We start from the raw sequence: 111,865 nt of genomic DNA on the forward strand, positions 1-111,865 counted from the left end.
AATCCTTACGAGGATTGGATAAGTTATGGCGAACTACGGCACGGTGCCAAACGAATGGCTCAGGAACGCTGCACAAATGCGAAGCACAGCGGCATGCCTAGGTGTGGTTCGTGCGGCGCGCCTTTAAAATCGGGCTACGGAGCCACCGCAAGCAGGGCTATTCCGGATTCGGATGAAAATCGGCTAGTGAGGAGGTGCTCAGGAGGTAATCTAGCGGGAAGCGCCGCTGAAACACCGTTGGCGGCTTGCTGCCTGCCGGTACCAGCATAAGCCTCGAGTTGCCGCCGAAGCGCACCGGCGCGCCGGGCAAAGGCGTCTGCCGTTGGTCGAAGGCTACTTCGTAAAAGTGAAGGTAGCGCTGCACAAAGCGCCGATAGGCGCGTTGCTGGGCGGGAGCAACTGGGCCGCAGGCCCGGATTAAGCTCACGGGCTGGCCTTGCGCCCAGGCTGCCTGCAGCTCCACGGCGTTCAGCGGTACCTGGTGCAGCGTGGGCATCAGGTCGAACTGGGCATCGAGCATGGCCCACTTGCGGTGTTCGGGCAGCCATACCTCCGTAAGCACGTGGCCCGCACCGGCGCGCCGGGTTTTGGCATCCTGGGTTTTCAGCGCCAGCACGCGGGCTTTAAAGCCCAGGCCAGCAACGCGTCGGTAGTAACTTTGGCATACTCCACGCACCGAAAGTTTTTGCTTGCCTTGGCCTCGCTGATGATGGTGAGGACATTGGGGGCGGAGGGCTCGTTGCGGCCGCTGTGCTTCCAGAGCCGGTGCACCCATTGGCCCACCAGCAGGGCTTTGTCGCGAGCCAGAGGGGCGTGGGCGGTGAGATGCTGCAAACTGTTTTCGCGGCGCAACTGCCGCAGGTACGCATCCTGCGCCGTATCAAGGTATGCAAAGCCGGTGGCGGAGTTAGCCGTTTGGCTGCTGTACACCAGCGGTTTACTTTGCGCCCATCCGACCTGGGGCGCGAGCAAGAAAGCCGCTGCCAATACGCCTGCTTCTAACGCTTTGCGCATGGGGCAAGGTGAAATGAAGAGTTCGAATCACACACGCGGTAGTGCAAGCCGCTGCTCGCCGTAATCGTGCCCCCTCAGGAATGCTGCACTATGGCAAAGTACAGCGGCATACCTAGGGTAATGTTAATAGGGAAGGTAACGCCCAGTGCCATGGGTATGTACAAGCCTGGGTCGGCCTTGGGAGCGGCCAAGCGCATGGCCGCGGGTACGGCAATGTACGAGGCGCTAGCAGCCAGAATAGCGAAGATGAAGCGGTTGCCCACGTTTTCGGTAACCAAGTGACTGGCGCTGGCTACCAGGCAGCCATTCAGCAGCGGAACAAGCACTGCGAATACCGTTACAAAGCGCCCGTAGCGCGTGAAAGCGGTAAAGCGGCGCGCCGTAACCATGCCCATCTCGAGCAGGAAAATGGCCAAAAAGCCTTTGAAGATGTCGGTGGTGAAAGGCTTGATGCCATCGGCTTGCTTGGTATCGGCAATCAGGCCGATGAGCAAGCTGCCGAGCACCATCAGCACGCTGCCGTTGGTGAAGGAGTGCTGAATAATGGAGCGCAGGTTGGATTGGGTTTCTTCCGGGGCGGTTTCGGTGCGCATCATCAGGATAACCCCCACGATGATGGCCGGCGACTCCATCAGGGCCATTACGGCTACCATGTGGCCGCTAAAATTGAGCTGCTGCGCTTCCAGGAAAGATACCGCCGACACGAACGTAACGGCGCTAACCGAGCCGTAGGCCGCTGCAATAGCGCCGGCGTCGCTGGTGCTCAGGCGTCGCTTCAGGATGAAGAACGTGTACAGCGGAATCAGTGCGGCAATCACCAAGCCGAAGAGCAGCGAGTACAGAATTTCGCTGCTGAAGGGGCTATGCGCCAGCTCTTGCCCACCTTTAAAGCCGATGGAAAACAGCAAGTACAGCGAGATGAACTTGCTGGTGGTTGGCGGAATCTCCAGGTCGCTTTTTACGGCCGTGGCTACAATGCCCAGGGCAAAAAACAGCAGGGTGGGGTTGGTGAGGTTGGAGATGAGTAGGTGTGAATCCATGCGGCGGCAAGCGGTTTTGCGGAACGGTTTATGTTTTGGAATGCAGGCTGGCGTGTAAAAGCGCTCTGCTGGTTTCGGCTGCTGTGCTGGCAGCGCAACCCGCAGCAGCTTGCTTGCAAAGCGGGCGCAAGTAAGTAATTAATAGTAAAACTATCATTTGTGATTATGTTACTTTTTAAAATACGGCAGCCTAGGTTGGTACCACTAGATGGCATACAAGCGAGCGAGCCCGCACTGTGGGTGCGGGCTCGCAAAAAGTTGAAGCAAGGGCGTTGTTACCTCCTGCAGCCGGTTAGGCAAGCGGCAGTAAGGCGTGGCTTGCGAAGCTAGCTGCAGGAGGCTAGGTAAAACGTGCACTTGGGCACAAGAGTGCCGCTTTGCTTAGGCAGTGGGCTTTTGGCCGCACACAATGCGGGCACCAAAATCAATGGCGGCTTGGTGGTCGGGGTACTTCTGATCTACCAGCTCCAGCACCTCGCTTTTGATCTTGGCCTGGGTGCTGCCATCGGCTTTGCTCATGGCGGCCACTACGGGGGCCGCTACTTCGTTCATAAACGTCCAGTAGTTGTCGCGGCTACCGGCCCGAAGCTTACCGGTAACTTCCTGCTCGCTGATATTTACCAGCCCGGCTTGCTTAAGGATATCGGCCAGCATACCTGGATTGCCGCACCTGAACATGCCCGGCGCGCCAGGCGGCGGTGCCGGCAGCTGCATGTTTTTGTTGATGGTACCCATAATCATCGTCACCCAGGGGTTTTGCTCGGGCCTGCCCCACACAGCGGCGGCAATGCGCCCGCCGGGCTTCAGCACCCGTCGCATTTCCTGCGCGGCCAGCTGCATATCGGGAAAGAACATAAAGCCCATGCGGCAGCTAACGGCATCGAATGTGTTGTCGGCAAAGGGCAGCTCGCACACGTCGCACGCCACGGTTTCGTAATTGCGAATGCCGCGTTTGGCGGCGTTGTCGCGGGCTACTTCCAACATGCCTTCGGCCAGGTCGGTAATTACCACGTGGCCATCCTTCACCATTTTGGCTATGGTAAGGCCTGGCTCCCCCGTACCGGCGGCAATATCCAGCACTACATCGGTGCTGCGGAGTTGCAAAGCGCTGATGATTTCGTCGCCCATGGGCTTAAGCCAGTTCATGGTAAAATCGTCCCACTTGCGCCAGCCTGGCGAAAACTTGTTCCAGGTTTCCTTCTGCTGTTCCCTGATTTGTTCCAGTTGAGCTTCCATGGAGTGTGGCTGTTAAAGGTTGGGGAAGTTTAGGTCCACTGATCCAGGTATAAGATCTTATCTGCCAGCACGAAGCGCAATCACATAAACATGCGAGCGGGCCGCCGTAGCCTCAGCCACTTCAGCCAAAAACAAAGCCCACGCACCTTGCAGTTATGAACTCCGAGAAGCAACGCCGCGAAAGCGACCTAGGGCAGCTTACGCCCTGATGGGCTCCGGTGCGTCCTTTAGATGCTCATACTTACCAAGCAGCTTGCCTAGGTGGTAGGTGGCCGGAATGATGGTTTTCTTCACAAACCCCGGAATCTCGGGCAGGTCGTATTCCGAGGCGTAGCGTTGCATCAGGTAAGCCCCGTCGAAACGCTCGGGCTCGGCGGTGCCGGTTTTGTTTTGGGCCGCGTAAATGGCCGACAAGAAAAACACGATGGTGTTGGCTGGCTTGATCCAACCTTCGCAGTGCAACACGTCGTCGCCGGCGTTCCAGAAGCGGTGGGGCGTGCCCCGCTCAAACAGCACCGTTTCGCCAGGGCCGGCATACTGCTTCGGCTGCCCCAGCACTTGGTAGCCAATGCGGCCTTCCAGTACCGTCAGCAATTCATCTTGCAGCCAGTGGGTGTGCATAACCGGGCCATGGCCAGGCTGCACAAAATTCTCTACCAGCACTCGGTCGCCGTCGGGTTCGGGCTGTACTCGTTGGAAGATGATTTTTTCGCCGATGCAGTTCTCGATGACGTGCGGGTACGTGATGTTCATCGGGGGTAAAAAGGTAATGGGTTGTACCATGCCAACACCGCCGAGAGCATACTGCGTATACGTTGTGCTTCAGTAGGTTAGCTTGATGCAAAGGTGCCAGGCTTTGTTGCCTGTATCAATCGCATAAGTATGTGGCTACGTGCTCGTTGAGCTGACGACAACGCTCGGCACTAACTTAACCGAGCAAACAAAAAGGCCCGCCCAACTTCGGTTGGGCGGGCCTTTGCTAGGCCTAGGTGGCGTGAGGTTAAGCTGAGGAAATAAACAGAGTTGCCTCGTTGGTTTGCTTTAATAGGTAATGCAGCAGAGCACTGGGTCTGGCTTATCGGCCGGTTGCTACCGAATCGGGGAGCAGCCGGAATGAGGTAGCCACAAAACGGCTTTTAACCACCTTTCCGCTGACCTCGGCTCGCCGGATGGCGTTGCAAAGCCCATCGTTAGCGTGGGCGTCGCCGTGCGAGTCGATAGAGGTGCCATCAACGAAATATGCTTTGTCTCCGATACGAACGGCCAAGTCGCAGCCCTTGCCGGGCAGCCCTAGGCGGCATTGCCCGCACGATGCTTCTACCACCTGCTTGGCCGGTGCCGGCGTGGTTTGGCCTAGGGCCGGAGCTGCAAGCCCAGCCAACAACGGAAGAAATGCCAACAGCTTCATGGGAGCAGGAGAAATAGGCCGAAGTACAAAGTACGTGTGAAAAGCCAAAAAGGCCCGCACAACGCAGGTGTGGGGGCCTTTGCGGTGCCCAGGTGGCGCAAGGCTTAGGGGAATTTGGGGTACTTCGAGAAGTCGGGCTTACGCTTCTCCATAAAGGCATTTTTGCCCTCTTTGGCTTCCTCCGAAAGGTAGTACAGCAGCGTGGCGTTGCCGGCCAACTCCTGAATACCAGCTTGGCCATCGAGTTCGGCGTTGAACGACGACTTGAGCATGCGCAGCGCCAGCGGGCTTTTCTCCAGCATCTTGAAGCACCACTCCAGGGTGGTGGCCTCCAACTGCTCCAGCGGCACCACTTTGTTCACGAGGCCCATGTCGAGGGCTTCCTGGGCGTTGTACTGGTCGCAGAGGTACCAGATTTCGCGGGCTTTCTTCTGGCCTACGATGCGGGCCAGGTACGAAGCGCCGAAGCCACCGTCGAACGAGCCTACTTTCGGGCCGGTTTGGCCAAAGCGGGCGTTTTCGGCGGCAATGCTTAGGTCACACACCACGTGCAGCACGTGGCCGCCGCCAATGGCCCAACCAGCCACCATAGCCACTACCGGCTTCGGAATGGAGCGGATTTGCTTTTGCAGGTCGAGCACGTTCAGGCGCGGAACGGTGTCCTCACCCACGTAGCCGCCGTGGCCGCGTACGCTCTGGTCGCCGCCCGAGCAAAAGGCTTGGCCGCCTTCGCCGGTGAGGATGATAACGCCGATGTCGGTGCGGTTGCGGCAAATGTCCATTGCCTCAATCATCTCCTGCACCGTGAGCGGGGTGAAGGCGTTGTGCACCTGCGGGCGGTTGATGGAGATTTTGGCAATGCCTTGGTAGTAGCTGAACAGGATTTCCTTGAATTCCTTGATCGGCGTCCAGGTAACTTGCTGGGACATAGAAGAAAATTAAGCAGAGAAAGCACGGCGCACGGCCGCACGGTATTGTTCGAAGAAGGCCGCGTTGGTGGCCGAATCGGTAGTGATTTCGAGCACAGCGGCGTTGCCTTTCTTAGTGGGCGCAAAGAAAACCGGCAACGCCTTATCTAGTTCGGCAAAGGTGCGGGCGGTGTAGTAACCTAGGCCAAAATCGCGGGCCGTGTTTTCGGCCGTCAGCTGCTGGCGTGTCTCGAAGAACTCCTCCAGCTCGGGCTGCTGCCGCGGCCCGTCAATCAGCCGGAAAATGCCGCCCGCATGGTTGTTGATGAGGATGATCTTGAGGTTAGGCGTGGGGTAGTTGTGCCAAAACGCGTTGCGGTCGTAGAAAAACGCCACGTCGCCGGTAAGGAGCACCACCGGGCGCTCGGGGTTGGCGAGGGCCGCGCCCACGGCCGTGGAATTGCAGCCATCGATGCCGCTGGTACCGCGGTTGGCAAATACCTCAATTGCGCGCTCGGCCGGCACACCTAGGATGTTGGCGTAGCGCACGGCCATGCTGTTGGCCAAGTGCAGCGCGGCGCGGTCGGGCAGCTGCTGCAGAGCGCGGTAAATAGCCGTAAACTCGTTGAACGGCTGCTGCGACTGCTGCATGAACTCCGCCAGAAACTGAGTAGCCCAGCCGTTGGCACGTTGCCAAGGCGTGCTGAACGCATCCTTGGGCGCCGCGGCTTCGTCGCGGGCCGAGCCGGGGCCTTGCCACGTAAGGCGGGGAGGTTTGCTGCCACCCATAGCAGTAGCCAACTCGGCTTCGGTAGTTTTGGGTTGATCAGCCAACAGCGCCTCGAAAAAGGCAGCTGGCTCCATGCGGATAATGCGCGTGAGCGAGCGGAACGTGTCGGCCACGGCGCCGGCTTGCTGCACGTGCCAGTGTTGCTGCGGAGCGTAGTCGCGCAGGTAATTTTTAAGGGCCTTCGAGATGAGCGACTGCCCAAAGGTGATGAGCAGCTCGGGGCGCAAGGCTTCCTTTAGTCCTTGCTCCGGCACAGCCATAAACACGTCCTGCCGACCTAGGGGCGCGGAGCGCACGTCGTAGTCGGAGCCCACGGGTAAGTGCACGTTGGCAATCAGGTCGCCCACCACAGGAATTTGGTAAGCCGCACCTAGGCGGCGCAGCGCCAGCAGCAAAGGCTCGTCGGCGGGGTGCTGGCCGGCTACGATAAGCACGCGCTTGGTTTGGCGCAGCTGCGTGCGCAGCACCTCCAGCTCGCCAGCGGGCAGTTGCGGCGCGCCGGCCACCTCGCGGTTGATCTTAACGGCCTCGTACTTGATTTCCTCGCCCGCGGCCGGGTAAAAAGGCTCGCGCAACGGCACGTTCACCTGCACCGGGCCCTGCGGAAACTCCTGCGCTAGGTTGATAGCTTCGTTTACCAACCGTGTGGCGTGCCACTCTGCATCGCGGTGCGCGAAATCGACGGGCAACTCAAAGGCCGCCTTGGCGTGGCGCCCGTACAAGTTGGTCTGCCGAATGGTCTGGCCGTCGAGTTGATCAATCCACTCCGGCGGGCGGTCGGCCGTGAATACCACCAAGGGCACCCGCTGAAAGTAGGCCTCGGCCACGGCCGGCGCGTAGTTCAGGCCTGCCGTGCCCGAGGTGCATACCAGCGCCACCGGCCGCCCTTGCGCCTGGGCCAGCCCTAGGCCAACAAAAGCCGCAGCGCGCTCATCGGGCACCACGCGCACGCGCAGCTCGGGGTGGCGGGCAAAGGCAATGGTAAGCGGCGCCGAGCGCGAACCGGGCGACAACACCACATCGGTGATGCCGTGCTGGGCACAGATCTCGGCGATGTTGTGGATGGGCTGGAGCGTTGACAAAGGCAGAATGCAGTTTGGCGCGGCAAAGGTAAACCGCTGACTTTACTGATTCCGCTGCTTACGCAGATTCAGCCGTTGCGGTCAGCTTACCACCTAGGGGCCAGGCGCATGAAGATGCAGCTAGGCATCCAGTACCGAGCCTACGGTGCGCAGCTTCAACTCCGTCTCCTGCCACTCGCGGCTTGGGTCCGATTCGGACGTGAGGCCCGTGCCGGCGTACAGAATGGCCTCGGTGGGCCGCAGCTGCATGCAGCGCAGGTTCACGAACAGCCGCGAAATGCCCGGCGTAGGCAGGTTTACCGGACCTAGGAAACCGCTGTAATACGTGCGGTCGTAGCCTTCGTGGCGCTGCAAAAAGCTGAGCGCCGCCTCGCGAGGCATGCCGCCTACGGCCGAGGTGGGGTGCAACAGGCGCAGCATATCGGTGCCCAGCGTCGGGAAACGGTTGCGCTTCAGATCGACGCGGAAGTCGGTGCGCAGGTGCAGCAGGTTGCCAGCGGCCACCGTGCGCGGGCCGGTTTCGTCGTAATCGCGCAGGCGCAGTTGCTTGAAGCAGCCCACAATATAGCGCGCCACTAACGCTTGCTCCTCAATGTCTTTCTGGCGCCACACAGCCGTTTGCGCGGTCATTTCTTCCGTGATGGGCTGTGTACCCGCCAAGGCCATGGTACGGAACTCCGAACCATCAATCTCCACCAGAATTTCGGGCGTGGCGCCCAACCAAGTGCCCGCCTGCGGCGCACTCACCAGCGACACAAACGCCCTAAGGTGCTGGCGGCAAAGCGCATCAAAAGCACCTAGGGCATCGAAGCCAGCGGGCAGCGGCCGGCGCGCCGCGCGGCTCGATACTACCTTCACTACCTCGCCCGCCCGAATGGCAGCCACGCCGCGTGCTACTAAGGCTTCGTAGGTTTCGCGGTCGGCAGTATTGGGCAGGGGTTGGGGGCTTACGTGCCACGGTAACTCTTCGGGCGCGGTGGTATCGTGCAATACGCGTTGCACGGCAGCGGCGGCTTCGGCCGGCAGGGCATGCGAAAGCGTTAGCTGTTGGCCGGCCGAGAGGTCGAGCACGGCATCGGCAGGCAGCAGCATGGCCTCGGCCGTGTCGCTGTCCTGAAAAGGATAAAAGGCAAAACCGGCTTGCGCCGTGGGCTCGAGCGAAGGCGGCAAACCCGATAGGTGCAGGGGACGCAGGCTGAGCAACAGCACGGGGGCCGCGGCGTTGGGCAGGCGCCACAACGCCACCGAGCCGCCGTGGCGCAAAGCCAGCGCTGCTAGCCGGCGCACGGTGGCGTGCGCAACTGTTTCGGCTACCGCGGGGCTGCTCACGATTGCGGAGCTTTAGCGGCCGGCAAGTCAATCACGGCCATAGTTATGCGGCTGATGCACACCAGGGCGTCGGTTTCTTCGTGCCGAATTTTTATTTCCCACACCTGCGTGGAGCGGCCCACGTGGATGGCTTCGGCGCGACCCACTACGTAACCCGAGCGCACCCCCTTGAGGTGATTGGCGTTGATTTCCAACCCCACACAAGCCTGCCGCGTACGGTCTACTTGCAGCACTGCGCCAATACTACCCAGCGTTTCGGCCAAGGCTACCGAGGCGCCGCCGTGGAGCAGCCCCATGGGCTGGTGCGTGCGGTGGTCAACGGGCATCCGGCCTTCAATCATTCGCTCGCCCACCGCCGTGAGCTCAATGCCAAGGGTTTCGCCCATGGTGTTGCGGCACCACGCGTTGAGTTCGACAAGGGTAGGGAAGGAAGCAGGCAGCATCGCGTATCAGCAAATAGGTGTTCATCGGCCCGCAAGCACTACTTTCGGGCCCTTATTCAGCAAAACTACGCCCCGAAACTGCGTGGTCAAGAAAATCTATCTCATTCGCCACGGCCAGACGTACTTCAACGTGCGCGGCATTGTGCAGGGCAGCGGCGTCGATGCGCCCCTCAACGAGCAGGGGTTTGCGCAGGCCGCGCAATTCCACAGCGCCTACCACGATGTACCCTTCGACCGGGTGTACATCTCCACGCTGATGCGCACGCGCCAATCGGTGCAGCCTTTCCTCGACGCTGGTTTGCCCCACGAGCAGCACCGCGCCCTCGACGAAATCAGCTGGGGCCACCGCGAGGGCACGCGCATTACGCCCGAAGAAGACATCGAGTACCACGGCATCCTGAAAGCCTGGCAACGTGGCGAAACCCACCTGGCTTTTGCCGGTGGCGAGAGCCCCGAGCAGGTAGCCGCGCGTCAGAAGCCTTTTATAGAAGAAGTGCTACGCGGCCGCCCCGACGAGGAAACCATTTTGGTGTGCATGCACGGCCGCGCCATGCGCGTGCTGCTGTGCCAACTGCTCAATTATCCGCTCAGTGCCATGGACCTTTTCGACCATCGTAACCTATGCCTGTACCGAGTGAATTATACGGGCTCCATGTTCAGCGTACGCTCGTATATGGATACGCAGCATTTGGGCTGACAACGATTGCATAAATTCTGGTTTGTGCCCGCGAGAAATACGGTCTATTTTTGGCGGCTTGAACCCAACTGACGACTTGAAATGGCCGAAATCATAAAAATGCCCAAGATGAGCGACACGATGACCGAAGGGGTCATTGCTGCGTGGCTCAAAAAGGTGGGCGACAAGGTAAAGTCTGGCGATATCCTGGCTGAGGTAGAAACCGATAAGGCTACCATGGAGCTCGAGAACTACGAAGACGGTACCTTGCTCTATATCGGTCCGAAAGAGAAAGAAGCCGTGCCGGTTGATGGCGTACTCGCCATTGTAGGCAAAGAAGGCGAAGATATTTCTGGCTTGCTAAGCCAAATTGGCGGCAACGGCGGTGCGGCTGCACAGCCTGCCCCGGCACCCGCTCCGGCCGCTGCTCCTGCGCCTGCACCCGCGCCGCAGGCAGCTGCTCCGGCCCCGGCTGCAGCCGCTACCACTACGGCTAAGCCCGCTGCCGGCAACGGCAAAAAGGCTACGGTGGTACGCATGCCCAAAATGAGCGACACCATGACGGAGGGCGTAATTGCCTCGTGGCTCAAAAAGGTAGGCGACAAAGTGAAATCGGGCGACATTCTGGCCGAAGTGGAAACCGACAAGGCTACCATGGAGCTGGAAAACTACGAAGACGGCACCCTGCTGTACATTGGCCCGAAGGATGGCGAGTCGGTGCCCGTTGACGGTGTGCTGGCCATCATCGGCGAAGAAGGTGCCGACGTTGATGCCCTCCTAGGTGGTGGCTCAGGCGGCAGTCAGCAGGGCGGGTTTACGCCTACTGCGGCTGGCGAGACCGAGCAGAACGATGCCCGCGCCAACTCGGAGCTGGAAGAAGCAAAAACCGACCGCGACATTCAGGCCCGCGCCGAGGCTACCGGCCAGTCGTCGGGTGGTGTTGCGGTGCCGGCAGGCTCGCAAGGCCAGGCTACCTCGCAGGGCACGCCGCAAGGTGGTCGCGTGTTTGTTTCGCCGCTGGCTAAGCGCATTGCGCAGGAGAAAGGCATCGACCTGAATACCGTGAAGGGCTCGGGCGAAAACGGCCGCATCGTATCGCGCGACCTGGAGAACGTACAGCCCGGCGCTCAGCCCCAGGCTGCTTCGGCTCCGCAAGCGGCTCCCGCTGCCGCTCCGGCACCTGCTGCCCAAGCTGCTCCGGCCCCGGCCGCTGCGCCTGCTCCGGCTGCCCCCGCTGCTGCCGAAGGCACCTACACCGACACGCCCGTGTCGCAGATGCGCAAGGTTATTGCCCGCCGCCTGGCCGAAAGCAAGTTCTCGGCGCCGCACTTCTACCTCACGATGGAAATTTCGATGGACAAAGCCATCGAAGCCCGTCAGCGCCTCAACGAACTGTCGCCGGTAAAGCTGTCGTTCAACGACCTCGTCATCAAAGCTTCGGCGGTGGCTCTGAAGCAGCACCCGGTAATCAACTCCTCGTGGCTGGGCGACAAGATCCGCCAGAATAAGGTGGTGAACATCGGCGTGGCCGTGGCCGTGGAAGAAGGCTTGCTGGTACCGGTAATTCGCAACGCCGATCAGAAAGGTCTGTCGCAGATTGCCAACGAGGTAAAAGACCTAGCCGGCAAAGCCAAGAACAAAAAGCTGCAGCCCTCGGAGTGGGAAGGCAACACCTTCACCATTTCGAACCTAGGCATGTTCGGCATTGAGGAGTTCACGGCCATCATTAACCCGCCCGATGCTTGCATCCTGGCAGTGGGTGGTATCAAGCAAACGCCGGTAGTGAAGGATGGTCAGATCGTGGTGGGCAACATCATGAAAGTGACCATGTCGTGCGACCACCGCGTGGTAGACGGTGCCAGCGGTGCCGCCTTCCTGCAGACGCTGAAAGGCCTGCTGGAAGACCCTATGCGCATGCTCATCTGAGGAAAATAACGCTCACTTGTCATCCTGAGCACAGCGAAGACCCTTTTCCCTAAGGGTCTTCGCTGTGCTCAGGATGACAGTTTTTAACTGGCTTATGACTCGCATTAGATCAACAACCGTCCTAGGCATTCGGCACAACGGCGAAATTGCCGTAGGAGCCGATGGCCAGGCCACCATGGATAAGCACGTAGCCAAAAACAATGTGCGCAAAATTCGGCAGCTGCACGGCGGCAAAGTCGTGACGGGTTTTGCTGGCTCCACGGCCGATGCCTTCACGCTGTTGGAGCGCTTCGAAGAGAAACTGGGCCAGTTTGGCGCCAACCTTAAGCGCGCTGCTATTGAGCTGGCCAAGGACTGGCGCAAAGACCAATACCTGCGCAAGCTGGAAGCCATGATGGTGGTAGCCGACCGCGACGAACTGCTGATTGTAGCCGGCACCGGCGACGTGCTCGAGCCCGACTCCGATGTGGCTGCCATTGGCTCGGGTGCTATGTATGCCCAAGCCGCCGCACTAGCCCTCAAAAAGCACGCGCCGCACCTCACGGCCCGCCAAATGGTAGAAGAAGCCCTGCACATTGCGGCCGATATCTGCATTTACACCAACCACAACATCATCATTGAGGAGCCAAGCCAAACGGCCTAACACTCATGACTGAGGACCTGATTTACTACAACTCTCGCTGGCGCTACGCACTGCTCACTTTTGGTGGGCTCGTGTTTGTGGCCATGGGCGTATGGTTGCTGGTGAAAACAGAAAATGGGGGCGCAGGCCTGATTACCATCCTGTTCTTCGGCACTGGTGTGGCCGTTGGCATTTGGCAACTGGCCGATACTCGTCCGAGACTGCGAATCACCGACGAAGGCATTCTGGATCGAACGCTAGGAGTGGGCCTGATACATTGGGCCGACATTGCTGACGCGTACGTGAATGCCGTAAATCACGAGTACTTCATTTGCCTGCACCTGTACAACGAAGAAGAGTACACCAGTCGGCTGTCGCCTTTGCGGCGCAAGCTGGCAAATGCCAATCAGGCGCTTGGCTTCACCACAATTTCCATCAACCTCAGCGGCGTTGACCTTAGCCCGGAGCAACTCTTAGAGTACATCCTAAAGCAAAGCGCCGCGGCGCAGCTTCAGCGCCCTACAACCTAAAGTACTGCCCCGGGCGAGTTGCTTTTGTTAGCAACCTAGGGGCAATAGCACGCAGTTCAGAATCGTCGATGTCACGTATGCTGGTTGAACGATTCCGGGCTGCATTTTGATTGTACACCGCACACTCTCTACTACCGAACTCTGACTCGATGAACGTAACCAACTTCCTCAAGCACCATTACCGCCACTTCAACGCTGCTGCCCTGATCGACGCAGCCGAAGGCTACAACAAGCACCTCGCCGAAGGTGGCAAGATGATGATTACCCTGGCTGGCGCCATGAGCACCGCCGAAATGGGCATTCAGCTGGCTGAACTCATTCGCCAGGACAAAGTGCATATCATCAGCTGCACGGGTGCCAACCTCGAGGAGGACATCTTCAACCTAGTAGCGCACGACTTTTATGAGCGCGTGCCGAACTACCGCGACCTTACGCCGGCCGACGAGCAAGCCCTGCTCGAGCGCCACATGAACCGCGTAACCGACACCTGCATTCCGGAAGAGGAAGCCATGCGCCGCCTCGAGCACTCGGTGCTGAAATTCTGGGAACAGGCCGACAAAGCCGGCGAGCGGTACTTCCCGCACGAGTTTTTCTACCAAATCCTGAAGTCGGGCGAGCTGGAGCAGTACTACCAAATCGACCCCAAGGACTCGTGGATGCTGGCTGCGGCCGAAAAGAACCTGCCGATCATCTGCCCGGGCTGGGAAGACTCAACCCTAGGTAACATCTTCGCCGGTCACGTAATCTCGGGCGACATCAAGAACGTGCACACCGTACGCACGGGCATCGAGTACATGATGTACCTGGCCGAGTGGTACACCAAAAACGCGCAGGAGGAAAGCACTGTGGGCTTCTTCCAGATCGGCGGCGGCATTGCCGGCGACTTCCCGATTTGCGTAGTGCCGATGCTGCACCAAGACTTGCAGCGCACGGGCGTGCCGCTGTGGGGCTACTTCGCTCAAATCTCCGATTCCACTACCTCGTACGGTTCGTACTCGGGTGCTGTCCCGAACGAGAAAATCACTTGGGGCAAGCTGGGCCAAGACACGCCGAAGTTCATCATCGAATCGGATGCTACCATTGTGGCGCCGCTGATCTTCGCGATGGTGCTGGGCCAGTAATTGGCTTAGCCTGCAACGCAAAGCCCGCTGCGGAAGCTTCCGCAGCGGGCTTTGCGTTTTTGAGGTTGGGCTATTTTACCAGAAAGTCAGCAACAGGAAAGTATTCGTCCGCTCTGAATTTATCTCCTTTACTTAGGAATTGATCATAGTGGTCGGGTGGTAACTGTCGGTCCTTCCGGCCGCTAATAAATGCTTGGACAAACCTGCCGTATTCTGAAGATGCACCTTGGGCACCTAACTGCCAACGTGTTGTATCAAGAGCTACTTGGCCCACCAACCGAAACTTAGCAGCATTATCGGTGAGGCAGTCGTTTCGCACCGACTCTATGTCTACGCAGGTAACGTACCCTGCCGGATCCAGAGAACTTGCCACCTTACGGCCGAACAGGCGGTGTCTTTTAACCTCTGCTATAGATGGAGCTTGTTTGGCTGCGTAGTCAGTGAATACCAACTCATACCAGATATGGGTTGAATCCTCAGTCTCTTTTACGTAACCGCTTACGATGGCTGCGCCGGTCGTAACGCTGTCTACTTCAAAAGCTAGGACATCACCTCGCCGATAAATCAGTTCGTCGGGATTGATGGGTAAGTACTGTACAGCTTTGTCTTCTTCGAAATCACAGTTTGTCAATAGAAAAGCAAGCGGTAAAAAGCAAGCCCTAACGATGCGCATTTATTAAGTTGTTAGCTGGGAATAAATGTAAGACTGATCTTTAGTTTGACCAGCGCGTTGGCCTAACGGCCTCGTTTCAACTTTGTGAACTCACCGTACCGGTGCCGCTAGCTCGGAGCGTGATTTGGGGGCTGTTTTCTGTCGGAAGTCTTCGAGCAGGCTGGGGTCTTGGCGGATGAGCGAGAACATGATGACTATTTGCACTGATATCAGGCTCACCACAAGCACCATGGTTTGCAGCACCACGGTGCCAATGCTGCGCACCCATTTGTCCTCCACAGGCATGCGGGCTGGCTCGAGCAGTTGGCGGAACACCCACGCAGAATAAGCCATGTAGGGCAACATGGTAAGCATCATCCAGGACTGCAGCGCCGGGAAGTAGCGTATCAGCAGCAGCAGCGGAACCATAAATACGGTGGAGATGATGGTGGTGGTACCGGATATGAACGCCTGGCTAAGCAGCATCTCCGCGAAGTTGAATTTTGAAGGCCGCAGCAGCCACACGGCCAGCGCCGCATTTGCGGGCAGAATGATCAAGTAAATCAGCGTAGGATACTTGGCATAGAGCTGCATGTAACGCTCCATTACGAGTTGCACCAGCCGCGGCATTTCGGCTTGCTGGGCAGCTGGTACGGGGTTTATGCCCACTGCCGAGAGCAGCAGCATGCTCACGGCGGTAATCAATAGCAAATAGGTGATGGGCCGGAAGTGCTGGGCCCGCCGGCCGGCCATGTACTCGTGCAGGGTGGCGCCGGGCCGCGTTAGCATCTGGCGTAGGGTGTAGCCAACGCCCTTATCGACGTGCCAGATGGAGTGCGGCAGATCGTGAAACAGCAGGAAGCGCAGGGTGAAGCGGTGCGTGTGGTGCGCATCTTGCCCACAGTGGGCGCAATACCGATCGGTGATGGCGGTGCCGCAGTTAAGGCAGGCGGTGGCGTGGTGCGGTGCTTCGTCGGGGCCAACGGCTGCCAGGCTTGGGGCAGGCGCTAAGTTAGCGGTGGTATTCATGGCGGTTGGTGTGGTGCTTAAGCCTGAATAATAGAAAATTACCCGACACTTGAAAGCTCGCCCGAACGCCGGCCTAGGTGGTACGTAAGCAAGGCTACGTCACCACCGTCCGGAATGAGCTATATGACAACATCTATCCGATGCTTGCGGGCCGTTGCGGCCGCCTTGCCGTTGCTGCTTAGTGCCTGCGGCGACCAAAACACCAAGTCGCCGGTGCAGGCCCCAGGCGCCGAGAAATCAGCTAAAACCAAGGTGCTCGAAGTTGGGGCCGATGTGCTCCAAGGCAAAGCCCCGCTGCGCCAGCTCGACATGTACCTCGACGGCTTTCACTTCTACAACGGCCGCATGAACGAGCAGATGGAGGCGCACCACTTCTGTCAAAAACTTAACGAAGACGTAACGCAGTGCGTGATTTACGACGGCAACGAAGCCGGTGCCAAAATCATGGGCATCGAGTACATCATTTCGCGGCGGTTGTTTGAGAAGCTGCCGGCCGAAGAAAAGAAGCTCTGGCACAGCCACAGCTACGAGGTAAAATCGGGTACGCTGGTAGCGCCGGGCATACCTGAGGTAGCCGAGCACGAGCTGATGGAGCAGATTGTGAGCACCTACGGCAAAACTCTGCACACCTGGCACACCGACAAGGACAAAGAACTGCCCTACGGCGGTCCGCAACTGATGATGGGCTTCACCAAAGATGGCCAAGCCGACACGGCCATGATAGCCCGCCGCGACCGACGCCTAGGTATATCGAGCAAGGAGAACCGCGAGCGGCGTGCCGACATCCAAGCCCCACCCGTGCTGCCCGGCGCCAATGCTTGGGAGAAAGGCGAGGTGCGGCAGTTCAGCATCAGCAACCAAGCCGGCAGCCACAACCACTAAGTGAAAGAACGAAGCTCCCCTCCTCAGCTGAGGAGGGGACGCGGCGGTTTACCGCCGCTGGGGTGGTTGACAATCGTTGCTGACGCCCGCACCATCCGCCTGCCAGGCCTGCCACCCGCTCCACCCGCAAAACCACCTAGGGGCCCAAAGCACAAGCGCCTGCCCCAGTAGCTGGAGCAGGCGCTTGGTGTTGTAGCTAACTTAAGTCAGAAACCTAGAAGCGGAACAGCGGACGAGCCGGGTTCCAGATGCCCCACGGAATCATGAGCAGCACCAGCAGCAGGGCAATGCCGAAGTAAATGGCGGCGCGGCGGTGCTTGGTTACGTCGTCGGCGGGCTTTTTGGAAAGCGAGCGGCCGATTTGGGCAAACACCACGGCCAGAACCATGGTGGTAATGTGCTCAACGCCCCAGAAACGGGCCGCGGGGTCTTTCATCACGGCACCCATGCCGCCGGCAGCCTCCATGCCTTTCACGCCGAAGGGGCTGAGGGCAAAGTACAGAATCAGGCCAAGCAGCAACTGCAGGTGCATCGAGCCGATAAAGGCAGCACCCATACCGTTGTCGGCACCGGTGTAGGGTTTGCGGCCAAGCCAGCCCGAGAGGGCGCGGAACAGCGCAATCAGGCCAAAAATCAGCACAAGCCAGCGCGACCAAGAGTGCAGCAGCAGTACGATGGAGTAGGCAGAGGTCATAAGTAGCGGGTTGGTGAGGCGGTAAAGGTCGGGGGCGCGGCCGAAAATGCCGCACGCCGCGGCAAAAATCAGCGGTGCAACTCGCCCTCGAGCGGGTACACTTCCTCCGGAATAAATTGCTCGCCCTCTTGCCGCAAAATGGCCAGGTTGCTGATGCGCAGCTTCAGGTTGTAGGTTTGCTCGTTGAGGTACTGCAGCACGGGGCCCAGCAGTTCGGGGGTGGTATCGTGCAGGGCCAGCGAAATGTGCGGCAGCCACAGCTCGGGCGTGCTAAACTTATCGGTGCGCAGGCACAGCGGGGCCGTAGCCGCCAGCAAGCGGGTGTGCAGGCGATTTAGCTCCTCGGAGCGCAGCACCGGGATGTAAATAACCGGATTGGGCCCCGGAAACAGCCCCAGCCCCGTGGTGTAGGCCTCGAAAGGCGGGGTAGTGGCGGCTACGTCTTCGAGTACTTGCTTTAAGGATTCGTGCTGGCTTACGCCGGCCAGCAGGTAAGTAATGTGCGGGTCGGGGGTGTCCTGCACATCGTCGAGCCCGAACTCATCTTCCAGGCTCTGAATGATGCCGTTGATCAGGGACGCGTTCTGCAGGTTCAGCAGGGAAGTAATAGCTAGCATATGCCGCGCTTAAACTGCCGAAGGGCTCTGAAGGTTAAGGCCGGGATTGGCTTGCTGGCGCATGGCAGCATTAAACTGCTCGCTCTGGCCGCGCGGAATGCTGAGGGTTTGCCACTCCTCGCCGCGAAGGTGCTTGGCGAGTTGAACCAGCTGGCCGGTGTGGTAGGCATAATGGGTTATTTGCCGCTGCAGCGCACCTAGGGCGGTGTAAGGCTCTTGCCTGATGTATACGGTGCGCAGCCAATCGGCGGGGTGCTGCTCGAGGTGGTCGAGCACAGCCCAGAGCACGGGCCACGCTTGCTGCCACTGCTGCTGCAACCGCGCTACGGCCGCGGGCGAGGTCGGCTCCTCAAATTCTTGGTCGCGGTGGCGGTCGGGCTTTTCGCCGTCGGTAGTCCAGAAGTCGGTAAAGCGCGAGCGAAGATTGCCCACGAGGTGCTGCACCAGCACGGCCGCGCTGTTCGACTCGGGCCCTGGGCGCCACAGCCATTGCTCGGGCGTGAGCTGGGCCAGGGCCTTATCGGCAAGTGCTTTGTATTGCTGAAAGCCATGGCGAACGGTGGCCAGCAGGCCGGCCGCCAACGCATCGGGAGCTGACATAAGCAGGGGCAATAGGGTGGGAGATGGTGCTGCTAAGGTAAACGGCCGCCCGGCATTGCGGCCCAACATCGGCCACGGCAACGGGTTTTTCGTTTACGCACTGGCCAACTAGCCCCATCAGCAATGCCTAACGTTCCGACTACCCAACCCGAAGTTGCGGCCAGCGCCCCGCCGCGCCGGCCGCGGCGTTGGCTGTGGTGGGTGGGCGGCGCGGTGCTGCTGCTGGTGGGGCTGGCAGCCCTAGGTTTGCGCCTGCTCGACCCCTGGCTGCAACGTACGCTGCAGGAGCAGGTAGCCCGCAAAACCAACGGGCAATATGAGTTGCGCATTGGGGCGCTGCGCACCAGCTTGCGGCAAGGCTCGCTCACGCTGCGCAACGTGTGGGTGCGGCCCGCTGGTTGGCCCAAGCACAAGCAGGCAGCCGGCCAGCCCGCGCTGTGGCTGCTGCTCACCGTCGACCACGTGCGCGTGGGTGGCGTAAGCTTAGGCGCGTTGCTGAAGGGCGAGCTGGTAGCCGTGGATACCGTGCTGATTGAAACCGTGCGGGCGCAGGTACTCAGCACACCCACCAACCCCGCCGGCACCAAACCCCTGCACGAGCAATTGCCCAAACGCATACCGGGTATTCGCATCGGGCATTTTGCGCTGCGCGATGTGCGCGCAGCCTCGGGCCTGCAGGGGCAACGCTCCCAGTTGCGGCAAGGCAACCTCGTGGCGCAGGATATCCTGATAAGCCGCGGCGGTGCTTCCGACTCAACCCGCCTAGGGTATGCGTCGGCCTTCGAGATGAATGCCACCGGGCTCGAGGCGCAGGTGCCCGGCCACCACGTGCGCTTGGGGGCGGCGCGCTTCAGCAGCCGCAGCCGGCAGCTTCAGCTCGATTCGTTGCGTGTGGTGCCCGTGGCTGATAAGCAGGCCAAGCCAGGCAGTACCAAGGCCGATCTGTGGTTGCCGCAGGTGCGGCTGAGCGGCCTGCAACCCAGGTTGCTGCCGCGCCGCGTGCTGCAGGCCGATTCGCTGCGCGTTGTGGCTATGCGCCTGCAGTTGGCCGCTCCCGCAACACCGCCCCCGCCGCTGCACAAAATGCTGGCTCCTTACCTGCAGCGCGTGCAAGTAGGCCATGTGCACCTAGGGCAAGGCCAGCTGCGCGTAACGCGCGTATCCATGATGCCAGAAGTGCGCGACCTCAACATTGTGGGCACCAACATCCGCATCGACTCAATTGCTGCCAAGGATGCCCAGCGGGTGCTGTACGCCCGCGACTGGCAGGTACGCACCGGCCCCACCCAGCTTCGCATCGATGCTCCTTACTACCGCGTGCGCACCGAGCACCTAGGGCTGAGTACCCGCGGGCGGCAACTGCGCATTACGGGCTTGCTGATTCAGCCGAACATGGGTCCCGAAGCCTTGGCCCGCGGCAAAGGGCACCAGGCCTCGCACGTCACGTTCCGGCTGCCCGAGCTGCGCGTAACCGGGCTCGACTTCGGAGCTCTGGAACGACGAAAGGCCGTGCTGATGCGGGAGTTAGAGCTGCGCAACCCGCGCCTGCACATCATCAGCAACTCCAAACACCCCATCAACCCCAATCTCTCGGTGGTAACGCCCGAAAACGTGGGCAAGCTGCCGTTTCGGCTCGATGTGCGTACGCTGCGCGTGCGCAATTTCGATATGCGTTTCACCTTCACGGGCAAGCGGGCGTTGCGGCCGGGGCATTTTACCATTACGCGCCTCAACGGGGTAGGCACCAACATCAGCAACGACCCCAAGCGCATGAGTGCCGCTCGCCCCGCCGTGCTGCAAGCCACAGCCTACCTAGGAGGCAAGTGCCGCCTGCAAGCCAAGGCCTGGGTGCCGCTGCTCGATGCCAACGGAACGCACCGCGTGGAGGGCACCTTTGGCCCCACGCCTTTTGCGCTGCTCAACCCCGTTACCGAGCCTACGCGCTTTGCCCGCTTCGAGCGGGGGCAGCTGCACGGGCTGCGGGCCACGCTGCTAGTAAACCGCCGCGAGGTAACCGGCACCGTATGGGCCCGCTACTCCAACCTGAAAGTGGATTTGCTGAGCCGGCGCGGCGGTGGCCCCGACCGGCAGAAGCTGCTGACCAAAGTGGTGTCGAAGGCGAGCAACGTACTGGTAGTGCGCGACGACAACCCGCGCAGCAAAGGCAAGCCGCTGGAGCCCGGCAAAATTCGCTCCGACCGCAACCTGCACTACGGTGTGTTTTCGGTGTGGCTGCAGGGCATGAACAGTGGCCTGCTCAACAGCGTAGGCGTGCCCAGCAAAATGGCCGAAGAAATCAGCGAGCTGTAGCGCTTTGGTGCCCAGCGGTACAGGCGCTGGCAGGACCTAGGGCGCAAGCATCAGGCAGAAAAAACAACGGCCCGGAACACGCGTTCCGGGCCGTTGCAGTAGGCGAAGCAATGGTGCTTAGCGCGTCAGGATAAGGCGGCCGCTCTGGGTTTTGGCGCCCGTCGAGAGCTTGTAGAGGTACGTACCGGCAGGCAGCTTGGCGCCATCGAAGGTGTGCTGATGGAAGCCGGCGCTCTGCTGGGCATTCACTACGGTTTCAACCTTGCGGCCCATCACGTCATATACCTCCAGCCGTACGGGTGCGGCTTCGGCCAACTGGTAGGTGAATACCGTGCGCTGTGCGAAGGGGTTGGGAGCAGCGTATACCGGCGCATCAATGGGCGGAGCAGTTTCCGTTACGGTACTAGCAGCGGTGGCCGAGGCGGTGCTGGCAGCAGCATCCACGGGGGCAGAGGTCCACTGATCGTGGGTGCGCGTTACGATTACGGCAAAATCGGCCCGCTTTACTTTTTGCTGCGGCTTGAAAGTGGCGTGCAGCGTGGGCTGTAAGTCGTAGGGGCCTTGCATCACGCTGTAGTAGGCGTTGATGAGGTTCATATCCAGAGCTACTTGCACGTAGCCCTCTAGGCCGGCCGGAATCTGTGCCGCATCGTCAATGGCAATGCGCTGGCCGTTTACCTCCACCGTAACGGGGCCGGTGGCTTGCTGCGCTTTGTTTTGCAGCCCTAGGCTTTGCACCAGCGAGTACGCCAGGCTAGCCCGCGTAACGGCGGCGTTCGGAGCAAATACACCGGCCGAAACCGGCTGCATCACGCCGTTTTGCACGTGGTATCGGTCGCGCAGCGCCGCACCGCGGGCCGTTACCGATTCGGCCAACAGCGCCTGCGCCCCCGATACGTCGCCAAACGAGTTGGTGCCGCTTACGGGCAGGTACTGGCGCACGGCCTGGCCCATCAGCAGGTAATCGGCCAGCTGAATGCGGCTGAGGTCTTGGTCGGGCTTAAAGCCGTTGCTCAGGCCATCCATCAGGCGTTTGCTGATGGCCAGCTGAATGGAGGCTTCGGCCGGGTGGCCCGCAGCGTCGCCCAAGCCCGTCGAACCTAGGGCTTTGTTCAGGGCAATGGTGCCCGAAACGGTTTCGGGTAGGGCAGCGCCCTGCAGGCCATCGAGGCGCACCGTCCAGGTGCCGGCCTCGGGGCTTGCTACGGCTACTGCACGGCCGGGGCTGGTGGCAAACAGCACCGAAATGCCCGATGCGTAACGCTTACCGCTCGGCGACAGCAGCACCAGGTTTACCGGGTTGCCGGTTTCGCCCAGCAGGCCAGTTACTTTGCAGCTGACCTCCAACGACGAGGTGCCGGCCGGTACCGCAAACGTTTGGCTGTTGGTGGCCGTGGTAGCCGGGTTGAAATTAATGGTGAACGGCGCGTTCGAAACGGCCGAGTTCACACTGCTGTTGAAGGTGCGCTTGGCGTTTACCGTGGGGCCGTAACCGGCAGCTCGGAAGGCGCGGTCGACGGCGGCGTAGGCGTTGGCCATGCCGTGGCCTATTTCCCACGACTCGCGGTTGGGCAGGTTGGTAGCGGTTTGCTCCAAAATGCTCTTCACCTCGGCCGGCGTCAGGTTGGGGTTAGCGTCCAGCATCAGGGCCACAATACCAGCTACATGCGGTGCCGACATGGACGTGCCGGTCAGGTGCGTGTAGAAGGGTACGTGGGCTGGCTCCAAGTTTTCAACGTCCTGCTGGCTGCTTAGCAGCCCAATGGGCGACACCGCGCGCGTCGACACGATATCGGTGCCGGGGGCAGTTACAGTCGGCTCGTCGCGCCACGGAAAGGTTTGGCCATCGATGGTTACCGTGCCGCCCACGCCCTTACGGCCGCGCGACGACGAGGGCGCCAGCACACCCGCTTTGTCGGAGTTGGCTACCGTAATTACCCACGGGGCCTTTTTGTAGTTGCCCGTAATGGTGCCCGAGCCCGCCCCCGAGTTGCCCGCCGAAAACACCACCACAATGTTGCGGTCGACGCAGCGCTTGGTGGCAATGGTAATCGGGTCGTTCGGGTTCGGCTCGGTGGCAATGTCGGAGGTGGTGCCGAAGGAGTTGGTGATAACGCGGATGTTGTACTGGAACTGATTGACCAGCGCGTAGTCGAAGGCGCCTACCACATCCAGAATAAACAAGCCCGCGCCCGTTCCGTAGCCGATCAGGTCGGCACCGGGCGCTACGCCGGCGTGCTTGCCGTTGGAGGCCGCACCCGTGGCCCCCACAATACCGGCTACGTGCGTGCCGTGGCCACCGGTTTGGTCGGTATTGGGCACGTTTTCGAGGTAGGTAATGGGCAGCAGTGCGTTTTGGGTATTTAGGTTGGTGGTGCCCAGTACGTTCTGCTTCAGGTTTTTACCTAGGGTGTGGTCGGGGTGCGTGCCATCAATACCCGAGTCGTTCACTACCACGCCAATGCCCTTGCCCGACACCGGCAAACCGCCGTTGCGCTGCGTAAACAAAGGCTCGAGGCGGGCGCGTTGCGCACCCGTCAGGGCGGTGGCACCGTCGTTGTCGCGCACCAGCGAGCGGTTCAGGTAAATAGATGCCACGTTGGGATCCTGCGCCAAGCGGTTGATTTGCGAGCTGGTGGCCAGCACACCCGCCACCGGCAGCGCGCGCATGGTTACGCCCTGCAAAATGCCCAGCTGCTGCAACGAGAGCTTGTTGGCCAGGGTAGGGGCCGAGTTGCCCTTAAAAGTCACCACCACCTGATGCAGATCAAGCGGATTGGAGAGAAGAGGCTTCAGGTGTGTGTCGAGGTAGGCTTGTGCGGAAGCAGCCCCGGTGCTGCCCATCCAGAGCAACACACCGAGTAAAGTTTTCTTCATAGAGTACTGTGAGGTAAGGGTTGTGCCCACATGTACGAACAAGCCTGCCGTAACGGTTTTTACACCATTGAAGAATATTTATTGAAAAATGAATAATAATCGCAGGCGAATATTATGCACGCCTCATAATTGATAGTGTTTTCTTGCGAAGATTATTAATCAGTTCTATAGGACTTAAGCTCGAATTTAAATAGTATAATTCATTAAATCATGCAATTGCCCAGTGCGGCTACAGTGTTTAACCAATACCTGAAAGTTAGCTTTTCAGGCCTGTCAAGCTATCGAAACCCCGCAGCCTCAAGCTCAAAAAAGTTACCCAGGCTATAGCCTGCGTATGCATTAGCGGCAGTCTCGGCTAGCCAACGGCAAATCCTTGCACCAAAAGGATGGCTAGTTCGTTTAACAACTACCGCCAAGCCATGCCCGGCGGGGCAACGCCAAGTCCAATGTCGGGGTTGTTGCGTAAGTTTCGAAAGCAGCAACCGAACCGAAGCAAGCGGACTTCCTCCCCAGAGGTGCCCAGGTTTCTTTTAGGGCCTGCATACACGCACCTCTTACCGCTTGGGATAATGATTATTTGGGCCGCTTTTTTTGCGCACTGGTACCTGTCACTGTTTGCGCAGTCGTTCTTTCAGCACCGCTACGCCGCGCACCGCATGTTTAGCATGCACCCGCTGTGGGAGCGGTTTTTCTTTGTCTTTACATTCCTGGTACAGGGCTCAAGCTTTATGTCGCCGCGGGGGTACGCGCTGCTGCACCGCATGCACCACGCCTACTCCGATACCGACAAAGACCCGCATTCGCCGCACAACTCCACCAATGCCTTCGGGATGATGTGGAAAACGCGCACTGTTTACCAGGAGGTGCTGAAGGACGAACACCCCAACGCGCGCCGGTTTGCAAGCGGTGACTACCCCGAGTGGGTAGCCCTCGAAGAGTTTGGCAACAAGTGGTACACGCGCGTGGGTTGGGGCGCGCTGTACGTGGGGTTCTACGTGGCGTTTGCCACGGCGTGGTGGCAGTACCTGCTGCTACCCGTGCACTTTGCCATGGGGGCCGTACACGGCGCCATCGTCAACTGGGGCGGGCACAAGTACGGCTACCAGAACTTTGATAACCACGACAAGTCGCGCAACTCCTTGTTCTTCGACTTCCTCACCGGCGGCGAGCTATTCCAGAACAACCACCACAAGCTGCCCATGCGCGTCAACTTCGGCGTAAAGTGGTGGGAACTCGACCCCACTTACCCCGTCATCTGGACATTGGATAAGCTTCGGATTGTGCGCATCAAGCGCAAAGAAGGCCACAGTACTGTACCAGTAGCGGCCTAATTGCAGATGCAATTCGTAAGCAAAGCGGGCTGCCACCTCTCCCAGGTGGCAGCCCGCTTGCGTTTGCAGGGTAGCTAGTCCTAATCAGGTAAAGAAGCCAAAACTGGCAGCTCGATCCGGAAGGAGGAACCTTTGCTTTCCACGCTCTCAAAGGTGATATGACCGTTGTGCAGGCCTACAATCGTTTTAATAACCGACATACCTAGGCCGGTGGTTTTCTCGCCGCGCAGGCCTGGGCGCCGCGCTTTCGTAAACTTATCAAACAACACCGGCTGCAGCGCCTCCGGTATGCCAATGCCGTCATCTAGTACGCTGATGCCCACGCCTGCTGGTAAGGGCTCTACCTTAATGGTGATGTTGCCGCCATCGTGCGTAAACTTGATGGCATTGGAAATTAGGTTGTTGAGTACCTGCTCAAACTTGTTCTTGTCGCAGTTGACGTAAATGGGCTCGTTGGGGGCAACAAAATGGAAGTGTTTGTCCAGTTTTTGCGCCGAGCGTTGGTATTCTTCCACTAAGGTGTGCGCCCACGCTACCATATCCAATCGTTCGCGCTTCAGCACTACGTTGGCGGACTCCATAAACTCCTGATCCACAAAATCCCGAATTAGATCGACGCTATCCTTGCAGGTTTCGTGCAGTAGCCGAACCAGCTCGTTCAGGGAAGCATCTTGGTACGCCAAGGATTGCTGAGCAATGTGCTCGGCTAGCTGTTGCGCTACCACCAGCGGGCCCGCCAGGTCGTGCGACAGAATTTCGAGCGTAGCGTTCTTTTTGGCGTTGTACTTGTGGGCATTATCCATGTACTGCTTGGTGCGCGTGATGTCGTGCGCGGTGCCGCTGAGGTACGTTTCGTTGTTGGGGCCATTAACGCGCATAAGGGTGAGGCATAGCCATTGTCGGCTTCCGTCGGGGTGTTTGAGCCGTAATTCCACATCCTCAATAAGCTCGCCGCTGAGCGCGCGGGCGAGCTTATCGGCCAAGAACTCCAAGTCGTCGGGGTGCATGCAGGCTTTGAGCTGGGGTAGCTCTTCGTTCACGTACTCCACATTACCACCTAGGATACGCTCGTAGGTAGGGCTCACGTACAACACGCGTCGCGAAGCAATATCGTACAAGAAGTAAATGGCTTGGCTACTCTCAATGAGCGGCCCAAATAGTAGCTCAAAATCGACCATAGGATCGGGTACAATGAGTAGTAGTGTACCACCGTGCTGTGCATTTAGTTGTGCAAAACCGCCTGCTCTGTCGCCCACAAATCCCTAGGGCCTTGGTGTTACTACTGCTGTGCCACAGTGCGGGTACGTAGAGAAGGCAACCCAAAATCAGCAATTGCCCTATGGCTAAACCCGTATTAATCCAGGATCAATAGGCAAGGCTGCTCCGTTAAAGGGCAAATAATCGGACAATCGACCGATCGGTACACATTCCTCATCTGTCCTTTCTAGGCACCATTTGCCGTGTTACAACCAGTTACTGCCAATCACCTACACTTGCACCTAGTGCCTGCCGGGCGTCGTCTCGATTTCGATACCAGCCCCGGCAGCTACGCCTACGTTTACCGCCGCTGCCGCAACCAGCAGTGGCAGTGCGTAGCCCAAAACGCCTGCAGTCCTTACCTGGATCAGGCCGTGCTCGAGCCGAGCGCCGCACCCGAATACATGGTGTACTACCGCAACGCCGATGGCACTACCACCGCCGAAACCACCGTGGTTCGTGCCGACCCCGCCGGCATGCCAATCAGCCCAAGCTGGATTAATTTAGCCTAGGCGCAGGCAGCACGAGCTGTAATAACCCAAATGCATAGCTGGATCTTCGCTTTCGCCATTAACACAAAACGGGGCAGCATTGCCCCGTTTTGTGTTAATGATAAAACCGTTTTTCTTCCTTCGTGATGCGCCAGTAGTGAAGCATTTTGCCTTGCTCCTCGGAGTATTTCGAATCGGTGATGGTTCCCCAGTTCATAATGGAGCAATCGGATTCGAGATGCACCACCTTTTCCTTTGATTGGGCAATTGTTTGCAACGCCGCTACTTCGCAGTTATTCTCGCGTAGGTTGGAGCGGTCGGTGGCAGAATAAAACCACACCAATGCTGCTAAGGCTGCTATGTATGCGTATTTATAACCGTTTGCAAAACGGGAGAGTAGATAAATACTTGTTGTAGAGAATAAATAAATAAAGCACAGCGTGACGGGAATAATAGTATCCCGTCTCAAAATGTACGGGCGAACATCCCGGTAGCCGCCCAGCGGCAGCAGGGCTAAATACAAGGCAGCAAGTGCCAGCAGCCACAGGGCTGTTTTGCGCAGCGCTTTGGCCTTTTCATCCTTGAAGCCAAACGCTACTACAGCCACATTAAACAACGTAGCGAAAAAAAGCAGCGGAAAAGCCCAAGAGCCGCCCAGCATTATCGGAATGCCCAACCAAAGCTTCTCGTACCGTTGAGCTAAGGTGTAAGTAGTTATATTCTCCGAATTGTGCGTGCCGATGTACAGTGAATAGGCACAAACCAGAATCAAGAAACAAAATTGCGCAGTTACACCCCAGGGTAAATTTCTGATTGCGCTCCAGGCCTTGATAACAAACGTTTCGGAAGAGTTGCTGCGTTGGCTGTAGTTGCGTTGCCACAAATACAACAGCATGGCGCCACTCATCAGGCCGGCCACCGCCGGAATGAGCGGTCCGTTCAGAGCCAATACCACTGCAAATGCTGGCAGAATAATGTGCCATATAACTGACACTTGTTTCTGCGCTTGTGCAAAAAAGCGCCGGTAAAAAGGCAGAAAGTATACCAGCAACAGTGCTAACGGCAAGGCGTAGAAGATAGTGTAAGTGATAGACCGATCGATAATGCCTATTTCCTCGTGAAACCCTGCCGTTTGGAAGAAGGGCGTGGCCAACAAGGCCGCTATCAGAAATACTTTTGCCGATAACGAAACCCGCTCGCCAGCATAATAGGCGAGTAAGCTTATCAGTGCCGCCTGAATGATTGTCTTCGCAATGGCACAGGCCATGTAGGTGCTGTAAATAGGATCTACAAACGCTTGCAGCCAGAGCGGCACATTGTGCATGTACTGGTAGAGCGTTGCGAAAGCAAAGTATCGGTTGGGGCTGCTGTAATACTGATTTTGCAACAGAACCTTGAGCCCCAGCGGATCATCCAGGATTAACGTGTACCAAGGCCGCGGCAGCACGTGAGCAACCATGTCGCCATCGTGCGGTACGTTGAGATGCTGAACGTAAGAGTATCCTAGGTCGAGCAGTAACGGGAGGAGCAGCAGCCAATGCGCCGAGCGCAAGAATTGCTGCCAAAGTGAGGCAGTTTTGGCAGCGGGTGCCTCTGAAATAGAACTAGGATTAGCAGAAAGGCTTGGTTCCGACATTCCGAGCGGGAGTACTTGAGATTCTGGGAAAGCCAAACCAACCACTTGCGGCACTGGGGATATAGAAAACCGAAATGGCGCTTGGCTAATGCTGTAGGGCATTGAGTGCGTCTACAAATATCCAACAATGTTGAGGGGATATCCTTGAAGCCCATCATTATTCGTGCAGCAACCCACGCTAGCCGCCGGGGTAGCACCGCCACACGCGAAAAGGGGTGCCCACATCCGCAAGCAGACGTGGGCACCCCTTTTTGTGCAGGCAAGTACTTCTTAAAGCCTACTGCACCTGCGATACGGCTCGCAAAGCATTCAGGCGGCCGTAGCCGTAGTATGGGTCGCGGCCGGGTTTGCCTAGGTCGTCGGCGGAGGCCCGAAGAGCAGCCTCTACCTGCGCCGGAGCCAATTGCCCGCCGTGCTGACCGATGATGAGGGCCGCAACGCCTGCCGCATGCGGGGCCGCCATGCTCGTGCCAGCCGACCAGGTGTACCCGCCGGCGCGGTTGGTGCTCAGTACCATGTCAAACGCCCATACATTCGAGCGGAATCCGCGGAAGTTCACCAGCTCGTTGGTGGGGTAGGCAAAGTCGCCGCCCGGGGCCGCAAAGGAAACATCGGCCGTACCGTAGTTGGTGTAAGAGGCTACCCGGTCGAGGCTGGTGCCGGGGGTGTTGGCCCAGCCCATAGGCCCTGTGGCCGAAATGGATATAACGCCGGGCGAGGTAGCAGGTATGTTTACGAGGTTGCCGTCTTTGTTGCCGTTGTTGGCATCGTTGCCGGCAGCAGCAATTACCGTTACGCCTTGTTGGCGGGCGTAGGTAGTGGCTTTGCCAATAGCAACCAGCAGTTCCTGAATTTCGCGGGTTTCGTTCACGAGCACGTCGTCGGCGGGGTTATCGGGCGTGCCGTTGTCGTCGAGGTAGCGGTTGTTGTGCGGAATGGCCGCCCCCAGGCTCAGGTTAATTACATCGGCCTGCTGCGCCACCGCATAGTAGATGCCATTGATCATCCAGGAGAAGGAGCCTGACCCGTTGTCGTTCAGTACTTTCACCAGTATCAGCTTGGCTTCGGGGGCTACGCCCACCACCCCTAGGTTGTTATCGAGGGCGGCAACGGTGCCAGCCGTATGGGTACCGTGGCTGAAGGCCATTCCCATGAACTGCGCGGGTTCGGTAGGCACAAACGAGCGGCTAGCCACAATGTTGGCTTTCAAATCGGGGTGCTCCAGGTCGAAGCCGCCATCGAGCACGGCCACGCGCACGTTTTGGCCACGGGCTCCTTTGCTCCAGGCCTGTGGCACCTGCAGGGCCTCGAAACCCCACTGCAATGCGTAAAAGGGATTGGTGCTACCTAGGGCAGCGCCGCCAGCTGCGGCAGCGGTGGCCGCGTCGGCATCGAGCGTACGCGGTTGGGGGTTGTAGCCTTGGTAACTGAAATCGTGGATAACGGAGCGTACGCCCGCTATTTTGGAGGCTTTGCTGGCAAAATCGGGGTCGGATGAAGTAGCCGTTGCCAACCCTATTTCGTTGAGCTGCGCCGTGAGCTGGCCGTTAGCCGAAGTCGTCTTGCTTTCCAGGTCGGCGGGCAGCTTATCGGTTGCTGAGATGATGATGTATTGATGGGCCCGCCGTACAAATGCGGCCGAGCCCGAAGCTGCAGAAGCGTTATTGACTTGTTCGGCTGCAGTGGAGCTGGCGGGATTTACATCCTGCTTGTTGCAACCAACGGTAAACAGCAGACCTAGGAAGGCCGAAGAAATAGCAGTGAAGTTGAATAGGTTGTTTTTCATGCTCAGAGGCTTGGAGTTTGTATACCCCAAGTGAGGCATTTGTCTAATTATATCAAAACAGTACAATCAACTAGTTATAAAATCACAATAATGTTTTACTATATAGTAGCTCATCTCTTTTAACGATTTGAAGACCGATGTAGCCGCTGAGCATGAATCGACGGTATTGTTAAGGCTTATTCCTGTCGGGCTTATTATGGGCCTTTTGTTAAAATACAATTGCCCAATTAAGGTTATGTTGCTGATACATAAAATGAAACATCAGCAGTAAGCAGGTTGGGTAGCCAAAGCCAACGTGCAGACCAGTCGTAACAGCGCGCTTTCTACACCGCGGCAGAGCGACAATAGGGGCCAAGCTATCGACCAGCTCGTCAATTGACCGTATAAGGAACTGCCAGTAGCGTGGCCCGCCCCGCGGGCGCTCTGGAACCCTATTCATTACCAACCTCCGGCCTTATGCCTACCACACCCAACTTCCCGCACCAGCCCAACGACGAAGCTCCACGCAAGCCCGGTACTGACGCCCGCGTAAACGACGGCTCGAACGATAACCCCGATGAGTTCAGCGAATTCCGCAAGTCCGGCTCGTCGCCCACCGAAGATTACTCCCGCGAAAGCCGCCAGGCCGACCCTGCTCAGCAACCCGGCCACGCGGAGCAAAACCAAAACCCCGAAGCCGTGCGGGCTGCCCAAGACAGTTCGTACGACGAGCAGCGCGAAGCTTGGGCCGATGATGACCCGCGCTACGGCAGCGGCCCCCGGCCAGTGCCTACCGACGGGCAACCAAACGAGTAGCTAGTTGCCTAGCATACCTGGATAGTAAGTAAAAAGGCCGCGTTCCTCCGGTGAGGAACGCGGCCTTTCGTGGTTTTTACAGCAGTAGCACAATCCTGCTAATGGGCTAAACTCTTAAAGAGTAAGGCTAGGGGCTATCAATCTGGCGTCAGGTGCGGCTTGGCCTAACGCGCAGCACCCGGGCGAGCCAGGTAGTAGGGTGTGTAGCCTTGCCACGCAGTAGGGGTAAACTCATCGGCAATGGTAAGCCGCAGTAGGCTGCGGAAGGCACTTTCGGCATTGTCGCTGTTGCTCATCAGTAACACCCCAATGCCGCGCTCAGGAAACAGAATGGAGTAGTGCTGAAACCCATCGCCGTGGCCTTCCTTAAAGGCGCCAACCCCATGCGGGGAGTGCAGCAAGCCCCAACCCAACCCGTAGGCCAGCTGTAAGTGGTCGTAAGCGGTGGTATCGCGGCGAGCCAGCGGCCCCATTTGCTGCACCGAATGAATGGTAATTTGGGGGCGTAGCAGCTCGGCCCAGGATTCCGGCCGCAGCAAGCGCCGTTGCAGCACGGCTTCGAGAAACCGGGTATAGTCGGCAGGTGTGGTTTCGAGGGTGCTGGCGCTGCGGGGTTCGTTGTCCTTGTCTTTGGGTAGCACCTTGCCGGCCGCATCGTGGCCGTGGCAGTAATGCGCCTCAAAACGCGGTTGCCACTGGTAGCTGGAGGTGCTCATACCTAGGGGGCCAAATACCTTCTCTTGCATCAGCTCCTCCAATGAGCGGCCCAGCTTGTGCTCGAGCACCACTTGCAGGTACACCAGGCCCTCGCCCGAATAGCTGTAGCGGGCGCCCGGTTGCCGGTGTACCCGTAGTTGCTCGTCGGGCTCATCCCAGCGCCAGTTAGCCATGCCCGTGGTGTGGCTGAGGCACATTCGAGCCGTAATGCGTTGGTAAAGCGTATCGTGGCGTAACGCGCTGTAATCGTCGTGCCAGCGGGTGCGGGGCTTGTACTCGTATATGGGCCGGGGTAGGTACTTCTGCAGGGGTTCGTCGAGGCTAAGCTGGCCTTCTTCCACCAACTTGAGCACGAGCACCGCAAAAACGGCTTTGCTGAGCGAGGCCCCGTAAAACTCCGTGTCGAAGCGCAGCGGCTCTCCGGTTTCGGCGTTTCGTACCCCAAACGCCTGTTGGTATACCGCCCGACCATCGTTAAACACAGCTACTGCCAGCCCCGCCACCCGAGCCGAATCAACTACCTGCTGGATGCGCTGGGTTAGCTCGGTAGTGCGAATGCGCGAGCCGTTAAGCCGGGTAATGTGCCCCGAAGAGTTGCAGGCACTTAGCAGTAGAGTAATGAGCAATAGTCGGGATAACACATTCATAATACGGTTATTGAGGAGGCCAATGAATGTAGCGATTATCACAGCGTTTCCCCGAAGCTGGCGCGAGTTTAGCGCAACGTAACTCGTGACCAGTCATGACGTGAAACTCGGCCCCACTGCCGCTGTTAGCGGCGCGCGATTTGGAGACCATTCTATTCAAACGCGTTGGTCGTTTTGATGAGGAGAGGCGACAGAACTAAGTTTCAGACGATGCTTCTTTTAAATCTGTAGCTTCTACTATTTCAATATTTTCTTCTATGTCACATTCACAGGTCAAAACTTGCCAACCACACTTGGGACATTGTTCTTGGTCACATCTAAAGGTGTGATACATACCTTCCTTTACCCCACAATCTCCACATGTATCCTTAGGGATTAAAGCACCGGATATAAAAATTTCTTCTTCACCGAAAGGAATGCGATTAAATTCTTTGCTTTCTATTTTGTATCCGTTTAAGAACTGAGCTTCTATTATTGATGATGGATGCTTTCTATCCATTTCTTCACCATGATATATAACAAATTGTTAATTAAATTTACTTAAAAGCTCAGCTTCAAGATACCATAGTTCTTGATCAATTATGTTCTGTAAATCAGAATTAATGTGCTTTCTGTAGAAGAAATGAATAAATTCGAATAATTTGCAATATATAGACTCTGCTTGTTTTTCATTTAAATTGTATTCGTAGTGAACTATATTATTACGAAATTTTATTGCTCTGATTATGATTTGTTTTTCTTTAATATCAATATTGACAGAATCAAGTGCAATTAATCTATCTAATCCTTGTTGTAATGATACAGTGTTTTTGGGGTTGTCAATATTTTCATACACTAAAATTTTGTGATGAGATGCTAGTAAGTGTTTGATTAATAGTTCTAGTCCTTGTATAAGATGAAGAATTGCGAAGGGCCATTTATTAGGCTTGTCTCTAGCTCTCTCAACATCATAAATTGACTCTTCTATAAAATTGCTAGCATTTTCTAAAAGGTCAAATTTTCGTTCAAATACATCCATTTTTTGCTGAGTATTGATAGTTCGAAGTTGGCTGCTTAAGTGAGGTAAGCCTAAGGTAATAGCCAAACGCCGTACCTTTGCAGTTCCTGCGCTGCAAGGTACTTCCATGATTTCCATCTCCGACCTCGACTTTCACTTTGGTGCCCGTACGCTTTACGACGGTGCCAACCTGCACATCAAGCCCAAAGACAAAATCGGCCTTATCGGGCTGAACGGCCAGGGCAAATCAACGCTGCTGCGCCTATTGGTGGGGGAGTACCGCCCCGATGGCGGCTCCATCTCGATGAGCAAAGACGTAACGCTGGGCTTCCTGAACCAGGATTTGCTTAGCTACGACTCGCACGAGCCCATTCTGGTAGTGGCTATGCAAGCGTTCGAAGAAGCCCTAGGTCTGCAGAAGAAGATCGACGAGGTGCTGCTGGAATTTGAAAACAACTACACCGACGACCTCGTGGATAAGCTGGCTGCCTTGCAGGAGCGTTTCGAGGCCCTAGGTGGCTACACCATGCAGGCCCGCACCGAAGAGATTCTGGAAGGCCTGGGCTTTACCACCGAGGAGCTGCAGAAGCCGCTGAAGCTGTTTTCGGGTGGCTGGCGCATGCGCGTGATGTTGGCTAAGATCCTTTTGCAGGAACCCTCGCTGCTGCTGCTCGACGAACCAACCAACCACTTGGACTTGCCCTCCATTAAGTGGATTGAGAATTACCTGGCCGACTACGAAGGCGCGGTTATCATCGTGTCGCACGACCGCGAATTCCTCGACAACACCACCAACATGACGGTGGAAGTTACGGGCGGCAAGCTGGTGCCTTACGCGGGCAACTATTCTTTCTATATGGAGGAAAAAGCTCTGCGCGACGAGATTCAACAAGGGGCATTCGACAACCAGCAGGCCGCTATCCGGCAGGCCGAGCGCTTTATCGAGCGTTTTAAGGCCAAGGCGTCCAAGGCTAAGCAAGCCCAGAGCCGCCAAAAGATGCTCGACAAAATGGAGCGCATCGACTCGGTAGCGCCCGAGGCAGCCAAAGTGAACTTCTCGTTCCGCTTCTCGGTGCAGCCCGGCCGCCACATCCTGCGCATGGAGCACGTCACGAAGAAGTACGGCGAGAAGCTGATCTTCCGCGATACCAACGTGCACATCGAGCGTGGCGACAAAATTGCGCTGATTGGGGCCAACGGCAAGGGTAAATCGACGCTGATGCGCATGGTGTCGGGCTCGGAGGGGCCAACCTCGGGCACGCACCAGCTGGGTCACAACGTGATTATGGCCTTTTACGCCCAGCACCAGCTGGAAAGCCTGAACGTGGACAACGAGGTGCTGCAGGAGATGGTGCAGGCCGGTTCCAAGCGCACCGAAATGGAATTGCGCTCGGTGCTGGGCTCGTTCCTGTTCACCGGCGACTCGGTTTTCAAGAAGATCAAGGTACTTAGCGGGGGCGAAAAAAGCCGCGTGGCCCTGGCCAAAACGCTGATTTCGGAAGCTAACTTCCTGCTGCTCGACGAACCCACCAACCACCTGGATATGCAGTCGGTGGGCATCCTGATTCAGGCGTTGGAGCAGTTCGAGGGCACTTTCCTGGTCATCAGCCACGACCGTTACTTCGTGGAGAACGTGGCCACCAAAATCTGGTACATCGAGGATTACCAGCTGAAGGAATACCCCGGCACCTACCACGAATACGAGCAGTGGCAGGAGGAGCGCGCCAAGGAGGCCAAGAAGCTTGGCCTAAGTGCCCCGGCTGCCCCCAAGGCCAAGCCGGTGGAGGTGAAGAAAGAGCTTAGCCAGTCGGAGCGCGAAACTGCTCAGCGCGAGTTGAAGCAGGTAAGCAAGCAGCTACAAGAGGTGGAAGCCCGCGTAAGCAAGCTGGAGCATGAGCTGGCCGGCTACGAAAAGCAGCTCGCCGACCCCAACATCTACAACAACGCCGCGCAGCTGAAAGACGCCACGGTGAAGTTTGAGCAGGTGAAGAAGGAACTGGGCAAAGTAAACGACCAGTGGAGCGAGTTGGCCGAAAAAGTTGAAGACCTAGAAGGTAAGCTGTAAGACGGCTAAAGCTAGGAAGGAGGGAGCCAGCGCCTAGGTGCTGGCTCCTTCTTTTTTGTATCTAATCCTTTAAGCTAGGGCTAAGAAGCTAGTTCCCCTCCTCAGATGAGGAGGGGCTAGGGGTGGTTGAAAAGCTAGAGTTACAGACTAGATATAAAGGTCGTTCAAGCGTCAAGGTCAACCACCCCTAGCCCCTCCTCATCTGAGGAGGGGAACTAGCTTCTTGGCCCTAGCTTTATAAAGTGACTGTTTATTTACAGCACAAATAATTCAGCTTTTCAGCCTTTCAACAGTTGAGAAGAGAATCGAGCATTTAGCCCTAGTTTTGGCCGAATCGTACTTGCTAGTATGCTCCGTAGCTCCGCCTCTATTTTACTGTTACTTGCCGCCACTGCCTGCGTGCCCCTGGGTACGCCCATCACCGACCCCAACGCCGGCCGCCCCGGGCAGGGTAGCGCCGTGCAGGCACCTAGGGCCAATCAGCAGCTGCGCTTCGAGGATGCCATTTACGACCCCGACGTGCTGAGCGTGCAGTGCTACGCCGCCACGGGGCAGCCCACCGAAATTTTCAGCCCGCCGGTGGTGCCGCTGTCGGCCAGTGGCAGCATGGTGCTGGAGTTCGATATTTTGGGCAGCCAGAGCCGCCGCCTCACCGCGCGCCTTGTGCACTGCAATGCCGACTGGACGCCCTCCGTCCTCACGGATCTGCAGTTCCTTAACGAAATCAACGAATTCAACCTCATGCAGTACCGCACCTCGGTGGGTACGCAGGTGCCGTATTTTCACTACCGCTTGCCTGTTCCGGCGGTTAAGCTGTCGGGCAATTTCCTGCTGGTAGTGCAAGATGGCACCACCCGGCAGCCGGTGTTGTCGCGGCGTTTGTTGGTGTTCGATAACCTGGTAGAAGTGGGGGCGCAGCTGGGCTTGGCGCCCGGCGGCAACGCCCGCTACACCATGCAGCAAATTGACTTCGTTATCCGCTACGGCAACTACCCCCTCGTGAACCCGGCCGTGGAAACCAAGGTGGTGATGCGTCAGAACTTCCGCTGGGACAACGCCAAGTACAACCTGCGGCCCACGTTTGTGCGCGATGCCGAGCAACAGCTCGATTACCAGTACTTCAACTTCGAGAATGCCTTTCCGGCGTTCAACGAGTTTCGGTTTGCCGATTTGCGCTCCTTGCGCACCATGGGGGTAGGCGTAGCTCAGCTCAACATCCAATCCTCGCCGCGCGAGGTACTGCTACTGCCCGAAGAAAGCCGCGCCGAGCGGGCCTACACCCAGTACGAGGACGCCGACGGGCAGCGCGTGTTCGAGAGCCGCGAATACGGCAACGGCGCCACCAACGCCGATTACGTCTGGACGACCTTTCAGCTGCGCGCCCCCAGCGTAGCGCCTGGCCCCGTGTACGTGTTCGGCGCCCTCACCGATTGGAAGCTCAAGGAGGACTTCAAGCTAACCTACAACGCCGCCCAGCAGCTTTACACCGGCCGCGCGCTGCTCAAGCAGGGCTACTACAACTACTACTTTGTGGTGGGCCAGCCCGGCGCCGTGCCCGATGCAGGCTACTTTGAGGGCAGCTACCAACTCACCCAAAACCAGTACGATATTCTGGTGTATTACCGCCCGCCCGGCACCCGCACCGATTTGCTTGTTGGTTACCGCCCGCTGGTAGTAAACGGCGCCCAAGTGCGCACCTCGCAGCCCAGCCCTTTCCGCCGCTGATCGGCCGCGCACCCAGGCTGTGCCTGGAAAGGATGAAACGGGTCATGCTTCATCTGGCGTCCGTTTGCCGAAGCATCTCTGCCGCTTCGCTGGATAGAAGGTTACTATCAGGAGAGATGCTTTGGCTGCGCCTCTGCATGACGTTCAGTTACCACCTAGGGCACAGCAGCAGCAGGGGCAACCCTAGGATGGAGTAATTAAGCCCATTCACTCGGAGGCCTGCCCCAGGGCGCGCTGCGTGTCGCGCACTACCGTGGCCCAGGTTTGCTGCATCAGCTCGGCATCTACGCCGGTGCGCTCCACGTACTGTTGCTGGTATTGTTGCAGGCGGTTGTGCAGGGCCCGCGCCCGCGCCTGAAAGCCTGCAAAGTCGGCTACCAGCTGCCCTTTGTGCTCGGGCTGCAGCAGCCGCTGGGCATGTACCTTGAAATACGTGTCGGCCAGGTATTCGCGCAACATTAAAACTTGCTGCAGCTCGTCGCGGTCGGCATCGGCTAGCTGATAAGCCATTTGCGTTTCGATGGCCAAAATACCGGCGGGCTTCGCGGCTGCGGCGTACTCCTCAAACAAAGCTGTGTATTGCTCCGGCGTTTCGGGCTTCACCTGAAACAGCTTATCAAAGATGAGCATGTTGGCCAGCTGCTGCTCCACGGCTTGGCCGAAGTACACGGCCAGCCCGAAGTGCGCGTATACTTCCTTGGTTTGCTCTTCGGGGCTGAGCTGCTGAAAATGATCGAGGATGGGCTGAATGTTCATAACGATTGTGGAGCAGCCTGCAAGTACGGCAAAAAGCAATTGGCCCGGTATTGGCAAATGCCCGGGTACCTAGGGCCATCTTGCTGCTGGCGGAATACCCCGGCGTAGGCCAACGGTTGTACTACTCGTAACCTTAGCCTGCATCTGAACCGTTGCAGGCATAGTTGCTCTCGTAACAACTTTCCCACCCCGACACTTCTTACCATTCATATGCATACCAACTTGCTCCGCCGACTCCGGCCTTTGGCCCTGCTTGGCCTGCTGCTCCCGCTGGCTGGCTCTACCAGTCCTGCCTTTTACGCACCAGCTAACCGTGCGCCCGTGCAAGGGGCGCAGCCCGATCCGCAGGTAGTTGCCATGTTTGGCCTGCTCGACAACGCCAAGCTGCAGAGCTACATCGACGAGAAAGGCCTGCAAATGGGGCGTATTTCCGACCGCCCCGCCGATGTAAAAGGCTTCACCATCGTCGATTCGCCCATCATCAACGCCTTCGCCACCCCCGATGGCCACGTGTACTTTACGCGCGGCATTATGGCGCACTTCAACAACGAAGCGCAGTTTGCCGGTGTGCTGGGCCACGAAATTGGCCACATTACGGCGCGCCACGGCCAGAAGCAGCAAACCCGCTCCACCATTGCCAACGGGGCGCTTATCCTGGGTTCTATCTTGTCGCGGCGCGTGGCCTCGCTGGCGCAGCCCTTGTCGCAGGTGGCGGGCCTGGGGCTGCTGAAGTACGGCCGCGACGACGAAAACGAATCCGACCAGCTCGGGGTGAAGTACTCCAGCAAAATCGGCTACGACCCGGCTTCCATGGCCGATTTCTTCCTGACCTTGCAACGCACCGAGCAAAGCAGCGGCGCTGCCACGGTGCCCACGTTCTTGTCGTCGCACCCGAACTCGGCCGACCGCTACCAGAACGTGAAAAAAATGGCCGTGCAAGCCGAGCAGCAAGCCGGCCGCCAGCTGGCCGTAAACCGCGACCAGTACCTACGCATGATCGACGGCCTGGCCTACGGCGACGACCCGCGCCAGGGCTACGTAGAATCCGGCGCCTTTTACCACCCCGAGCTGAAGTTTCAATTTCCGGTGCCGCAGGGCTGGAAAACCCAAAACTCGCCGCAGCAATTTCAGATGGCTGAGCCCAATGGCCAGGCCGTGCAAGTGCTGCTGCTAGCCCCCGGCAACTCCCTCGACCAAGCCGCCCAAGCCTTAGCTGAGCAGCTAAAGCTGCAAAATGCCCAGGCTTCACGCACCACCATCAACAGCTTCCCGGCTATTGCCGTGCAAGGCGACCAAATCGGCCAGAACCAGCAGGGCCAACAGGGCATTACGGCGCGTACGCTGTCCTATCTTATTCAGGATGGCCAAACCATTTATGCCCTGGTGGGCATGAGCGCACCCAGCACCTTCAGCTCCTATGGCCCCACGTTCCAGCGCGTGGCCCAAGGTTTCCGCCGCCTCACCGATGCCAACAAAATCAACCGCCAGCCCGAGCGCGTGCGCATCAAAACCGCCAAAGCCGGCCAAACCCTAGCTTCGGCGCTGGCGGCCAACGGCGTACCTAGCAGGCGCTACGAAGAAATGGCTATTTTGAATGGCATGAAAACCACCGATAAGATGACGGCTGGGCAGCTGTTTAAGGTGGTCGGCAAGTAACTCTGACGGCCATACTTCAAAGGGCTAGGCTTCGAGTTTGTCAAGGCTTAGCCCTTTTATGTGTCTTTCAATTTCTGCTGGCTCAAACAAGATCCACACGTCGTCGCCGATCGGTAAGCGTGGCACGAAATCATCTTCAGCGTACCAGTTGGCGATGCCCACTTGGTGCTCGCCGAACGTCAGTACTACCAAATGCGGCTCGTTGAAATACGTTACCGACTTCTTGCCCTCAGTTCCTTCTTCAAACCACGTTTCTTCCTTGAGCCCGTATACGGAGAATGTGGTTAAGCACTGGCTTAGGCAACGCTGCCAGTATGCTGAACTGGGTTCGTAACGCTCGAGAGCCTGGCAAAAGGACTCGTGTGATATGCCTAGGCTGTAACTCATCCAGCCTTCTACGTTGGTCCAACTGAAATACAACCTAGGCCCCGCCTTCAAAGGAAAGCTCCAGTTGAAGGGCAATGATGTCGGTGCCATGTTGATTGTTAATAAGGTCGTGTTCCGGATAAATGTCGTGGTAGCACACGGCCTGCAGCTTACGGCCACAGGCTGAATTTAGTGGCTTGATAATATGCTGATTTAGTGATTCCTCCATCATATGTTGGTGCGAAGACCGAACAGAAAACGCCCCGGCCGAATTCCGGCCGGGGCGTTGAAGTTACTATTCAGCGAGATGCTTCGGCTTCGCCTCTGCATGACCAGCTAGAATAATCCTGATTACACGTTGAAGCGGAAGTGCATGATGTCGCCGTCCTGCACCACGTATTCCTTGCCTTCCACAGCCATTTTGCCGGCTTCTTTGATCTTGGCTTCCGAGCGGTACTGCTCGTAGTCGGCCAGCTTGATTACCTCGGCGCGGATGAAGCCTTTCTCGAAATCAGAGTGGATGACGCCGGCTGCGGCCGGGGCTTTGTCGCCGCGGTGGATGGTCCAGGCGCGTACTTCCTTCACACCGGCGGTGAAGTAGGTAATCAGGTTCAGGATGTCGTACGAAGCGCGGATGAGCTTATCCAGGCCCGACTCCGTGAGGCCGTACTCACCCAGGAACATAGCTTTTTCCTCGGGGTCGTCCATTTCGGCAATCTGCGATTCGATGGCGGCCGAAATCACCACTACCTGGGCGTTTTCGTTGGCAATATGGGCGCGCAGGGCATCTACGTACTTGTTGCCGCCGGCTGGGATGCTAGCTTCGTCAACGTTGGCAGCGTAGATAACCGGCTTGATGGTGAGCAGCTGCAGGTCTTCAACGGCCGCCAGTTCTTCTTCCGAAGCATCGAGCGAGCGGGCGTTGTTGCCAGCCTCCAGGTGCGCCTTGAAGCGTTGCAGCGCGGCAACCTCTTTCTTCGCTACGGCGTCGCCGCTCTTGGCCGAGCGCTCCGACTTCTGCAGCTTCTTGTCGATGCTTTCGAGGTCTTTCAGCTGCAGCTCTGTGTCGATTACGTCTTTGTCGAACACGGGGTCGACGCCGCCGGCTACGTGCACGATGTTGGGGTCGTCGAAGCAGCGCACTACGTGGATGATGGCATCAACCTCGCGGATGTTGGCCAAGAACTTGTTGCCGAGGCCTTCGCCCTTGGAGGCGCCTTTTACGAGGCCGGCAATGTCGACGAACTCCACGATGGTGGGCACCACGCGCTCGGGCTTCACAATCTCCTCCAGCACTTGCAGGCGCGCATCGGGCACGGTTACCACGCCCACGTTGGGCTCGATGGTGCAGAAGGGGTAGTTGGCCGACTCGGCCTTGGCGTTCGACAACGCGTTGAACAGGGTAGACTTACCTACGTTAGGCAGCCCGACAATACCGCAGCGAAGACCCATGTCTTTCTATAATTCTGAATGTTGAGTTCTGAGTGCTGAACTAGACCTAGGGCCTAATGCGGGGGCAAAGGTACGAAGCACCGACGGGGTTAGCACAGATGAAACAGAAGTGGGCCGAATGCTAGGCTCCTCTCCGTTGTGTTTAGCCGCTTAGTTGAACGCGTAGCGGTAATACGCCGGAATTTCGCGCAAGAGGCTGTACATATCCCGAAGCTCGAAATAGTCTGCGTGTGCTCCGTATACCTGATGGTTGCCTTGTTGCTTTAGGAGCATTTTGGTGCGGGTAATATGGTAGAATTGCGACACAACTAGCACCGAGCCCAATTGCTGGCGTTGCGCCACAGCAGCAAAGTTTTGGGCCGTAGCCCGCGTGGTGTTTCCTAGGTTATCCTCGATGATGGCATCGGCAGGGACGCCAGCAGCTTCGAGATAAGCAGCCATAGCCCGGCCTTCGTAATGGCCCTCTTTGCCGAGCCCACCGCTCACCATCACAACGGGAGCCAGCTTTTGCCGATACAACTCCAAGCCTTTGTCGAGCCGCGCCTGCAAGCGAGCCGACAGCGTGCCATTGGGATTAACTGTGTTGCCTAGGATCAGGATGCAATCGGCCGGTTGCGGATTGTCGTCGAGGCCATCCAAAGTGGTGAGGATAGCGTGAGATACGAACCAGAAAACCAGGAATTGAGCAAAGAGGCGTAGGGCCGGTTTCATAATCACACTGCGTATAAACTGGCTACTGCAAAAGCAACAACGCGCCACCACCTAGGCCGGAGCCGCGGCGGAAGCGCGTTGCGTAAGAAGGGGTGCCGTAAAGCTTAGTAATTGTCGGGCGTATAGGCAGGGCCGTCGTAGCGGTTAGGATCCTCGAAAGCAGGGCGGGGGCGGTCGAGCTCGGCCACTTCCTCAGGCGTGAGCAGCTCTTGGCGCACGTAGTCGATGGCATCTTGCAGCGCATCAGCAAATTTCAAGAAGTCCTCTTTGTACAGAAAAATCTTGTGTTTCTCGTAGGAGAAAGTGTCGTCGTCGCGGAGGCGGCGCTTGCTTTCGGTAATCGTCAGGTAATAGTCCTGACCGCGCGTTGCCTTCACGTCGAAGAAATACGTGCGCTTGCCGGCTTTAATGCGCTGGGAATAAATCTCGTCCTGTTCGTAGCGGTCTTCCACGGGGTCCAGCTTAAAGATGAAGAAATGGAAACTTGATTGGGTTATTCTGAGAAGATTGAAAAATCTCCGGCTAAAGCTACCGGTTAGGCGTGGTATATGAAAATTTATTGCAAAAAATAGTGTCTAGCTAAGTTTGGGTCCAATTTATTGACGTAAGCCTGGCACATTTCCGCGGTAGCTCGGCCGTCGGGGGCACTTGCCCGGCAACTTGCGCGTTACTTTCGCAGTCTGTATTGGTGCACACCTGCCTTATCCGTTGCCATGCCTCCCCAGCCACTCGACCTAGCCGCCGTCCGCTCGTTTGAAAACCTGGAGTTTTTGGCGCGTCAGCTGGTCGATGGTTTTATCACGGGCTTGCACCAGTCGCCGTACCACGGCTTTTCGGTGGAGTTTTCGGAGCACCGCCTCTACAACCCCGGCGAAAGCACCCGCCACCTCGATTGGAAAGTGCTGGCCCGCACCGATAAGCTTTTTGTGAAGCGCTACGAGGAGGAAACCAACCTGCGCTGCCACATTCTGCTCGACGTGTCGTCGTCGATGTACTACCCGCGGCCGAGCAACGACAAGCTGCACTTTTCGGTGCTGTGCGCCGCGGCGCTGGCCACGCTCCTGCAAAAGCAGCGCGACGCGGTAGGGCTCGTCACGTTTTCCGACAAAGTGGAGATACAAACGCCCGTGCGCTCTACCAGCACGCACCGCCACACCTTATTGCTGCAGCTGCAGCAGCTAATGGAGCGGCAGGCACCCACCGAGCGCGGCGGCACCGAGGTGGCCAGGGTAATTCACCAGATTGCGCAGCAAATCCCCAAACGCTCGCTTGTCATCATCTTTTCGGATATGCTCGGGCGCAGCCAGCAAAAGCAAGCCGACACGCTGGCCGCCTTGCAGCACTTGCGCCACCAGCACCACGAGGTGCTGCTGTTTCACGTGATGGACCGCGCCACCGAAGCCGATTTCGATTTTGCCGAACGCCCCTACGTGTTTGAGGACGTTGAAACCGGAGAGCGGGTAAAGCTGAGCCCGGCGCAGGTGCGCGAGCAGTACCGCGCCGCTATGCAGCAGTTTACGCAGGAGCTGGCCGAGCGCTGCGGCCAGTATCGCATCGATTTTGTACCCGTCGATATTCGCGAACCATTCGACCGGGTGCTGTACGCTTACCTGGTAAAGCGCGGCAAAGTGCGCTAGCCAGTTTCCTCTTTTGAAATGATTGACTTCCCGTTACTGATTATCTGCGTTGTTCTCACGTTTTTCAGCGCGCTCATCACCACGTACATAGCCCAGGGCAGGCCGTTTTGGCGCTGGTTTATCATTGGCATGCTGCTGCCCTACGTGAGCATTTTCATTGCCATGATCGTGGCATACCTCGATCAGAAAAAAGAAAAACAGGCGTAGAAGTAGCGTTGCTGCCTAACGCTAAGGCTTAGGCTCGTTGTCCAAAGACTGCCACAGGTACTTGCATGCTACTGAGCGGTAAGGGCGCCACGGTTCGGCCAATTCTGTCATGCGGCGCAGTAGCGCGCGGCCGGCTTCCTCGAGTTGGTAGTGGCGGCGCATGGCGTTCTGAATTCCTAGGTCACCTTCGGCGAAAACATCGGGCTGGTCGAGGGCGAACATCTGCAGCATTTGGGCCGTCCAGCGGCCTACACCTTTTATTTGGATGAGGTGCTGAGTAAAGGCGTCCTCATCAAGCTGCGAAAGGTGGGCATGGTCGAGCTGACCTTGCAGGGCAAACTCGGCAATAGCCCGCAGGTAACCGGCTTTTTGCTTCGAAATGCCCACGGCACGCAGCTCGTCGTCGGAGAGGTGTACCAGCACGTTGGGCTCGGGGTAGCCGTCGGGCTTAAACAGGCTTTCGAGCTTGCGCCAGATGGCAGCGGCGGCTTTGGTCGAGATCTGCTGGCTCACAACTGCCTTCAATAAGGCTAGGTACAGGTCTTCGTGCGCTGAGGGCTTAATAGGGCGGCCTTGTGCAATGAGGGCGGCCAAGATGGGGTCGGCTTGGCTGAGGTGCTGTAGGGCAGCGGCCATTTCGAAGGAGGTGGGAGCGGGCATTTACAGTTAATTATCAGCAGGATAGGAGCCTAGTCGATATCGTGCGCAATGGTAGGCACCGAAAAATGCTCCAGGATTTCGCCCGTAGGAGCAAGGCGCACGCCCGTAAGGCATGACCCAGTGTAAGCCCCAGTATCGATGTAGAGTGCATCGTGAGCTGTATCGTGGTAATAGCGGCCGTTGTCGGTGGGGGTGTGGCCTAGCACTTGCCGCTTGCCTAGGTGCCGCAAGGGGCCGCGGCGCCACAGGATGCCATCAGTATTATCAGGGTCGAAGGGGTCGGCGGTATCAGCAATGCCGGCGTGGCTTACTACCACGTGGGCATTCTCCCAAGCCATGGGGCGCTGGGTTATCCAAGCCAGGTGCTCGCGCAGCAAGTCGTCGCGGCCGTTGTATTGCGCCACGGTGCTTTTGCCGCCCCAACTCAGCCAGTTTTTATTGGGCCCATCGGGGCCGTAGTGAATGAGCATTTCGTACTCGTGGTTGCCGAGCAAAAAGGCCGTGCGGCCGGGGTGCTGCGCTTCCAGCTCGCGGGCCAGCTGCACGCACTCGGGGCTGTAGCGGCCCCGGTCTACCAAGTCGCCAACTTGGATGAGCAGCTCTTCGGCTGGCTTCCAATGCCGCAGCAAGGCCTCGAAGGTGTGGTAGCAGCCGTGCACATCTCCAACTACAAACAAATTCATGCGGGGCGGGTGCTTGGGGCTAATGGTTGAAGCCTGCGGAATACGGCAGCGAAGTTACTTGCCAAGGCTTTTCAGCACTCTTTGGATAAGGCCGTCCATGGCTTTGTCCTCGATCCAGCGGGCAACAATCACGAGGTCGTTTTCCTGATCCACGTACACGATGTTGGCACCGGCTCCTAGGTGAGCAAAGGCCGTAGCAGGCGCACTGGGGTACAGCTTGCGGTCGGTGTTCAGGAAGTAGTTCATGAAGCCGTAGGTGGGCTGCGCGGGTGTTGGAGTGCGGGCCAGTTTCAGCCACCCAGGGGCAATCAGCTGCTTGCCGTTCCACTGGCCACCGCGCAATGTGAGGTAACCGAAACGGGCTTGATCGAGCGCCGAGATAAACAGGCCACCGCCCCAATGCGAACCGCCACTTACGGCCTGCATGGGCACGCCGTCCATCACCACCCAGGAGTTTTCGTAGCCCGTCCAGCGCCACGAGCTGGAAGCGCCGATGGGGTCCATGATGCGCTCTTTGAGCACCTGCGGCAGCGGGCGGCGCCACACATTCATGATGGCCAAGGCCAGCACGTTCACGCGGGTGTCGTTGTACTTATATACCGAGCCCGGAGCGTTGCGCGGCCGCGTGCGCCATTCGGTGGCGGGGCCCTGCGGGCGGTCGGCCCAATCGGGTTTGCCCCACAGCGTGCCTTCCCAGTCGGAAGTTTGGCGCAGCAGGTGGTCCCAATTAATGAGGCGGTTGTGCTCGGTATCGAACAACTCAATTACATCCTGCTGGCCCAGCTCGTCGGCTTTGTTAGCCGGGGTGTTCCAGGGGTTGAAGGTAATGATGGGCGCCATGTAGGGCGCTACTTTGTCGTCGAGGCTGCGAATGAGGCCATGCTGGTGGGCTAGGCCCACCATCGTCGAAACAAAGCTTTTGGCTACGCTGAAGGTGAGGTCGACGCGCTGCGGCTCGCCCCATTGCGCCACGATGTAACCGTTTTTGATGATGAGCCCGGTGGGGGCGCCGCGCTCCTTCATGGGCCCGATGGGGTAGCCGAAAGGCTCGCGCCCGAAGGCGCTCTGGTAGTGCGCATCACGCAGGTCGCGCGGGGCTTTGCTTTCGTTGGCAATGGCGTACTGCACGGCCTCTTGCAGCGCGGCGGGGTTCATGCCCATGGCTTCGGGCCGGCGTTGCTCCCAATTGCTGGCGGGCGGAAAGTAGGCTTTGGTTTTACGCTGCGCCTGCGCTTGGCCTAGGTGCACGAGGCAAAGCAGCAGCAACAGCAACGAGCGGGCAGAGGGGGTGGAGCTAGGCATAATGACAAACCTAGTGTTTTCAGGCGCTTCGGCGGCGGTGTATGCCAAAGATTACAAACCCGCCAAAAGCCGCTCAGAACAACATTATGCAAGCTATTGCCCCACTAATAGACCCTTAAATTGCAAATCGGAAAGATACTTTTTGTAGAGTATGCTTAAAATTTGAGCCGTAATTTTGCTTTGTTTTCGTAGCAGCAATAGTGCTGGAGCCGTAAGCAATGAATAGCCAACCGGCCGACGCATAATGTGCCAATTTTGCCAGCATCCGGGCTTGTGCGCCCGGTTCGTGGCTCGAGTTTATTTGTTCTATGCCCCTCCGACGCATCATCAGCCCCATTCGCGAACTCTCGGAGAGCGGAAAACTTGCCGGCTTACTACTGTTGCTAGCCACCGTGGTATCGTTGGTGCTAAGCAACACGACGGCCGGCCCTGGCTACCTAGCATTCTGGGAAACCCACGTTGGCTACGGCCCGCTCGATAAATCCGTGTCGCACTGGATCAACGACGGGCTCATGGCCATCTTCTTTTTTTTGGTTGGCCTCGAAATCAAGCGCGAGGTGCTCTACGGCGAGCTGGCTGAACCGCGGCAGGCCTTGCTGCCAGCCCTTGCGGCCATCGGAGGTGTGTTGTTTCCGGCTATTATACACTTGGCGTTTACGCGTGGCACCCCGGCCGCATCGGGCTGGGCCATTCCTACGGCTACCGATATTGCCTTTTCCCTAGGTATTCTGTCGTTGTTGGGCGATAGGGTGCCATTTGGGCTGCGGGTTTTCCTCACGGCGCTGGCTATCATCGACGACCTGCTGGCTGTTATCATCATCGCGGCGTTTTATACCAGCGGCATACACACCGGCTTTTTGCTGGGGGCAGTCGCCATTTTCGCTGTGTTGGTAATGCTCAACCGCTTTAAGGTGAAGCCGCTTGGAGTATATATGCTGCTGGGCTTGGGGCTGTGGTTTTGCGTGCTGAAATCGGGCGTACACGCCACCATTGCAGGTGTGTTGCTGGCCCTAAGCATCCCTACCGATCGGCTCGAAGACCTGGAGCACGCCTTGCAAAAGCCCGTCAATTACCTGATTCTGCCGCTGTTTGCTTTGTGCAATACGGCCATTGTGCTTTCGGCTGATATCGTGCCTGAGCTGTTCTCGGGTTTGGCCCTAGGTGTTGGGCTGGGGCTGCTAGTTGGCAAGCCGCTGGGCATTGTGGGCGTAACGTGGCTGGTGGTGCGCATGGGGCAGGGCCAACTGCCTACCAACGTCGACTGGCGCCGGTTTATCGGGTTGGGCTTTACGGCGGGCATCGGTTTTACCATGGCCATTTTCATTGCCACGCTCTCGTACCAAAACCCAGCCGCTGTTGATTTGGCCAAGCTGGCTGTGCTTATTGGGTCGGCAGTTTCAGCCATTATCGGCATGACCATTCTGGCGCCAGGGCAGCTTGAGGAAGAACCCATCGACACAGTAGAGTTTCAGGAAAAAGCCAGTTAGGGTATTCGCCCCAACAAACAAGGCCCCGCAACACTGGTTGCGGGGCCTTGTTTGTTGGGGCGGCTCTTTGCATTTAGGCGTACTGCGGTACAGCGCGCAAAGCTTCGAGCACGCGTTCAATGCCAGCGTCGTCCACATCGAGGTGGGTTACGAAGCGCACCATCTGCGGACCAAAGGCCGAGGCTTTAACGCCGAACTCGCCTAGGTGAGCCAGGAACTGGTCTTCGGTAAGACCCTCGCGCAGTCGGAAAATGACCAGGTTGGTTTCGGCCGGCAATACATACTCGACGTACGGCGCCTGCTCCAGCGCTTCGGCCAACTGGCGGGCGCGGCGGTGGTCGTCGGCAAGGCGCTCCACGTGGTTTTCGAGGGCGTAGAGACCAGCTGCGGCTAAATACCCGGCTTGGCGCCAGCCGCCGCCCATGGCTTTCCGAATGCGCTTGCACTTACGAATAAACTCCTGCGTGCCCACCAGCACCGAGCCCACGGGCGTACCCAGGCCTTTGCTCAGGCAAATCGAAATCGAGTCGAACAGCTGGCCGTAGTCTTCGCTGCGCTGGCCAGTGGCTACCAAAGCGTTGAAGATGCGGGCCCCATCGAGATGCAGCGGAATGCTTTTGCTTTGGGCTAGCTCGGCAATTTCTTCGAGGGCCTGCCAGCTGTAGCAGCTGCCGCCGCCGCGGTTGTGGGTGTTTTCGAGGCTGATGAGGCTGGTATTGGGGTAATGCACGTTTTCCGAGCGAATGGCCGCTGCCACTTGCGCGGCCGTAAGCCGGCCCCGGTCGCCGGGCAGCAGCGCCACCGAGGCACCCGAGTGAAAGGCAATGCCGCCCACTTCCCAGAGGTAGATATGCGAGGTTTGCTCGCACACCACCTCCGACATCGGCTGCGTGTGTGCTTTGATGGCAATTTGGTTGGTCATGGTGCCGGAGGGGCAGAACAAGCCGGCCTCCATGCCGAAGCGGCTGGCACATTCGTTTTCCAGCTCCCGCACGGTGGGGTCCTCTTCGTACACGTCGTCGCCTACCTGCGCGCAGAACATGGCCTCTAGCATGGCAGGGGTAGGGCGGGTAATGGTATCGGAGCGTAAATCAATCATGGTTATTGAGGTAGAAGCACCTAGGGTGCTGTTACGGTTGCTGATGAGCTAGCCAGGCCGCTTGGCTTGGCCATTTGTGGATACCAAACTACAGCCCGGGCGCGAACTTGCTGCTATATTTGCCGCCCGAATTGGCAACAATCACTGGGCGAGGAGCAAAACGTGTCGAACTTTTGCTTACCTTTGCCCCCTCATTCTGCAGAATAGACTCAAACCGACCGCGTCATGACCGTTACTCGTCTTAAGCGTAAGCACCGCAAGAACATCGCCCGCGCCAACAACAAGGTGCAGGAAATTAAAGATCTGCTCCGCACGCCCGTTCTGAAGAACGTGGACATCGAGGAGCTGAAGGCTAGCTTCAAAAAGAACGAAGCTGCTGCCTAAGTTTTAAGCCGCGGCTTCCTCCGCGGGAAGCCGAAACGGCATCCCGGCCGGTCGGCTGGTAATAGCAAAAAGCGCCTTGCGTGGCCACGCAAGGCGCTTTTGTTTTTTGTGTAGCGCGGGCTGAAGCCCGCGTTTGCTAGAGCGATAAGTATTAAACGGAGTCTGAGGATTACGCTCACGCCAACGCGGGCTGAAGCCCGCGCTACAGCGTACTATACCCGCGGGCCGAGCTCCACTGCCTGCAACTGCTCCACTTTGCCATTCTCAACTTGGAATTTGAGCAGGGTGCGCACTTTGTGAAAGCCGTGCTTGCCGGCCGCGCCCGGGTTGAGGTGCAGTAAGCCCAACTGGCGGTCGGGCATGACGCGCAAAATGTGCGAGTGGCCGCAGATGAACAGCCCTGGCCGCTCTTGCTGCAGCAGCGGGCGGGCCGGTGGCGCGTAGCGGCCCGGGTAGCCGCCAATATGGGTGATGAGCACCTTTAGGCCATTCACCTCAAAAATCTGGTGCTCGGGGCAGCGCAGACGAATGGTACGGTCGTCGATGTTGCCGTACACGGCGCGCAGGGGCGCTACTGCCTGCAACTCGTCAAGAACTTTCTCGTGGCCTACGTCGCCGGCGTGCCATATCTCGTCGCAGCCTTGCAGGTGGTGCAAAATGCGGTCGTCGAGGTAGGTGTGGGTATCGGAGAGCAGGCCGATTTGCATGGCGGTAGCGTTGAGGTTGCAGGTGCAAAGTACGCGCGCAACAAACCTAGGGTGCCACAATGAAGTGAATATTCGGGGAGCGTGTTACCTTTCTCGCTCATAACCGTATTCCGCCTAATTGGCCGTCACACCCGGCTACTTCAGCTGGCCTTTAGCACCCACGCACCTTTCGTAATACCGAAATTAATGCTGTGTTTTGCAGCCTGCCAGACGACCATCTGCTCCCATTTTCCTTCCGACTTGCCGCGATGAACGTTTTCATCAACGACATCCCAATAATCATTAAGAAGACCTCCGAAAAGGTCTACAAGCACCGCTACGACCTCATCCTGGGGCCCGAAGACGAGTTCATCTCGAAGGACCTGGTGGGTGATGTGCTGGTGCGCGACGTTACGCCGGCTTTTATCGACCGCATGCTGCGCCTGATGGAGGTAAAAAAGCTCAAGAAGCTTACCTCGCTCACGCTCATGACGAAAAAGAAAAAAGCCCTCATCCTGCACCTCAAAGACCAGTTTAAGATTGCGAAAGCCGCTGGTGGCTTGGTGGTGAAAGAGGGATTGGTGTTGATGATCTACCGCTTGGGCAAATGGGATTTGCCCAAGGGCAAGCTCAAGAAAGACGAAGACCCCGCCGAAGGCGCACTACGCGAAGTGGAGGAGGAGTGCAACATTAAGGTTTCGTTGGGCGACAAGCTGCCCAGCACGTGGCACTCTTACGCCTACAACGGCAACAAGATTCTAAAGAAGACCAACTGGTACATAATGCAGTGCCTCGATGATACATTGATGAAGCCGCAGGCCGAAGAATACATCGAAGAAGTGCGCTGGATGCAGCCCCAGGAGGCGCTTAAAGCCCTCGATGAGTCATACGCCTCCATTTCGTTGGTGGTGCGCCACTACTTAAGTGAGGTGGCTGGTGCTGCTACCGTCAGTAACAAGTAGCGTAAGCTTGCCGGGGCGGCCGCATTGGCCCCGGATTCCTGCGTGTAGCGTATGCGTTTGAACCGATCGTGCCTGCTGTTGCTAGTACTGCTGGCTTGCGCGGGTATTGCTTGTACCCGCACTACTCCTGCCGTCGAAGTTGATGCCTTACCGCCCAACCGGGCCAAGCGTGCGGCACCTCCAGTACTTAATGTACCGGATCTGGTAGGCCGCAACATTGACGAGGTGCGCAAAGCCCTTGGCAAGCCGCGCGAAACCCAAGCGTTGCCACTGGCTGCCGAACCTACTGCCGTGCAGTTGCGCACAAGCCAAGCCGAGGAGTGGACGAATACCTTCGACTACCAAGGCGCCACCATCGTAGCCACCTTCAATGCCCACACCCGCAAAGTGCGCGATTTGGTGCTGCTTGGTACCAACGAAGACGAGCTAATGCGCCGCGGCAACCTCGATCTGGTAGGCGACACTTACTTGGTGCTGCCTGTGCCGAGCCCCGCCGAACCGTCGAAAATTATGGGAATCCGGGTGCTAGCCCGCAAGTAACTTGGTCCCGTAAACCCCGAACGCGGAACACCCTAGGGTGCTTCCGCGTTCGGGGTTTGCTAAGGGTTGCTGAGCACCTAGGGCTGTGGGGCCGGAGGCATCTGAAATGGCACGAAGTCATCGACGTTGCCGCCAAAGCGGTGAATCTCGCGGATGATGGTGCTGCTGATGGCGGCCAGAGCAGGGGAGGTAATCAGGAAAACGGTTTCTAGCTCGGGGTTTACGTGGCGGTTTGCTTGCGCAATGGTGTTTTCATACTCGAAATCGGTGGTATTGCGCAGGCCGCGCAGCAGAAACCGTGCACCCGTTTCGCGCGCAAAATCGGCCGTAAGGCCTTTGTACGCCTGCACCGAAACACGCGGCTCGTCGCGAAACACCTCGTTTATGATATCAACCGTGTGCTCAACGGACAGGTAACGCGTTTTGCTGCTGTTGTTGCCGATGGCAACGATGATGTGGTCGAATAGCTCGGTGCCGCGGCGTACCACATCGAGGTGGCCGTTGGTAAACGGGTCGAACGAGCCGGGAAATAAGGCAATGCGCATGCGCTAGGGTAGAGGTTACTCGCAGAGGTGCAGGCTGTACAACTCAAAGTAGCGGTACTCAAACACGTCGTTGAGGCGGTAGCTATAGCTGAGGTCGTAGGGGCGGTTGCCGAAACGCACGTTGCGGATGTACTTGCGCAGCACCGAAAACAGCTCCGAATCGTGCATCAGGTCGCCGTACACCGCTACGGGGTCGTCGTCGGGGTTCAGGCCAAGCTCCTGCATCACCAAGATGACGTAGTAAATAAAATCCTCGGGCGTGCTGAAGTTGAAAACGTTGCAGAACAGCGGGCGTTTTTCGCGCACCACGGCAATGGTAAGCTCGTGCGGGCCCACGCTCAGAAACAACCTAGGCGGGCCCTGCCGCTCGCTTTGGTGCACCACCCCCTCGAGCAAGGCGCTGGTTTGGTGCAGCAGCTTTTGCTGCGGATAAGTGCGCTCAAACCACTCGGCCAAGGCCTTTTCAATCGAGAAAACGCTTACTACCTCGCGGTTGGGGTGCAAAAAGCGGCGCACCACCTCGTGTTGCGGATCGAGCTGGTGGTGCAGGCGCAGGTAAGCGGCCTCGTCGCCATCGCGGAACAACGGGGCGGGCAACAGCGTGAAATTGCGGTTTTGCACGGCCAGGCGCACGCGGTTCCACCCGGGTCGGCCCACTAGATCGTGGTGGCTGGCCAAGGCTTGCAGTTGGCCGGCTAAGGAGGTAGCGGGCTCAGGAGCATAGTCTTCGAGCACCACAAACTTGTTGCGGCGCACGTCGGCTACGCCCACGCGCAAGCCGTGGGCACCCGCGGTTAGGTACAGGTTGTAGCCCGCGAGGTTGGCGGTATCAAGGGTTTCGTCGCGCAGGCGGTGCAAGGCGGTAGGCAAAGCCGCAGTGGCAACGAAATCGGCAGAATCGGCGTGAGACACAGGCAGCACAGCAGAACTAATATCCGCTAAAGGTAAGCAGGCCGCCGTTTTATGCCGCTATTAGCGCAGCCGGAGTTGCGGAATATACGCGTCGTCGGCGCTGATGAGGTCGCGCAGAATGGGGTGCACTTGCCGCGGCGGCAGCTTCACCAGCTCGCGCGGCGAAAGCCAGGCCAGCTGCGTGAGCAACTGCTTATCGGGGTGATGCTCGGGGTCGGAGCCTAGGCGCGGCAGCGCTTTGGGGTCGGTGGGCAGTACTTCAAAAAACATTTCGAGGGCTTGCAGCCGGTCGCCGTGGTACTCGTGCAGGTGCAAAAAGCGTCCAACTTGTACTAGCAGGCCAGTTTCTTCTTGAAACTCGCGCGCCACGCCCTCGCGCAGGGTTTCGCCAAACTGCCACCCGCCGCCTGGCGGCGACCAAAACGGTTCGTCGTTGGCCAACAGGCCCCGATGCGCAGTCAGAAGCAAGGAACCATCGTGCACGAGCAGGCCGCACACGCGCACGCGGGCACGTTCGGTGTAGGCTTGCAGCAACGATTCGGGTGAGGCGGAGGAAACAGGCATAGGTGTGGTAAGCGGAGCGGTAACAGGCCCCTAAACCTATTAAATGCCGCTATGGTTGGGGCTGCTGGTCGAAAAATTTGCTTGCCGGCGCTGCCGCCAACGCCGCAACCGTCTGCCGATGAATACGATAGCAGCTATTGCTACACCGGCTACCAGCAGCGGCAAAAGTAGGCCCAATACCGAGCCTACAATTGCCAAGGTGTTCTCGATGGTGGCCAGCACGGGGTTGCCCAAGCCGCCAGTAGCAGCCGTTGAGCCCGTCCGTAGCACGGCCGTGCCAGTTTGGATAAGCCCCGCCGTGCCGCCGCCTACCAACACGCCCAAGCCCCAGCGCAGCACCGGGTTTAGCTCGGGCAAAGCAGCCGTCATCAGCAACGTGCCCGCTACAAACGAAGCCGGCGTGGTAAGCGAATCGAGCAAATTATCGACCACCGGAAAGTAGTAGGCCAGCATTTCGGCCAGGGTGGCGGTGCCCAGCACACCTAAGGCGGCCCAAGTGCCCAGCCACGCAAAGCCCGGCGAAGGCGCCAAGTAGCCGGTGCGGTAAGCAATGCTGGCCGCCAACAGCGGCACAAATACCCGAAAGCCGCTGCACGCTGCCAAAGCCAAGCCCAACGCGCCCGAAATAAGATAGTCCGACAGGTTCATGATTATCAGGGATGAAGCCTGCGAAAAGATACGTGCTTTGGGTGCTGATTGGCGAAGGCCGACCTAGGGCGGTACCTTTGCGGCAATGTCTACTTCGCATACCACTGCCCCCACCGACGAACTCACGGCGCGTATTCGTCGCAAGCTGGAGCGCCAGCACTTTATGCACCTCATCGGTGCCGACCTCACCACCATCGAGCCCGGCCGCGTGCAGGCCGAACTCGACCTAGGCAAGCAGCACCAGCAGCAGCGCGGGTTTGCCCACGGCGGCCTCGTAGCCACCATGGCCGACCTCGTAGCCGGCTTTGCCGGCGTTACGCTCATCCCCGACGACCACGGCCTCGTAACCGCCGAGCTGAAAGTAAGCTACCTGCACCCCGGCCTAGGTGATAAGCTCATTGCCACGGGTTGGGTGCTGAAAGGCGGCCGCCGCTTGCAGTTCTGCGAAGCTGAAGTGCGCGCTTTCGGCGGCAACAACCCCGAAGAAGGCTTGCTGATAGCGAAGGCTACGGCCACAATGGCTATCATCGAACCTGCTGGCTAAACCATACCAACGTGGCAATTAGCGGCGCCGAATACTGGAAGTATTACATCTCCTGGATACGCTATCAGCAGCGAGATTGGTACTTTCTGTGGCGTACTGCTGAAAACGAAGATGCCGTGTGGGCCAACGAAGCAGGGCAGATTCCTGGCTTTGGCAGTCCTGCGGAGTTAATCGCGTTAGCCGGCAACCTAGGGGTAGAGGTGCAGGAGGAAGAACCGCGGTGCCAAAATTTGGATGCTGCGCGGAATTGGATAGATGCACCGCACAAAAAAGTGCCTTGTCATGACTGCATGCATGCTTGGCACTTCTTCGACGACTTAGCCAATGGTGCAGGCGCTGAGTTTAGTGGCTGGATGCGGCGCGGCCCCGTCCGAAACCGTGTTTTCGATAAGCTATACGATTGCATAGGTTCTGGCAGATTTCAGCTGAGCGCCAACGGCAAGCCCAACATTGGAAACGCGAAGAGCGAAATACCCTCCGCCGTGTGCTGCAGCAAGGTTTTCGGCTCTGGGATAAATATGTGTACCACGCGTCGAATAAGCCTGCCTAACTTGTTGTTCTAAGAGCTGAGCTCAGCCACGATGATAACTACCCGCATACCCTCCGTTCGCAACTATTTCCCCTACGAGCCCACCGAAGATCAATCGTATCTGTTTGGGCAGCTCGATGGTTTTCTGAAAGACCAACTGCCCGGCCGGAAGGTGTTTTTGCTGCGCGGCTACGCCGGTACCGGCAAAACCACGGTGGTAAGCGCCTTGGTAAAGTGGCTCGATAAAATGGGCCGGAAGTACGTGCTGATGGCGCCCACGGGACGCGCGGCCAAGGTAATGTCGCAGTACTCGGGGGTGCCGGCCAGCACCATTCACAAGCGCATTTACCGCAAATCGGGTGGTTCGGAGAGCATGGCTTTTGCGCGGCAGCCCAACCGCTCCGGCGAAACCATCTTTATCGTCGACGAAGCCTCGATGATTTCGAACGAGAAGTCGTTTGGCGAAAGTGCTTTGCTCGACGACCTGCTCGGCTACGTGTTCGAGAAAACCACTAACCGCCTGCTGCTCATTGGCGATACGGCCCAGCTGCCGCCGGTTGGCCAAAGCATTAGCCCGGCCCTCGACCCCGGCGTGCTGGCCAGCTCGTACCGCTGCCGCGTAGAGGCCGCCGAGCTGCGCCAGGTGATGCGCCAGGCCGAGTCGTCGGGTATCTTGATGAATGCCACCGTGCTGCGCGAAGAGCTGCGTGATGCGCAAGAAGCTACACCGGGCTCCGCCGAAGCCAACCCCAACATTCAATTCGTCACCAAAGGCTACCCCGACATTTACAAAATGGGCGGCGACAAGCTGGAGGACGGGTTGCGCTGGGCTTACCGGCACTACGGCCACGAGAATACCACCATTATCTGCCGCTCTAACAAAAACGCCAATCAGTATAATCAACTGATTCGGCGCACCTTGTTTGATGCTGAAGATGAGATTGAAGCCGGTGACTACCTGATGGTGGTGCGCAACAACTACACTTGGCTGCCAGCCGAATCGGAAGCGGGCTTTTTGGCCAACGGCGACTTTGTGGAGGTAACCAAAATTGTGCGCCGCATCGAAGAATTTGGTTGCCGCTTTGCCGACGCCCGCCTGCGCCTCGTCGACTACCCCGACGAGCCCGAGCTGGAGGCGCGCCTGCTGCTCGATACCCTACACACCGAAAGCCCCGCTTTCCCGGCCGACCGCTCTAAAGCGTTGTACGAAGCCGTAAGCGAGGACTACTCTCACCTAACTACCAAGAAGGAGAAAGCCGCCGCCATGCGCGCCGATCCGTACCTGAACGCCCTGCAGGTAAAGTTTGCCTACGCGCTTACCTGCCACAAGGCGCAGGGTGGCCAGTGGCCCGCTGTGTTCGTTGACCACGGTTTTCTGAAGGAAGACATGATCAACGCCGAGTTCACGCGTTGGCTCTATACGGCCGTTACACGTGCTTCCGAAAAGCTCTTCTTGCTGAATTTCAACGCCAAACTTGTTGACGGCGGCGCGGAATGAATCGGGCAGAGGCGGTGTTGCGGTAGCAACTTGAAGCTGCCGCATGAAGCTTGTCTGCGCCCTAGGTATTGGTTGTTGGTTGTGGCTGGGCAGCGCCCAGTTGGCAAAGGCGCAGGTGCTGCCCGCTAAGCCGCAGCGCCGGTCCACGCCGCCCACCGATGCCAGTAGCAACAGGCCCTCGGTGTGGCGCAACCAAACTGCCCCCGAAGCCCGACAGCAGCTGCCGCTTTCGAAGCAGGATAAGCAAGCCTACGAAAACTGCCCCGACCCCAAACGGTACTCCCGCAAACACCGTCGCCGAATGGTACGCATCTGGTAGCTTTGTTCATCGCGGCTTCACGCAATTGGTCCGATTGTTGGCAAGCGGCGCGAAAGGCATAAATTGAATTACTCTCCAACTCTAACAGTCACCCGCACCATGAAAAAGGCACTTGTACTGGCGCTGTCGCTCTCGTTGGCCGGCTTCGCCGCTCAGGCTCAAACCCCCGCGGCTCCCGCACAAGCCGCTACTGCCAAGGCCAATGGCCCCGCCATCAGCTTTACCGAGATGAAGTATGATTTCGGCAAAATCAAGCAGGGCGACGTGGTAGAGCACACGTTCAAGTTCAAGAACACGGGTACTGCTCCGCTGGTAATCTCGAACATCGGCACCAGCTGCGGCTGCACCACGCCCGACTGGACGAAGGACCCCATTATGCCGGGCAAAACCGGCAGCATTACGGCCAAGTTTAACTCGGCCGGCAAGCTGGGCATGCAAAACAAAGTCCTCACCATCGAGTCGAACGCCGCCGGTGGCAGCACCATGGTTTCGCTGGTAGGCGAGATCCTCGACCCGGCTGCCGCTCCGGCTCCAGCAGAGGCCAGCGTTGAGGCTAAAACCAAAACCAAGGAAACCGAGACCAAAACCAAGGTAAAGGCCAAGAAGTCGTAATTACGGCTTAGCTGATAAAGCAAAGGCCCGGTTGGCAGCTGCCAACCGGGCCTTTGTGTTGTTGTGCGTTGCGGCTACCTAGGCGAGGCGCATGGCTGCCACGGCCAGCATCACCCACCCGATGATAAACAGCACCCCGCCAATAGGCGTAATGGCGCCCAGCCAGCGCAGGCCCGTGAAGCACAGCAGGTACAACGAGCCGCTGAAGATGATGATGCCGGCGAGCCACAACCAGGCCACCGTGCCCAGGCTTACCGCATCGGGGCGTACCAGGCGCAGTACACCTAGGGCCATGAGGGCAAGGGTATGGTAAAACTGATAGCGCACCGCGGTTTCGAAAGTCTCGAGCCGGCCGGTAGCCTCGAGGTGAGCCTTGAAGGCGTGGGCCCCAAAAGCCCCCAGCGAAACACCTAGGGCACCCAGAATGGCAGCGGTAATAATGATGAGGCGAGCAGTCATGCAGCGGAAGTAAAAGCTGAGCAAACGGTGGGGAGCATTGCAAAGGTAAGCGGCTTTTGGTGGGCACGGCCAAAAGCCATGCCACAGCCGAGGTGCTCCTAGGCTGGGTAGGCGCGGCTGCCGAAGATGGCGCTGCCCACTCTGATGAGCGTGCTACCCTCCTCAATGGCCAAGCGAAAGTCACCGCTCATACCCATCGATATTTCGCTGAACTCCTGGTTGTTATTGAAGAACTCGGCTTTCAGCCGTTCGAAGTAGCCGCGCAGCGTACCGAACTCTTGGCGCAGCTTGCTTTCGTCGTCGGTGTTAGTGGCGATGCCCATTACGCCAGCAATGCGCACGTGCTGCAGTTGTTGCACCGCCGCATCACGCAGCATGGTTTCGGCCTCTTCCCACGACAACCCGAACTTGGTTTCTTCGTCGGCGATGTGGAACTGCAGCAGCACGCGTATTTGGCGCTGATGCTTGGCCGCTTGGCGCTCCACTTCGAGCAGCAGCTTCAGGCTATCAATGCTCTGAATGGTGTGCACAAACGGGGCGATGTACTTTACCTTGTTGGTTTGGAGGTGCCCGATGAGGTGCCACTCGATATCGGCGGGTAGCTCGGGCTGCTTGGCCGTGAGCTCCTGCACGCGGTTTTCGCCGAACAGCCGCTGCCCCGCGTCGTAGGCCTCTTGAATTAGCTCGACGGGGTGCGTTTTGGACACGGCAACCAAGCGGCACCGGGTACCGGCCAACTCCTGCTGGAAAGCACGAATGTTATCTGCTATCGACATGGCGGCAAAGGTAGCGGCTGGCAGCGTGCCGCACCTTATGCGGCACTTAGTCCTCCATGGCGCTTACCATAAAGGTATTTTTCAGCCCAAGCCACAGCAGCCACAAGCCAAGGCACCAATACAGGTAAAAGCGGTAGTAATCGTGGGTGTTGCGGTAGCGCGTCAGCTTTACCTCGGTTTTCTCGAGCTGATCAATCTGGGCAAATACGCGCTGCAAGGCCGAGTTATCGGTGGCCCGGAAGAACTGGCCCGCGCCGGCTTCGGCAATCTGGCGCATGGTGGTTTCGTCGAGGCGGGTTTCCACAAACCTAGGGCGGCCTTGTTCGTCGCGGCCGTAGGGCACGGTGCCGTCCTTGCCCAAGCCGATGGTGTAAAGCTTCAGCCCGAAGGCATGGGCGAGCTGCGCGGCCGTTAGCGGGTCGAGCGAGCCAGCGGTGTTTTCGCCATCGGAGAGGAGGATGCACACCCGCGAGCGGCCCGGCGAGTTGCGCAGGCGATTGGTGGCAACACCTAGGGCGGTGCCAATGGCCGTGCCGTCGGTAGGGATGAGCCCTAGGCGCAGGCCTTTGAGTTCTTCGGTGAGCAGCTCATAATCGGTGGTGAGAGGCAGTACCGAGTAGGCGTCGCCGGCAAATGCTACTACGCCGATACGGTCGCCGCGGCGGCCGCGCACGAACGCCTGCGCCATGCGCTTGGCCGCTCCCAAGCGGTTGGGCTGAAAGTCTTGCAGCTCCATGGAGGCCGACACGTCGACGGCCAGCACGATATCAATGCCGCGGCCCGATTGCTCCACGCGCTCGTCGGTGCGTTGGGGACGGGCCAGGGCCAGCAAGCCCATCATCAGGCTGAGCGCCAGCACAAAATCGGGCACAAAACGCAGCAACGAGCTCCAATGGCTGCGGGCCTGACCGCGCACAAAGGCTACGCCCAGCTTGCGGCGGCGGCGCTGGGCCAACGCTTCGCGCAGCAAAAACAGCAGCGGTACGGCGGCCAGCAGCAACAGCACCCGGGGGTGCGCCCAAGTGTAGCTGGTAAGGGTGGAGTAGCGGAGCCCATCGAACGCCGGTACTACTACTTGCTGCCAAAACTGCTCCATGCAGGTCGAAAGTTAAGCAGAAGCATTGGGAGGGCCGATCATGAGCCTAGGTGCAGTAGCATGCATTGGGGCGAGACAAGCTACTTGCTGGCGGCTTGGCGGCGCAGCGACGCGGTGCGTACCAACTTGTAGCGGCGGTCGGCAAAGCGGCGGAGCAGCTCCAGGGCATGGTCGGTTTGCTCGGCGGCTTCGTCGGGCAATTGGTTGCCGTAAATCATGCGGTCGGAGAGACGCAGGGCCGTGGCTACGTCGGAGTCGCCCTGGTAATGAGCTACAATCTCGCGGGTGGTTAAGGTATTCAGCGAGTTGCCCTCGAGGCGGGCCAGGTAGTTCTTCCAGAGCGTGATGGAGCGTTCCATGTTGGCGAGCGAGCGGCTCAGCTGAAAACGCTCGAAGTGGCGGGCGTACTGTGCCATAAAGTACACGTGGTTGCGGGCCATGCGGTAGCGCCGGTAACGCTGACGCAGGTTGCGCCCAAACGTCCACCAGATTACTCCCGCCGCCGCCAGCAATGCCAGCGCACCGGCAATCCAGTACGGGTAGTTGAACAGCGGCTCCACGGGCAACGGGCGCAAATCCTGGCGCAACGGGGGCAAGTCGGCGCCGGGGGCCACGGTGGGGGCCGTGCGCACCAACTGAACGGCCGCAGGCGCGGCATACAAAAGCACGGTGTCGCGGCCGCGCAGCACCGTTACGGGCACTTGCAGCTGTTGTACCGAGTCGAGGGAGAACGTGCGCAAGGTGTAGCGGCACCGATCGAGGCTGATGCCATTAGTGGTGCGCGTAGGCCAGTACTCGCGCCGCACATACTCAAACGGTTTGAACTCGGCGGTGGAGTCGGGAAAAACCACATTGAGAGCAGGTTCGTGCCGGAACGTCAGCTCAAACTCCACCAACTCGCCAACCCGCACCGAGGGGCGCAAAAAACGGCCTTTCGGCAGCGAGTCGGGCACGGCTGCGGGTTGAGTGGCAGGTGCCTGCCTTGGGGCTTGGGCACTAGCACCTAGGGCGCCGAGCAGCAACACCAGCAGCCACAGCCAACAGAGTAAGCGAAGCTGCATTAGGTAGTAGCCGATGACTGGGGTTGGGCACCGCGGCGGTTGCGCAGGCGAAACAGGTTGAGAAGCTGGGGCACGTAATCGACATCGGTGGCGATGCTGAGAAACGACGTGCGGTGGCGGCGGCAAATCTGGCCGATTTGCTCGCGGTTTTGCTCGTAAGTGGCACGGTAGCGCGCCCGCCATGCCTTGGAGGAGGTATTTACCCACACAGTGCGGCCGGTTTCTTCGTCGCGGAGCGGCACAATACCCAGGGGCGGAAATTCCTTTTCGCGCCGATCAAGCAGCTGCACCACAATCAGGTCGTGCTTGCGGGCCAGCATGGTTAGCTCCCGTTCGTACTCGGTATCGATGAAGTCGGAGAGGAGCAGCACCAGGCTGCGGCGCTTCAGCAAACCTAAGGCCTGCCGGATGCCCGCGGCCACGTTGGTGCCGGGGCTTTGCGGCGCCAGTGAGAAAACCGATTTGATAAGCGCGTAGGCGTGGCGCAGGCCTTTGCCGGGCGGCAGGTACAACTCCTTCTGATCAGAAAAAGCCAACACGCCTAGCTGTGCATCTTGGCGCGCCGCCGAAAGGGCCAGAATACCGCAGATTTCGCGGGCTACATCGAGCTTGCGGCGGCCCTCGGCCCCCACGCGCTGCGAGCGGCTTACATCGAGCAGCAGCAGCACCGATTGCTCGCGCTCCTCTTTGTAAGTTTTCACGAAAGTGCCGTGCCCTTTGGCCGATACCGCCCAGTCGATGGCGCGTACCTCGTCGCCGTACTGGTACAGGCGCACCTCGTCGAACTCCAGCCCGGTGCCTTTAAACACCGAGTGAAAATCGCCCTGCAGCTGGGCATCCACCACCTTGCGAATGCGGATTTCGAGCTGGCGCAGGCGCCGTAAAATGCTTTGCAGGGAGTTGTCGGGGGTGGGCTGACTCATGAGCGGTGGCTAAAATAACGCGTTGGAACCGCAGCTGTTATTTTTGTGCCGTGAAGCATCCTCTGATTGTATTCGTTTTGCTGCTGAACACGCTGCTGTTCAGCCAGTGCGACCGGCCCGAAGAGCCCGTGCGCCCCGCCCAGTTGTTGCCCCGCGACAAGATGGTGCGCGTACTCGTGGATTTGCACCTTACCGAAGCCCGGGTAGAAAACGCGGGTACTTCCCCCGATTCGGCCCGGGCCCTGTTCAACCGCGAGTCAAAGGCTTTGTACCAGCGGCACAACACCAGCGAAACATTGTTTCGGCAAAGCATGCAGTACTACGCTATCCACGGCAAGGACTTGGAGGAGATTTATGGCGTAGTGATTGACAGCATTAATGCCCGCGAGGTGAAGCTGCCGCGGCAGTAGCACCTTCAGCAGTGCATTTGTAGCGCGGCGTAGCCAAAGTCCGCGCTACTGCCTTAGGTGCTAAGCCAAGCGGTTGCCGTTGGGCACAGGGCCGGCCAGCGAAGCCAGCACAATATGGCCCTCGGCATCGGGGGCGCCGGTTACCAGTACCTCGGAGCGAAATGGGCCTATCTGCTTTGCTGGGAAGTTGACCACGCACAGCACTTGACGGCCCACCAACGTTTCGGGCGTGTAATGCCTGGTGATCTGGGCGCTCGATTTTTTCAAGCCTACCTCGGGGCCTAGGTCGATGAGCAGCTGATAAGCCGGCTTGCGCGCTTCGGGAAAGGGGCGGGCTTCCACAATGGTGCCCACACGAACGTCGATGCGCTCGAAGTCGGACCAAGTAATTACAGGAGATTGTTCGGCTGACATGGCCGCAAGGTACGCGGTGCGGTTGGTAGCGCAGAACGGATTTCTGCGCTGCAGCTGCTAATAACCGGTATTTTGGGCTGTAGCCTCGGGCGCAGCAAAGGCCTGCAGTTGCGTGAGGCGCTGTTGTACCTGCTCGTGCCAGGCTTTTTGCTTCACCAGGTTCAGGCCGTGGTTGGTTTCAACGTCGTAGCGTTGCTGCTCGCGCTGCCAGGCCGTAATGGCTACCTTCATCAGGTTGTTGAATGCCGGCTGTAGCCGCTCACAATCGAATTTGATGGTTTGCAGGCGTTGGCGCAGCATGCGGGCGTGCACCTCCGTGAGGTCGAAGTGTACTTGCTCGTGGTGGAGCAGCGCGGCCGAAGCGGTTTGCGGCGCCTTCACCCACGATTCGGTAGGCGTGAAGGTGGCCTGCACGTTGGCCGAGAAAACGTAGTCTTTGCAGCCAATTTGCGCGCCGATGTTGGCCGTGGTGAGGGCGTGCAACGGGTCGGCGGTGTTGGGGCGGGCTTTAAAATCGGCCCAGGTAAGCGGGCGTTTGGCCGACCAAGCCAGCAGCTCGGGCTTTGCTTGGGCGGCGGGCTGTTGCTGCTGCACCGCGGGTTTGGGAGCTACCTGCTGCTGGGCAGGTGCGGTAAACGGAAGCGCCAAAAAAGAACGCAGAAGCAGCGGAAAGAGCAGCAGATCAAGCATAAATCGAAACCTAGAAAAGCGAAGCTACGTACTGCCGCGCTAACGCGCGAGCACGGCACTTTCGTTCATTGCCGAGCCGGCCACGGTGGTACTCTGCGTTTCGCGGGCGAAGCGGCGTAATAAGATAGCAGCTACCGACGAAAGACCCACTAGCAGGCCCACCCAAACACCCTGCGCACCCCAGTTAAGCCAAAAACCCAGCACGTAGCTGAGCGGCAGCGCTACCACCCAATAGGAGAGCAGGGCTACCAACGAAGGCACTTTCACGTCTTCGAGCCCGCGCAAGGCACCTAGACCTACTACCTGCAGGCCGTCGGAAATCTGGAACAAAGCCGCAATCAGCAGCAAGCTAGCTGCTTGGGCTACCACGGCGGGGTCGGAGTTGTAGAACAGCGGAATGTAGTGGCGGGCTATTACCAGCAGCAGCCCGCAGGTAGCCATGAAGCCAAACGTGAGCAGGTAGGCCGTAAAGCCCGCTCGGCGTGCGCCGGCCATGTCGCCAATGCCGCGAAGGTTGCCCACCCGAATGGTAGCCGCTGTGGCCACGCCGCTCACGGCCATAAACGTTACCGAGGCCACGTTGATGGCAATTTGGTGAGCCGCCTGGGTGCTGGCCCCCAGCCAGCCGGCCATGATGGCCGAAACGCTGAACGCGCCTACTTCAAACACCAGGTGTGCTCCAATGGGCAGGCCGATATCGAGCAGGCGGCGCTGAATGTGCCACTCGGGCCGCCAGCTTACGATGGCCTCGCGGTAGGGGCGCAGGCGCTCGGCGCGCAGTACGTACGCCGCCATGAGGGCCGCCATGATAACGCGGGCAATTAGGGTGGCCCAGGCGGCGCCCATCATGCCCAGGTTGGGAGCACCTAAGCGGCCGTACACAAAGGCGTAGCACAGCACGGCGTTTATCACGTTGGCCAGTACCGACAATATCATGGCCTGGCGCGTGAGGCCCAGTCCTTCGGCGAATTGGCGGAAGCCCTGAAACACCATCAGCGGAATCAGCGAAAGGAACATGACGCGCACCCACGGAGCGGCCAGCGCTACTACCTCCGTCGGTTGGTTGAGGTACCTCAGCAAAGGCGTAATCAGCCAGCCCAGGCCCGCCAACGCCACCCCCGCAAACGTGCTCATGATTACGCCGCCCGTAAGCAGCTGACCTAGGCGGGCAATGTCGCGCTGGCCATCGGCTGCGGCTACCAAGGGCGTAATGCCCATCGAGAGGCCCATGCCCAACACCATCAGCAAGGTGGTAACGCTAACGCCCAACGATACCGCCGCAAGCGGCACGGTGCCGGTGTGGCCCACCACCATACTGTCGACTACGTTCACGAGCACGTGGCCCAACTGGCTCAGCATTACGGGGTAAGCAAGCAACAGAGTAGGACGAATGTGCGGGCGCAACGAAGCCAGAGCCATAACCAAATCGAGTAAGCGAACCACAAAGGTAACCGCCCGGCCCGCTCCCTAGGTGGCGAGCGGGCCGGGCGGCAGGCGGCTGATGACTAGACGTAGGAGCTAAGCGCTTGGTTATCTATGCGGAGCGAAGAGCACGTCGGCAAACCAATTTTGCTCGTCGGTGAACACCTGCTGCACCGCCAACCCGGCGGCCGCACCCAGGGCCTCGATTTGGGGCAGCGTGAACTTGTAGGAGTTTTCGGTGTGAATGGTTTCCCAGGCCGCAAACGCGAAGCTGCGCCCTAGAGCGGCCACATGCACCTGCTGCGCCCGGCGGCTTACGAGGTAGGAGCGGATTACGCCCACTTGCGGGTCGTAGTCGGTGAAATGCTCCCACTGCCCTAGGTCGAAATCGGCGCCCAGCTCACGGTTAAGGCGGGTGAGCAGGTTCAGGTTGAAAGCAGCCGTTACGCCCTGGGCGTCGTCATAAGCAGCGCGAATCTGGCGCGGGTTTTTCTGCAGATCAAATCCGATAAGCAGGCGGTCGTTAGGGGTGAGCTGCTTGCTGAGCGCGGCCAGGAACTGTTGCCGGGCTTCGGGGTGAAAGTTGCCGATGTTGGAACCTAGGAACAGCAGCGCTTTGCGCCCCGCCTGCGTGCGCATTTGGGCCAGAGCCGCTGCATACTCGGCTACTAGGGGCTGCACCTGCAACGTGGGCATTTCGTGGCGCAGGCTGCTGGCTAAGCCCTCCAGCGCCGAGGCCGAAATATCAACCGGGGCATACACCACGTTGGCCTGGGCCTCAAGCAGCTGGCGCAGCAAGATCTTGGTTTTCAGCCCGTCGCCGGCGCCAAGCTCCAGCAAATGGAAAGCGGCTTGGTTTTCGGGCACCAAGGAAGCGCAAATAGCTGCGCGGTGCTGCGTAAGCACCTGAAACTCGGTGCGCGTGGGGTAATACTCCGGCAGCTCCATAATCTGCTGGAACAAGCGGCTGCCGGCATCGTCGTAGAAATACATAGACGACAACGCCCGCTGCGGCCGGCTTAGCCCCTCGAGCACGTGCTGCGCCAAGGCTGGATCGGCGGTTTGTGCGGCGCCAGCGGCCATAGTTGCAGATTGAGCTTGCTCCGGAGGGGCAGTATTGGTGATGGGCATGGTGCGGCAGAAGGAGTGGTAAGAAGCCCGCACCCTAGGTGGCGGGCACCCAATAACAAACAAGGGCAGCGAATGGCTATTTCACCAGCCTGATGCCGGTGTACTGCCAGCGCTTATCGGGGTGGAAGAAGTTGCGGTAGCTGAGCCGAATGTGGCTAAGGGGCGTGGCGCACGAGCCCCCGCGCAGCACCATTTGGTTGATCATAAACTTGCCGTTGTACTCGCCTAGCGCGCCGGGTGCTTTCTGGTAACCGGGGTAAGGGTGGTAGGCCGAGTACGTCCACTCCCAACAGTCGCCGAGCAGCTGGTGGCACTGCGTCGGGTCGGCAGAGGCAGGCACAGGCGCCGGGTCGAAGCGGTTGCTTTCCAGGAACTGGCCCGCCATACCCTCGGGCGCAAAGTGCCGGGCCGCCACTTCCCATTCTTGCTCGGTGGGCAGGCGGGCACCGGCCCAGTGCGCGTAGGCATCGGCCTCGTAAAAGCTGATGTGCGTAACGGGCGCGGCGGGGTCGAGGGGCTGCAGGCCGTGGTGCGTAAAGCGGTGCCAGCTGCCGTCGGGCTGTTGCACCCAGTACAGCGGCGCTTGCCAGCCTTGTTGCTGCACCAAATCCCAGCCTTCGCCCAGCCAGTACCGGAAATCGGCGTAGCCACCGGCTTCCACAAACTGCAGGTACTCGGCATTGGTGACCAAGCGGTTTTGCACCTGAAAGGGCTCCACGTACACCGTGTGCGCCCCAAGCTCGTTATCGAAGCAGAAGCCCGACGGGTCGCCGGTTTCGGGTTGGTAACCAATGGTGCTTAGGCCGCCGGGTACTTGCAGCCAGGCTGGAGCTGGCGCGGCGGCCGTGGTGGGTACAACTACGTTCTGCTCGCCCCAGTAGGAGGGCGCCAATGGGTTGGTACTGAGGATGTACTTAATATCAGTAACGAGTAGCTCCTGGTGCTGCTGCTCGTGCTGCAGGCCAAGCTCCAGCACTTCGGCAAACGGGGCATCGGCTACGGCACGGTAGGGCGCAAGCAGTTGCTGCATGTGCTCATCAACGTAGGCCCGATAGGCGTACACATCGGCCAGCGGCGGGCGCGAAATGGTGCCGCGGTCGGCGCGATTTACGCGCGAGCCCAGCGAGTTGTAATACGAGTTGAAGAGGTAGGCATACTGCGGGTGGTACACGCGGTAGCCGGGCAGGTGCTCCTTCAGCAGAAAGGTTTCGAAAAACCAAGTGGTGTGGGCGAGGTGCCACTTGGGCGGGCTCACATCAATAATAGGCTGCACTACCGTGTCTTCGGGCAGCAAGGGGCGGCACAGCGCCTCGGTTTGGGTACGCACGGCGGCATAGCGTTCGGCAGCAGTAATGGCGGCCATAACCGAAAGTGGGGCAGGAGCAGCAACAGTGGGCATAAGCGGCGGAAGCAGAAAACGTGGGCTAGCTACGAGAATGCGGCTAGTTAAGGCTTAGTACATAAGCCGAATACCGGCTGATTGTTGGGGTTAAATATCTGATTTTATGTATGTAGTGGCTGATAAATATATCCAGAAAATACTTGGCAAAACTCAACCCTGGGCAGGGGTGGGCGTACACAAAAGCCCGCCGCAAGGCTCTCGACTGGCCCGCTTAGGGCCGCCGTTGGTGCGGCGCCCGCCTAGGTGGCAACTGCGGCATCCGGCTGCGGCAGCGCCTGGCATCGGGGCCGCATTTGTGTATCACAACCATCACCTAACCGCATTTCCCATGGCTAATAATCAGCAAGGCAAACGCAGCCAGAACGACCCAAACGCACCGCAAAACCAAGGCGATAAACAAAGCATCCAGTCGTCGGACCAGGCGCAGCACATGGGCTCCACCGACCAGAACAGCTCCATCCAGAGCGGGGTGTCGGGCATTCCGAGCCAGATGCACGTAGGCGCCGACCGCGGCGATGACCTCGAGGATCAGGTAAATACCACCATGACGAGCGGCATGGGCCAAAACCGCGAAGGCGAAGGCCAAAACCAGAGCCGCCCCGGCAACTTCGGTACCAGCCCCACGCAGAAAGGCGGCGAAAGCCGCAGCGGTGGCGACACCGGCAGCGGCATGGGTACGCAAAGCGACCAAAACGCCTCCAGCGGCAACCGCCGCAATGGCTAAGCCCTAGGTGGCTACGTACAAAACTGCCAACTGCCCCTGCAGGCCCCGGTTTGCAGGGGCAGTTGCGCAACCGTTGGGTTCCGAATTGGCGTATGCCCATCAGCACCCGATGTTCAACTACACTCCCGACAATTATGGCAGAGCAACAGGAGCCCAACTCGCAGCAGCAGAACCTGTGCGAGGATAAAATAGAGCAGAACACGCCCGGCAGCCAGAGCAGCAGCGGCATGAGCGACCAAATCAACGATTCGTTGGTGGATGCCATGGAGCGCGAAAAGCTGCAGCGCGGCGAAGACCTCGACGTGTCGGCCGATGCCCTAGGTGGCTTGGCCAACAACCAACCCCAAGGCAGCGTCACCGAGCAAAACCGCGACGGCCAGCAACCCGGCTCGCCCATCAACCGCGACCCGGAGGCCACTACCGGCCCGGTAGTCGACTAAGCAACATGCCCCTAGGTGGTGCCCCGCCGTGGCTGCTTTGGCGGCTGCGGCGGGGCACCCTACTTTTGGAGCCACCCACATTTGCCTGCACTCATGGCTTTGCGTCTTCGTTACTCGCACCGCGCGTTGCGCTTCAACTTTCCGGCCCGCACCTCGCGCGGGGCGCTTACCGAGCACGTAGCCTGGTACCTGCACCTCTCGGATGATGCGGCGGGCATTGAAGGCATTGGCGAAGCGGCGCCGCTGGCCGGGCTCAGCCCCGATTACCGCCCCAATTTTGAGACGCGCCTGCAGCGCCTGTGCGAGGAATTCAACCACCTAGAGCTTGCCGAGGTACCCGCCAACTGGCTGCAGCTGGTGGAGCCCGAATGGCCCGCGTTGCGCTTCGGCCTCGAAACGGCGCTGCTCGATTACCAGCGCGGCGGCCGCCATCAGCTGTTCGACAACGCCTTCAGCCGCGGCGAAGCAGGTGTACGCATTAACGGTTTGGTATGGATGGGCGATGCCGCGTTCATGCAGGAGCAAATTCGGAAAAAACTGGCCGACGGTTACCGCTGCCTGAAAATGAAGATTGGCGGCATTGATTTCGAAACGGAGTTGGCCTTGCTGCGCAGCATCCGCCAGGTTGCCAGCCCCGCCGAGCTGGTGCTGCGTGTGGATGCCAACGGCGCGTTTGCCCTGCCCGATGCCCAGCGCAAGCTCGAGCAATTGGCCGAGTTTGCGTTGCACTCCATCGAGCAGCCCATAAAAGCCGGGCAGTGGCAATCCTTGGCCGCGCTGTGCCGCACCTCGCCCGTGCCCATCGCCCTCGATGAGGAGCTGATTGGCGTAACCGACCTAGGGCAGCAGCGCATGTTGCTCGAGCAGGTGCAGCCCGCCTACGTGGTGCTCAAGCCCACGCTGCTGGGCGGCTTGTCCGCTGCGGGGCAGTGGATTGCCGAAGCTACCCGGCGCAACATTGGCTGGTGGATGACCTCGGCCCTGGAGTCGAATGTGGGCCTGAACGCCATCAGCCAGTACACGGCCGAGTACCCCGTGGGCGATTTTGCACAGGGGTTGGGCACTGGCCAACTCTACCACAACAACGTGGCCAGCCCGCTGCAGGTGGCTGGCGGCCATTTGCACTACAACCCGATAGCGAGTTGGGAGCAGCCTAACTAAAACATGTGGTTGCGGGGCGGAAAATTTTGTATCTTATTTCGCTCAAATTCATCAGCCCCATGGCCTCGTCAAGCCCGTGTCGTTGTCCGTTGCTTGGCCGCGTGCGGCTTTGGGTGCTGGCATTAATGGTGGGTTTGGTAGTGGGGGCATGGGCACCTAGGGCTGGCGTGGCGCAAACGGTACCTTTTCGGCTAGCCCATAGCAAAAGCCCCAAGTATCGCATGCCGTTTATGCTGCAGCGCAACCTTATTGTAGTGCCTGTAATGCTCAACGGCCGCGGGCCCTACTACTTCATGCTCGATACGGGCGTGGGCACTTCGCTTATTACCGACCCGCGCCTGCGCGATTCGCTGGGTTTGCGGCTGGGGCAGCGTTTTTTGGTAGCCGGCGTAGGGGAGGAGGCGCCGCTGGTCGCTTTTCAGACCGACAGCGTACGCGTGCAGCTCGGCGACAAAGCTTCTTCGCCTAGCATCACGTTTCTGCTGCTTTCCGACGATATTTTCGACCTCTCGAGCTACGTGGGCCAGCCCATACACGGCATCTTGGGGGCCGATGTGTTCCGCAGTTTTGTGGTGGAGGTAGATGCCGAAGACCAGATGCTTATCCTGTACGACCCTGCCCGTTTTCAGGCGCCGCGGGGCCGCCGCTGGACGTACTTGCCCCTCGATATCGAAGGCGACAAATCCTACATCAACACGGAGGTAGCGCTCAACGACTCGGTGCGCATCCCGCTGAAGCTGATTCTGGACACTGGCGCCGGCCACGCGCTATCCATCGAAACCGGCTCCGACGCCCGCCTCACCCTGCCGCCCAAGCGCCTGCGCACCCACCTAGGGCGCGGCCTGAGTGGCGATGTGCACGGCTACCTGGGGCGCGTGCGCGGCATGCGCTTGGGGCGCTACTACCTCACGTCACTCATCACTTCTTTCCCCGACGACCAGGCCGTGCGTGCGAAAGTGGAGGTACCGCGCAACGGCAACGTGGGCTTCGAACTGCTCAAACGCTTCAACGTTATCATCGATTATCCGCACAATAAGCTGTGGCTGAAGCCGAACGCCTTGTATCGCGACCCGTTTGAGCACGATATGTGCGGCCTGGAGCTGCTGGCCACCGGGCCGCAGTACCGCCGCTACGTGGTGCAGCGCGTGGAGCCCGGTTCGCCGGCCGACAAGGCCAAAATCAAGCCGCGCGACGAGATTTTGTCGCTGAACCTGGCGCCGGCCGAGTCGTTTTCGCTTACCCAGCTCAGCCGCCTGCTTCACTCGGCCGATGGCCGCGAGCTGATGCTCTTCTTGCGCCGCCCCGACGGCGAAATCTACGTGGCGCGCATCACCCTGAAACGGCAGATTTGAGGCGCCATGATCAGGAATCGGCCAAACGCGTATCTTGGGTTCAACCCCGGAGCCCACGGGGGCTTCCACCAGCTTCGTAGTGCCCCCGTTCCGATGTCCTCGGCCACCGTACCTGCAGCCTCTACCCAGCCGCCCAACTCGGCCGCCATTCGGGCCAATCAGCACATCTACTACGATTACTACGACCAGGACTTCGTGCGGGCCCTCGACGAAAACATCCTGCAGCTGCTCGACCGCGTCTGGTTTCGTTCCGAATTGGTCGGCTTCGAGGAAAATTACCCCGAGCGCAACAACCCGCACCGGCCGCTCATTTTCTGCTCCAACCACTCGGGCATGGCTTTCCCCTGGGACGCCATTGTGGCCCTCTCGCACCTTTACCGTCGCGTACCGCACGAGTCCGATTTGCCCCGGCCGTTGTCGGCGCCCTTGCTCAGCCAATCGGCCCTGATGAACCCCTTCCTGCTCCGCGACTTCTGGAAGCGGGCCGGCTGTGTGGATGCCACCACGCTGAACTTCGAGACGATGATGTACTACAACGAACACAACCTGATGCTGTACCCCGAGGGGGTGCCCGGCATCGGCAAGGGGTTCAACCGTAAGTACCAACTGCAGCGCTTGGCTAGCAGCATCGTGCGCCTCAGTATTCAGCACAACACCGATTTGGTGCTGTTTTCCACCGTCAACGGCGAGTACCTCAACCCCGGCGCCTACAGCTGGGATTGGCTCAACAACCTGAGCAAGAAAATCGGCATTCCGTTTTTGCCCGTTACGCTGCTGCTCATCGGCATCATCCTGCAGCCCTGGATGTTTTACATGGCTTTTCCGGCCAAGCTCACCTTTGTGCTAGGTAGCCGCATACGCCCCGCCGATTGGGTAGATAAACCCTTCGACGAGCTTACCCGCGAAGACTTTGTAGACCTAGCCGAGCGCGTGCAGAAACAGATGCAGCTAGAGCTTGATGACGCCGTGGCACGCTACGGGCAGCAACCCTACTGCTTGGGCGAGCTGTGGCAGCGCATCAAGCAAAACTGGCGCTACTTTCCGTTCTTTCTGCCGCCATTCTGGCCCATGTTGTTTCATGAGTTCGAAAGGCAATATTCCAAGAAGGGGCGTAAGCATTTTCGCCTGAAGCTCATGGGTTTTGGTACCACGATGCGGCTGCTGTGGCGTAACCCGTTTGTTATTAATTTCTTTATACCGATCCTGGGCTGGATACCCATAGCTATCCGGGGATACTACAAAAACCGCATTGGGCAAAAGCTACCCGGCCAGCGGTAGCGGCTGCATGTAAGCAGGGAGGGGCTGTTAGTAGAAAATTTCTAAGAACGCGGGAGAGTACAATACCCTCCAAAAGCACTATATTTTCAACTCAACACGAGCGGGTTGCGTACTCAGGATAGCGTTTGCTTTTGAGTGCACAAGCGCAGTTTCGAGTTAATTATTAGTCAGTTAAGCTCTTCGAATGCAGGCCCGCATAGCTGGTCTGCTCGCCCGCCCTGCGCTACCCACCTGCTTTTTCTTCCCATGCCTTCCTTTCAGCATCAGCTGGTCAAAACCTTGCTTTCGGCAGCAGCCGGGCCCATTGCCCGTCGGCGGCCTACCATCAATACCTTGCGCCTAGGGCTAGAGCTCAGCACCCTGCTGCAGTTTATGCCTTGGAATGTGCACTTCGAGCGGGCCGACACGGGCACTACCGGCGTGGTGGCCGAGTGGATTGAGCCCGACGGCGCCGACCGCAGCCGCGTGCTGCTGTACCTGCACGGGGGCGCCTATGTAATGGGTTCCCTCAACACGCACCGTGGTTTTATTGGCGCCTTGGCGCAGCACTGCGGCCTGCGCGCCCTATCGGCCGATTACCGCAAAGCGCCCGAGCACCCTTTTCCGGCCGCGTTGCACGATGCCGCCGCCGCTTGGCAATGGCTGCTCAGCCAAGGCTACCGCCCACAGGATATCATTTTAGCTGGTGACTCGGCCGGTGGCGGTTTGGTGCTGGCCCTGATGCTGCACCTGCGCGAAGCTGGCTTGCCCCAGCCCGCAGCTGCCTTGTGCCTTTCGCCCTGGAGCGACCTAGCCATACCAGGTGGCGCCGCTTACAACTCGGGCAAATTGCCCGATGAGGCCAAGCTGGTGGAGGCACTCGAAATAAAAGCATGGGGTCAGCAGTACGCCGGCAACACCCCGCTTACGCACCCCATGCTCTCGCCCTTGTTTGCCGAGCTGCACGATTTGCCGCCGTTGCTGCTGCAAGTATCCGATGGCGAATTGCTGTACCCCGATACTCTGGCTTTGGCTGCAAAAGCGCGTGCAGCCGGTGTGCCCGTAACCCTGCAAACCTTCGAAGGATTGGTGCACTGGTGGCACTTGTTTTGGCGCACCGTGCCCGAGGCGAAAGTGGCCTTGCAGCAGGCCGCCAATTTCGTGCAAGGCGTGTGGCGCGCCCAGACCGCTGCTGGGCAATTGCTAACCCCAAAACACCTAGGCGCACGTCGGCCAAAAGCCGTTCGGACGGTGGCCAGAGCGGCGGCTTAGCTGGCGCCAAATACACGAGCTAATGGTTGAGAAAAATCATGCAAAAAATTGGTGCTCAATCATCCGCGAATATTTACCTTTTCGTAGGTTTGTGACAGGTAGTCGGCATGCATACTATTTTGGGTTTGCCTCACCAGCCGCGCCGGTTTTAGTTAACCTCAACCATTTCTCAAGTCATGGAAGACCTGTTTAAGAAGTTCATCTACGCTGGCGTTGGGTTTGTTTCGCGCACCAACGACCGGGTGCAGGACACTATCAACCAGCTGGTGCAGGAAAACAAGCTCTCGCAAAAAGAGGGGCAGAAAATCCTGAATGAGCTGCAGAAAAACACCGACACCAAGCGCAAGGAGTTCGAAACCCAAATCAACAGCATTGCCAAGCGCGTGATGAAGGGCATGGGTGTAGCTTCGAACTCGGAGGTGGAAGAGCTGAAGAAAGCCGTGAAGGGCACCGGCAGCAAAACCGCCAGCACCGCTACCAAAGCTTCGGGCACCACGGCCACGGCCAGCAAAACCAAGAGCACTACGGCTAAAAAAGCTGAAAGCACGACAACTGCTGCTCCTGCTAAAAAAGCCGCTACGGGCGGTAGCAAAAGCAGCTCGAGCAAGAAATCGAGCACTTCGGCTGCTACCGGCAGCACCGCTGCTACCGCTACCGACAACGCATAAGTTTGCACATGCACTTGCATAGCCCCGCCGGCCCTAGGTCGGCGGGGCTTTCTTTTGCGCAATAGCAACTGGACCGCGCCCGATTTTTTCCGATTTTGGCGACAATGTTCAAAAACACGATTACCAACCTCGGTCGCATTAGCCAAGTGGTGGAGGTGCTGCTGCGCTATGGCTTCGAAGATGCCGTAACCACCACCGCACTGCGCCGGCTGGTGCCCGAGCGGCAGCGCCGCAGCTGGCAGCACGGCTCGCAGTCGGTATTCGAGATGTCGCGGTGGGAGCGAGTGCGCATGGTTATAGAGGAGCTGGGCCCCACGTTCATCAAGCTGGCGCAGGTGCTCAGCAACCGCGCCGATTTGCTGCCCCAGCCCTTGGTTGATGAATTTGCCAAGCTGCAGAGCAGCGTACCACCCTTCGACAGTACCGTGGCCCGCCAAATTGTGGCGCAGGAGCTGGGCCGCCCCATCGAGGAGGTGTTCAGCGAGTTCGACGACGTGCCCCTAGGTTCGGCCTCCATTGGGCAGGTGCACCGCGCCCGCCTGATAGAGGGCGACGAGGTGGTGGTGAAGGTGCAGCGCCCCGATGCGCGCGACAAAATCACCACCGACCTCAGCTTGCTGCGCGAGCTGGTGCGCCTAACCGGTGGCTACTTGCGCCGCCAAGGCATCAGCAACCCGCAGGACATTGTGGAGGCCTTCGAGCGCAGCATGATGCAGGAGCTCGATTACACCTCGGAGGCGCGGGCCATGGAGCAGTTCCGCAAGCTCTACGCCGAGTACCACACGTTTTACGTGCCCGAGCCGCACCGCAACCTCAGCACGGCCAAGGTGCTCGTCATCGAGTTTATCAGCGGCTGTAAAATCACTGATAAAGACCAGTTGCTGCGCTGGAACCTCGACCCCGCCACGGTGGCCGAAACCGGCATGGATATTTACCTGACGCAGATTTTCGAGTTCGGGATTTTCCACGCCGATCCGCACCCCGGCAACGTGCTGGTGCGCCCCGATGGCAGCATTGTGCTCATCGACTTTGGCATGGTGGGCCGCCTTACTAAGCAGCAGAAGTACGCGTTTGCGGGCGTGTTCATTAGCATGGGGCAACAAGATGCCCGCGGCATGGCACTCAACTTCCGGCGACTAGCCCTTACCTCGGATATCCGCGACATGCGCTCCTTCGAGGCCGAGTTGCAGCAGCTCATCGACGACTTTACTGGGCTCGATGTGAAGGAAATGAGCATGAGCGCCCTAGCCGAGCGCCTGCAAGGTGTCATCTACCGCTACAAGCTGCAAGTGCCCGGCTCGGTGTTCTTGATTTTGCGGGCGTTGGTAATCCTCGAAGGCATTGGCAAGGTGCTACACCCGGCTTTCAACACCTTTGAGTTTGTGCGCCCTTATGGCCGCCGGCTGATTTTGGAGCAGTACTCCATGAGCAACATCAGTGCCGAGCTGCAGTACACCGGGCAGCAGCTGCTGGCCCTCATGTACACGCTGCCCACCGATTTGCGCCAGATTGTGCGCAAACTCTCCAAAGGCGATTTGCGCGTGCAGGCCCAGCTTTCGGGCTACGCGCCGCTGCTCAGCACCGCCGAGAAGCTGGTATCGCGCACCATAATCACACTGCTGGCGGTAGCGTTTCTGTTGTTCTCGGGCTTGTCGTTGCTTGGTAATTACCCGACTGGACAAATGCCTTATTATCGCGGCCTGCCAGCCGTAACGTGGTTTGGATTAGGTGCCACGGCATTTTGGCTGATGGTGTTGTTTATCATAACCATCAGAAAGGAAAAGTAGAACTGTTCCGCCCGCCGATGCTTTTCACTTTTTCAGGAGCATTTCATTGCAGCAACGCCGCAGGGCCATGAACTTTGCACCCGTATAGCCCGGCCGGATACATCGGCCGCGTTTGGGATCTGCACTGTGCGTTTTTGTACTGTTTTTCGTTTGCTCGGCGCCCTGTTGGGGCTGTTGTTCTTGACTCCGGTTACCGCCAAAGCGCAAAGCGCGCTGCTGCGCGATGTAATCATTCGCACCGATACGGCCTCGTACCAGCTCAGCCGGAACACGGTGAACGTGCAAGGCGAACCGACACTGTTTTTCTGGTTTCGGCGCGACGATGAAACCGTGGAATTGCGCTTGTTACCTGAGAGCAAGCTGCCTGGCCAAAAACCCTTGCGCCTGCGCCGCTCCGCTGATTTTCAGCAGCTCGATTCGCTCACGCTCGAAGCTGACGGCACGTACCGCACCCGCCTGAAATTTCAGGACCTCACGAGCAGCCAGTTCATCCGGTTGGTGGTGGAACAGCCCGCCGATGCACCGGGCCAGGAGCCTTGGCGTGATGTGGTGCCTTTGCTGCCCGTGGCACGTACTACGGTATCTGTTCGCCGCACCGATGATGAGCTGTACGTTGGCGAGGAGAAGGTTTTAGAGCTGAACAGCTCAAACCCACGCAACGTGCGCGCTACCGGCGAATGGGTGCGCGGCGAAGATTTCGATTACCGCATCGTGCGCGAGCAAAACGGCACTTTGCGCCTGCACGTGCTACCTAACCAGCTCGGCCGCAAAGCCCTAGGTGTGCGACTGCAAACCGAGCGCCCGCAGCTGCTGAGCGGTGGCAAGCTCAGCTACCAGTTGCCACTGCTGCGCCAGGAGTTTACAGTAAAAGCCTCGCGCCTGCGCTTTTTGTCGCCCGATAAGCGCAGCATTACGCTCGACGACCTAAGCCGCCGCCGGGGGGTGGAGCTGATTTTGGACAACGGCCGCGCGTTTGAGCTGCGCCGTACCTACCGCCTCGAAGACCAGGAAGAGCCCGGCGGAGCACTTATCGCCGAGCTCTACACGCGCCAGTACCTCAGCAACGACCGCGTGCTCTGCTACCTGCGCCCTTACAACACGCACCGCCAAACCGAGGGCTACCTCTACATCAAGCAAAACGACCAAGCGCAGTACGTCACCAACCTCGATATTACGCCCAAAACCACCATTACCAGCGTGCAGGTGCTGCACCGCGGCGGCGACTGGACGTCGTCGCTCAACGTGAGCCCCGGCGAAACCGTGGACGTGCGCCTGGAAGGGGAGGGGCTGCAGAAAGCGCGCTTTCACCTCGAAGATTTGCAGGTAATTCCGTCCGATTCCTCGGTACGTACCGAGTCGAGGGTAGTGCTGCGGGTGCAGGTGCCCGTAACGTTTGATAAGCGCAAGAGCACCATTCTGAACGCCGGGCAGCCCACCGGCTATGCGCTTACGGTGCGCGAATTTCAGCGCCCGCACCCGCTCGATTTTGTGTCGGTGAGCTACGGCGAATCGTCGCGGCCGATTACGCGCCTTAATGGCCCAGTGCTGTACGAGCATACCATCCGCGACGTGGTGTTCAACTTCAACACAAATGGCATCGATACCGAAAAGTCGCTCTATGGCAAGCAGTTTCTGAGCTTTGAAATACGCACGCTCAACAGCAAAGGCGAACTAATTGAAATTCGCAACGTCGAGAACGTGGTTATCTGCCCCGGCGACAACTCGCCCCGCGCCGCCTTTTACCAGGATAAACAATGCCGCACCGACCCGTTGAGCCTCAACAGCCTCCTAGGTCGCAAAACCTACGACCTCGACGAGTGGAGCCGCATTGTGGTTGTGGTGCGCCACCAAGCCGCGCAGTACAGCGAACCAGTTTCCACGCAAACGGTTGAGCTGGTGCTTAAGCGCAAGTTCAAGTTTGACATCGACGTGAGCTTCCCGGCCGGCTTGCTTACTAAGCGGATGAAAGAAACCGGGTACAGCTCGTTTGGCGGTATTTCGCTGGCTACGCTGGCGCAGTTTAGCTTCTATCACCCCGAAAAAATCAACCGCCTGCGACCGTACAAAGTGGGTGCGGGCTTTGTGGCCATCAACGCCTTCAACCTCAGCTCCGACCCTAATGCCTACCGCGACCTAGGGTTGGTGGTGTTGGGCTCGGTGTACCCCACGCGCCGCGAGGCTAAGCTCACCTTCCCGTTGTACCTAGGCGGTGGTTACCTGCTCTCGAAGAAAGACTGGTTCTTCCTTCTGGGGCCGGGTATTGGGGTGCGACTATAATTGCCTAGTTAGCAATAAACTGCAACAAAAAGGCCAGCTATACAGCTGGCCTTTTTGTTTGATGCTACACTGCTTACTGGAGTTGCATTTCCTGAATGATCTGCTTAATGCGGCCATCCAGCTGCTGCTGGGCTTGCTCGAAATCGGCGCCGTTGCCGAAAGGCTGCTTCAGGCTGAAGTAGAACTTGATTTTAGGCTCGGTACCCGAGGGGCGGGCCGACACCTTGGAGCCATCTTCGGTGAGGAACTGCAGCACGTTGCTACGCTCCAACTCAATGGACTGCTCTTGGCCGGTGCGCAAGTCGCGGGCAACTTGCTGCTGGTAGTCGAGCAGCTGCACCACGGGAGAGCCACCTAGGGTGGCGGGCGGGTTCTGGCGCAGCTGGGCCATCATTTCCTGAATTTCCTCGGCGCCGCGCTGGCCTTTCTTGGTCAGCGAAATCAGATCTTCTTTGTACAGGCCGTAGGTGCGGTACATCTGCACCATTTCCTCGTACAGGGTGCGGCCTTGGTCTTTGGCAACGGCGGCCATTTCGGCAATCAGGCAGCAAGCCGAAACGGCGTCTTTGTCGCGTACGAAATCGCCGATCATGAAGCCGTAGCTTTCCTCGCCGCCGCCGATGTAGTAATGGCCTTCGTTGCGGGCCTCTAGGTCGCGGATGATGCCGGCGATGTACTTAAAGCCGGTGAGCGTTTGGTAGGAGCGGATGCCGTAGTGCTTGGCCACGTCGCCGAGCACGTCGCTCGTCACGATGGTGTACACAATGTAGTCCTTTTCCTGATCGAGCTTGCCGGCTTGCTGGCGGGCCGATACGAGGTAGTGCGTAAACAGCGCGGCGGTTTGGTTGCCGTTCACGAGCACCCATTCGCCCTGCGTGTTCTTCACGCCGATACCCACGCGGTCGGCGTCGGGGTCGGTGGCAATTACGATGTCGGCGTCGAGCTGCTTGGCTTGGTCGAGGGCCATTTGCATGGCTACTTTCTCCTCCGGGTTCGGCGACTTTACGGTGGGGAAATTGCCATCGGGCGTGGCCTGCTCCTGCACAATGTGGATGTTGTCGAAGCCGAAGCGCTGCAGCGCCTTGGGCACCATGGTAATGCCGGTGCCGTGCAGCGGCGTGTACACGATTTTGAGGTCGTGCTGGCGCTTAATGGCATCGGGGTTGATGCTCAGCTTAGCCACCTCGCCTAGGTACGCGTTGTCAAGCTCTTCGCCGATGATGTGAATGCGCGATGAATCGGCCGCGAACTTCACTTCGTCCACGGAGTGGATGGCGTTTACCTCGCGGATGATGTTTTTGTCGTGCGGAGCTACTACCTGAGCGCCGTCGTTCCAGTACACTTTGTAGCCGTTGTACTCCTTGGGGTTGTGCGAGGCCGTAACCACGCAGCCGCTGTGGCAGCCTAGGTGCCGGATGGCGAAAGACAGCTCGGGGGTGGGGCGGAGTGCCTCGAATAGGTACACCGTAATGCCGTTGGCCGAGAAAATGCCGGCTGCGGTTTCGGCGAAGGTGCGCGAGTTCAGGCGCGAGTCGTGGGCAATGGCCACCTTGATTTCTTCGCCCGGAAACTGCTGCAGCAGGTAGTTGCACAGGCCCTGCGTGGCCATACCTAAGGTGTAGCGGTTCATGCGGTTCGAGCCCACGCCCATGATGCCGCGCAAGCCGCCGGTGCCAAACTCCAGGTCGCGGTAAAAGGCGTCGCTCAGGGCTTCGTCGTCCCCGGCTTCTTGCAGGCGGCGGATTTCGGCCTTGGTTTCGTCGTCGTAATTGCCGCTAAGCCAGGTGCTGATTTTTTGCTGGATGTCAGAAGAGAGAGGCATAAATGCGAAAGTTCGGGTGGCGTTTGTACGTCAAAGAAAAAGGAAGTTTGAATACAGAGAAGCTTGATTAGGATAAAGCTCACATTATCATGCGATTGAACTAGGTTCGGTTTTTTGCGCACTTGCAGTAGTCAAAGCAGCAACGCCTAGGCATGCTGGCTTGGCTGCTCCGCCGCCGTTCAGTTCTTTTTCCATTACCCGCTATGAAAACAATTCACCGCCTGGTTAGCCTGCTCATGTTTATGTTGCTGGCCTTGCTCGTAGCCCTGCCTTTTGCCGTGGCATTTGCCCAAGCACCTGCCGAGCGTGGTCAGCTGGCCGTTCAAGCTACCACCGAGCAGCAGCGTGTCATTGCCCAAGCTTCAAGTGTGTCTGATAAGCAGTAACCGCTTGCTGCAGCCCTAGGTAAGGCAACTCGGTAGTAACACCAACGGCGCCGAAGCAAGTAGCTCCGGCGCCGTTGTAGCTTGCTTTGCTGTGCTGGAGCTTACTGCACCACCATGGTGCGCGAAACGGTTTGCCCCTCGGTAGTAAGTTGGTAGCGGTACAGGCCGCTGCGCAACGAGCCGCGGAATGGCACCGTGTAGGTACCGGCGGCGCGTTTCTCGTCGAGGAGCGTGGCTACTAGCCGGCCGGTTACATCAAGCACGGTTAGGCGTACCGGGGCGGCGCGCTGCAGCGTGAAGGTGATGTTGGTTTCGTTGCGGAAAGGGTTGGGGTAGCTGGGTTGCAGCGTAGCCTGTGCTGCCTCTGTGTTTTTGCGCGAGCTGGTAACAACTGACGTTACGACTGTTGGGTCGCTGTCGTCGGCAGCGGCGCTGGTACCTAGGGTGCCAACGGGGCCGCCTGCCACTTGGTTGGCTACGGTTTGGCCCGTTACGTTTTCGAATTTGTAGTAAGCCAGCAGCGTGGCGGGCGCAGTGGCTACCCCGCTTTGCATATCGTTCAGGATTTGCCCGCTGCGGTCGTCCTTCCACACCATCACCTCGTCGATGTAGCCTTGCCAGCCCGTGTCGCCAGTATTGTGGCCAATGCCGAGGGTGTTTACGGTGGGCAGCGTCCAGGGAGCTTTCGTGGAGGTGCCTACTTGGGTGCCGTTCACGAATAAGGCGCCGTTGGTGCCGTCCCAGGTGTATGCTACGTGCGTCCAGGCGCGCATTGGCACGCGGCCACCCGAAACCACGTTGTACAACTCCAACTGGCCCTGGCTATTTATGCCAAACCACGGGGTGTCGTCGCCGAATTCCATAATGGTAAACCGGCCGGTGCCACCCGAGTACGAGGTGCCGGTGTAGTACACCCATGCTTCCATGGTTACGGCGCCGTTGGGAGCCTGCAAGGGTACGGTTACTTTCGAAGATTTGCTGCTGGTAAAGCCCAAACAATGGCCGCCTTGTTGAGCGAATGCACCGAAGCTAAGGCCGCTACCCAGCAGTATGCCGAGGGCGGTGCGGAGAACTGTTTTCATAGTGGTGGAGAGCTGTATTAAGAAATGACTGATGATACTGAACTCCACAGAATAAAGTTTAATGTTGTCTTATAATAATATAAAGCCTCGTTGTACAATCCCTCGTTTGCAGCACGAAATCCACTCACTATTTTCTGAAAAGTACCATACCTATCAAAAAAGGATAAACCCCGACCATTGCTGGCCGGGGCTTACCCAGTACGGAGAAAAGGTGTTTACTGAACTACCATGCGCTGCGTGTGGCGCTGCCCATCAAAGGTTAACTGGCACATATACACCCCCGCCGATAAGTTGCCAAGTGGTAGCTGCGCGGTATGGCTGCCTGCGGGTTTTACTTCATCAAGAAGGGTAGCTACTTCTTTGCCCGTAGCATCGAGCACCGATAAGCGCACGTGCCCACTGCGGGTAAGAGAAAAAGGGACGGAACCTTGCCCCACTACGGGGTTGGGGAAAGTGGGCTGCAGCTTACCTAGGGCCACTTCGGAGCGCGGCCGGGTGCTGTTTACCACCGCCGAGGTGAAGATGGGGTCGTTCGGTTCGGGAGCGTTGGTGCTGCCCAATACCCCGTGGGGGCCCAACGTGGCTTGGCTCATAGCCGCCTGCCCCGTGCTTTCATCAAACTTAAAGTAGGCCAGCAGGGCCGGGCTACTGGTGTTGTTGCCGTTTTGCCGGTCGCTCTGGATTTGGGCGGGCGTGCGGGCCACGTTCCATATCATCACTTCATCCAAGTAGCCTTGCCAGCCCGTGTCGCTCGAGTGGTATCCTATGCCCATGGTGGTGCCGGTAGTGGGCGGCGCAGTGGTGGAGAATTTTACCTCGTTGCCATCAATATAGAGGCGGCTGGTGGTACCGTCCCAGGTGTAGGCCACGTGCGTCCAGGTGCGTACGGGTACGGTGCCGCCGATTACGGTATTGTACACCTGCAGCTCGCCCGTCTGATTCACGCCAAACCACGGCGCATCGTTGCCGAACTCCATAATGGTGTTGAAGATACCGCCGTTGACAAAGGCAGTGCCGCTGTAGTACACCCACGCTTCCAGGGTAAACGGGCCCGCAGGCGCATTCAGGTTCACGGATACTTTGTCTGATTCGGCGCTGGTTAGGCCCAGAAAGTTGCCGCCGCGCTGGGCCTGGCTGCTCAGGCTGAGGCCAGTACCTAGGACGGTAAGCACACAAGCTTTGCGGATAAACTGCTTCATGGAGTAGGTTGAAATAGGTTGGTCGAATTAGTCGGGATGTGGGGCCGCGCTTGCCCTATATAGAAGCTGTAAGTGCGGTTACCTAGGGCCAAAGCACGGGGATAGTCGCCTGCTCGTCAATAACATAATTGTGTGGTAGGGCGCTTGCCGGGCACAAAAAAGCCCCGGCTACCTAGGCAGCCGGGGCTTGTTGCGTGGGCAAAATGCCCTTATTACAGGTTGCCGCGCAGGGCTTGTTCGCGCTCAATGGCTTCGAACAAGGCCTTGAAGTTGCCCTTGCCAAAGCTCTTGGCGCCTTTGCGCTGGATGATTTCGTAGAATACGGTGGGGCGGTCTTCTACCGGCTTCGTGAAGATTTGCAGCAGGTAACCTTCGTCGTCGCGGTCGACGAGCAAGTTCAGCTCTTTGATGGACTGCAGGTCTTCGTCGATGTGGCCCACGCGCTCAAGCAGGTCGTCGTAATAGGTGTCGGGTACCGTCAGGAACTCCACGCCGCGGCGGCGCAACTCCGTTACGGTGGTCCGGATGTCGTGCGTAATCAGCGCCATGTGCTGCACGCCGGCATCGTGGTAGAAATCGAGGTATTCCTCAATCTGCGACTTTTTCTTGCCTTCGGCGGGCTCGTTGATGGGGAACTTCACGAAGCCGTTGCCATTCGACACCACCTTCGACATCAGCGCCGAGTACTCCGTCGAAATGTCGTCGTCGTCGAAGGTGATGAGCAGTTTAAAGCCCATCACGTCCTCGTAAAACTTCACCCACTGGTTCATCTGGCCCCAGCCCACGTTGCCCACGCAGTGGTCGACGTACTGCAGCCCCACCGGGTTGCCCTGCGGAACGTTGCTCTTGCGGGCTACAAAACCAGGCAGGAAGGGCCCGTTGTACTTGGAGCGCTCCACGAAGGTGTGAATGGTTTCGCCGTAGGTGTAAATGCCCGCTAGCGTAACCTCGCCGTTAGCATCGGAAATGGTGTACGGCTCGAAGGCCGGCTTGGCGCCGCGCTTGGTGGTTTCCTCGAATGACTTGCGCGCGTCGTCAACCCACAAGGCCATTACCTTCACGCCGTCGCCGTGCTTGGCTACGTGCTGGGTAATGTCGGAGTCGGGGAGCAGCGAAGTGGTAAGCACCAGCCGGATTTTATTTTGCTGCAGCACGTACGAAGCACGGTCGCGTACGCCCGTTTCGGGGCCGGCATAAGCTACCAGCTCAAACCCAAACGCCGCCTGATAGAAATAGGCCGACTGCTTGGCGTTACCGACGTAAAACTCAATGTAATCGGTGCCGTTTAGAGGTAGGAAATCAGCGGTAGCGGGAGTGGCCGCGGCGGCCGGTGTCATCGTTTCCATACGCAGGAGCGGGGGGTCGGGTGGTAAAACGGGTGTCGGGAATACTTTCGTAAAAATACTGTTTCAGGGTAATTTGTGCCCGACGGCTCCGTTTTCTTGAATCTTTCACAAATTTGCCAATGCAGCCGCGCACCAGCGCCGCCGTCATTTTTCGACTATGGATACCAACGCCCTCAATAAAGCCCTCGCGGCTCTGCTGAAGAAAAAGCACGAATTGCACCAACTCGCTTACAGCGACGCCCGCTACGACGACGTAGAGGAAGAACTGCACGACCTCGAAGACGACTTCAACGAGGAATACGGCGAATTCCTGGAAGCCGCGCTGGAAAAAGTACACGGCGAGCTGGGCTCCGATACCGATGTGTTGTTGCCCACTGCCTACTTGCCCAACGGCCCCGAGCCCACCGCCGAAGACGGCGTCTGGATCGACTCGGAGAAGTACCCCGGCAAGGTACGCTTGGTGCTGCTGCCCAGCCCCACGCGCCTGGTGCTCAACACCAGCAAAGGCCAGCAGCACGAGCTCTGGAAAGCTTAGTTAATCAGTTGTTAGGTAATGGTTGCCAGTTGTCCGCCGCGTATGGCGGATAACTGGCTTCTGTTTTTTACCCCGCACAGGTAGCCGACGTCGCCAACGCCAAAAACCAACTTACATGCTCTACCGCGTAGCCGAGCTAGCCGATTGGCAGCAGGCCCAGCAAACGGGCTTTTTCGCCAGCGCCGATTTGCAGGCCGAAGGGTTCATTCATACCTCCGAGCTGCACCAGCTCTTGGAAACAGCCAACCGTTACTACCTAGGGCGCACCGATGTGGTGCTGCTCGAGCTCGACGAAGCGGCCCTAGGTGCTGCTGGGGTGGTGGTAAAGCGGGAGTGGGCCGAAAGCCGCGGGCAGTACTTTGCACACGTGTTTGGGCCCATACCATTGGCGGCCGTTGTGCGGATCATTGTTATGCAGCCTGACCCCGATGGCCAGTTCCGGATGCCAACTCCGCTGCAGGGTTAATTTCGTGGCAAGTTGTTGAGGTACCCAGGGCCAAACGTTTACCAACTGGCTCCTGACGGCAGCAACTTGGCTATGTTGGAAAAAACGAAGAGATAACCCTGTTGAAATCAAGTATTTTAGGTTGTTATTTAACTATTCTGATGTAATCCAATGTTATATAACGATTAGTCGAGGCCAGGTAAACGCTGTGGCGTAATCTTGCCGCTGTGGAGCTTCGCTTGGCCTGTAGCGTGCCCGGCAGAGCCGCACACTGCTCTACCTCACGACTATGATACACAACTTACTGAAGGCAAGTATCCTAGCTGGTGTTTTGCTTGGGTTGCCGGACATCGGCTACGGGCAAATCACCAACGCCCTTTGGCAAAAGGTACCCGCACCCGATGCGCTTCGGGCAACAACCCCGACCGGCCAGTGGTACACGCTCGATGCAACCCAACTTCGCTCGCGTTTAGCACAGGCTCCACCCGAAACACGGCCGCAAGAGGCCGTGCCGCTCGAGCTGCCGTACCCCGATGGCACCCTGCACCGCTTTGCCATTACCCAAGTGCCCGTGATGGCGCCGGCGCTTGCTGCTCGTTACCCGCAGATACAGGCCTATGCGGGCCGCGGCATCGATGAGCCGGCCGCTACGGTGCGACTGGAGTGGCTAGCTACCGGACTGCACGCGCAGGTTACCACCCCCCAAGGCGTGCTGGCCATCGGCACCGAAGCCCAGGCGCCTGGCCGCTACCAAAGCCGCCAGCAAACTCCTACTGATTTTAACTGCCAGGCCATTGAGCTTACCGGCAACGATGCCCGCCCCATGGGCGGTACGCCCCCAACTGCGCCGGCTCCGTACGGAACGCAACTGCGTACGCTGCGCTTGGCACTGGCCGCCACCGGCGAATACGTGCAAAGCCTAGGCGGCGGCAGCGTTGCCGGTACCTTGGCCAGCATGGTCACGCTCGTCAACAGCATCAATGCGGTGTATGAGCGTGACTTATCGATGCGCTTGCAGTTGGTAGCCGATACCGATAAGCTCATCTACCTCGATGCCAACTCCGACCCCTACGACAACAGCAGCCCTTCGGCGCTGATGAATGCCAACGATGCGGTGGTGAATAATGCCCTAGGTGCGGGCACGTACGATATCGGGCACGTGCTGGGCTACCGCTCGGGTGGGTATTCCGGCGTGGCTTACGTGGGGGTAGTGTGCTCGTCCACGCGCCCGGCGGGAGGGTCGTCCACGGGCGCATCGGCCGCGCTGATGGCCACAGTTGTAACGCACGAAATCGGGCATCAGCTGGGCTCTGGCCATACCTTCAACGGCGACAAAGGCAACTGTGCGGGTGGCAACCGCAGCGCAAACCTGGCTTACGAGCCTGGCGCTGGCAACACCATCATGTCGTACGATTCGCGTTGTGCCCCCGATAACGTAGGTAGCGCCGTGCGGTACTTTCATGCCGGCAGCATCAGCGCCATATGGGGGCGGCTGCGCTGCGGCACCCTTTCGGCCAATGGCAACAGCGCGCCTAGCGTGAGCGTGCCGCCCAGCGGCTATGTCATCCCGAAGGGCACCCCGTTTACCCTGGAGGGCAGTGGCTCGGACCCCGACGGCGACGCCCTGGGGTACTCGTGGGAGCAGCTAGACCTAGGCGAGCCCAGCGGCCTGGACGGCGCAGCTACCGATGCTTCGGGCCCACCGCTGTTCCGCAGCTACGCACCGCAGGCCAGTCCTGCGCGCACTTTCCCGAACATGGCGGCCGTGCTTTCGGGCAGCTCGTCGCTAGGCGAAATACTGCCGCTGGTGGCACGCACGCTCAACTTCCGACTCACCGCCCGCGACAATCGGGGCGGGGTAGCCGCCGCCAACACGGCCCTAACCGTAGCCGATGCCGGGCCATTCAGTGTAACAGCCCCGAATACGGCCCTGACGCTGGCACCAGGTAGCACCTATACCCTCAGTTGGGACGTGCTGGGCACCGACCAGGCACCCGTAAACTGCACCAACGTGCAGGTGCTGTTTTCGGCCGATGGGGGCACTACTTTCCCTACGGTACTGCTGGCCAGCACGCCCAACGATGGCAGCGCCGAAATTCAGCTGCCCCGGCTCAACACCACGAAAGGACGCTTGAAAATTCAGGCCGTTAACAATGTCTTTTTCGCTGTCAACAACGCCAACATTACGCTGGCTGGTACGCTACCGGTGGAGCTAACGGCTTTTCGGGCCGAAGCGCGGGGTGCCGTGGCGCACTTGTCGTGGACGACCGCGCTGGAGCGGAACAACCAAGGCTTTGCGGTGGAGGCTGCCCCCGACGGCATCAACTTCCGCCGGATAGCGTGGGTGCCGGGGCGGGGCAACAGCACCGTTACCACCTCGTACCATTACGCCGATAACGGCCTGAGCGGCTATGGCGCTACCACGGTGTACTACCGCTTGCGCCAGATCGACCAAGACGGCACCGAAATCGTTTCGCCGGCCCAAATCGTGGTTATAACTCCCGATGCCACCTCTGGTTTGCAGCTCTGGCCTAACCCCGTGCATGAGCGCGTAACGGTATCTGGGCCCGCCCCCGGCCAACTTCTGTACTTGCTCGATCTTGCCGGGCGAGAAGTGCTGCGTACCACGCTGCCCGCTTCCGGAACCTTGGAGCTGCGCTTGCCCGCCGGCTTGCCACAGGGCGTTTACATGGTGCGCAACGGGGCAGCGTCGGGGCGGCTTATCGTTCAATAACCTGCTGCGTTCCTCGACGCTGCTAAAATTAGCATGTCAAGAAAAAGCCCGCCAGCAGTGCTGCTGGCGGGCTTTTTCTTGATGTGCTTCGGAGGACTAGTTACGCTACCAGGCGCCGGCCGCGTAACCGATGGCTGATTGGGGCAGCCAAACCGTTATTTAATGGCAATGGGCAGCTCCATGGTTTCCCAGCGCAGCACCACGCCGGGGCTGGTTACGGTGTAAGTAAGGCGCTCCATCATGGCGGCTTTGCGGGGCGTCACGGTTACGCGCAGGGCGTCCTGGGCTTGGTCGTACTTAAAAGAGCCCCACTGATTGGCTGTTTTGTTGAAAATAGCCGTCCAGGCTTGCTCCGTTGGAATTACGAAGAATGCATACGTACCAGCGGGCAGCTGCTTGCCCTCTACGGTTACGGGCTTATCGAAGGTGATGGTGGTAGCCTCGTTGGCACCGGCACGCCACACTTGGTTGTAGGGTACCAGCTCGCCCCAGATTTTGCGGCCTTTTACCGCCGGGCTGCTGTACTTAACGGTGACGTTGGCATTGCCGGCTTTGCCGGTGGCGGTGGCCGCCGGGCTGGGCTTAGCCTGGGCCTGATCTTGGCTGGGAACTATGGCCCCAATCGGCTTAACCTTGGGCTCGGATTGGGTTTGTACCTGCGCTTGTGTGTGCAGAGCAGCCAGTGTGCCTAAGCCGAAGAGTACAGGAGCGAAGAATGGTCGGAGGGAGGTTCGCATAGCTTTTGGGTAAGAAGAAAGGTGAATTGGTAAACAGAAGCATGAGCAAGATAGAAGTTGCTTCAGTAGTATAGAATGGCACGAATATTTGTGCCAACGGAGCTACTTGGTTTCTGCCACTTTACCCAGTCAACCTTATGCGCTTTGCTACTCCATTGCTATTCCTAGGTACCTCTCTAAGCTTAGTAGGGTGCGTGCCGCAATACTATGTTTCTATTAAGCCCGCCGGCAGCGCTGCGCGTTGGGAAAACGGGCTGGAGCTGGTAGCCGCCCAAGTCGATAGCGTAGAGGCAGACATGGCCGTAGCTGCCATGGCCGGCAATTACCTGGAGTTCGACGTGACGGTGCGCAACCGCAGCTCGCGTGCCGTGTTGGTAGCGCCCGAGCAGTTTTACCTAGAGGCCAGCTTCCCGCCGAGTGCAAGTCCCAACACACCTGCTCCTACGGGTGCGGTGCGCGTTCCGGCTGTTAATCCCGAAGACGCCATTCTGAAGCTGCAGTAGGACGCGGCGTACCACGACAAGAAATCCACCGCTGTTTCGGCTATCGAAATTTTATCTGGCATCAACGAGGTGGCCCAGGACCTGAGCAGCCGCAAACGAAAGGAAACCGAAGCGCAGCGCAACGCCCGCAACACCGCCTACCAAGCCGAAATGAATGGCTACCAGCAGGAGCGCACCGACCACGCCGTGCGGGCTGCTGCCGTGCGCGATGAGCTGCGGGCCGCTGAAGAGGGAATGCTGCGCAAAACCACCCTCGGCCCGGGTTTTGCCCTCCGCGGCCGCGTACGCTTTCAGCGCTCCGCCGACGCGGCCGACCGCCTACGGGTGGTAGTGCCCGTAAGCGGCCGCCAATTGGCCGGCGAATTCACCCAATTCCGCTACCGCCCCAACGCTTCTCAGCCCGCCATGGCGCAGGCGGCACCTAGGGCGCTGCCGGCCGCTAGCCAACCAACTCAGCCAGCTCCAGCCACCGTTCGCCCTTAGCATCGAGGTCGGCATCGAGCTGTTGCAGGCGGGCGGCCCACTCGGCTAGTTGCTGGTGGGTGCCGCTGCCGCTGTTCATCTGCTCCACGAGCTGCTTTTTTTCGTCTTCGAGCTGGCCAATGGCGGCTTCCAGCTGCTCGTATTCTTTTTTCTCGGCAAAGGAGGCCCGGCGGGCTTTGCTAGGTGCCGAAGCCGGAGTGGCCGCTACCGCTGCGGCATCCTTGGCTGCTTTGGCCGCGGCCGCGGCGGCTTCGGTAGCCTGCTGATCCTTGAGAAACTGGCGGTAGTCGGTGTAGTTGCCGGGGAACAGGCGCACGCGCCCGCCGGGCTCCAGCACCAGCAGTTGCTCTACCAGCCGGTCCATAAAGTACCGGTCGTGCGATACGAGTACCAAGCACCCGGCGAAGTTGAGCAGGAAGTCTTCCAGAATGTTGAGCGTCACGATGTCTAGGTCGTTCGTGGGCTCGTCGAGAATCAGGAAGTTGGGATTCTTGATGAGTACGCGCAGTAGCTGCAAGCGCCGCTTTTCGCCCCCGCTGAGCTTGCCCACCAAGGTGTATTGCTGCGCCGGCGGAAACAAGAAATGTTGCAGCAGCTGCGACGCGGTGAGCACAGAGCCATCGGCCATTTCCACCACCTCGGCTACTTCCTTCACCACGTCAATCACGCGCTGATCGTCGGTGTACTGTAGCTCTTGCTGCGTGTAGTAACCGAACACGGTGGTTTGGCCGGCCTCCACTTCGCCGCTATCGGGCTGCAGGCGCTGCGTAAGAATGTTGAGCAGGGTGGTTTTGCCGGCGCCGTTGGGCCCCACAATACCTAGGCGCTCCTTCTTGCGGAACACGTGGCTGAAATCATTCAGCACGGTTTTCTCGCCGAAACGCTTCATCAGGTGTTTGGCCTCGAGCACCTTGTTACCCTGGCGCGTCGATTTCACCGACAGCTCTACCTGCTGCTGAGGGCCGCGGCCTTTGGCTTTTTCTTGAGTGTCGTAAAACGCCTCGATGCGGGCTTTTTGCTTGGTGCCGCGGGCTTGCGGCTGGCGGCGCATCCACTCAAGCTCCTTGCGTAACAGGTTGCGGGCTTTTTCTACCTCGGCGGCTTCCATTAGCTCGCGCTCGGCCTTTTTCTCTACGTAGTAAGCGTAGTTGCCTTGGTAGCGGTGCACCTGGCCGCGGTCGAGCTCCACAATTTCGTTGGCCACGCGGTCGAGAAAGTACCTGTCGTGGGTTACCATCAACAGCGTGAGGGTGGGGGAGGCCAAGCGGTTTTCGAGCCACTCAATGGTATCGAGGTCGAGGTGGTTGGTGGGCTCGTCGAGAATGATGATTTCCGGTTCCTCAATCAGCAAGCGGGCCAGGGCCACGCGCTTTTGCTGCCCACCCGACAGCGAACCTACCCGCTGTTCGAGGTCGTGGATGCCCAGCTGACCTAGGATTTGCCGCACCTGCGCCTCGTAATCCCAGGCATTCAAAGCATCCATGCGCTGCAGAGCGTGCTGCAGCTCGGTAGGGTCGGCGGCGTCGCCTTTCAGCATCAGGCGCTCGTAGTCGCGCACGGCCTCAAGGGTGGCGTTTTCGCCCGCGAAAATGCTCTGCTGAACAGTGAGGTTGTTATCGAAGGTGGGTTGCTGCGACAAAAAGCCCAGGCGCATGCCGTTGCGCATGCTCACCAAGCCGGTGTCGGGCGGCTCGAGCCCGGCCAGCACCCGCAGCAGCGAGGTTTTGCCCGACCCGTTTACGCCCACCAGCGCCACGCGCTGGCCTTGTTGCAACCCAAACGACAAATCGCGGAACAACCAGCGGTCCGCGTAATTCTTCGATATATTCTCAGCCGACAGCAGATTCATACTTGCAAAGGTAGATCACGAATCCGCACCGATTTCTGAGGGGCCGCCGATTTCGGCGACCGAGGCTGCACCATGCCAAGCCGCCGTAGCCGACCAAATGCCTTCGCCGCCCTCAAATACGATGCTTCGGATACAAACCGCTTGCCCCGGCAATTTGTGCCACCATATCGGCGCTAGCCCAAAACGGAAAGCACGCGCTGGCACCGACCCCCAATGAGCCGCTACCGACGCGTGCTGTGCGTCCGCTCCAAAAGAGGCAGTAAAAGCCAGGTCAGATAACGCGCACCCGATCTACGTGCACATCGTCGCGCAAAATCTCGAGGCCTTTGTAGGCTAGGGGGCGGCCCGTGTTGGTGGTTAAGTCGCCACCGTCGGCGTGCAAGCCGGCTACATCGAGCACTAGCTGCGTGTACTTCCGCTCACCAAGTTCGATGGCTACCGGACGGCCTTGTTCAGTATTGTAATGAGCAAGCGCCTGGTCGATTTCCTCCAGAATGACGCTTCGGTTCATATAAGCAGAAGTAGTTTGCTGAGCAACATACACAATTGCTGCGAAATGCTATAGGGGCAAAGTAGCCAACCCCGTAAGCAAGGCTGCGCTAATACATCTACTGCGTAGCACGTAGGTGCTGCCACGCACTTTGCTGGCCTAGGTAACAGGAATTGCGGGGTGTTCCGCCTCAATGTTCAGTTGCTTGCTGCAAGGCTATTGGGCCAGAGGCTACCTAGGGCAGTTGCACTGCAAAAGCGCTGTAACTTCGGGCCCATGTCTGTACTTGCATCCATGCCCGATTCGCGCCCTATTGGAGTATTTGATAGCGGTATTGGGGGCCTGACGGTGGCCCGCGCCGTAAACCAGTTGTTGCCCCACGAGCGGCTGGTATACTTTGGCGATACCGCCCACTTGCCCTACGGCGACAAATCGACAGCGGCTATCCAGGCTTATAGCGTGAAGATTTGCGATTTGCTGCTGCGCCAGCACTGCAAGGTTATTCTGATTGCCTGCAACTCGGCCTCGGCGGCCGCCTACGAGTTGGTACGCGAGTATGTAGGCTCCAAGGCCCGCGTGCTGAACGTTATCGACCCAATTGTGCAGCAAGTAGGCTTGCACTACGCCGGCCGCGAGGTAGGCCTTATCGGCACCAAGCAAACCGTGGGCTCCAACGTGTACCGCAAAAAGCTCGATCAGCTCGACCGAGACATCCGCTTGCACGCGTTGGCCACGCCCTTGCTGGCCCCCATGATTGAAGAAGGCTTTGTGCGCGGAGCTGTTAGCCAAAGCGTCATCAACACGTACCTCTCCGACGGTGCCCTGGAGGGCATTGAGGCACTGGTGTTGGCCTGCACACACTACCCGCTTATTCGGGAGCAAATAGCGGAGTATTACCAAGGGCAGGTTGATGTGCTCGATCCGTCCGACTCGGTTGCGCTTGCCTTGCAACACCTGCTGCAAACCCATGGTTTGTCGGCTTCGCCAGCCGAGCGCCCGCCGCAGCACCACTTCTACGTGTCCGATTTTACGCCTTCGTTCGAAGAAAGCACCCGACTATTTTTTGGGCAGGAGGTAAACCTCGAGCATTACCCGCTTTGGGAGTAGGGGCCGCAACCTAATTCATTGTATTACAGTCCGGCTTCGTCTTCAGGCGGGGTCGGGCTTTTTGTTTGAAGTTGAGACAGCCAACTGCCGAGCTTGCACTTTACGGTTAGAGTTTAATCTTTTTAGGAAAATACATTCAAAATGTTGAATAATTAGAATATTCAATTACGTTTACACAATAGCATTTATCTTATTTATTGATGGATGCTACAATGAATGATTGTCAGTTTTAGCTGCCCCGCATTGGGGCCTAACCCTAGGTGTTATGAAAGCACCCGCTGCTTGGCCCATACCTCCGGTACCTACCGTTTGTTGGTGGCGCCCGTGGTTGTTGGCAGTAGCTAGCGTAGCGCTGTTTTGGTCGGCCGCATTGCCTGCCCACGCCCAGGCCGAGAAGAAAGTACCTACCCGCACCGATGCCCCCAGCCAGCGGGCCGCTGTGCCCGCTCGCGAAAACAAATCGGCGCCGCTGCCGCCCAAAAAGCTCGAGGAGGCTTTGCAGTTGCTGCTCAGCGCCGACTCGGTGCGTAAGAGTGCGCCCAGGGCCCTAGGGCCTGAGTCGGCGGGCTTGGTTATCGACCAAACCATCACCAAAATCGGCCACGACTTCTACGATGCCTTTTATGCCGTGTTCGAGCCGCCACCCGGCGTAAGCGAGTACTCCGTGGTAATTGCCGAGCGCCCCGCGCGTATGGGCAACTCCGCCTTGGTGGTCGTATCCGTCGACAACACCGAACTGCTGGAAATGCCCATGCAGGCGCGTTACGACGTGATTGAGGCCTCGGCCGCCGATGCCGCCGCATCTGTGTATGGCTACCTCGAATCGGTGCGCAACCTCAGTCAGCAACTCGAGCAAGGCGAATTGCGCGGCACGGCGCAGTACTAGGCTGCTACCCCTTTTATTCTTCCACCTTACCCCACCTGATGTTTATGAAAATATGGTTTACCGGATTTGTGTGGTTGCTACTGGGGCTGCTGGCTCGCCCCGCCGCTGCCCAGGACTTGGTGTATGAGCCTAAAAATCCTTCGTTTGGGGGCGGCAATACCTTCAACTACCAATGGTTGTTGAGTTCAGCCTCGGCCCAAAACACCATTGAGGATACCAACGCGCGCAACGGCGGCCTAGAGCGCGAAAACGCCGATCCGCTCACCAGTTTTGCCGACAACCTGAACAAGCAGCTGCTGGCTCAGCTCACCAACCGCTTTATTACCTCGCAGTTTGGCAGCGGCACCGGCCCCGTGAAGCCGGGCAGCTACACCGTGGGCATTTACCAGATTGAAGTGGTACCCGGCTCCAACGGCGTCACAATCAAAATCACCGACTCGGGCACTGGTAACCAAACCACCGTTACCATTCCCAACGTGCCCTAGGTGGCGCATTGCCTGCGGTTTCTCTCTACCTCCCAGCTTTATTGCCCGCCAAACGTATGAACACTTTGCTGTTGCGCCCTGCGCACCGGCTGGCACTGGCGGCCACGCTCGTGGCCGGCGGGTGCGCGCCGTATTTTCACCAGCCCCTCGGTACCCAACCCGCCCGCCTAGGTGCCGAAGTAAACGCCAACGCCGAACTACGCGACCTGCCCCAACCGCGCGAAAAAGCCGTAGTGGCCGTTTACAAGTTTCGCGACCAAACCGGGCAGTACAAACCCACTTCCAGTGGCTCTAGCTTCTCCACAGCCGTAACACAGGGCACCACCACCATTCTGATGCGGGCCTTGGAAGAATCGCGCTGGTTTGATGCCATTGAGCGCGAAAACTTAAGCAACCTGCTGAACGAGCGTAAAATTATCCGCTCAACGCGCGCCGAGTATTCGGAGCAAACCGGCCAGCGCCAACCGCCGCTGCCGCCGCTGCTCTTTGCGGGCGTAATCCTCGAAGGCGGCATCATCTCATACGATGCCAACATACTGACGGGCGGCGCCGGGCTGCGCTACTTCGGCGCCGGGGCCTCGGGCCAGTACCGCCAAGACCGCGTAACCGTGTACCTGCGTGCCATCAGCACGGCCAATGGGCGCGTGCTCAAAACCGTGTACACCAGCAAAACCATTCTGTCGCAGCAGGTCGATGCCGGCTTGTTTCGCTTCGTGAACTTTAAGCGTCTGCTCGAAACCGAAACCGGCTTTACTTACAACGAGCCCAGCGAAATGGCTGTTAAGGAGGCCATCGAGAAATCGGTGCGGGCCATGGTGTTTGAGGGCATCAAGGACGGTTTGTGGGCGCCCCGCAACCCCGAGGAAGCGAACGGCCCAGGGATGCGCGCCTACCTGCAGGAAAAGGAAGAGAACCTAACCGTTGATGTGCTCGGCCGCGACATGCGCCCGCGCCGTAGCACCTTGGGTATTGGCCTCTCGGCAGGCCTGCAGCGTTACAGCGGCGATTTTGCCAACCCGCTCATTCGGCCGCAAGGCGCGCTTACACTGCGCTACCAACTGGGCACGGGTCGCTGGAGCGCCTTTGCAGCCGTAGGTCGGGGGCAGCTTTCAGCCGAAAAGTACCTCGATCGTACGCTTAATTACACGGAAGGGGGCATCAGCTACCGGCTGTTCCCGCTTGATGCATTTACACCTGTGGTGTTTGCGGGCGGCGGCGTAACGCTGCCCTTGCGCGTGCGGGGCGGTGCGCCAACCTCGCCCGTGCCGCATACCTTATTTGGCCTAGGTGCCGAACTGCTTCTGACCAAGCGCTTGGGGCTTAATGCCAGCTTGGAAAACCGCTATTTCCTCAGCGATAAGCTCGACAATATGCCCCATGGCTCTTACAACGACTACACTTGGGGGGGGCGCGTAGGGTTTACGTACTACTTAGGAGCCGCCACTTCCGCACGCAAAGACAAATAGCTCCACTATCAATAAACTGATAATTAATAACTTAAGCGTTAATTCTAGCTATTAAACAATATTGAGAAAAAATTGAATAAAAAATTTACTCGACAGTATTTGAATATTAGGAAAGCTTCATATATTTGAACTGTCTATCCGGAAAAGACAAAAACTACTTACAAAATTTATAGTACAACACATCCCCAAACCTTCCAACATCATGAAAAAAATTCAACTTCTTGCTGCTGCATTGCTGATCTCGGGCGCTGCTTTCGCTCAAACTACTCCTAACGCTAAACCCGCTGCTCAAGGCCGTACCGCTGGCATCCGCGCGTTGCCTGGCAACGTACAAATTGGTGCCACCAGCCGCAACAGCGTCCTCGTTGACAATGATTCGTATCTGCAACAAATTGGCACTAATAACTACGGCAGCGTAAGCCAGATTGGTACCGACCACAGCGCCGATATGTATCAGAACGGCACGGGCAACGATGCTTACCAGACGCAGCGCGGTGTATCGCCAATCAACGGCGGCAATGTGGCTTATTCTTCGCAATACGGCACCCGCAACTACGTTGACCAAGATCAGAACGGTTACCGCCAGGAGGCTATTGTAGAACAAGGCGCTGCAGGTGCTAACGTAACCGAGAACTACGCAGTACAAGAGCAAGACGGTGATTTCAACTACGGCTTCATCGACCAAGACAGCGACCGTAACTTCGCTCACCAGAAGCAATCTAACACTGCTTTCTCGGGCGATGGCAACTTTGCCGACACCCGCCAAGGCAACGGAGTTGCCGGCTCGGGCAACGCCGACCGTCAGTGGAGCCAAGTGGTACAGAGCGGCAACGGCAACGCCGCTATCGTTCGCCAAGACCACGACTAACAGCTAAGCGCGGGTGCGCTATAACACCCTTAGCACCGGATCCGCTTGCTCGGCAAGCGGGTCCGGTTTGCTAGGTTACGGCGTACCCATTAGCCAAAGCCATGAGCAAATTATTGGCACTTTTGACCGGGGGCTTGCTGATGATCGGCACAGCCCCGGCCTGGGCCCAGCAACGGGCAAGCGAAGCAGCCGGCGCCGAGCAACGCTTGGCCGAGGAAATCGGGCTGGAGAGGTTGCCCGCGGCGGCGCCGAGCCCTCTGAACGCCAACAACGTGGCTACACTGCAGCAGCAGGGGGTAGAAAACCGCGCGCAAGCCGTTCAAAATAACCCGGGTTTACTCTCCAACCTAGCCTTAATTCGGCAGGTAGGCGCCAGCAACGAAGCTCAGCTTAGCCAAACCGGCAGCGGCAACCGATCCACGGTGCAGCAGCAGGGCAACCGCAACCACGTATCGAGTTCGGTGGTCGGCAACGACAACGAAATTGAGGTAGTGCAACGCGGTAGCCAGAACGTCGTCAGCAGCGAAGTAGTGAACGACGGGCGGCAGTACACCATTCTGCAGCAGGGCAGCAACAACCGGCTGAATCAGGTGGAAACTTCGCCTGCTTCGCCCAAAGGCTACACCGTGGAGATGCGCGGCAACGGCATCAACATCACGATTGAGCAGGGCAAAGCCTGGTAGCTGTTAGCCACCGGCCGCCCGGGCTAGCGCAACATAAACGTAGCGCTAGCCCGGGTTAGGCGCGGCAGATGCAGTAAATAAATACATATGAATAATCGAATTTATATTTTACCTTACCTCATCCGTGCCGCTCAGCCGAATGTGGTTCGCGTGCTTTGCTTTGTTGGCTTGCCCCCGTTGGGCTAAGCCGTGCCGATGTGCGCAAAATTGCATTGGGCGGTTGGTGCCGCCCTTGGCCAGCACAGCGTTGGCTACCAGGGGAGCCGTGCCCTAGGTGCCAAGGCAACTGGCCTGCGTGGGCCGCAACTTGCCCCCTTCTTGCATAACCCGCAGTATTGCTACTTCTACTACATCCTCCTTCCACCATGCTTGTTTGTTTTACCCGCTTCGCCTTAGCCTGGCGCCCGCTCCGCCTGTGGGCATGGCTGATTGCCCTGCTACTGACAGCTTGCACCGAAGACCCCGTGGAGCCCCTGCTGGTCGGCCACATTGAAGGGGTGGTACGGGACAGTCGCACCAACGCGCCCATTCCCAATGTGGCTATCAGCACCAATCCGGCCTCTACTTCGCTTACCTCCGATGCCGCTGGCCAGTTCAGCTTCCGCGACCTAGAGATTGGCAAGTATGCCCTAAACGTACGCCGTGCCGGTTACCGTACCGAAACCGTGAACGTAACCGTCAGCGAGGGCAAAGCCACCTCCGTAACGGTGGTGCTCGAGCAATCGACGAACAACCAGCGCCCCAACGCCCCGGCCAAACCTTTCCCAGGCAACACCGCCACCAACCAAGAGGTAAACCTGAAGCTGAAGTGGAAGGCCACCGACCCCGACGCAGGCGACTCCCTGCGCTACGACGTGGTGCTGTACCAGAGCAACTCTAGCCAGCAGCAGGCATTGCTCAGCAACAGCCGCGACACCACGGTGCAAGTGACTGGGCTGAAATTCAACACCACGTATTTCTGGCAGGTAACCGTACGCGACAAAGCCGGCGAAACCGTGCGCGGCGACGTTTGGACGTTCACGACCAAACCCATGCCCGAACTGCGCTATTTGTTTGCCCGCGAAACCAACGGCAATACCGATGTGTACGCCTCCGACGGAGCGGCCGATGGCGTTACAATTCGACTCACCAGCGCGGCCAGCATCGAAACCGCCCCGCAGCTTAGCCCCACCCGCGACCGAATTGCCTACGCCAGCAATGCTACTGGGCAGTTTCAGCTCTACACCATGAACCGCGACGGCTCCGATGTCCGCCGTGTTACCAACATTCCGCTCGATGGGTACCACACTACCGGCAATGCCTACCGCTGGTCGCCCGACGGAGCGCAGCTGATTTACGCCAACTACGACCGACTGTACCGCATCAACCGCGACGGCACCGGCCTCACGCTCCTGGCTACGGCACCCGTAGGGCGCCACTTCGGTGAGATGGATTGGTCGGAGTTGCAAAACGAAATTATGGTCCAAACCATCGGGTCAAACGTATTCGATGCGGAAGTGTATGCCTACCGGGCCAATGGCATCTTGCTGGGCATGTCCCTGGGTAATTTGCCCGGCCGCACCGACTCGCCTTGCTACAGCTTAGATGGTAAAAATTGGTTGTATACCCGCGATGTATCCGGCGTTAACAATATTACTGGCCGGCAACTGGATGCGCGCATTTTTGCGGCCAAGAGCGACGGATCGGGAGTAGTTGATTTATCTGCCAAAAAGCCCGCCGGAACCAACGATTTATACCCACGCTACTCGCCCGATGGCTCAAAGATCATCTTTGTAAATCGGGTGAACGACAACATTACACCCCCTGAAGTGTGGATAATGGATACCGATGGAAGTAACCGGAAGCTGCTTTTTCAAGCCGCTACGTTGCCCGATTGGAGGTAGAGTGTGAAAGGTCAAACCCTTCCGCAAACAACCGGGGCGGCTCCTTGCATAAGGAGCCGCCCCGGTTGTTTGCGGAAGGGTTTCAATTCTAATGACTTGAATATTAAATATCAATATTTGTTTATTCTTTGGCAATGCCAAGAAATGTTTGAGGCGGAAAGTAGGTACTTCAATTTATGTTCCTGAATTTCGCGTGTGATTGAGTTTGGATGACAACAAGTAGAATGCGACGTTTCAAATGTTTGCAAGCTTCTGTGCGGGATAGTTGGCTGAGGAACATATTATTTTTACTGTAGAGGTAACTGAAAAATGGAGAGTGGCACAAGATGTGAGGGTATAGCTGCAAAATGTGCAAACTTCAATTTGAACAAACCTGGTAAGTTGAAATAAAATCTGAGAAAAATCAAGACCCTTTTGAATGCTTGAGCGTATTTCACGCCGTAACCGCATTCTTCAACCCTTTGTAACCCTTTGTTTTCTATATATGAAAAACGCTTACTTACGCGCAGTCCGGCGAGATAGTAGCTGGCAATTTTGCGCGCTTTTGTTCATGCTGTTAAGCATGTCGTTTGCCAGCTTTGCGCAGACGATTTCGCTGACACCGAACGAGGCTGGTGACCCCCAAAACTTCGGCAGCGTTACCGTTGGCCAGGTTTCGACTAACAGAACATTCACACTTTCTGCTAGCGGTCTAAGAAACTCGTTGCAACTAATAGCGCCCGATCAATTCGAAGTAAGCTTAAGCGCTACTTCTGGTTTTTCATCTACTCTTACGTTTACACCAAATGCCGGTAACGTAAGCTCAACGACTATTTTCGCCCGTTTCCGACCAACCCAAGCTGGTACGGTGAATGCGGATGAAAATTTTCTGTTTGCGCAGTCAATCGTTCGTTCAACGCCTCCCCCTTCAATTGTTTATTCTGATTTCATCCGTGTAACGGGTGTTGGGGTAGCGGCGGCTCCCGAAATTCAGGTCAGCCCTGCAGCGCTTGGTTTCGGCAATCAGACCATCAATACCAGCTCGGCGCCGCAATCAATTACTGTTACGGGCTTGTCTCTTTCAGAGCCCATTTCGGTTACTGCTCCTGCCGGCTTTTTGGTTAGCAACGGTGGTGCCTTTGCAGCCACCACCACGCTTCCTGCTTCTGGCGGCACCGTAGATGTAGTATTCAATCCTACGGTGGTGCAGAACTACGTGGACGTAGTAACGTTCAGCAGCGCTGGTGCTGCAAGCAAAACAGTTTCGGTATCGGGCACAGGTGAGTTCCCGCAGGCTGTACTGAATGTAACTCCGACCAACATAAATTTTGGCACCATTGATCAGGGCTCTACCAGCCAAGTACAGTCCATTCAGGTAAGCGGTAGTTTTCTGTCAACAGATGGCAGCGGCACGGTTTCGGTTAGCGCCCCCAACGGTTTTCTGATCCGTACGGGCAGCAACAACTTTGGTCCTGGCCCCATAGCCCTGCCGATCGTAAACGGCAGCTTAGCGCAAACCACGGTTGACGTAATCTTTGCGCCCAACACTTCCGGATCGTTCAGCGGCAATGTGTCGTTTGTGGCGCCGCGCATCACGCGCGATGTAGCTGTTCAAGGTCAAGCCAATGCTGTTACCACGCCCACCATTACGGTTAACCCCGACAACCTGAACTTCCAGACAGTTTCAAATTCGGGTTCGGGCCAGACGCTTAGCTTTACTGTGCGCGCCATCAACTTGACCGAACCGTTGGTGCTTACGGGTTCGTCGAGCAACATAGTATTCCGCGATGCTTCTTCTGGAGGTGGTTTTGTAAATGGTTCGCTCAGCATCAATCCAGAGGCTGACAAATCGTTGGTACGCGTAATTGAGGTGAGATTGGCTGGCCCGTTCCCCAGCGGCACAACCAGCTTTGAAGGCACCATCGCAGCCAGCAGTGCTGGAGCTGTCACCCGCACAATTACAGTTAGAGCTTCTCCGGTTTTGGCAGGTAATTCAGTTATCAACGTATCCGGCGACCTAGTTCAGTTCTCGACGGTGCCCGGTGAGCCTTCGGCTACGCAGAGCTACACGGTTGAGGGCTCGAACCTGCTGCAACCCGTGACGGTGCAAGCTCCGCCTTTCTTCCAGATTAGCACAACGCCTAATTTTGATTTCCTAAACGGAGCCACCGGTAATTCGCTACAGTTTGTACCGGATCGTGGTAATGATTTGATTACCAAAACGGTTTACATCCGCTACCTGCCGCCGAATGCGCGCGACGATGCCGAAAGCATTTTGCACTCAAGCGACCCTGCGCAGGGCGTGGCTAAACCCGTGACAGGTACCAGCCAGCCGACGATATTCCTGGCCAATGCTTTCAGTGAAGTTCGTCAGGTAGTAATTAATACTACTTCGGCTGCGCAGCAAATAACGCTTCGTGCTGAGCGCGTGCGCCGTCCGATTACCATTTCAACCACGGTTGAACCCAATACCTTCAACCCAAGCAATACTCAGCAATTCGAGTTTTCGCTAACGGGCGCCGAAGGGTCCTACCAGAACGCGGTGACGATTAATCCAAATGCCACCACGTTCAGCGTAAATCAGCAAATTTTTGTGCGTTACAAACCCACTTACCTGGGTAGCGCCCTAGGTCAGCTGCGTTACCAGAGTACTGACTTCACAACCTCTGGCTTGCAGTTCTTCCAGAATAACGGTCTGCTATCGGGTCGTTCTATCGACACCCAGCCGACCAAAGAGGTTACTCTGCAAGATGGCACGCTGCGCGTTACGCGCTCGGGTAGCAATGCTACGGTTGAGTTCCTGTTGCCCCCCAACTACGTGGCTGAAGGATACGGCGAGGGTCGTCTGATTGTAGCAAGCGAAAGCGCCGCTCTGCCACCCACAAATCAGCCTGTCGATGGTACCTCTTACCAAACGGGTAACCAGCGTTACGGCGATGGTCCGCAACTAGCACCGGGCTACTTCTCGGTATACTCTGGTCCGAACTCGGTAGCAGTAATTGAGAACCTTGATCCGACCAAAGACTACTACTTCTACATCTTTGAGTTCAACAACGTATTCCGTTTGGGCAACACCGACTTCGCTGTGCAAACGGCGGAGAACTACAAGACCCCAACCATTCCGGATCCCATCGTTGGTATTCGCGTACCTGGCCAGCCGCAGCCCCCGCTGCCTGTTGAGCTGGTTTCGTTTGAGGCTAAACTGCGCAATGGCAAGGTGTACCTGAACTGGGCTACTGCTCAGGAGAAGAACAACCGTGGTTTTGAAGTGGAGCGTAGCCAGAACGGTAACGAATTCGCTAGCATCGGCTTCAAAGCAGGTCACGGTACCTCGGCCCAGCGTCATGAGTATAGCCTCGTTGATGAGCAGCCCTTGGCCGGTGTTTCGTACTACCGCCTGAAGCAGATCGACAACGACAGTAAGTTTAACTACTCGCCCGTGTTGACGGTGAAGAACGGCCGCGTTGCTGACGTAGCTGTTTACCCGAACCCGGTAGATGATGTACTAAACGTACGCTTGAGCCAAGGCGGAACCGATGCAGAGGTTGTCGTATCTGATTTGCTTGGCCGCACGGTACTCCGTGGCAAGCTCTCGGCTAATGGCACCTTCAACACCAGCAGCCTGCAACCCGGCAACTACGTTGTAACCATTACAAGTGGTGCTGAGAAAGTAACCCGCAAAGTGACGAAGCGCTAAGAAGCCTTCGGCATGATAACAAAAAGCCCCTGCCAATCGGCAGGGGCTTTTTGTTTGGTTATCAAGGTGAAGCAGCTCAACAATAGAAGAATAATGCAATTGTGTTGAACTCTGTTTAACGGCAAGTGTTAGGGCTGCTATCCAGAGCTAGTCGTAACTCATTAGTCGTTCTATGATTTCAACTTCTTCTAAATTTCTGGTTTGTGGATTGATGCTCAGGGTGTGCTGGCTTGTGCTACTTGTAGGTAGCAGCAGCGTTGCATTAGCCCAAACCTACATTACCCCTCTGCATACCGGGCGCATCGCTGATTTTGCTTCGTGGTCGTACAGCCCGGAAGTAAACACTCAAACAGTAGGAAGCAACGACTATCTGCGACTTGCACATGCCGCGGCAACTGTAGTTACGCCCACGCTCAACTTTGCTAATTACACTACCAAGTCGCTTAGCTTTCGGGTGCGCACCTTCAACGGGGTTGATGCTACGAAGAACACCATAACGGTTTCAGTGTCGGCGGACAACGGTGCTACCTGGTCGGCCGGCACTTACACCCGCACCCCAAGCTCCAGCACACTCACTGCGGTTAGTGCCATCGACTTATCAGCCATCAACGCTGCTCAGGTCAAAATTCGCTTTCAGAGCCTAGGTGCCGATGGCTCGGTAGGTGCGGGCATTGATGACATTGCTATAACTGGCAACGTAAACACCGCAAGCGTTAGCATCGGAGCACCCGTGCTGGCTGAAACTACGGTGTGCGCAGGCGCTAACTTGAGCGTATCGTTTGCCACTACTGGCAACTTCGGCAGCAACAATGTATTTGCGGCCCAACTCTCCGACGCTGCCGGCAACTTTACCAACCCAGTAATAATTGGTAGTGGTAGCAGCTCACCCATTGCGGCTGTGGTGCCGGCTACTTCAGCAGCTGGCACGGGTTACTTGGTGCGAGTGGTATCGAGCAACCCCAGCGTTAGCAGTGCCAATTCGGCTACGTTGCAAGTAGTGAAACCTGGGGTGAGCGTTACGCCAGCTAGTGTGCAAACGGTTGCCCTAGGTAGCAGTGGATCAACGCTGACCGCTACCGAAACAGCAGGAGCAATTCGGCGGCAGTGGGCAGTAGCTACAAATGCTGCTGGTCCGTTTACGGCCATCGGCGGAGAGGTGGGAGCAACTTACACACCCAATTTCTCGGCTGCCGGCTCGTATTATGTGGTTGCGCAATCGGAGTTTGGTACACCTTGCAATTCCGTCGTGCGAAGCAACGTGGTGCAGGTAAACGTAACGCTACCTAAAACATTGCTGCGCTGGGATGGAGGAGGAGATGGTGTATCATTTGCCGATGCCAACAACTGGAGTCCTGACCTAGCACCCGCTGATGGTTACGATCTGTTGCTTGACCATACGTTTATAGCGTCGGCCTACCAAGTGGTGCTGCCGGCTGGCACCCCTATTCCTTTAAGCTTGTCCTCGTTGATTGTGAACCCGAGCGGCGGTGCTGCCATTACGGTGACGTTGCCGAACACCAACACCACCGACGACTACTTGCGGTTTACGCGCGCTACCGATGCATTGGTGCTGTACAACGGTGCAACCTTCGTGAACAACTCAGGCTCGGGCAGCGGTACCCCCGTTGATGTAAGTACTGCGGGTAGCAACTTTATTATATACAACGGAGGAGCGTACGTGCACCGGACCAACCGCTCGGTTTCGGTACTACTGGATAATCTATCGGCCGCTGAGGGCACCGAAAACGGGCTTTTCGCTTTCGAAACTATCGGTACCAGCAGCTCTACCGTGTCGCTTAACGGCCGCACGTTTGGCGTTTCGGGCGGTTAGTGGCAACATCAGCTATTCATCCTCAGGAACTAACCCGCTAACCATCCGAGGTAATTTAGAGATTGAGCAGGGGGCTACGCTGGTTATAAACCTCAACGCCGATGTTACCCTGCGCGGAAACCTTATCAACAACGGCAACTTCCGGTTTTCGCCCAGTAGCAGTACGGCTCGTCCGCGGCTGGTTTTTGCCGGCAGCATGGCTCAGATCATTAGCGGCACGGCCCTAGGTAGTACCACTGGATTATCGTATTTAGGGCCAAACGTGGTGCTGCAACTCAACAATGCCAGTGGGTTAACGCTAGCAACTTCCGTAACACTGAATGCAGTTTCGGCCTCTGCCTCCAACAATGGGGGGCTGGAGTTGCTAAATGGCAAGCTCACAACCGCACCAAGTAGCGTGCTTACGCTGGCGGCCAATGCTGCTTTGCTAGGTACTGCCACCGCTAACAGTTATGTAAGCGGGCCTATGATCCGCGAAGTGACTCTGGTAGCGCCCTCGGGGGCAGAACAGCCTGCCAGTAATACTGTGCTAGAGTTTCCGGTTGGCTCAGGAACACGCTTACGCACAGCAGCATTAGCGGTGACGCCAAGCTCTTCGGGAACTGCTACGTACTCCGTGGAGGTGGTTGAACAGGCTGCTCCCGCTCTGGCCTTGCCTGCATCGTTGGAGCGAGTATCGGGCGTGCGCTACTACCGAGTGCAACGCCTAGGTGGTTCGGCTTCAATTGCCCAAGCCAGCATTACGCTGCCAGTGGCGGCCGATGATTATGTAAGCAACCCCGCCGGGTTACGGGTAGCAGCCGTAGGTAAAGAGCAGAATGCCTATTCCGATTTGCAAGGCACAGTTAACGGCAATTTCATTACTGCCCCGATTCCAGTAACACTCATTCCGCAGCTCAGTGTATTTACGTTGGCTAGTGCCCTAGGTGCCAACAACCCATTACCAGTTGAGCTAACATCATTTGCCGCAACAAGGCAGGGGCAAGGTGTACAGTTGCGTTGGCAAACGGCACAGGAGATGAACAGTGCTTGGTTTGAAGTGCAACGCAGCACTGATGGTAAGCACTTCGTGGCTATTGAGCGGCTTGCCGCCGCGGGTACTAGCAGTTCGCAGCGTACCTACTCTTGGAACGACGTGGCAGCACCGACTGGGGTACTTTACTACCGCTTATTGCAGATGGATTCCGATGGTGCATCAAAGTATTCACGTGCGGTTACCGTCGCTTCCGTAAACCTGCATTCTGTGCGAATATTCCCAAATCCTGCTACTGATGTAATCAGGCTAGATGCTACACCGCAACTTGTTCGCTGGCAGGTGCACAACAACCTAGGGCAGGTACTGCGGCAAGGCACCGCCACCGGGTCGGTTAGCATACCGGTAAGTGATTTGCGTGCCGGAACGTACTTTCTGCACGTCTTCAGTGGCGCGCAACACTACAAAGAACGTTTTGTCAAACGCTAATCAACAACGGTTGGCCCCAACCAGCAAGGGCCGCTGCAAACACTGCGGCCCTTGCTGGTTGGGGCCAACTCAACATTGATGTGTGCTCAATATATTCTTGCTCGATCTTGTAAACTGCAAGGCGTGCATACCCAATTCTAAATCAACAAAGCAAAGAGGCCGCCCATCTGGGCGGCCTCTTTGCTTTGTTGGCATTACCCGGTGAATTATACCGAGAAACTCTCGCCGCAACCGCAGGTGCGCGAAGCATTGGGGTTGTTAAAGAAAAAACCTTTGCCGTTGAGCCCATCAGAGAAATCGAGCTCGGTGCCGGCTAGGTAGAGAAAGCTTTTCATATCGACTACTACGCGCACGCCCTTATCCTCGAACTCTTGGTCCATGGGCTTTACTTCGTCATCAAAGTCGAGCTTGTACGAGAGGCCCGAGCAGCCTCCACCAGCTACCGAAGCACGCAGGCGGAAAGACTCATTCAGCCCTGCATCGCTGCGCAGGCGCTCGACTTTCTCCTTGGCTTTATCTGAAACGGTAATCATGTCAATGAATGATGGTCAGGTGTTGGTTGCAGGACAGTGGCCCGGCCTAGGTGAATAACAACCAACTAGGAAGAAGGATTCAGCACAACGCTGAAGACCGTAATGGTGTTCAAGTCGCGACCGTAGTAGAGCTTATCCAAAGCTTCGTACACGTTGTGCGCCCGGAAGTAGGAGGTCTGCAACTCTTTATCGCCGCGGGCCCGCCACTGCAGGGTGTAGGAGCTTTCGTTGTCGCGAAAGTTCTGTACATAGGCCAGCATCTTGCGCAGCGCGTCGAGCTTGTCGTAACCTACTTCGTAGCGAAACAAGAAGCTTTGGTGGTGGCGCGGATTCACCGTAATCAAATCCAAACGCACCTGCCCATCGAGCTGGCGAAAATCGAAGAGCAGATTACCGGGCTGCATGCCCAGCGTGTCCTCAATCAGCCGCTGAATGCGGGCGCTTTCAACGTGTACGTCGTTGGAAACTTCCATGCGGTAGGTATTGGCATGTTAGCCATTAGGGCTTAGGCTTAGGAGGCGGAGATATATTCCGGCCAGCCTAATACCTAAGCCCTAATGCCTGAACCCTATTAGTGGTGCGACTTGGCCTCTTCCAGTGCCGGAAGACCGTTCTTTACACGGTAGTCGTTGATAGCAGCTTTGATGGCGTCTTCGGCCAACACCGAGCAGTGGATCTTAACGGGCGGCAAGGCCAACTCTTCCACAATCTCCATGTTGTCGATGGCCAGCGCTTCGTCTACTGACTTGCCCTTCAGCCACTCGGTAGCGAGCGACGACGAAGCAATGGCCGAGCCACAGCCAAACGTCTTGAACTTGGCATCGGTGATGATGTTGGTGGCTTCGTCAACCTCAATCTGCAGGCGCATTACGTCGCCGCACTCAGGAGCGCCTACCAGGCCGGTGCCTACAGTCTTTTTGCTTTTATCCAGCGTACCCACGTTGCGCGGGTTGCTGTAATGGTCGATTACTTTATCGGAGTAAGCCATGACGGACTTAAAGTAGTTTAAGAGTTTTGAGTTTAGGAGTTTGTGAGTTCAAGAGGGGGAGAAGTGCTGCTATAGCAATTCATGCATTCCCAAACTCAAAAACTCACCAACTGATCTTAGTGTTCGGCCCACTCGATAGAGTTGAGGTCGATGCCTTCTTTGAACATCTCCCACAGCGGCGACATCTCGCGGAGCTTTGTTACAGCTTCTTTTACGTGGCCGATGGCGTAATCGATTTGCTCATCGGTAGTGAAGCGCGATAGACCAAAGCGCAGCGAAGAGTGCGCCAGGTCGTCGCTCAGACCCAGGGCCTTAAGCACGTACGAAGGCTCCAACGAAGCCGAAGTACAGGCCGAGCCCGACGAAACGGCTAGGTCTTTCACACCCATCATCAGGCCTTCACCTTCCACGTACTTAAAGGAGATGTTGGTAGTGTGCGGCAGGCGGTGTTCGCGCGAACCGTTTACGTAGCTTTCTTCCAGCGTCAGCAACTCGCGCTCCAAACGGTCGCGCATCGCAGCGATGCGCTGGGTGTCGGCGTCCATATCCAGGCGGGCTAGCTCGCAGGCTTTGCCCAAGCCCACAATGCCGGGCACGTTGAGGGTGCCCGAGCGCATGCCGCGCTCGTGGCCGCCGCCGTCCATTTGAGCGGTTACCTTCACGCGCGGGTTCTTGCGGCGTACGTACAGAGCACCGATGCCCTTGGGGCCGTACATTTTGTGGCCCGAAAACGACATCAAATCAATGCCGTCGGCGATTACGTCGACGGGAATTTTGCCCACCGATTGGGTGCCGTCGGTGAAGAACAGCGCACCGTGCTTCTTGGCAATAGCCGAGATTTCGCGGATGGGCTGAATCACGCCGATTTCGTTGTTGGCATACATGATGCTCACCAGAATGGTCTGGGGTGTCATGGCTGCTTCCAGCTCGTTCAGGTCGATGAGACCCTCGGCGTTAACAGGTAGGTAAGTTACGCGGGCACCCAGTTTCTCGAGGTGCTTGCAGGTATCGAGCACGGCTTTGTGCTCAGTAGTGGCGGTGATGATGTGGTTGCCCTTCTGAGCATACATCTCGAACACGCCTTTGATAGCAAGGTTATCCGACTCGGTTGCGCCCGAGGTGAAGATGATTTCCTTGGGGTCGCAGTTGATTAGCTGCGCAATTTGCTCGCGGGCATAATCCACGGCTTCTTCGGCTTGCCAGCCAAAGGCGTGGTTGCGCGAGGCAGCGTTGCCGAAATGCTCGGTGAAGTAAGGCAACATGGCCTCCAACACGCGCGGATCGAGCGGGGTGGTGGCGTTGTTGTCGAGGTAAATGGGCAGCTTGAGCATAATGCTTTCTATTGTCGGCGTAAAGGTAGCTAGCGGAGAATGATTCGCCACTAGAACAGCAAAGTTGACGCGTAGGTTTACTTTTGCTCCACAAAAGTAGACACAATCCAAATAAGCTCGGCATAGCGGCCGCAGCCTTTATCTGAACCCTCATGTTTACCAATCTGGAACACCTAGGCTTAGCCGTAAACGACCTCGAAGCGGCCACTACGCTTTACACTACGTTGCTCGGGATGGAGCCTTACAAACGCGAAACCGTGGAAAGCGAAGGCGTGGATACGGTGTTCTTTAAAGTAGGCGGCTCAAAGATTGAACTGCTAGGTGGCACCACGCCCGAAAGCGCTATTACCAAGTTTGTGGCCAAGAAGGGGGAAGGTATTCACCACGTGGCGTTTGAAGTGAGCGACATCAGGGCTGAGATGCAGCGCCTGCGCGAAGCGGGGTTTACGTTGCTAAACGAGCAGCCCAAACGCGGCGCCGATAACAAGCTGGTGTGCTTTGTGCACCCCAAGAGCGCACACGGCGTATTGGTAGAGCTCTGCCAGGAAATTACCTCTTCGGATCTGGAGGTCGACTAACTTCTTTTATGAACTACTTTCAACAGGAGGTTGAAGCAGCCGTGGATGCGCTGCTGATGCAGCTGGTCATTTTGTACCCCTCCGATACGGTATGGGGGATTGGTTGCGATGCGGAGGTGCCCCGAGCGGTTGAGAAAGTGCATAAACTAAAGCAACGACCAGGCGAAAAAGGCTGTATTATATTGGTAGCCGACGAAGCTATGTTTGCTCGCTACGCCGAGCAAGTGCCCGACAACCTAGGCCAACTGCTAGCCGAGCAGCAGCGCCCTACTACTTACGTGGTGAAGGGCAGCCGCTTGGTGGCGCCCAACCTTCTGGCTGCCGACGGTACCATTGGCCTGCGCGTGGTGCGCGGCGACGAGTTTACCCACAAAGTGGTGCGGCGGCTAGGCCACGGACTGGTCTCTACCTCCGCGAACATCAGTGGGCAACCCACGCCGGCTATTTACAAGGAAATTGACCCTGCCATTGTGCGCGGAGTCGACCATGTGGTAAACTGGCGGCAAGACGACGAAAAGCGCTCGGAACCCTCACGCATAGTACGTGTACTGGCCAATGGTTCGCTCGAGTTGTTACGCGATTAGGACTCGGCTACAGCAGCATGCGCATAGTTTCATAGCTATGCCTTGAGCAAAAATGCTTCTCACCGTTAGCAACGCTGACCGTTGGAATTGCGGGGCAGAGCACGTACAGGCGGCAGGTGCGTACTTGCAATTAGTCTCCTTTGCACTTCAGCATAGGTATTAAGCCCACCAACAGCGTCGCTACGCGCAAACCGAACAGCAAACGGACGAGGAAGGCTGCTTCACAAAAAGTCAAACGGCACTGATGAGGGAAGGCTAGGATCATCTCACACGTGTTTTGAACCGACCCGTGCAGGCACACAGCACTCTAGCGCTTGCTTTAACTGCCTGAAGTCGAAACGTACAAGCCGCCGGATGGATTGCAATGCAAGCCCGATAACAAGCGGCCCTATAGAGCAGGGGTATGGTTGCTAAACCGGCGTTGCCGAACTTTGCGGCATGAAACACCCCCAGTTACCCGACCTTTTTTTGTTTCGCACCATAGCCGAAGCGGCTCAGGAACTGGGCTACCCAGCATTTGTAATCGGCGGTTACGTGCGCGACCTAGCGCTGGAGCGCCCCAGCAAAGATGTGGACGTGGTGTGCGTGGGCGATGGGATTACCCTGGCGCAAGCGGTCGGCCGTAAGTTACCCAACCGCCCCCGCGTAACCGTGTTCAAGAACTTTGGCACGGCCATGTTGCCCACGCCCGAAATAGTGCTGGAGTTTGTGGGTGCCCGCAAAGAAAGCTACCGGGCCGAATCGCGCAAACCGGAGGTGCAGGCCGGAACCCTCGAGGAAGACTTGGCTCGCCGCGACTTCACCATCAATGCCCTAGGCCTGAGCCTGAACGCCGACGACTTCGGTACGCTCGTTGACCGCTATAACGGCATACAGGACCTGCAGGATAAGATTATCCGCACGCCGCTCGATCCGGATATCACTTTTTCCGACGACCCATTGCGCATGATGCGGGCCGTTCGGTTTGCCACGCAGTTAAACTTCGACATCGACCCCGATACTTTTGATGCCATCGGTCGAAATAAGGAACGCATCAAGATTGTATCGCAGGAGCGGATTACCGACGAGCTGAACAAGATTATCATGGCGCCGAAGCCGAGCTACGGCTTCAAGCTGCTGTTTGCTAGCGGCCTGCTGCAGCTCATTTTTCCGAAGATGGCAGCGTTGTACGGGGTGGAA

The 111,865-nt window shown here is 58.1% G+C and carries 109 protein-coding genes (1 of these 109 running past the window's edge); 52 read left to right on the forward strand and 57 right to left on the reverse strand.

What is annotated here, in order from left to right:
- Positions 1–157: 157 nt before the first annotated feature.
- The 10 genes from ASU33_RS07275 to ASU33_RS07320 form a co-directional block, all read right to left on the reverse strand.
- A complete protein-coding gene (locus tag ASU33_RS07275) occupies positions 158–616 on the reverse strand; it encodes a hypothetical protein (RefSeq protein WP_059069716.1) in 459 nt (152 codons plus the stop codon).
- The gene (locus ASU33_RS07280; protein ID WP_059069718.1) at positions 604–1,014 is read right to left on the reverse strand and encodes a hypothetical protein; all 411 of its coding nucleotides are present in this window, start codon (positions 1,012–1,014) and stop codon (positions 604–606) included. Before ASU33_RS07280 ends, ASU33_RS07275 begins: the two co-directional genes overlap by 13 nt.
- A gap of 74 nt (positions 1,015–1,088) precedes the next feature.
- Complete coding sequence (locus ASU33_RS07285) at positions 1,089–2,054, reverse strand: sodium-dependent bicarbonate transport family permease (protein ID WP_059069719.1); 966 nt, start codon at positions 2,052–2,054, stop codon at positions 1,089–1,091.
- A gap of 381 nt (positions 2,055–2,435) precedes the next feature.
- Positions 2,436–3,290 (reverse strand): class I SAM-dependent methyltransferase, encoded by an 855-nt coding sequence (locus ASU33_RS07290; protein ID WP_059069722.1) that lies wholly within the window; start codon positions 3,288–3,290, stop codon positions 2,436–2,438.
- 198 nt (positions 3,291–3,488) lie between these two features.
- Positions 3,489–4,043 carry a cupin domain-containing protein gene (locus ASU33_RS07295; RefSeq protein ID WP_059069724.1) on the reverse strand — a complete coding sequence of 185 codons (555 nt, stop codon included), beginning with the start codon at positions 4,041–4,043 and terminating at the stop codon, positions 3,489–3,491.
- 322 nt (positions 4,044–4,365) lie between these two features.
- A complete protein-coding gene (locus tag ASU33_RS07300; RefSeq protein ID WP_059069726.1) occupies positions 4,366–4,698 on the reverse strand; it encodes a DUF6370 family protein in 333 nt (110 codons plus the stop codon).
- A gap of 104 nt (positions 4,699–4,802) precedes the next feature.
- Positions 4,803–5,627 (reverse strand): 1,4-dihydroxy-2-naphthoyl-CoA synthase, encoded by an 825-nt coding sequence (gene menB, locus ASU33_RS07305; protein ID WP_059069728.1) that lies wholly within the window; start codon positions 5,625–5,627, stop codon positions 4,803–4,805.
- Positions 5,628–5,636: 9 nt separating this feature from the next.
- Complete coding sequence (menD, locus tag ASU33_RS07310; RefSeq protein ID WP_059069731.1) at positions 5,637–7,478, reverse strand: 2-succinyl-5-enolpyruvyl-6-hydroxy-3-cyclohexene-1-carboxylic-acid synthase; 1,842 nt, start codon at positions 7,476–7,478, stop codon at positions 5,637–5,639.
- Positions 7,479–7,598: 120 nt separating this feature from the next.
- Entirely contained in the window at positions 7,599–8,807 is a 1,209-nt protein-coding gene (locus ASU33_RS07315; protein WP_286130431.1) for a chorismate-binding protein, read from the reverse strand.
- Positions 8,804–9,250: a hotdog fold thioesterase gene (locus ASU33_RS07320; RefSeq protein ID WP_059069736.1), complete on the reverse strand. Its 447-nt coding sequence runs from the start codon at positions 9,248–9,250 to the stop codon at positions 8,804–8,806. Before ASU33_RS07320 ends, ASU33_RS07315 begins: the two co-directional genes overlap by 4 nt.
- Positions 9,251–9,332: 82 nt before the next feature.
- On the opposite strand from ASU33_RS07320, the gene ASU33_RS07325 reads away from it, so the two are divergent.
- The 5 genes from ASU33_RS07325 to ASU33_RS07345 all read left to right on the forward strand — a co-directional run bounded on the left by ASU33_RS07325 (position 9,333) and on the right by ASU33_RS07345 (position 14,125).
- Positions 9,333–9,947: a histidine phosphatase family protein gene (locus ASU33_RS07325; RefSeq protein WP_059069737.1), complete on the forward strand. Its 615-nt coding sequence runs from the start codon at positions 9,333–9,335 to the stop codon at positions 9,945–9,947.
- Positions 9,948–10,028: 81 nt separating this feature from the next.
- The gene (locus ASU33_RS07330; RefSeq protein WP_059069739.1) at positions 10,029–11,852 is read left to right on the forward strand and encodes a pyruvate dehydrogenase complex dihydrolipoamide acetyltransferase; all 1,824 of its coding nucleotides are present in this window, start codon (positions 10,029–10,031) and stop codon (positions 11,850–11,852) included.
- A gap of 94 nt (positions 11,853–11,946) precedes the next feature.
- Complete coding sequence (gene hslV, locus ASU33_RS07335) at positions 11,947–12,495, forward strand: ATP-dependent protease subunit HslV (RefSeq protein WP_059069741.1); 549 nt, start codon at positions 11,947–11,949, stop codon at positions 12,493–12,495.
- 5 nt (positions 12,496–12,500) lie between these two features.
- Positions 12,501–13,004 (forward strand): STM3941 family protein, encoded by a 504-nt coding sequence (locus ASU33_RS07340; RefSeq protein ID WP_059069743.1) that lies wholly within the window; start codon positions 12,501–12,503, stop codon positions 13,002–13,004.
- Positions 13,005–13,153: 149 nt separating this feature from the next.
- Positions 13,154–14,125, forward strand: a complete 972-nt coding sequence (locus ASU33_RS07345) for a deoxyhypusine synthase family protein (RefSeq protein WP_059069745.1) — start codon at positions 13,154–13,156, stop codon at positions 14,123–14,125.
- Positions 14,126–14,195: 70 nt separating this feature from the next.
- On the opposite strand, the gene ASU33_RS07350 is transcribed toward ASU33_RS07345, so the two are convergent.
- Complete coding sequence (locus tag ASU33_RS07350) at positions 14,196–14,798, reverse strand: hypothetical protein (protein WP_149867092.1); 603 nt, start codon at positions 14,796–14,798, stop codon at positions 14,196–14,198.
- Between the two features lie 90 nt (positions 14,799–14,888).
- Positions 14,889–15,806: a DUF3667 domain-containing protein gene (locus tag ASU33_RS07355; protein ID WP_059069750.1), complete on the reverse strand. Its 918-nt coding sequence runs from the start codon at positions 15,804–15,806 to the stop codon at positions 14,889–14,891.
- 123 nt (positions 15,807–15,929) lie between these two features.
- On the opposite strand from ASU33_RS07355, the gene ASU33_RS07360 reads away from it, so the two are divergent.
- The gene (locus ASU33_RS07360; protein ID WP_059069752.1) at positions 15,930–16,688 is read left to right on the forward strand and encodes an OBAP family protein; all 759 of its coding nucleotides are present in this window, start codon (positions 15,930–15,932) and stop codon (positions 16,686–16,688) included.
- 214 nt (positions 16,689–16,902) lie between these two features.
- Here the strand turns inward: ASU33_RS07360 and ASU33_RS07365 are convergent, their stop codons facing one another.
- The 3 genes from ASU33_RS07365 to ASU33_RS07375 form a co-directional block, all read right to left on the reverse strand.
- Positions 16,903–17,382: a hypothetical protein gene (locus ASU33_RS07365; protein ID WP_059069754.1), complete on the reverse strand. Its 480-nt coding sequence runs from the start codon at positions 17,380–17,382 to the stop codon at positions 16,903–16,905.
- Positions 17,383–17,450: 68 nt separating this feature from the next.
- Positions 17,451–17,999, reverse strand: a complete 549-nt coding sequence (locus ASU33_RS07370) for a 2'-5' RNA ligase family protein (RefSeq protein ID WP_059069756.1) — start codon at positions 17,997–17,999, stop codon at positions 17,451–17,453.
- Between the two features lie 9 nt (positions 18,000–18,008).
- Positions 18,009–18,599 (reverse strand): DUF1572 family protein, encoded by a 591-nt coding sequence (locus ASU33_RS07375; RefSeq protein WP_059069758.1) that lies wholly within the window; start codon positions 18,597–18,599, stop codon positions 18,009–18,011.
- Between the two features lie 123 nt (positions 18,600–18,722).
- On the opposite strand from ASU33_RS07375, the gene ASU33_RS07380 reads away from it, so the two are divergent.
- Complete coding sequence (locus ASU33_RS07380; RefSeq protein ID WP_059069760.1) at positions 18,723–20,909, forward strand: hypothetical protein; 2,187 nt, start codon at positions 18,723–18,725, stop codon at positions 20,907–20,909.
- A gap of 117 nt (positions 20,910–21,026) precedes the next feature.
- On the opposite strand, the gene ASU33_RS07385 is transcribed toward ASU33_RS07380, so the two are convergent.
- Entirely contained in the window at positions 21,027–23,786 is a 2,760-nt protein-coding gene (locus ASU33_RS07385) for a S8 family peptidase (RefSeq protein ID WP_059069763.1), read from the reverse strand.
- A 569-nt stretch (positions 23,787–24,355) separates the two neighbouring features.
- Between ASU33_RS07385 and ASU33_RS07390 the strand changes: the two genes are divergently transcribed.
- Positions 24,356–25,117 (forward strand): acyl-CoA desaturase, encoded by a 762-nt coding sequence (locus ASU33_RS07390; RefSeq protein WP_059069765.1) that lies wholly within the window; start codon positions 24,356–24,358, stop codon positions 25,115–25,117.
- A gap of 80 nt (positions 25,118–25,197) precedes the next feature.
- Here the strand turns inward: ASU33_RS07390 and ASU33_RS07395 are convergent, their stop codons facing one another.
- Positions 25,198–26,295, reverse strand: a complete 1,098-nt coding sequence (locus tag ASU33_RS07395; protein WP_059069767.1) for a PAS domain-containing sensor histidine kinase — start codon at positions 26,293–26,295, stop codon at positions 25,198–25,200.
- A 282-nt stretch (positions 26,296–26,577) separates the two neighbouring features.
- Here ASU33_RS07395 and ASU33_RS07400 point away from each other — a divergent pair, with 282 nt between their 5' ends.
- Positions 26,578–26,886: a hypothetical protein gene (locus ASU33_RS07400; RefSeq protein WP_149867093.1), complete on the forward strand. Its 309-nt coding sequence runs from the start codon at positions 26,578–26,580 to the stop codon at positions 26,884–26,886.
- A 94-nt stretch (positions 26,887–26,980) separates the two neighbouring features.
- On the opposite strand, the gene ASU33_RS07405 is transcribed toward ASU33_RS07400, so the two are convergent.
- Together ASU33_RS07405 and ASU33_RS07410 are read right to left on the reverse strand one after the other, a co-directional pair.
- Positions 26,981–28,501 (reverse strand): ABC transporter permease family protein, encoded by a 1,521-nt coding sequence (locus tag ASU33_RS07405; RefSeq protein ID WP_149867094.1) that lies wholly within the window; start codon positions 28,499–28,501, stop codon positions 26,981–26,983.
- A 277-nt stretch (positions 28,502–28,778) separates the two neighbouring features.
- Positions 28,779–30,287 carry a S8 family serine peptidase gene (locus ASU33_RS07410; RefSeq protein WP_286130432.1) on the reverse strand — a complete coding sequence of 503 codons (1,509 nt, stop codon included), beginning with the start codon at positions 30,285–30,287 and terminating at the stop codon, positions 28,779–28,781.
- 456 nt (positions 30,288–30,743) lie between these two features.
- Here ASU33_RS07410 and ASU33_RS07415 point away from each other — a divergent pair, with 456 nt between their 5' ends.
- Positions 30,744–31,082 carry a hypothetical protein gene (locus ASU33_RS07415; RefSeq protein WP_059069774.1) on the forward strand — a complete coding sequence of 113 codons (339 nt, stop codon included), beginning with the start codon at positions 30,744–30,746 and terminating at the stop codon, positions 31,080–31,082.
- A gap of 164 nt (positions 31,083–31,246) precedes the next feature.
- Here ASU33_RS07415 and ASU33_RS07420 read toward each other — a convergent pair whose 3' ends face one another.
- From ASU33_RS07420 to ASU33_RS07425, 3 genes are all read right to left on the reverse strand, one after another.
- Positions 31,247–32,446, reverse strand: coding sequence for a serine hydrolase domain-containing protein (locus tag ASU33_RS07420; RefSeq protein WP_059069776.1), 1,200 nt, complete (start codon positions 32,444–32,446; stop codon positions 31,247–31,249).
- Positions 32,447–32,642: 196 nt separating this feature from the next.
- The gene (locus tag ASU33_RS21225; protein WP_149867095.1) at positions 32,643–32,945 is read right to left on the reverse strand and encodes a hypothetical protein; all 303 of its coding nucleotides are present in this window, start codon (positions 32,943–32,945) and stop codon (positions 32,643–32,645) included.
- Positions 32,946–32,972: 27 nt separating this feature from the next.
- Complete coding sequence (locus ASU33_RS07425) at positions 32,973–33,581, reverse strand: hypothetical protein (protein ID WP_149867096.1); 609 nt, start codon at positions 33,579–33,581, stop codon at positions 32,973–32,975.
- On the opposite strand from ASU33_RS07425, the gene abc-f reads away from it, so the two are divergent.
- On the forward strand, positions 33,571–35,508 hold the full coding sequence (gene abc-f / locus ASU33_RS07430) for a ribosomal protection-like ABC-F family protein (RefSeq protein WP_059069780.1): 1,938 nt from the start codon (positions 33,571–33,573) through the stop codon (positions 35,506–35,508). The genes ASU33_RS07425 and abc-f overlap by 11 nt on opposite strands.
- Before the next feature lie 348 nt (positions 35,509–35,856).
- Complete coding sequence (locus tag ASU33_RS07435) at positions 35,857–37,233, forward strand: type IX secretion system plug protein (protein WP_078062955.1); 1,377 nt, start codon at positions 35,857–35,859, stop codon at positions 37,231–37,233.
- A gap of 207 nt (positions 37,234–37,440) precedes the next feature.
- On the opposite strand, the gene ASU33_RS07440 is transcribed toward ASU33_RS07435, so the two are convergent.
- Positions 37,441–37,989 carry a hypothetical protein gene (locus ASU33_RS07440; protein WP_059069784.1) on the reverse strand — a complete coding sequence of 183 codons (549 nt, stop codon included), beginning with the start codon at positions 37,987–37,989 and terminating at the stop codon, positions 37,441–37,443.
- Between the two features lie 210 nt (positions 37,990–38,199).
- Between ASU33_RS07440 and ASU33_RS07445 the strand changes: the two genes are divergently transcribed.
- Entirely contained in the window at positions 38,200–39,645 is a 1,446-nt protein-coding gene (locus ASU33_RS07445; RefSeq protein WP_059069786.1) for a M48 family metalloprotease, read from the forward strand.
- Between the two features lie 24 nt (positions 39,646–39,669).
- On the opposite strand, the gene ASU33_RS07450 is transcribed toward ASU33_RS07445, so the two are convergent.
- From ASU33_RS07450 to ASU33_RS07465, 4 genes are all read right to left on the reverse strand, one after another.
- Positions 39,670–40,122, reverse strand: coding sequence for a hypothetical protein (locus ASU33_RS07450; protein WP_149867097.1), 453 nt, complete (start codon positions 40,120–40,122; stop codon positions 39,670–39,672).
- Positions 40,123–40,362: 240 nt separating this feature from the next.
- Positions 40,363–41,463 (reverse strand): redox-regulated ATPase YchF, encoded by a 1,101-nt coding sequence (gene ychF, locus ASU33_RS07455; protein ID WP_059069790.1) that lies wholly within the window; start codon positions 41,461–41,463, stop codon positions 40,363–40,365.
- Positions 41,464–41,613: 150 nt separating this feature from the next.
- Positions 41,614–42,174: a YdcF family protein gene (locus ASU33_RS07460; RefSeq protein ID WP_149867098.1), complete on the reverse strand. Its 561-nt coding sequence runs from the start codon at positions 42,172–42,174 to the stop codon at positions 41,614–41,616.
- A gap of 104 nt (positions 42,175–42,278) precedes the next feature.
- Positions 42,279–42,626, reverse strand: a complete 348-nt coding sequence (locus ASU33_RS07465; protein ID WP_059069793.1) for a DUF3276 family protein — start codon at positions 42,624–42,626, stop codon at positions 42,279–42,281.
- 261 nt (positions 42,627–42,887) lie between these two features.
- Here ASU33_RS07465 and ASU33_RS07470 point away from each other — a divergent pair, with 261 nt between their 5' ends.
- Together ASU33_RS07470 and ASU33_RS07475 are read left to right on the forward strand one after the other, a co-directional pair.
- On the forward strand, positions 42,888–43,811 hold the full coding sequence (locus ASU33_RS07470; RefSeq protein ID WP_059069795.1) for a DUF58 domain-containing protein: 924 nt from the start codon (positions 42,888–42,890) through the stop codon (positions 43,809–43,811).
- A gap of 18 nt (positions 43,812–43,829) precedes the next feature.
- Positions 43,830–44,018 (forward strand): hypothetical protein, encoded by a 189-nt coding sequence (locus ASU33_RS07475; protein ID WP_059069797.1) that lies wholly within the window; start codon positions 43,830–43,832, stop codon positions 44,016–44,018.
- A 21-nt stretch (positions 44,019–44,039) separates the two neighbouring features.
- Here ASU33_RS07475 and ASU33_RS07480 read toward each other — a convergent pair whose 3' ends face one another.
- The 3 genes from ASU33_RS07480 to ASU33_RS07490 are packed head-to-tail and all read right to left on the reverse strand — an operon-like array spanning position 44,040 to position 46,663.
- On the reverse strand, positions 44,040–44,654 hold the full coding sequence (locus ASU33_RS07480; RefSeq protein ID WP_286130433.1) for a DNA-3-methyladenine glycosylase family protein: 615 nt from the start codon (positions 44,652–44,654) through the stop codon (positions 44,040–44,042).
- Positions 44,655–44,707: 53 nt separating this feature from the next.
- Entirely contained in the window at positions 44,708–45,361 is a 654-nt protein-coding gene (locus tag ASU33_RS07485) for a metallophosphoesterase (RefSeq protein WP_059069802.1), read from the reverse strand.
- A gap of 54 nt (positions 45,362–45,415) precedes the next feature.
- Positions 45,416–46,663, reverse strand: coding sequence for a serine hydrolase domain-containing protein (locus tag ASU33_RS07490; RefSeq protein WP_078062956.1), 1,248 nt, complete (start codon positions 46,661–46,663; stop codon positions 45,416–45,418).
- A gap of 308 nt (positions 46,664–46,971) precedes the next feature.
- Here ASU33_RS07490 and nhaA point away from each other — a divergent pair, with 308 nt between their 5' ends.
- Complete coding sequence (gene nhaA / locus ASU33_RS07495) at positions 46,972–48,150, forward strand: Na+/H+ antiporter NhaA (protein WP_078062957.1); 1,179 nt, start codon at positions 46,972–46,974, stop codon at positions 48,148–48,150.
- A gap of 73 nt (positions 48,151–48,223) precedes the next feature.
- Here nhaA and ASU33_RS07500 read toward each other — a convergent pair whose 3' ends face one another.
- Positions 48,224–49,249, reverse strand: coding sequence for a threonine aldolase family protein (locus ASU33_RS07500; RefSeq protein WP_059069806.1), 1,026 nt, complete (start codon positions 49,247–49,249; stop codon positions 48,224–48,226).
- A 225-nt stretch (positions 49,250–49,474) separates the two neighbouring features.
- Here ASU33_RS07500 and ASU33_RS21585 point away from each other — a divergent pair, with 225 nt between their 5' ends.
- Entirely contained in the window at positions 49,475–49,633 is a 159-nt protein-coding gene (locus ASU33_RS21585) for a hypothetical protein (protein WP_173664832.1), read from the forward strand.
- A 212-nt stretch (positions 49,634–49,845) separates the two neighbouring features.
- On the opposite strand, the gene ASU33_RS07505 is transcribed toward ASU33_RS21585, so the two are convergent.
- A complete protein-coding gene (locus ASU33_RS07505) occupies positions 49,846–50,340 on the reverse strand; it encodes a metallophosphoesterase family protein (RefSeq protein ID WP_059069808.1) in 495 nt (164 codons plus the stop codon).
- 248 nt (positions 50,341–50,588) lie between these two features.
- Between ASU33_RS07505 and ASU33_RS07510 the strand changes: the two genes are divergently transcribed.
- Together ASU33_RS07510 and ASU33_RS07515 are read left to right on the forward strand one after the other, a co-directional pair.
- Positions 50,589–51,281: an NUDIX hydrolase gene (locus tag ASU33_RS07510; RefSeq protein WP_059069810.1), complete on the forward strand. Its 693-nt coding sequence runs from the start codon at positions 50,589–50,591 to the stop codon at positions 51,279–51,281.
- A 51-nt stretch (positions 51,282–51,332) separates the two neighbouring features.
- Positions 51,333–51,821 (forward strand): hypothetical protein, encoded by a 489-nt coding sequence (locus tag ASU33_RS07515; protein WP_059069812.1) that lies wholly within the window; start codon positions 51,333–51,335, stop codon positions 51,819–51,821.
- 77 nt (positions 51,822–51,898) lie between these two features.
- Here ASU33_RS07515 and coaD read toward each other — a convergent pair whose 3' ends face one another.
- The 4 genes from coaD to ASU33_RS07535 are packed head-to-tail and all read right to left on the reverse strand — an operon-like array spanning position 51,899 to position 54,490.
- The gene (gene coaD, locus ASU33_RS07520; RefSeq protein ID WP_059069814.1) at positions 51,899–52,366 is read right to left on the reverse strand and encodes a pantetheine-phosphate adenylyltransferase; all 468 of its coding nucleotides are present in this window, start codon (positions 52,364–52,366) and stop codon (positions 51,899–51,901) included.
- A 15-nt stretch (positions 52,367–52,381) separates the two neighbouring features.
- A complete protein-coding gene (locus tag ASU33_RS07525; RefSeq protein ID WP_160328152.1) occupies positions 52,382–53,278 on the reverse strand; it encodes a DUF3822 family protein in 897 nt (298 codons plus the stop codon).
- Between the two features lie 60 nt (positions 53,279–53,338).
- Positions 53,339–53,842, reverse strand: a complete 504-nt coding sequence (locus ASU33_RS07530) for an NUDIX domain-containing protein (protein WP_059069818.1) — start codon at positions 53,840–53,842, stop codon at positions 53,339–53,341.
- Between the two features lie 39 nt (positions 53,843–53,881).
- A complete protein-coding gene (locus tag ASU33_RS07535; protein WP_059069820.1) occupies positions 53,882–54,490 on the reverse strand; it encodes a DUF4126 domain-containing protein in 609 nt (202 codons plus the stop codon).
- 85 nt (positions 54,491–54,575) lie between these two features.
- On the opposite strand from ASU33_RS07535, the gene ASU33_RS07540 reads away from it, so the two are divergent.
- From ASU33_RS07540 to ASU33_RS07560, 4 genes are all read left to right on the forward strand, one after another.
- Entirely contained in the window at positions 54,576–55,034 is a 459-nt protein-coding gene (locus tag ASU33_RS07540) for a PaaI family thioesterase (protein WP_059069822.1), read from the forward strand.
- Between the two features lie 581 nt (positions 55,035–55,615).
- Positions 55,616–57,061 carry an ATP-dependent DNA helicase gene (locus ASU33_RS07550; RefSeq protein WP_059069826.1) on the forward strand — a complete coding sequence of 482 codons (1,446 nt, stop codon included), beginning with the start codon at positions 55,616–55,618 and terminating at the stop codon, positions 57,059–57,061.
- 43 nt (positions 57,062–57,104) lie between these two features.
- Positions 57,105–57,380: a hypothetical protein gene (locus tag ASU33_RS07555; protein WP_059069828.1), complete on the forward strand. Its 276-nt coding sequence runs from the start codon at positions 57,105–57,107 to the stop codon at positions 57,378–57,380.
- Positions 57,381–57,479: 99 nt separating this feature from the next.
- A complete protein-coding gene (locus ASU33_RS07560; protein ID WP_078062959.1) occupies positions 57,480–57,992 on the forward strand; it encodes a DUF1573 domain-containing protein in 513 nt (170 codons plus the stop codon).
- A 78-nt stretch (positions 57,993–58,070) separates the two neighbouring features.
- Here ASU33_RS07560 and ASU33_RS07565 read toward each other — a convergent pair whose 3' ends face one another.
- From ASU33_RS07565 to ASU33_RS07585, 5 genes are all read right to left on the reverse strand, one after another.
- Positions 58,071–58,451: a DUF423 domain-containing protein gene (locus ASU33_RS07565; RefSeq protein ID WP_059069830.1), complete on the reverse strand. Its 381-nt coding sequence runs from the start codon at positions 58,449–58,451 to the stop codon at positions 58,071–58,073.
- A 98-nt stretch (positions 58,452–58,549) separates the two neighbouring features.
- Complete coding sequence (locus tag ASU33_RS07570) at positions 58,550–59,227, reverse strand: YggS family pyridoxal phosphate-dependent enzyme (RefSeq protein WP_059069832.1); 678 nt, start codon at positions 59,225–59,227, stop codon at positions 58,550–58,552.
- 46 nt (positions 59,228–59,273) lie between these two features.
- Positions 59,274–60,323 carry a VWA domain-containing protein gene (locus tag ASU33_RS07575; protein ID WP_059069834.1) on the reverse strand — a complete coding sequence of 350 codons (1,050 nt, stop codon included), beginning with the start codon at positions 60,321–60,323 and terminating at the stop codon, positions 59,274–59,276.
- An 80-nt stretch (positions 60,324–60,403) separates the two neighbouring features.
- A complete protein-coding gene (locus ASU33_RS07580) occupies positions 60,404–61,384 on the reverse strand; it encodes a hypothetical protein (protein WP_059069836.1) in 981 nt (326 codons plus the stop codon).
- Positions 61,384–62,307 (reverse strand): DUF58 domain-containing protein, encoded by a 924-nt coding sequence (locus tag ASU33_RS07585; protein WP_078062960.1) that lies wholly within the window; start codon positions 62,305–62,307, stop codon positions 61,384–61,386. Before ASU33_RS07585 ends, ASU33_RS07580 begins: the two co-directional genes overlap by 1 nt.
- 50 nt (positions 62,308–62,357) lie before the next feature.
- Here ASU33_RS07585 and ASU33_RS07590 point away from each other — a divergent pair, with 50 nt between their 5' ends.
- Entirely contained in the window at positions 62,358–62,717 is a 360-nt protein-coding gene (locus ASU33_RS07590; protein WP_059069838.1) for a DUF4296 domain-containing protein, read from the forward strand.
- A gap of 60 nt (positions 62,718–62,777) precedes the next feature.
- Here the strand turns inward: ASU33_RS07590 and ASU33_RS07595 are convergent, their stop codons facing one another.
- The 5 genes from ASU33_RS07595 to egtB all read right to left on the reverse strand — a co-directional run bounded on the left by ASU33_RS07595 (position 62,778) and on the right by egtB (position 67,773).
- A complete protein-coding gene (locus ASU33_RS07595) occupies positions 62,778–63,131 on the reverse strand; it encodes a tRNA-binding protein (protein WP_059069840.1) in 354 nt (117 codons plus the stop codon).
- A 57-nt stretch (positions 63,132–63,188) separates the two neighbouring features.
- A complete protein-coding gene (locus ASU33_RS07600; RefSeq protein ID WP_059069841.1) occupies positions 63,189–63,821 on the reverse strand; it encodes a DUF922 domain-containing protein in 633 nt (210 codons plus the stop codon).
- 39 nt (positions 63,822–63,860) lie between these two features.
- Positions 63,861–65,240, reverse strand: coding sequence for an MATE family efflux transporter (locus tag ASU33_RS07605; RefSeq protein WP_059069843.1), 1,380 nt, complete (start codon positions 65,238–65,240; stop codon positions 63,861–63,863).
- Positions 65,241–65,351: 111 nt separating this feature from the next.
- Complete coding sequence (gene egtD / locus ASU33_RS07610) at positions 65,352–66,374, reverse strand: L-histidine N(alpha)-methyltransferase (RefSeq protein ID WP_286130434.1); 1,023 nt, start codon at positions 66,372–66,374, stop codon at positions 65,352–65,354.
- A gap of 76 nt (positions 66,375–66,450) precedes the next feature.
- Positions 66,451–67,773 (reverse strand): ergothioneine biosynthesis protein EgtB, encoded by a 1,323-nt coding sequence (gene egtB, locus ASU33_RS07615; RefSeq protein ID WP_149867099.1) that lies wholly within the window; start codon positions 67,771–67,773, stop codon positions 66,451–66,453.
- A 331-nt stretch (positions 67,774–68,104) separates the two neighbouring features.
- Between egtB and ASU33_RS07620 the strand changes: the two genes are divergently transcribed.
- The 9 genes from ASU33_RS07620 to ASU33_RS07660 all read left to right on the forward strand — a co-directional run bounded on the left by ASU33_RS07620 (position 68,105) and on the right by ASU33_RS07660 (position 78,714).
- Complete coding sequence (locus ASU33_RS07620) at positions 68,105–68,500, forward strand: hypothetical protein (RefSeq protein WP_059069849.1); 396 nt, start codon at positions 68,105–68,107, stop codon at positions 68,498–68,500.
- Positions 68,501–68,634: 134 nt separating this feature from the next.
- Positions 68,635–68,940: a hypothetical protein gene (locus ASU33_RS07625; RefSeq protein WP_059069851.1), complete on the forward strand. Its 306-nt coding sequence runs from the start codon at positions 68,635–68,637 to the stop codon at positions 68,938–68,940.
- Positions 68,941–69,033: 93 nt separating this feature from the next.
- Positions 69,034–70,101, forward strand: coding sequence for an o-succinylbenzoate synthase (locus tag ASU33_RS07630; protein ID WP_059069853.1), 1,068 nt, complete (start codon positions 69,034–69,036; stop codon positions 70,099–70,101).
- A gap of 59 nt (positions 70,102–70,160) precedes the next feature.
- Positions 70,161–71,453, forward strand: a complete 1,293-nt coding sequence (locus tag ASU33_RS07635) for an aspartyl protease family protein (protein ID WP_078062961.1) — start codon at positions 70,161–70,163, stop codon at positions 71,451–71,453.
- A gap of 93 nt (positions 71,454–71,546) precedes the next feature.
- A complete protein-coding gene (locus tag ASU33_RS07640; RefSeq protein ID WP_059069857.1) occupies positions 71,547–72,731 on the forward strand; it encodes a lysophospholipid acyltransferase family protein in 1,185 nt (394 codons plus the stop codon).
- A gap of 246 nt (positions 72,732–72,977) precedes the next feature.
- Complete coding sequence (locus ASU33_RS07645; protein WP_059069859.1) at positions 72,978–73,982, forward strand: alpha/beta hydrolase; 1,005 nt, start codon at positions 72,978–72,980, stop codon at positions 73,980–73,982.
- Positions 73,983–74,158: 176 nt separating this feature from the next.
- Positions 74,159–74,650, forward strand: a complete 492-nt coding sequence (locus ASU33_RS07650) for a phasin family protein (protein WP_059069861.1) — start codon at positions 74,159–74,161, stop codon at positions 74,648–74,650.
- 104 nt (positions 74,651–74,754) lie between these two features.
- Complete coding sequence (locus ASU33_RS07655; protein WP_059069863.1) at positions 74,755–76,437, forward strand: ABC1 kinase family protein; 1,683 nt, start codon at positions 74,755–74,757, stop codon at positions 76,435–76,437.
- A gap of 126 nt (positions 76,438–76,563) precedes the next feature.
- The gene (locus ASU33_RS07660) at positions 76,564–78,714 is read left to right on the forward strand and encodes a hypothetical protein (protein WP_149867100.1); all 2,151 of its coding nucleotides are present in this window, start codon (positions 76,564–76,566) and stop codon (positions 78,712–78,714) included.
- A 73-nt stretch (positions 78,715–78,787) separates the two neighbouring features.
- Here the strand turns inward: ASU33_RS07660 and ASU33_RS07665 are convergent, their stop codons facing one another.
- Positions 78,788–80,536, reverse strand: coding sequence for a phospho-sugar mutase (locus ASU33_RS07665; protein WP_059069867.1), 1,749 nt, complete (start codon positions 80,534–80,536; stop codon positions 78,788–78,790).
- Positions 80,537–80,739: 203 nt separating this feature from the next.
- Here ASU33_RS07665 and ASU33_RS07670 point away from each other — a divergent pair, with 203 nt between their 5' ends.
- Positions 80,740–80,922 (forward strand): hypothetical protein, encoded by a 183-nt coding sequence (locus ASU33_RS07670; RefSeq protein ID WP_059069869.1) that lies wholly within the window; start codon positions 80,740–80,742, stop codon positions 80,920–80,922.
- A 101-nt stretch (positions 80,923–81,023) separates the two neighbouring features.
- Here the strand turns inward: ASU33_RS07670 and ASU33_RS07675 are convergent, their stop codons facing one another.
- From ASU33_RS07675 to hppD, 3 genes are all read right to left on the reverse strand, one after another.
- Entirely contained in the window at positions 81,024–82,004 is a 981-nt protein-coding gene (locus ASU33_RS07675) for a LamG-like jellyroll fold domain-containing protein (RefSeq protein ID WP_078062962.1), read from the reverse strand.
- A 215-nt stretch (positions 82,005–82,219) separates the two neighbouring features.
- Positions 82,220–83,203, reverse strand: a complete 984-nt coding sequence (locus ASU33_RS07680; RefSeq protein ID WP_059069873.1) for a LamG-like jellyroll fold domain-containing protein — start codon at positions 83,201–83,203, stop codon at positions 82,220–82,222.
- 212 nt (positions 83,204–83,415) lie between these two features.
- Positions 83,416–84,549 (reverse strand): 4-hydroxyphenylpyruvate dioxygenase, encoded by a 1,134-nt coding sequence (gene hppD, locus ASU33_RS07685; RefSeq protein ID WP_078062963.1) that lies wholly within the window; start codon positions 84,547–84,549, stop codon positions 83,416–83,418.
- A gap of 157 nt (positions 84,550–84,706) precedes the next feature.
- Between hppD and ASU33_RS07690 the strand changes: the two genes are divergently transcribed.
- The 3 genes from ASU33_RS07690 to ASU33_RS07700 all read left to right on the forward strand — a co-directional run bounded on the left by ASU33_RS07690 (position 84,707) and on the right by ASU33_RS07700 (position 88,263).
- The gene (locus ASU33_RS07690) at positions 84,707–85,084 is read left to right on the forward strand and encodes a hypothetical protein (protein ID WP_059069877.1); all 378 of its coding nucleotides are present in this window, start codon (positions 84,707–84,709) and stop codon (positions 85,082–85,084) included.
- A 115-nt stretch (positions 85,085–85,199) separates the two neighbouring features.
- The gene (locus ASU33_RS07695; protein WP_059069881.1) at positions 85,200–85,550 is read left to right on the forward strand and encodes a DUF952 domain-containing protein; all 351 of its coding nucleotides are present in this window, start codon (positions 85,200–85,202) and stop codon (positions 85,548–85,550) included.
- Positions 85,551–85,818: 268 nt separating this feature from the next.
- On the forward strand, positions 85,819–88,263 hold the full coding sequence (locus ASU33_RS07700; protein WP_078062964.1) for a reprolysin-like metallopeptidase: 2,445 nt from the start codon (positions 85,819–85,821) through the stop codon (positions 88,261–88,263).
- 155 nt (positions 88,264–88,418) lie between these two features.
- On the opposite strand, the gene ASU33_RS07705 is transcribed toward ASU33_RS07700, so the two are convergent.
- A complete protein-coding gene (locus ASU33_RS07705) occupies positions 88,419–89,000 on the reverse strand; it encodes a DUF2911 domain-containing protein (RefSeq protein ID WP_078062965.1) in 582 nt (193 codons plus the stop codon).
- A gap of 137 nt (positions 89,001–89,137) precedes the next feature.
- Between ASU33_RS07705 and ASU33_RS07710 the strand changes: the two genes are divergently transcribed.
- A complete protein-coding gene (locus tag ASU33_RS07710) occupies positions 89,138–89,503 on the forward strand; it encodes a hypothetical protein (protein ID WP_059069884.1) in 366 nt (121 codons plus the stop codon).
- A gap of 69 nt (positions 89,504–89,572) precedes the next feature.
- Positions 89,573–89,986, forward strand: coding sequence for a hypothetical protein (locus ASU33_RS07715; protein WP_059069886.1), 414 nt, complete (start codon positions 89,573–89,575; stop codon positions 89,984–89,986).
- Here ASU33_RS07715 and ASU33_RS07720 read toward each other — a convergent pair.
- Together ASU33_RS07720 and ASU33_RS07725 are read right to left on the reverse strand one after the other, a co-directional pair.
- Entirely contained in the window at positions 89,943–91,835 is a 1,893-nt protein-coding gene (locus ASU33_RS07720) for an ABC-F family ATP-binding cassette domain-containing protein (protein ID WP_059069888.1), read from the reverse strand. The genes ASU33_RS07715 and ASU33_RS07720 overlap by 44 nt on opposite strands.
- A 271-nt stretch (positions 91,836–92,106) precedes the next feature.
- Entirely contained in the window at positions 92,107–92,346 is a 240-nt protein-coding gene (locus tag ASU33_RS07725; RefSeq protein ID WP_059069890.1) for a hypothetical protein, read from the reverse strand.
- A 255-nt stretch (positions 92,347–92,601) separates the two neighbouring features.
- On the opposite strand from ASU33_RS07725, the gene murI reads away from it, so the two are divergent.
- The 10 genes from murI (at position 92,602) to ASU33_RS20980 (ending at position 106,672) form a co-directional block, all read left to right on the forward strand.
- Entirely contained in the window at positions 92,602–93,432 is an 831-nt protein-coding gene (murI, locus tag ASU33_RS07730) for a glutamate racemase (protein ID WP_434060535.1), read from the forward strand.
- A gap of 265 nt (positions 93,433–93,697) precedes the next feature.
- Positions 93,698–94,318 carry a CsgE family curli-type amyloid fiber assembly protein gene (locus ASU33_RS07735; protein ID WP_059069894.1) on the forward strand — a complete coding sequence of 207 codons (621 nt, stop codon included), beginning with the start codon at positions 93,698–93,700 and terminating at the stop codon, positions 94,316–94,318.
- 44 nt (positions 94,319–94,362) lie between these two features.
- The gene (locus tag ASU33_RS07740) at positions 94,363–94,803 is read left to right on the forward strand and encodes a curli production assembly/transport component CsgF (RefSeq protein ID WP_078063040.1); all 441 of its coding nucleotides are present in this window, start codon (positions 94,363–94,365) and stop codon (positions 94,801–94,803) included.
- 56 nt (positions 94,804–94,859) lie between these two features.
- A complete protein-coding gene (locus ASU33_RS07745; protein WP_059069898.1) occupies positions 94,860–96,269 on the forward strand; it encodes a CsgG/HfaB family protein in 1,410 nt (469 codons plus the stop codon).
- A 202-nt stretch (positions 96,270–96,471) separates the two neighbouring features.
- Positions 96,472–97,137, forward strand: a complete 666-nt coding sequence (locus ASU33_RS07750) for a hypothetical protein (protein ID WP_059069900.1) — start codon at positions 96,472–96,474, stop codon at positions 97,135–97,137.
- A gap of 101 nt (positions 97,138–97,238) precedes the next feature.
- The gene (locus ASU33_RS07755) at positions 97,239–97,820 is read left to right on the forward strand and encodes a hypothetical protein (RefSeq protein ID WP_059069902.1); all 582 of its coding nucleotides are present in this window, start codon (positions 97,239–97,241) and stop codon (positions 97,818–97,820) included.
- Between the two features lie 365 nt (positions 97,821–98,185).
- A complete protein-coding gene (locus tag ASU33_RS07760; RefSeq protein WP_059069905.1) occupies positions 98,186–99,703 on the forward strand; it encodes a beta-sandwich domain-containing protein in 1,518 nt (505 codons plus the stop codon).
- A 1,051-nt stretch (positions 99,704–100,754) separates the two neighbouring features.
- Entirely contained in the window at positions 100,755–103,379 is a 2,625-nt protein-coding gene (locus ASU33_RS07765; protein ID WP_160328153.1) for a T9SS type A sorting domain-containing protein, read from the forward strand.
- A gap of 232 nt (positions 103,380–103,611) precedes the next feature.
- Entirely contained in the window at positions 103,612–105,210 is a 1,599-nt protein-coding gene (locus ASU33_RS07770; RefSeq protein ID WP_149867101.1) for a DUF8696 domain-containing protein, read from the forward strand.
- Between the two features lie 196 nt (positions 105,211–105,406).
- A complete protein-coding gene (locus ASU33_RS20980) occupies positions 105,407–106,672 on the forward strand; it encodes a T9SS type A sorting domain-containing protein (protein WP_149867102.1) in 1,266 nt (421 codons plus the stop codon).
- A gap of 206 nt (positions 106,673–106,878) precedes the next feature.
- Here the strand turns inward: ASU33_RS20980 and ASU33_RS07780 are convergent, their stop codons facing one another.
- The 4 genes from ASU33_RS07780 to ASU33_RS07795 all read right to left on the reverse strand — a co-directional run bounded on the left by ASU33_RS07780 (position 106,879) and on the right by ASU33_RS07795 (position 109,524).
- Complete coding sequence (locus ASU33_RS07780) at positions 106,879–107,205, reverse strand: HesB/IscA family protein (RefSeq protein WP_059069914.1); 327 nt, start codon at positions 107,203–107,205, stop codon at positions 106,879–106,881.
- A 65-nt stretch (positions 107,206–107,270) separates the two neighbouring features.
- A complete protein-coding gene (locus ASU33_RS07785; protein WP_059069916.1) occupies positions 107,271–107,678 on the reverse strand; it encodes an ATP-grasp domain-containing protein in 408 nt (135 codons plus the stop codon).
- A gap of 98 nt (positions 107,679–107,776) precedes the next feature.
- On the reverse strand, positions 107,777–108,193 hold the full coding sequence (gene iscU / locus ASU33_RS07790) for a Fe-S cluster assembly scaffold IscU (protein ID WP_059069919.1): 417 nt from the start codon (positions 108,191–108,193) through the stop codon (positions 107,777–107,779).
- A gap of 116 nt (positions 108,194–108,309) precedes the next feature.
- Positions 108,310–109,524 carry an IscS subfamily cysteine desulfurase gene (locus tag ASU33_RS07795; RefSeq protein WP_059069920.1) on the reverse strand — a complete coding sequence of 405 codons (1,215 nt, stop codon included), beginning with the start codon at positions 109,522–109,524 and terminating at the stop codon, positions 108,310–108,312.
- Positions 109,525–109,676: 152 nt separating this feature from the next.
- Between ASU33_RS07795 and mce the strand changes: the two genes are divergently transcribed.
- The 3 genes from mce to ASU33_RS07810 form a co-directional block, all read left to right on the forward strand.
- Positions 109,677–110,102, forward strand: coding sequence for a methylmalonyl-CoA epimerase (gene mce / locus ASU33_RS07800; RefSeq protein WP_059069922.1), 426 nt, complete (start codon positions 109,677–109,679; stop codon positions 110,100–110,102).
- A gap of 8 nt (positions 110,103–110,110) precedes the next feature.
- The gene (locus tag ASU33_RS07805) at positions 110,111–110,686 is read left to right on the forward strand and encodes an L-threonylcarbamoyladenylate synthase (protein ID WP_059069923.1); all 576 of its coding nucleotides are present in this window, start codon (positions 110,111–110,113) and stop codon (positions 110,684–110,686) included.
- A 438-nt stretch (positions 110,687–111,124) separates the two neighbouring features.
- On the forward strand, positions 111,125–111,865 hold the 5' portion of the coding sequence (locus ASU33_RS07810) for a CCA tRNA nucleotidyltransferase (protein ID WP_059069925.1). It continues 711 nt past the right edge of the window; the window shows 741 of its 1,452 coding nt (coding positions 1–741); it begins with the start codon at positions 111,125–111,127; its stop codon lies beyond the right edge, outside the window.

It is taken from the genome of Solirubrum puertoriconensis (genome assembly GCF_001483135.1).
Classification (GTDB): domain Bacteria; phylum Bacteroidota; class Bacteroidia; order Cytophagales; family Hymenobacteraceae; genus Solirubrum; species Solirubrum puertoriconensis.

What these genes read in the sequence shown, in the direction of transcription:
- ASU33_RS07280 (WP_059069718.1), bottom strand. Translation starts at nt 1,014, where the DNA reads ATGCGCAAAGCGTTAGAAGCAGGCGTATTGGCAGCGGCTTTCTTGCTC.
- ASU33_RS07285 (WP_059069719.1), bottom strand. Translation starts at nt 2,054, where the DNA reads ATGGATTCACACCTACTCATCTCCAACCTCACCAACCCCACCCTGCTG.
- ASU33_RS07290 (WP_059069722.1), bottom strand. Translation starts at nt 3,290, where the DNA reads ATGGAAGCTCAACTGGAACAAATCAGGGAACAGCAGAAGGAAACCTGG.
- ASU33_RS07295 (WP_059069724.1), bottom strand. Translation starts at nt 4,043, where the DNA reads ATGAACATCACGTACCCGCACGTCATCGAGAACTGCATCGGCGAAAAA.
- ASU33_RS07300 (WP_059069726.1), bottom strand. Translation starts at nt 4,698, where the DNA reads ATGAAGCTGTTGGCATTTCTTCCGTTGTTGGCTGGGCTTGCAGCTCCG.
- menB (WP_059069728.1), bottom strand. Translation starts at nt 5,627, where the DNA reads ATGTCCCAGCAAGTTACCTGGACGCCGATCAAGGAATTCAAGGAAATC.
- ASU33_RS07320 (WP_059069736.1), bottom strand. Translation starts at nt 9,250, where the DNA reads ATGCTGCCTGCTTCCTTCCCTACCCTTGTCGAACTCAACGCGTGGTGC.
- ASU33_RS07330 (WP_059069739.1), top strand. Translation starts at nt 10,029, where the DNA reads ATGGCCGAAATCATAAAAATGCCCAAGATGAGCGACACGATGACCGAA.
- hslV (WP_059069741.1), top strand. Translation starts at nt 11,947, where the DNA reads ATGACTCGCATTAGATCAACAACCGTCCTAGGCATTCGGCACAACGGC.
- ASU33_RS07340 (WP_059069743.1), top strand. Translation starts at nt 12,501, where the DNA reads ATGACTGAGGACCTGATTTACTACAACTCTCGCTGGCGCTACGCACTG.
- ASU33_RS07345 (WP_059069745.1), top strand. Translation starts at nt 13,154, where the DNA reads ATGAACGTAACCAACTTCCTCAAGCACCATTACCGCCACTTCAACGCT.
- ASU33_RS07350 (WP_149867092.1), bottom strand. Translation starts at nt 14,798, where the DNA reads ATGCGCATCGTTAGGGCTTGCTTTTTACCGCTTGCTTTTCTATTGACA.
- ASU33_RS07355 (WP_059069750.1), bottom strand. Translation starts at nt 15,806, where the DNA reads ATGAATACCACCGCTAACTTAGCGCCTGCCCCAAGCCTGGCAGCCGTT.
- ASU33_RS07360 (WP_059069752.1), top strand. Translation starts at nt 15,930, where the DNA reads ATGACAACATCTATCCGATGCTTGCGGGCCGTTGCGGCCGCCTTGCCG.
- ASU33_RS07365 (WP_059069754.1), bottom strand. Translation starts at nt 17,382, where the DNA reads ATGACCTCTGCCTACTCCATCGTACTGCTGCTGCACTCTTGGTCGCGC.
- ASU33_RS07370 (WP_059069756.1), bottom strand. Translation starts at nt 17,999, where the DNA reads ATGCTAGCTATTACTTCCCTGCTGAACCTGCAGAACGCGTCCCTGATC.
- ASU33_RS07375 (WP_059069758.1), bottom strand. Translation starts at nt 18,599, where the DNA reads ATGTCAGCTCCCGATGCGTTGGCGGCCGGCCTGCTGGCCACCGTTCGC.
- ASU33_RS07380 (WP_059069760.1), top strand. Translation starts at nt 18,723, where the DNA reads ATGCCTAACGTTCCGACTACCCAACCCGAAGTTGCGGCCAGCGCCCCG.
- ASU33_RS07385 (WP_059069763.1), bottom strand. Translation starts at nt 23,786, where the DNA reads ATGAAGAAAACTTTACTCGGTGTGTTGCTCTGGATGGGCAGCACCGGG.
- ASU33_RS07390 (WP_059069765.1), top strand. Translation starts at nt 24,356, where the DNA reads ATGATTATTTGGGCCGCTTTTTTTGCGCACTGGTACCTGTCACTGTTT.
- ASU33_RS07395 (WP_059069767.1), bottom strand. Translation starts at nt 26,295, where the DNA reads ATGGTCGATTTTGAGCTACTATTTGGGCCGCTCATTGAGAGTAGCCAA.
- ASU33_RS07405 (WP_149867094.1), bottom strand. Translation starts at nt 28,501, where the DNA reads ATGTCGGAACCAAGCCTTTCTGCTAATCCTAGTTCTATTTCAGAGGCA.
- ASU33_RS07410 (WP_286130432.1), bottom strand. Translation starts at nt 30,287, where the DNA reads ATGAAAAACAACCTATTCAACTTCACTGCTATTTCTTCGGCCTTCCTA.
- ASU33_RS07415 (WP_059069774.1), top strand. Translation starts at nt 30,744, where the DNA reads ATGCCTACCACACCCAACTTCCCGCACCAGCCCAACGACGAAGCTCCA.
- ASU33_RS07420 (WP_059069776.1), bottom strand. Translation starts at nt 32,446, where the DNA reads ATGAATGTGTTATCCCGACTATTGCTCATTACTCTACTGCTAAGTGCC.
- ASU33_RS21225 (WP_149867095.1), bottom strand. Translation starts at nt 32,945, where the DNA reads ATGGATAGAAAGCATCCATCATCAATAATAGAAGCTCAGTTCTTAAAC.
- abc-f (WP_059069780.1), top strand. Translation starts at nt 33,571, where the DNA reads ATGATTTCCATCTCCGACCTCGACTTTCACTTTGGTGCCCGTACGCTT.
- ASU33_RS07425 (WP_149867096.1), bottom strand. Translation starts at nt 33,581, where the DNA reads ATGGAAATCATGGAAGTACCTTGCAGCGCAGGAACTGCAAAGGTACGG.
- ASU33_RS07435 (WP_078062955.1), top strand. Translation starts at nt 35,857, where the DNA reads ATGCTCCGTAGCTCCGCCTCTATTTTACTGTTACTTGCCGCCACTGCC.
- ASU33_RS07440 (WP_059069784.1), bottom strand. Translation starts at nt 37,989, where the DNA reads ATGAACATTCAGCCCATCCTCGATCATTTTCAGCAGCTCAGCCCCGAA.
- ASU33_RS07445 (WP_059069786.1), top strand. Translation starts at nt 38,200, where the DNA reads ATGCATACCAACTTGCTCCGCCGACTCCGGCCTTTGGCCCTGCTTGGC.
- ASU33_RS07450 (WP_149867097.1), bottom strand. Translation starts at nt 40,122, where the DNA reads ATGGCACCGACATCATTGCCCTTCAACTGGAGCTTTCCTTTGAAGGCG.
- ychF (WP_059069790.1), bottom strand. Translation starts at nt 41,463, where the DNA reads ATGGGTCTTCGCTGCGGTATTGTCGGGCTGCCTAACGTAGGTAAGTCT.
- ASU33_RS07460 (WP_149867098.1), bottom strand. Translation starts at nt 42,174, where the DNA reads ATGAAACCGGCCCTACGCCTCTTTGCTCAATTCCTGGTTTTCTGGTTC.
- ASU33_RS07470 (WP_059069795.1), top strand. Translation starts at nt 42,888, where the DNA reads ATGCCTCCCCAGCCACTCGACCTAGCCGCCGTCCGCTCGTTTGAAAAC.
- ASU33_RS07475 (WP_059069797.1), top strand. Translation starts at nt 43,830, where the DNA reads ATGATTGACTTCCCGTTACTGATTATCTGCGTTGTTCTCACGTTTTTC.
- ASU33_RS07480 (WP_286130433.1), bottom strand. Translation starts at nt 44,654, where the DNA reads ATGGCCGCTGCCCTACAGCACCTCAGCCAAGCCGACCCCATCTTGGCC.
- ASU33_RS07485 (WP_059069802.1), bottom strand. Translation starts at nt 45,361, where the DNA reads ATGAATTTGTTTGTAGTTGGAGATGTGCACGGCTGCTACCACACCTTC.
- ASU33_RS07490 (WP_078062956.1), bottom strand. Translation starts at nt 46,663, where the DNA reads ATGCCTAGCTCCACCCCCTCTGCCCGCTCGTTGCTGTTGCTGCTGCTT.
- nhaA (WP_078062957.1), top strand. Translation starts at nt 46,972, where the DNA reads ATGCCCCTCCGACGCATCATCAGCCCCATTCGCGAACTCTCGGAGAGC.
- ASU33_RS07500 (WP_059069806.1), bottom strand. Translation starts at nt 49,249, where the DNA reads ATGATTGATTTACGCTCCGATACCATTACCCGCCCTACCCCTGCCATG.
- ASU33_RS21585 (WP_173664832.1), top strand. Translation starts at nt 49,475, where the DNA reads ATGACCGTTACTCGTCTTAAGCGTAAGCACCGCAAGAACATCGCCCGC.
- ASU33_RS07505 (WP_059069808.1), bottom strand. Translation starts at nt 50,340, where the DNA reads ATGCAAATCGGCCTGCTCTCCGATACCCACACCTACCTCGACGACCGC.
- ASU33_RS07510 (WP_059069810.1), top strand. Translation starts at nt 50,589, where the DNA reads ATGAACGTTTTCATCAACGACATCCCAATAATCATTAAGAAGACCTCC.
- ASU33_RS07515 (WP_059069812.1), top strand. Translation starts at nt 51,333, where the DNA reads ATGCGTTTGAACCGATCGTGCCTGCTGTTGCTAGTACTGCTGGCTTGC.
- coaD (WP_059069814.1), bottom strand. Translation starts at nt 52,366, where the DNA reads ATGCGCATTGCCTTATTTCCCGGCTCGTTCGACCCGTTTACCAACGGC.
- ASU33_RS07530 (WP_059069818.1), bottom strand. Translation starts at nt 53,842, where the DNA reads ATGCCTGTTTCCTCCGCCTCACCCGAATCGTTGCTGCAAGCCTACACC.
- ASU33_RS07535 (WP_059069820.1), bottom strand. Translation starts at nt 54,490, where the DNA reads ATGAACCTGTCGGACTATCTTATTTCGGGCGCGTTGGGCTTGGCTTTG.
- ASU33_RS07540 (WP_059069822.1), top strand. Translation starts at nt 54,576, where the DNA reads ATGTCTACTTCGCATACCACTGCCCCCACCGACGAACTCACGGCGCGT.
- ASU33_RS07550 (WP_059069826.1), top strand. Translation starts at nt 55,616, where the DNA reads ATGATAACTACCCGCATACCCTCCGTTCGCAACTATTTCCCCTACGAG.
- ASU33_RS07555 (WP_059069828.1), top strand. Translation starts at nt 57,105, where the DNA reads ATGAAGCTTGTCTGCGCCCTAGGTATTGGTTGTTGGTTGTGGCTGGGC.
- ASU33_RS07560 (WP_078062959.1), top strand. Translation starts at nt 57,480, where the DNA reads ATGAAAAAGGCACTTGTACTGGCGCTGTCGCTCTCGTTGGCCGGCTTC.
- ASU33_RS07565 (WP_059069830.1), bottom strand. Translation starts at nt 58,451, where the DNA reads ATGACTGCTCGCCTCATCATTATTACCGCTGCCATTCTGGGTGCCCTA.
- ASU33_RS07570 (WP_059069832.1), bottom strand. Translation starts at nt 59,227, where the DNA reads ATGTCGATAGCAGATAACATTCGTGCTTTCCAGCAGGAGTTGGCCGGT.
- ASU33_RS07575 (WP_059069834.1), bottom strand. Translation starts at nt 60,323, where the DNA reads ATGGAGCAGTTTTGGCAGCAAGTAGTAGTACCGGCGTTCGATGGGCTC.
- ASU33_RS07580 (WP_059069836.1), bottom strand. Translation starts at nt 61,384, where the DNA reads ATGCAGCTTCGCTTACTCTGTTGGCTGTGGCTGCTGGTGTTGCTGCTC.
- ASU33_RS07585 (WP_078062960.1), bottom strand. Translation starts at nt 62,307, where the DNA reads ATGAGTCAGCCCACCCCCGACAACTCCCTGCAAAGCATTTTACGGCGC.
- ASU33_RS07595 (WP_059069840.1), bottom strand. Translation starts at nt 63,131, where the DNA reads ATGTCAGCCGAACAATCTCCTGTAATTACTTGGTCCGACTTCGAGCGC.
- ASU33_RS07600 (WP_059069841.1), bottom strand. Translation starts at nt 63,821, where the DNA reads ATGCTTGATCTGCTGCTCTTTCCGCTGCTTCTGCGTTCTTTTTTGGCG.
- ASU33_RS07605 (WP_059069843.1), bottom strand. Translation starts at nt 65,240, where the DNA reads ATGGCTCTGGCTTCGTTGCGCCCGCACATTCGTCCTACTCTGTTGCTT.
- egtD (WP_286130434.1), bottom strand. Translation starts at nt 66,374, where the DNA reads ATGCCCATCACCAATACTGCCCCTCCGGAGCAAGCTCAATCTGCAACT.
- egtB (WP_149867099.1), bottom strand. Translation starts at nt 67,773, where the DNA reads ATGCCCACTGTTGCTGCTCCTGCCCCACTTTCGGTTATGGCCGCCATT.
- ASU33_RS07620 (WP_059069849.1), top strand. Translation starts at nt 68,105, where the DNA reads ATGGCTAATAATCAGCAAGGCAAACGCAGCCAGAACGACCCAAACGCA.
- ASU33_RS07625 (WP_059069851.1), top strand. Translation starts at nt 68,635, where the DNA reads ATGGCAGAGCAACAGGAGCCCAACTCGCAGCAGCAGAACCTGTGCGAG.
- ASU33_RS07630 (WP_059069853.1), top strand. Translation starts at nt 69,034, where the DNA reads ATGGCTTTGCGTCTTCGTTACTCGCACCGCGCGTTGCGCTTCAACTTT.
- ASU33_RS07635 (WP_078062961.1), top strand. Translation starts at nt 70,161, where the DNA reads ATGGCCTCGTCAAGCCCGTGTCGTTGTCCGTTGCTTGGCCGCGTGCGG.
- ASU33_RS07640 (WP_059069857.1), top strand. Translation starts at nt 71,547, where the DNA reads ATGTCCTCGGCCACCGTACCTGCAGCCTCTACCCAGCCGCCCAACTCG.
- ASU33_RS07645 (WP_059069859.1), top strand. Translation starts at nt 72,978, where the DNA reads ATGCCTTCCTTTCAGCATCAGCTGGTCAAAACCTTGCTTTCGGCAGCA.
- ASU33_RS07650 (WP_059069861.1), top strand. Translation starts at nt 74,159, where the DNA reads ATGGAAGACCTGTTTAAGAAGTTCATCTACGCTGGCGTTGGGTTTGTT.
- ASU33_RS07655 (WP_059069863.1), top strand. Translation starts at nt 74,755, where the DNA reads ATGTTCAAAAACACGATTACCAACCTCGGTCGCATTAGCCAAGTGGTG.
- ASU33_RS07665 (WP_059069867.1), bottom strand. Translation starts at nt 80,536, where the DNA reads ATGCCTCTCTCTTCTGACATCCAGCAAAAAATCAGCACCTGGCTTAGC.
- ASU33_RS07670 (WP_059069869.1), top strand. Translation starts at nt 80,740, where the DNA reads ATGAAAACAATTCACCGCCTGGTTAGCCTGCTCATGTTTATGTTGCTG.
- ASU33_RS07675 (WP_078062962.1), bottom strand. Translation starts at nt 82,004, where the DNA reads ATGAAAACAGTTCTCCGCACCGCCCTCGGCATACTGCTGGGTAGCGGC.
- ASU33_RS07680 (WP_059069873.1), bottom strand. Translation starts at nt 83,203, where the DNA reads ATGAAGCAGTTTATCCGCAAAGCTTGTGTGCTTACCGTCCTAGGTACT.
- hppD (WP_078062963.1), bottom strand. Translation starts at nt 84,549, where the DNA reads ATGGAAACGATGACACCGGCCGCCGCGGCCACTCCCGCTACCGCTGAT.
- ASU33_RS07690 (WP_059069877.1), top strand. Translation starts at nt 84,707, where the DNA reads ATGGATACCAACGCCCTCAATAAAGCCCTCGCGGCTCTGCTGAAGAAA.
- ASU33_RS07695 (WP_059069881.1), top strand. Translation starts at nt 85,200, where the DNA reads ATGCTCTACCGCGTAGCCGAGCTAGCCGATTGGCAGCAGGCCCAGCAA.
- ASU33_RS07700 (WP_078062964.1), top strand. Translation starts at nt 85,819, where the DNA reads ATGATACACAACTTACTGAAGGCAAGTATCCTAGCTGGTGTTTTGCTT.
- ASU33_RS07705 (WP_078062965.1), bottom strand. Translation starts at nt 89,000, where the DNA reads ATGCGAACCTCCCTCCGACCATTCTTCGCTCCTGTACTCTTCGGCTTA.
- ASU33_RS07710 (WP_059069884.1), top strand. Translation starts at nt 89,138, where the DNA reads ATGCGCTTTGCTACTCCATTGCTATTCCTAGGTACCTCTCTAAGCTTA.
- ASU33_RS07720 (WP_059069888.1), bottom strand. Translation starts at nt 91,835, where the DNA reads ATGAATCTGCTGTCGGCTGAGAATATATCGAAGAATTACGCGGACCGC.
- ASU33_RS07725 (WP_059069890.1), bottom strand. Translation starts at nt 92,346, where the DNA reads ATGAACCGAAGCGTCATTCTGGAGGAAATCGACCAGGCGCTTGCTCAT.
- murI (WP_434060535.1), top strand. Translation starts at nt 92,602, where the DNA reads ATGTCTGTACTTGCATCCATGCCCGATTCGCGCCCTATTGGAGTATTT.
- ASU33_RS07735 (WP_059069894.1), top strand. Translation starts at nt 93,698, where the DNA reads ATGAAAGCACCCGCTGCTTGGCCCATACCTCCGGTACCTACCGTTTGT.
- ASU33_RS07740 (WP_078063040.1), top strand. Translation starts at nt 94,363, where the DNA reads ATGAAAATATGGTTTACCGGATTTGTGTGGTTGCTACTGGGGCTGCTG.
- ASU33_RS07745 (WP_059069898.1), top strand. Translation starts at nt 94,860, where the DNA reads ATGAACACTTTGCTGTTGCGCCCTGCGCACCGGCTGGCACTGGCGGCC.
- ASU33_RS07750 (WP_059069900.1), top strand. Translation starts at nt 96,472, where the DNA reads ATGAAAAAAATTCAACTTCTTGCTGCTGCATTGCTGATCTCGGGCGCT.
- ASU33_RS07755 (WP_059069902.1), top strand. Translation starts at nt 97,239, where the DNA reads ATGAGCAAATTATTGGCACTTTTGACCGGGGGCTTGCTGATGATCGGC.
- ASU33_RS07760 (WP_059069905.1), top strand. Translation starts at nt 98,186, where the DNA reads ATGCTTGTTTGTTTTACCCGCTTCGCCTTAGCCTGGCGCCCGCTCCGC.
- ASU33_RS20980 (WP_149867102.1), top strand. Translation starts at nt 105,407, where the DNA reads ATGGCTCAGATCATTAGCGGCACGGCCCTAGGTAGTACCACTGGATTA.
- ASU33_RS07780 (WP_059069914.1), bottom strand. Translation starts at nt 107,205, where the DNA reads ATGATTACCGTTTCAGATAAAGCCAAGGAGAAAGTCGAGCGCCTGCGC.
- ASU33_RS07785 (WP_059069916.1), bottom strand. Translation starts at nt 107,678, where the DNA reads ATGGAAGTTTCCAACGACGTACACGTTGAAAGCGCCCGCATTCAGCGG.
- iscU (WP_059069919.1), bottom strand. Translation starts at nt 108,193, where the DNA reads ATGGCTTACTCCGATAAAGTAATCGACCATTACAGCAACCCGCGCAAC.
- ASU33_RS07795 (WP_059069920.1), bottom strand. Translation starts at nt 109,524, where the DNA reads ATGCTCAAGCTGCCCATTTACCTCGACAACAACGCCACCACCCCGCTC.
- mce (WP_059069922.1), top strand. Translation starts at nt 109,677, where the DNA reads ATGTTTACCAATCTGGAACACCTAGGCTTAGCCGTAAACGACCTCGAA.
- ASU33_RS07805 (WP_059069923.1), top strand. Translation starts at nt 110,111, where the DNA reads ATGAACTACTTTCAACAGGAGGTTGAAGCAGCCGTGGATGCGCTGCTG.